The sequence below is a fragment of the Butyrivibrio sp. AE3009 genome (assembly GCF_000420845.1).
GTDB lineage: Bacteria > Bacillota > Clostridia > Lachnospirales > Lachnospiraceae > Butyrivibrio.
This window is the reverse complement of the sequence record NZ_ATVS01000016.1, coordinates 1-86,234: the sequence shown is the minus strand read 5'-3', so window position 1 is coordinate 86,234 and position 86,234 is coordinate 1. Positions and strand designations below refer to the sequence as shown.

The 86,234-nt window shown below is 46.8% G+C and carries 70 protein-coding genes; 69 read left to right on the top strand and 1 reads right to left on the bottom strand.

The window, feature by feature from the left end:
* The first annotated feature begins 589 nt into the window (after positions 1-589).
* From uvrB to G588_RS19855, 20 genes are all read left to right on the top strand, one after another.
* Complete coding sequence (gene uvrB, locus G588_RS0110235; protein ID WP_022778644.1) at positions 590-2,581, top strand: excinuclease ABC subunit UvrB; 1,992 nt, start codon at positions 590-592, stop codon at positions 2,579-2,581.
* A gap of 64 nt (positions 2,582-2,645) precedes the next feature.
* Positions 2,646-5,522, top strand: coding sequence for an excinuclease ABC subunit UvrA (gene uvrA, locus G588_RS0110230; protein ID WP_051139934.1), 2,877 nt, complete (start codon positions 2,646-2,648; stop codon positions 5,520-5,522).
* 189 nt (positions 5,523-5,711) lie between these two features.
* Positions 5,712-6,704 carry a rod shape-determining protein gene (locus G588_RS0110225; protein ID WP_022778642.1) on the top strand — a complete coding sequence of 331 codons (993 nt, stop codon included), beginning with the start codon at positions 5,712-5,714 and terminating at the stop codon, positions 6,702-6,704.
* Between the two features lie 57 nt (positions 6,705-6,761).
* The gene (locus G588_RS0110220; protein ID WP_022778641.1) at positions 6,762-7,589 is read left to right on the top strand and encodes a flagellar hook-basal body protein; all 828 of its coding nucleotides are present in this window, start codon (positions 6,762-6,764) and stop codon (positions 7,587-7,589) included.
* Positions 7,590-7,657: 68 nt separating this feature from the next.
* Positions 7,658-8,485, top strand: coding sequence for a flagellar hook-basal body protein (locus G588_RS0110215; protein ID WP_022778640.1), 828 nt, complete (start codon positions 7,658-7,660; stop codon positions 8,483-8,485).
* A 29-nt stretch (positions 8,486-8,514) separates the two neighbouring features.
* A complete protein-coding gene (locus tag G588_RS0110210) occupies positions 8,515-8,898 on the top strand; it encodes a hypothetical protein (RefSeq protein ID WP_022778639.1) in 384 nt (127 codons plus the stop codon).
* 69 nt (positions 8,899-8,967) lie between these two features.
* Positions 8,968-11,229 carry an SF1B family DNA helicase RecD2 gene (gene recD2 / locus G588_RS0110205; protein WP_035788307.1) on the top strand — a complete coding sequence of 754 codons (2,262 nt, stop codon included), beginning with the start codon at positions 8,968-8,970 and terminating at the stop codon, positions 11,227-11,229.
* Positions 11,201-11,959: a ComF family protein gene (locus tag G588_RS0110200; protein ID WP_022778637.1), complete on the top strand. Its 759-nt coding sequence runs from the start codon at positions 11,201-11,203 to the stop codon at positions 11,957-11,959. The genes recD2 and G588_RS0110200 overlap by 29 nt, the downstream gene beginning before the upstream one ends.
* Positions 11,960-11,980: 21 nt before the next feature.
* The gene (locus G588_RS0110195) at positions 11,981-12,388 is read left to right on the top strand and encodes a hypothetical protein (protein ID WP_022778636.1); all 408 of its coding nucleotides are present in this window, start codon (positions 11,981-11,983) and stop codon (positions 12,386-12,388) included.
* A 9-nt stretch (positions 12,389-12,397) separates the two neighbouring features.
* Entirely contained in the window at positions 12,398-12,817 is a 420-nt protein-coding gene (locus tag G588_RS0110190; RefSeq protein ID WP_022778635.1) for a hypothetical protein, read from the top strand.
* A complete protein-coding gene (locus tag G588_RS0110185; RefSeq protein ID WP_022778634.1) occupies positions 12,795-13,736 on the top strand; it encodes a hypothetical protein in 942 nt (313 codons plus the stop codon). The genes G588_RS0110190 and G588_RS0110185 overlap by 23 nt, the downstream gene beginning before the upstream one ends.
* Before the next feature lie 9 nt (positions 13,737-13,745).
* Positions 13,746-14,612 carry a diadenylate cyclase CdaA gene (cdaA, locus tag G588_RS0110180; RefSeq protein ID WP_022778633.1) on the top strand — a complete coding sequence of 289 codons (867 nt, stop codon included), beginning with the start codon at positions 13,746-13,748 and terminating at the stop codon, positions 14,610-14,612.
* Positions 14,609-15,886, top strand: a complete 1,278-nt coding sequence (locus G588_RS0110175; protein WP_022778632.1) for a CdaR family protein — start codon at positions 14,609-14,611, stop codon at positions 15,884-15,886. Before cdaA ends, G588_RS0110175 begins: the two co-directional genes overlap by 4 nt.
* Before the next feature lie 26 nt (positions 15,887-15,912).
* Positions 15,913-17,262, top strand: coding sequence for a phosphoglucosamine mutase (glmM, locus tag G588_RS0110170; protein ID WP_022778631.1), 1,350 nt, complete (start codon positions 15,913-15,915; stop codon positions 17,260-17,262).
* Between the two features lies 1 nt (position 17,263).
* Entirely contained in the window at positions 17,264-17,527 is a 264-nt protein-coding gene (locus G588_RS0110165; protein WP_022778630.1) for an HPr family phosphocarrier protein, read from the top strand.
* A gap of 53 nt (positions 17,528-17,580) precedes the next feature.
* Complete coding sequence (locus tag G588_RS0110160) at positions 17,581-18,759, top strand: DUF3048 domain-containing protein (protein WP_022778629.1); 1,179 nt, start codon at positions 17,581-17,583, stop codon at positions 18,757-18,759.
* An 86-nt stretch (positions 18,760-18,845) separates the two neighbouring features.
* Positions 18,846-19,721, top strand: coding sequence for a dTDP-4-dehydrorhamnose reductase (rfbD, locus tag G588_RS0110155; RefSeq protein WP_022778628.1), 876 nt, complete (start codon positions 18,846-18,848; stop codon positions 19,719-19,721).
* Positions 19,722-19,753: 32 nt separating this feature from the next.
* Positions 19,754-20,215, top strand: coding sequence for a divergent PAP2 family protein (locus tag G588_RS0110150; protein ID WP_022778627.1), 462 nt, complete (start codon positions 19,754-19,756; stop codon positions 20,213-20,215).
* A 34-nt stretch (positions 20,216-20,249) separates the two neighbouring features.
* The gene (locus G588_RS0110145; RefSeq protein WP_022778626.1) at positions 20,250-22,070 is read left to right on the top strand and encodes an LIC_10190 family membrane protein; all 1,821 of its coding nucleotides are present in this window, start codon (positions 20,250-20,252) and stop codon (positions 22,068-22,070) included.
* Between the two features lie 146 nt (positions 22,071-22,216).
* A complete protein-coding gene (locus G588_RS19855; protein WP_022778625.1) occupies positions 22,217-22,654 on the top strand; it encodes a CAP domain-containing protein in 438 nt (145 codons plus the stop codon).
* A 4-nt stretch (positions 22,655-22,658) separates the two neighbouring features.
* Here G588_RS19855 and G588_RS0110135 read toward each other — a convergent pair whose 3' ends face one another.
* The gene (locus G588_RS0110135) at positions 22,659-23,522 is read right to left on the bottom strand and encodes an AraC family transcriptional regulator (protein ID WP_022778624.1); all 864 of its coding nucleotides are present in this window, start codon (positions 23,520-23,522) and stop codon (positions 22,659-22,661) included.
* A 171-nt stretch (positions 23,523-23,693) separates the two neighbouring features.
* On the opposite strand from G588_RS0110135, the gene gmd reads away from it, so the two are divergent.
* The 49 genes from gmd to G588_RS0109880 all read left to right on the top strand — a co-directional run bounded on the left by gmd (position 23,694) and on the right by G588_RS0109880 (position 86,026).
* Positions 23,694-24,785 carry a GDP-mannose 4,6-dehydratase gene (gene gmd / locus G588_RS19850; protein WP_022778623.1) on the top strand — a complete coding sequence of 364 codons (1,092 nt, stop codon included), beginning with the start codon at positions 23,694-23,696 and terminating at the stop codon, positions 24,783-24,785.
* Positions 24,786-24,809: 24 nt separating this feature from the next.
* The gene (locus G588_RS0110125; RefSeq protein ID WP_334290806.1) at positions 24,810-25,751 is read left to right on the top strand and encodes a GDP-L-fucose synthase family protein; all 942 of its coding nucleotides are present in this window, start codon (positions 24,810-24,812) and stop codon (positions 25,749-25,751) included.
* A gap of 304 nt (positions 25,752-26,055) precedes the next feature.
* Complete coding sequence (locus G588_RS0110120) at positions 26,056-26,994, top strand: glycosyltransferase family 2 protein (protein ID WP_022778621.1); 939 nt, start codon at positions 26,056-26,058, stop codon at positions 26,992-26,994.
* A complete protein-coding gene (locus G588_RS0110115) occupies positions 26,994-27,740 on the top strand; it encodes a glycosyltransferase family 2 protein (RefSeq protein ID WP_022778620.1) in 747 nt (248 codons plus the stop codon). Before G588_RS0110120 ends, G588_RS0110115 begins: the two co-directional genes overlap by 1 nt.
* A 19-nt stretch (positions 27,741-27,759) precedes the next feature.
* Positions 27,760-29,160 carry a sugar transferase gene (locus G588_RS0110110; protein ID WP_022778619.1) on the top strand — a complete coding sequence of 467 codons (1,401 nt, stop codon included), beginning with the start codon at positions 27,760-27,762 and terminating at the stop codon, positions 29,158-29,160.
* A 41-nt stretch (positions 29,161-29,201) separates the two neighbouring features.
* On the top strand, positions 29,202-30,308 hold the full coding sequence (locus tag G588_RS0110105) for a YveK family protein (protein WP_022778618.1): 1,107 nt from the start codon (positions 29,202-29,204) through the stop codon (positions 30,306-30,308).
* Between the two features lie 10 nt (positions 30,309-30,318).
* Positions 30,319-31,128: a glycosyltransferase family A protein gene (locus tag G588_RS0110100; RefSeq protein ID WP_022778617.1), complete on the top strand. Its 810-nt coding sequence runs from the start codon at positions 30,319-30,321 to the stop codon at positions 31,126-31,128.
* A gap of 1 nt (position 31,129) precedes the next feature.
* Complete coding sequence (locus tag G588_RS0110095; protein WP_026668701.1) at positions 31,130-32,257, top strand: EpsG family protein; 1,128 nt, start codon at positions 31,130-31,132, stop codon at positions 32,255-32,257.
* Positions 32,258-32,272: 15 nt separating this feature from the next.
* Positions 32,273-33,166: a glycosyltransferase gene (locus G588_RS0110090; protein WP_022778615.1), complete on the top strand. Its 894-nt coding sequence runs from the start codon at positions 32,273-32,275 to the stop codon at positions 33,164-33,166.
* A gap of 3 nt (positions 33,167-33,169) precedes the next feature.
* Positions 33,170-34,462, top strand: a complete 1,293-nt coding sequence (locus G588_RS0110085; RefSeq protein ID WP_022778614.1) for a glycosyltransferase family 4 protein — start codon at positions 33,170-33,172, stop codon at positions 34,460-34,462.
* A 1-nt stretch (position 34,463) separates the two neighbouring features.
* Entirely contained in the window at positions 34,464-35,654 is a 1,191-nt protein-coding gene (locus G588_RS0110080; protein WP_022778613.1) for a glycosyltransferase family 4 protein, read from the top strand.
* Positions 35,655-35,663: 9 nt separating this feature from the next.
* The gene (locus G588_RS0110075; RefSeq protein ID WP_022778612.1) at positions 35,664-36,920 is read left to right on the top strand and encodes a hypothetical protein; all 1,257 of its coding nucleotides are present in this window, start codon (positions 35,664-35,666) and stop codon (positions 36,918-36,920) included.
* 15 nt (positions 36,921-36,935) lie between these two features.
* Positions 36,936-37,940, top strand: coding sequence for a glycosyltransferase family 2 protein (locus G588_RS0110070; protein WP_022778611.1), 1,005 nt, complete (start codon positions 36,936-36,938; stop codon positions 37,938-37,940).
* Position 37,941: 1 nt separating this feature from the next.
* Entirely contained in the window at positions 37,942-39,564 is a 1,623-nt protein-coding gene (locus G588_RS0110065) for a hypothetical protein (protein ID WP_022778610.1), read from the top strand.
* 43 nt (positions 39,565-39,607) lie between these two features.
* The gene (locus G588_RS19845) at positions 39,608-40,807 is read left to right on the top strand and encodes an ATP-grasp domain-containing protein (protein ID WP_022778609.1); all 1,200 of its coding nucleotides are present in this window, start codon (positions 39,608-39,610) and stop codon (positions 40,805-40,807) included.
* Complete coding sequence (pseF, locus tag G588_RS23365; protein WP_081644311.1) at positions 40,807-42,726, top strand: pseudaminic acid cytidylyltransferase; 1,920 nt, start codon at positions 40,807-40,809, stop codon at positions 42,724-42,726. Before G588_RS19845 ends, pseF begins: the two co-directional genes overlap by 1 nt.
* An 18-nt stretch (positions 42,727-42,744) precedes the next feature.
* Positions 42,745-43,818, top strand: coding sequence for a pseudaminic acid synthase (gene pseI / locus G588_RS0110045; RefSeq protein WP_022778608.1), 1,074 nt, complete (start codon positions 42,745-42,747; stop codon positions 43,816-43,818).
* 24 nt (positions 43,819-43,842) lie between these two features.
* Positions 43,843-44,928, top strand: a complete 1,086-nt coding sequence (pseG, locus tag G588_RS0110040) for a UDP-2,4-diacetamido-2,4,6-trideoxy-beta-L-altropyranose hydrolase (protein WP_022778607.1) — start codon at positions 43,843-43,845, stop codon at positions 44,926-44,928.
* Entirely contained in the window at positions 44,925-45,980 is a 1,056-nt protein-coding gene (locus G588_RS0110035; RefSeq protein ID WP_022778606.1) for a glycosyltransferase, read from the top strand. The genes pseG and G588_RS0110035 overlap by 4 nt, the downstream gene beginning before the upstream one ends.
* A gap of 134 nt (positions 45,981-46,114) precedes the next feature.
* Positions 46,115-47,188, top strand: a complete 1,074-nt coding sequence (locus tag G588_RS0110030) for a glycosyltransferase family 52 (RefSeq protein WP_022778605.1) — start codon at positions 46,115-46,117, stop codon at positions 47,186-47,188.
* Positions 47,189-47,223: 35 nt separating this feature from the next.
* Entirely contained in the window at positions 47,224-48,975 is a 1,752-nt protein-coding gene (locus G588_RS0110025; protein ID WP_022778604.1) for an ABC transporter ATP-binding protein, read from the top strand.
* Between the two features lie 65 nt (positions 48,976-49,040).
* Positions 49,041-50,153, top strand: a complete 1,113-nt coding sequence (locus tag G588_RS0110020; RefSeq protein ID WP_196804971.1) for an acyltransferase — start codon at positions 49,041-49,043, stop codon at positions 50,151-50,153.
* The gene (locus G588_RS0110015) at positions 50,147-51,889 is read left to right on the top strand and encodes a hypothetical protein (protein ID WP_022778602.1); all 1,743 of its coding nucleotides are present in this window, start codon (positions 50,147-50,149) and stop codon (positions 51,887-51,889) included. The genes G588_RS0110020 and G588_RS0110015 overlap by 7 nt, the downstream gene beginning before the upstream one ends.
* A 21-nt stretch (positions 51,890-51,910) precedes the next feature.
* Positions 51,911-52,384 carry a GtrA family protein gene (locus G588_RS0110010; protein ID WP_022778601.1) on the top strand — a complete coding sequence of 158 codons (474 nt, stop codon included), beginning with the start codon at positions 51,911-51,913 and terminating at the stop codon, positions 52,382-52,384.
* Between the two features lie 10 nt (positions 52,385-52,394).
* Positions 52,395-53,531, top strand: a complete 1,137-nt coding sequence (gene rffA / locus G588_RS0110005) for a dTDP-4-amino-4,6-dideoxygalactose transaminase (RefSeq protein ID WP_022778600.1) — start codon at positions 52,395-52,397, stop codon at positions 53,529-53,531.
* Positions 53,532-53,601: 70 nt separating this feature from the next.
* Entirely contained in the window at positions 53,602-55,470 is a 1,869-nt protein-coding gene (locus G588_RS0110000) for a hypothetical protein (protein ID WP_022778599.1), read from the top strand.
* Between the two features lie 45 nt (positions 55,471-55,515).
* The gene (locus G588_RS0109995; RefSeq protein ID WP_035788285.1) at positions 55,516-56,049 is read left to right on the top strand and encodes a GNAT family N-acetyltransferase; all 534 of its coding nucleotides are present in this window, start codon (positions 55,516-55,518) and stop codon (positions 56,047-56,049) included.
* Between the two features lie 35 nt (positions 56,050-56,084).
* Positions 56,085-57,044: a glycosyltransferase family 2 protein gene (locus tag G588_RS0109990; protein ID WP_022778597.1), complete on the top strand. Its 960-nt coding sequence runs from the start codon at positions 56,085-56,087 to the stop codon at positions 57,042-57,044.
* Positions 57,045-57,099: 55 nt separating this feature from the next.
* Positions 57,100-58,749 (top strand): DUF6020 family protein, encoded by a 1,650-nt coding sequence (locus G588_RS0109985; RefSeq protein ID WP_196804970.1) that lies wholly within the window; start codon positions 57,100-57,102, stop codon positions 58,747-58,749.
* A 68-nt stretch (positions 58,750-58,817) separates the two neighbouring features.
* Complete coding sequence (locus tag G588_RS0109980) at positions 58,818-61,481, top strand: hypothetical protein (protein WP_022778595.1); 2,664 nt, start codon at positions 58,818-58,820, stop codon at positions 61,479-61,481.
* Positions 61,478-63,406, top strand: a complete 1,929-nt coding sequence (locus G588_RS0109975) for a polysaccharide biosynthesis protein (RefSeq protein WP_022778594.1) — start codon at positions 61,478-61,480, stop codon at positions 63,404-63,406. Before G588_RS0109980 ends, G588_RS0109975 begins: the two co-directional genes overlap by 4 nt.
* A gap of 80 nt (positions 63,407-63,486) precedes the next feature.
* The gene (locus tag G588_RS0109970; protein WP_022778593.1) at positions 63,487-64,758 is read left to right on the top strand and encodes a DegT/DnrJ/EryC1/StrS family aminotransferase; all 1,272 of its coding nucleotides are present in this window, start codon (positions 63,487-63,489) and stop codon (positions 64,756-64,758) included.
* A gap of 282 nt (positions 64,759-65,040) precedes the next feature.
* Positions 65,041-65,268 (top strand): hypothetical protein, encoded by a 228-nt coding sequence (locus G588_RS0109965; protein ID WP_155830778.1) that lies wholly within the window; start codon positions 65,041-65,043, stop codon positions 65,266-65,268.
* An 11-nt stretch (positions 65,269-65,279) separates the two neighbouring features.
* Positions 65,280-66,323, top strand: coding sequence for a hypothetical protein (locus tag G588_RS0109960; protein ID WP_022778591.1), 1,044 nt, complete (start codon positions 65,280-65,282; stop codon positions 66,321-66,323).
* A gap of 33 nt (positions 66,324-66,356) precedes the next feature.
* A complete protein-coding gene (locus tag G588_RS0109955) occupies positions 66,357-67,004 on the top strand; it encodes a sugar transferase (RefSeq protein ID WP_022778590.1) in 648 nt (215 codons plus the stop codon).
* A 4-nt stretch (positions 67,005-67,008) separates the two neighbouring features.
* Complete coding sequence (locus G588_RS0109950; protein WP_022778589.1) at positions 67,009-67,998, top strand: ATP-grasp domain-containing protein; 990 nt, start codon at positions 67,009-67,011, stop codon at positions 67,996-67,998.
* Positions 67,999-68,018: 20 nt separating this feature from the next.
* Positions 68,019-69,107 (top strand): glycosyltransferase family 4 protein, encoded by a 1,089-nt coding sequence (locus G588_RS0109945; protein WP_022778588.1) that lies wholly within the window; start codon positions 68,019-68,021, stop codon positions 69,105-69,107.
* Between the two features lie 178 nt (positions 69,108-69,285).
* Positions 69,286-70,602 (top strand): nucleotide sugar dehydrogenase, encoded by a 1,317-nt coding sequence (locus tag G588_RS0109940; protein ID WP_022778587.1) that lies wholly within the window; start codon positions 69,286-69,288, stop codon positions 70,600-70,602.
* Positions 70,603-70,627: 25 nt separating this feature from the next.
* Complete coding sequence (locus G588_RS0109935) at positions 70,628-71,602, top strand: SDR family oxidoreductase (protein ID WP_022778586.1); 975 nt, start codon at positions 70,628-70,630, stop codon at positions 71,600-71,602.
* 448 nt (positions 71,603-72,050) lie between these two features.
* On the top strand, positions 72,051-72,794 hold the full coding sequence (locus G588_RS0109930; protein WP_022778585.1) for a DUF2334 domain-containing protein: 744 nt from the start codon (positions 72,051-72,053) through the stop codon (positions 72,792-72,794).
* A 660-nt stretch (positions 72,795-73,454) separates the two neighbouring features.
* Positions 73,455-74,945, top strand: a complete 1,491-nt coding sequence (locus G588_RS19830; protein WP_022778584.1) for a glycosyltransferase — start codon at positions 73,455-73,457, stop codon at positions 74,943-74,945.
* 33 nt (positions 74,946-74,978) lie between these two features.
* The gene (locus G588_RS19825) at positions 74,979-76,190 is read left to right on the top strand and encodes a glycosyltransferase (RefSeq protein ID WP_022778583.1); all 1,212 of its coding nucleotides are present in this window, start codon (positions 74,979-74,981) and stop codon (positions 76,188-76,190) included.
* A gap of 12 nt (positions 76,191-76,202) precedes the next feature.
* On the top strand, positions 76,203-77,315 hold the full coding sequence (locus G588_RS0109910; RefSeq protein WP_022778582.1) for a glycosyltransferase: 1,113 nt from the start codon (positions 76,203-76,205) through the stop codon (positions 77,313-77,315).
* 96 nt (positions 77,316-77,411) lie between these two features.
* Positions 77,412-79,292 carry an asparagine synthase (glutamine-hydrolyzing) gene (asnB, locus tag G588_RS0109905; protein WP_022778581.1) on the top strand — a complete coding sequence of 627 codons (1,881 nt, stop codon included), beginning with the start codon at positions 77,412-77,414 and terminating at the stop codon, positions 79,290-79,292.
* A 37-nt stretch (positions 79,293-79,329) separates the two neighbouring features.
* Positions 79,330-80,547: a glycosyltransferase gene (locus G588_RS0109900; RefSeq protein WP_022778580.1), complete on the top strand. Its 1,218-nt coding sequence runs from the start codon at positions 79,330-79,332 to the stop codon at positions 80,545-80,547.
* A gap of 6 nt (positions 80,548-80,553) precedes the next feature.
* Positions 80,554-82,074 carry an MBOAT family O-acyltransferase gene (locus tag G588_RS0109895; protein WP_022778579.1) on the top strand — a complete coding sequence of 507 codons (1,521 nt, stop codon included), beginning with the start codon at positions 80,554-80,556 and terminating at the stop codon, positions 82,072-82,074.
* Positions 82,075-82,091: 17 nt separating this feature from the next.
* Entirely contained in the window at positions 82,092-83,180 is a 1,089-nt protein-coding gene (locus G588_RS19820) for a hypothetical protein (protein WP_022778578.1), read from the top strand.
* Positions 83,181-83,197: 17 nt separating this feature from the next.
* Positions 83,198-85,087 carry an asparagine synthase (glutamine-hydrolyzing) gene (gene asnB / locus G588_RS0109885; protein ID WP_022778577.1) on the top strand — a complete coding sequence of 630 codons (1,890 nt, stop codon included), beginning with the start codon at positions 83,198-83,200 and terminating at the stop codon, positions 85,085-85,087.
* A 66-nt stretch (positions 85,088-85,153) separates the two neighbouring features.
* A complete protein-coding gene (locus tag G588_RS0109880) occupies positions 85,154-86,026 on the top strand; it encodes an alpha-1,2-fucosyltransferase (protein ID WP_022778576.1) in 873 nt (290 codons plus the stop codon).
* The last annotated feature ends 208 nt before the right edge of the window (positions 86,027-86,234 follow it).

Here is an 86,234-nt window from a genome sequence, read left to right as displayed (position 1 = left end):
CCGCTAGGTGGCAGCTGATGATCTACTTCGGTCAGAAGAAGATACTTGAACTTCAGGCTGCCAGCTGATTGTTCTTAGATTCTGAGCCCGAGGTATTAACCTAGCCACCGCTTTAGCGGCTTGTCCTTTATGGGACAAAAAATAACTGCTACACTGCTGCAAACGACGGAGAAAATCTGATTGTTCTTGAGTTCTTCGCCGTCGGTGATTAACCGTCAGCAGTTATTTTTTGTGCTGTCAAGGGTGGCGTCCGGCTACCTCAACCTATATATCTGCAATTTCCAAGGTTCATCTGAGCCTATTTTTTCTACTCAGTTTTTTCATAGATCATTTGACACTATCAAATTGATTAAGAAATTTAGAACACAGAATTAATTTTAGTCCTGTTATGCACGCAAAACAAAGATAAAATTGACGAATATTTACCAATTCTCCGAAATAGCAGTAATGGAGCGAGGTTCATGGGATAGAAAGTAACATCTGAACAAATGTTCTTAAAATGATAGACATAATGGTTTAAGAATGATACACTACAAACAGCATCTGTAGTGTATCATTTTTTTGATTAATTGATTTTTGAGGGCGGAACATGGATTTCAAGCTTAACTCAGAATTTAAGCCTACCGGCGATCAGCCCCAGGCTATAAAGGAACTGGTGGAGGGCTTCAAGGCCGGCAATCAGTTCGAGACCCTGCTGGGTGTCACAGGCTCCGGTAAGACCTTTACCATGGCCAATGTCATTGCGGCGCTGAACAAGCCCACTCTGATCATATCCCATAACAAGACCCTGGCGGCTCAGCTCTATGGCGAGATGAAGGAGTTTTTTCCGGAGAATGCCGTTGAATATTTTGTATCATACTACGATTATTACCAGCCTGAGGCCTATGTTCCCCAGACTGATACTTATATTGCCAAGGATTCCTCCATCAATGACGAGATCGATAAGCTCAGGCTCTCTGCCACAGCCTCCCTTTCCGAGAGAAACGACGTCATCGTTGTGGCCAGCGTATCCTGCATTTACGGTCTGGGAAGTCCTGAGGAGTTCAAGGGGATGTCAATTTCCTTAAGGCCGGGAATGCAGAAGGACAGAGATGATCTGTTAAAAGATCTGGTGGCTATCCAGTATATGAGGAATGACCTTGAGCTGGATCGCTGCAATTTCAGAGTTCGCGGTGATACTGTGGAGATATTCCCTGCCAATGCAGACGACTATCTCATAAGAGTTGAGTTCTTCGGAGATGAGATAGACAGGATAACAGAGATTGAGCCCGTCACCGCCAAGGTCAGGCACGAGCTTACACACGTCATGATATATCCCGCCTCTCATTATGTTGTTCCTCAGGAGAAGATCAATGCCGCCTGCGATAACATAGAGAAGGAGCTGGAGGAACAGATTAAGTTCTTCAAGGGAGAGGACAGGCTCATCGAGGCCCAGAGAATCTCGGAGAGGACCAACTTCGATGTGGAGATGATGAGGGAGACCGGCTTTTGCTCCGGAATCGAGAACTATTCAAGGCATCTTAATTTCATGCCTCCGGGGGAGCCGCCGCTGACGCTCCTTGACTTCTTTGACAGAGACTTTCTTATAATCGTTGATGAGTCCCATATGACCATCCCGCAGATAGGCGCCATGTACCACGGCGACAGGAGCAGGAAGCTGACACTGGTGGACTATGGTTTCAGACTCCCTTCTGCGCTGGACAACAGACCTCTTAATTTCGAAGAGTTCGAGCAGCATATCGATCAGATGCTGTTTTGCTCCGCCACACCGGGCAAATATGAGGAGGAGCATGAGCTTCTTCGCACTGAGCAGGTTATAAGACCCACGGGACTTCTTGACCCCGAGGTGGATGTCAGGCCCGTTGAGGGTCAGATAGACGATCTGCTGGGCGAGATCAGAACAGAAGTTGACAAGAAGAGCAAGGTCCTTATTACCACCCTTACCAAGCGCATGGCAGAGGATCTTACCGAATACCTGGCAGAGTCCGGTATCAGGGTTAAATACCTGCATTCCGACATTGATACCCTGGAGAGGTCAGAGATCATCAGAGATATGCGTCTTGACGTATTCGATGTCCTTGTGGGAATCAACCTCCTTAGAGAAGGATTGGATATTCCGGAGATTTCGCTGGTTGCCATTCTGGATGCGGACAAGGAGGGATTCCTTCGTTCAGAGACCTCTCTTATTCAGACCATCGGTCGTGCTGCCCGTAACTCAGAGGGCCGTGTTATCATGTATGCCGATAATATGACCGATTCCATGAAGAGGGCCATTGACGAGACCGCAAGACGTCGTAAGATCCAGCAGAAATACAACGAGGAACACGGCATTACACCTCAGACCATCAAGAAGGCGGTTAGAGACCTCATCGCCGTAACCAAGGCTGTTGCCAAGGAAGAGGTGAAGTTCGAGAAGGATCCGGAATCCATGAATGCAGAGGAACTGGAGAAACTCATCGGACAGGTTCAGAAGAAGATGAAGAAGGCCGCAACGGAGCTGGATTTCGAGACCGCGGCAGAGCTTCGTGACAAGATGATAGAACTTAAGAAGGTTTACAACGAGATGACAAACGGGCAGTAAGGGCGCCAAGCCTGAATGTTTTTTTGCCCGACAGGAGAATTATTATATGGCTGAAAACAGCAGTATGACCAAGAAGAACACCACCACCAAGAGGATTCTTCCCTCTGATATCCATGACTATATCAGGGTGCGTGGTGCCAATGAACATAATCTTAAGAATGTGAACGTCAAGATCCCAAGGGAGACTCTGACGGTATTTACGGGACTTTCCGGTTCCGGTAAGTCCTCCCTTGCCTTCGATACCATTTTTGCCGAGGGACAGAGAAGATATATGGAATCACTGTCTTCCTATGCAAGGATGTTCCTGGGCCAGATGGACAAGCCCAACGTAGAGCGAATAGAGGGACTATCCCCGACTATTTCCATTGACCAGAAATCCACCAACAAGAACCCCAGATCCACAGTGGGCACAGTTACTGAGATATACGATCATTTCAGACTTCTGTATGCCAGAATTGGCATCCCCCACTGTCCTAACTGCGGCAGAGAGATCAGAAGGCAGACCGTGGATGAGATGTGCGACCAGATCATAGCTCTTGGAGAGGGCACCAAGCTCCAGATCCTTGCGCCTGTAGTAAGGGGTAAAAAGGGTGAGCATGTCAAGACCCTGGACAGAGCCAAAAGGGCAGGCTATGTGAGAGCCCGCATTGACGGAAGCCAGTATGAACTCACCGAGGAAGAGATCAAGCTTGATAAGAACATCAAACACAGCATTGAGATAATCGTGGACAGAATCGTGGTTCATGAGGACAACGAGAACCTTAGAAGAAGACTTACGGATTCCGTTGAGAATGCACTGGCTCTTGCTGACGGACTCCTTCTTGTGGATGTTGTGGATGGAGAGGAGCTTAGCTTCAGCCAGAACTTCGCCTGTCCCGATTGCGGCATCAGTGTTCCGGAGATTGAACCCAGAAGCTTTTCCTTCAACAATCCCTTCGGTGCCTGTCCTGACTGTTTCGGACTTGGTTATAAGATGGAGTTTGATGCGGATCTGATGATTCCGGATCAGTCTCTTTCCTTGAACGACGGATGTATCGTAGTAATGGGCTGGCAGTCCTCCAACAAGGACGGCAGCTTTTCCAACGCTGTGCTTAAGACGCTGGCCAAGGAATACAAGTTTAGCCTTGATACTCCTTTCCAGGATCTTCCCGAGGATATCAGGCACATGCTTATTCACGGCTCCGACAGGACCGTAATGGTGCACTACAAGGGCCAGAGAGGAGAGGGAGATTATCCCATTCAGTTCGACGGCCTTATCAAAAATGTTGAGCAGAGATACAAGGAGACCTTCTCTGAGACAGCCAAGGCAGAGTATGAGCAGTACATGAGGATCACACCCTGTCAGCTCTGCGGCGGACAGAGACTTAAGAAGGAAGCCCTGGCCGTAACTATAGATGACAAAAACATATATGAGATAACATCAATGTCCATAGATGAGCTCTCGACATATCTTGAGGGCTTGCAGCTCACCAAACAGCAGGAGATGATAGGTTCTCAGGTCCTTAAGGAGATAAGAGCAAGGGTAGGATTCCTTGTGGACGTAGGCCTGGATTATCTATCGCTTTCAAGAGCAACCGGTACATTGTCAGGCGGCGAGGCTCAGAGAATCAGGCTTGCAACCCAGATAGGTTCCGGTCTCTGCGGAGTCTGCTATATCCTGGATGAGCCCAGTATCGGTCTGCATCAGAGGGATAACGACAAGCTCCTTAATACACTTAAGAACCTTCGAGACCTTGGCAATACGCTGATCGTTGTTGAGCACGACGAGGATACCATGAGGGCTGCGGATTATATCGTAGACGTAGGCCCGGGCGCCGGCTCTCATGGCGGCAAGATAGTCGCCACAGGAACCGCTGAGGAGATCATGAAGGTCAAGGAGTCAATCACCGGCCAGTATCTTGCAGGCAAGCTTAAGATTGAGGTTCCTTCAGAGAGAAGACAGCCTAAGGGGTGGCTTAAGGTAGTAGGGGCTCAGGAGAATAATCTTAAGAATATCAATGTGGAGATTCCCATTGGCGTTATGACTATAGTTACCGGTGTCTCAGGCTCCGGCAAGAGTTCCCTCGTCAATGAAATCGTATACAAGAGGCTTGCAAGGGATCTTAACAGAGCAAGATGTATTCCCGGCAAACACAAGACCATTGAGGGTATAGAGCAGCTTGATAAGGTCATTGCCATTGATCAGTCACCTATCGGAAGAACACCAAGGTCCAATCCCGCTACATATACCGGCGTTTTTGATATGATAAGAGATCTGTTTGCGGGAACTCCCGATGCCAAGACCAGAGGCTACAAGAAGGGGAGGTTTTCCTTCAACGTCAAGGGCGGACGCTGTGAAGCCTGCGGCGGCGACGGAATCATCAAGATAGAGATGCACTTCTTACCTGATGTCTACGTACCCTGCGAAGTCTGTGGAGGTAAGCGTTACAATCACGAGACTCTTGAGGTCAAGTACAAGGGCAAGAGCATCTACGACGTCCTTGATATGACGGTTGAGGAGGCTCTTACCTTCTTTGAGAACGTCAAGACCATCAAGCGCAAGATCCAGACTCTCTACGATGTAGGACTTGGCTATGTCAAGCTTGGTCAGCCCAGCACCGAACTTTCCGGAGGTGAGGCTCAGAGAATCAAGCTTGCCACCGAGCTTAGTAAAGTCGGCACCGGCAAGACAGTGTATATCCTGGACGAGCCCACTACCGGTCTTCACTTTGCTGATGTTCAGAAGCTTGTCAAGATCATGCACAAGCTGGTGGAGCAGGGCAATACAGTAATTGTCATTGAGCACAACCTTGACGTTATCAAGACAGGTGACTACATCATAGACATGGGTCCCGAGGGTGGCTCCAAGGGCGGAACGGTAGTTGTGCAGGGGACACCGGAGGAAGTGGCGAAGTGTAAGAAGTCCTTTACAGGGGCATATATCAAGAAGATGTTGAAATAGTCGGTAGGGAATTTCATTAATGTTTTTGATTTTTGGTCCGATATATATATAGGATTAGCATACCCCTTTATTTAATTTGAAATTTGGTTTATAATTGCAATGATATTGTAAACTTTATTATCCACGTCTATGCGCTTATGCCGTAAAAAGGACGTTTTTGCTTGATTTTGAAAGGGGTACTTAGGAAATATGCAGTACGCAGATATAGGAATCGATTTAGGAACAGCTTCCGTACTTGTTTATATCAGAGGCAAGGGAGTTGTATTGAAGGAGCCTTCAGTTGTAGCTTACGACAGAGACACTGAGGAGATCAAGGCGATCGGAGAGGACGCAAGACTGATGCTTGGTCGTACTCCCGGCAACATTGTAGCTGTAAGACCCTTGAGACAGGGCGTTATTTCCAACTATAAGATCACAGAGCAGATGATGCGCTACTTTATCAAGAAGGCCATCGGACGCAGGATCCATCGTAAGCCCTTCATAGCTGTATGTGTACCCAGTGGTGCAACAGAGGTTGAGAAGAAGGCTGTAGAAGACGCAACAAGACTTTGCGGAGCAAGAGAAGTTAAGACCATCGAGGAGCCTATTGCTGCTGCTATCGGCGCAGGTATCGATATCACCAAGCCCTGCGGAAACATGATCGTAGATATAGGCGGTGGTACATCCGATATCGCCGTTATCTCTCTCGGAAGTACCGTAGAGAGCACATCAGTTAAGGTTGCGGGCGATGACTTCGACGAGGCCATTGTCAGATATATGAGAAAGAAGCACAACCTTCTCATCGGACCTCGTACTGCAGAAGATATCAAGATCAAGATCGGAACAGCTTATCCAAGAGCTGAGAACGATTATCTTGATGTAAGAGGAAGAAACCTTCTTTCAGGACTTCCCAAAACAGTAAGAGTATCCTCAGAGGAGACAGAGGAAGCACTTAAGGAGCCCACATCACAGATCATCGAGGCTATTCACAGCGTACTTGAGAGCACACCTCCGGAACTTTCCTCAGATATTGCAGAGAGAGGAATTGTCCTTACAGGCGGCGGAGCACTTCTTCGCGGACTTGAGGATCTTATCTATTCCAAGACCGGTATCAACACCATGACAGCAGAGGATCCCATGACAGCGGTTGCTATCGGAACCGGACGCTATGTGGAGTTCATTGCGGGCTACCACGAGGATTAATACCCCCGTTCACGGAATGAATGGCTGTAAGATCATGGATGGCATGAGGGCACATATATGGTAAAAGGTCTTTACACTGCTTACACAGGTATGATCAACGAGCAGCACAGAATGGACGTGCTCACCAACAATCTGGCCAATGCCAATACCAACGGATACAAAAAGGAAGGCGCAACAGCTCAGTCTTTCAATGATCAGCTTGCGCTCAAAATAAAAGATTACACTGACGCCCCGTTTACAGCTCGTAGACTGGGCGTTATTAATCCCGGCGTTAAGATCGGAGAAGGCTATGTTGACTGGAGTGAAGGCCCCATGAGGGAAACCGGCAACACCTTCGATCTGGCTATAGGAGGCTATGGCTTCTTTGGCATTGAGTACACCAACAAGGCCAAAAACATCGAGATAGATACACCAAATGTCACACAGATCATGTACACCAGAGACGGTGATTTCACCCTCACCTCGGAAGGTGTTCTCGTAACTCAGGACGGCGACTTTGTCCTTGATCAGGACGGTCAGCACATTCAGATCAATCCCGATTTAGATGTTGATATAAATACAAGAGGAGAACTTATCCAGGATGGAGAGGTTGTGGCCACCATCGGAAGATTTGATTTTGAAAAGACCACTTATCCCGATGGAAGAATCACCTATGACACTCTTGAGCACTACGGAGAGAATATGTATATAGCCACCGATCAGGCCGTGGCCATCGATGCAACAGGCTCCATCTATGCAGGCTTCCTGGAGCAGTCCAACGTTTCCGTTGTGGATGAAATGGTCAATATGATCGCTGTTCAGAGAAACTACGATACCAACCAGAGAATGATCACAACCATAGACGAAACGCTTGAGATTGCGGTTAATCAGCTTGGTAAACTTTGATTTAATATTTTTTTAATAAAATAATTGCAAATATCTGCCGATAAAAAAGTAAGAGGGAGGTACTTGCTATGGTACGAAGCTTATGGTCAGCAGCAACAGGAATGAACGCCCAGCAGACAAACGTTGACACTATCGCCAACAATCTGGCTAACGTTAACACCACGGGCTACAAGGCACAGGGGGCGCAGTTTAAGTCTCTTTTGTACCAGGAGCTTCAGACGGTAACGTCCACAGCAAACGGAACTCCCAAGCCAACCAATTCTCAGGTAGGACTTGGCGTCCGAACATCCTCAATCAATCAGTATTTTTCTCAAGGATCCTTCCAGACAAGTGATAATCCGGCAGCTGTGGCTCTTAGCGGCGACGGCTTCTTTAGCTATCTTGACGCAGACGGCGAGACTCAGCTCTATACCAGAAACGGTAATTTCACCTGGGCTCTTCAGGAGACAGGAGGAGATACACTGGTTCTTACCACTGCAGAAGGTAACCTTGTTCTCAGTACTGACGGCGAACAGATTGAAATGGCAGGAGCAATAGCCAGTAGAATAACCATTGGTGCCGACGGCTCTATATATTATCCCAACGAGCAGGGAGTACCCGAGGAAGTTGGCATGAAGATCGGCATCTGGCAGTTCAGGAACAGGGAAGGTTTGGAACGTGTCGGCAGCGCCGCATGGAAAGAGACAGCAGCCAGCGGAGAAGCTATCCTGGAAGAAGAGGCAGATGGTGATATTAAAAAGAGTGAGATAGTCCAGGGCTATCTTGAAGGCTCCAACGTAAATGTAGCAACAGAGATGGTCAATCTGATCGTTGCCCAGAGAGCCTATGAAATGAATTCAACAGCGATCCAGACTACGGATGAGATGATGCAGACAGCCAACTCGCTGAAGAGATAATTTTTTAAACAATAAAAGGGGAGATAACTATGGCGGGACTTGATATTAGCGGTCTTGGCGCCCAGGCTCTTACCGAATATGCAATGCAGGAGAGTAAGAACGCCAGCACCCAGGCTATTCAGAATAAAATAGCAAGCACTTCCTCCAAGTCCACGGACTCGGAACTGTGGGAAGCCTGCAAGAGCTTCGAGGCATATTTCCTTGAGCAGATGTTCAAGGAAATGCAGAAATCGGTAGATGCCATGAAGCCCGATACCGGAGCAGACAAATCAACCTCCACACTGGTTGACTACTTCAAAGATCAGACCCTTCAGGACATATGTGCAACCTCCGCAGACATGCAGAGCAACGGGTTTGCAGCAATGCTATACGAGAATCTGAAGAGAACATACGATATTCCGGATGAAGAGTGACCGTAAAGCCGCTTATTTCTTAAGAAATCTTAAGAAACAGGCGGCTCTTTTTATGCTATAATGGTCACCATGGAAAATGAAAAAGAGATTGTAAAAGGTTTTGTTGAACATTTTATATACAAGTCAGCGGATACCGGCTATGGAGTTCTAAATCTTATAACCGATGAGGATGACCTTACCTGTGTGGGAAATTTCCGTGACGTGGATGTGGGAGATTCACTGGAAGTCGAAGGAGTCATGGTGAACCACAAGGTCTACGGCGTGCAGCTCAAGGTCACAAGCTATAAGATCGTGGTTCCGGATGATGCGGTCTCCATGCAGAGATACCTTGGCTCCGGCGCCATCAAGGGCATCGGAGAAGCTCTGGCAGCCAAGATCGTCAAGAAATTCGGAGAGGATACCTTCAGGATCATCGAGGAGGAGCCTGAGCGCCTTGCAGAGATCAAGGGAATCAGCGACAGGAAGGCACTGGACATCGGAATTCAGATGGCAGAGAAGAAAGAGATGCGAGACGCCATGATATTTCTTCAGAAATATGGCATCACCAACACCATGGCTGTCAAGATCTACAACAACTACGGAGCCAGGATCTATTCTGTCCTTATGGAGAATCCCTATCAGCTTGCCGACGATATCGACGGCATCGGCTTCAAGACCGCAGATGAGATAGCTTCCAAAGTAGGCATCCGGGTGGACTCTGAGTACCGTATCAAATCGGGTATTATGTACGCCCTTCTTCAGGGAGCTTTGGACGGCAATACCTATCTTCCCATTGATGAGCTTGTCAGCAGAACAACGGATCTTCTATCCTCCGGGGATGACACTGCCATAGATGATATGGCTGTAAGAACCCAGCTGGATAATCTTATGATGGACAAAAAAGTCATTGTGAGAGGTGAAGGCGAAGTATATGCCTCAAGCTATTTCTACGAGGAACAGGGCTGCGCCGTTATGCTTCATGACCTTAATCTGGCGGAGAACGTATCCGAGAGTGAAGGAGAATCCTATAAGAAGAGGATTCTTGATATAGAGAAAAGAAGAGGCATCGAACTGGACGACCTCCAGCGCGAGGCGGTGGTCAAGAGTATATCCAACGGAATCGTCATTATAACAGGCGGTCCCGGAACGGGTAAGACCACTACCATCAACACGATAATCAGCTATTATGCCAGCGAAGGCCTGGATATCATGCTGGCAGCCCCCACCGGCCGTGCGGCCAAGAGAATGACTGAAGCCACGGGCTACGAAGCAAGAACTATCCACAGACTCCTTGAAGTCTCCGGTCAGGCAGTTGATGACAAGGAAGGCAGAGGAGTTCATTTTGAGAGAAACAGGGACAACCCCCTGGAAGCAGATGCCATAATCATTGATGAGATGTCAATGGTGGACATACATCTTTTTTACGCACTTCTCAAGGCACTGGTTCCGGGAACTCATCTGATACTGGTGGGAGACAGCTCGCAGCTTCCCAGCGTAGGGCCGGGGCAGGTACTGTCTGATCTTATCAGCAGCGGCAAATTCCCTACCATCATACTTCAGAAGATCTTCCGCCAGGCCGAGGAGAGCGACATCGTCATGAATGCCCACAGAATCCACAACGGGCAGCAACCGGTGCTGGATAATAAGAGCAAGGATTTCTTTTTCCTTGAGAGAAACGATCCGCAGGTTATCTACAAGCATATGATCCAGCTTGTAAGGGACAAGCTTCCGGGCTATGTCAATGCATCGCCCTATGACATCCAGGTACTGACCCCAATGAGAAAAGGACCCCTTGGTGCGATGCAGCTCAATTCAATATTGCAGGAATATCTCAATCCGCCGGACAAGAGCAAAAAAGAACATGTAAGCGGCGATGTCACCTTCCGCGAAGGGGACAAGGTCATGCAGATCAAGAATAATTATCAGGCCCAGTGGAAAGTAATGGGCAAGCTAAACACGGAAGTTGATTCGGGAATGGGCATCTTTAACGGAGATATGGGAATAATCCGTGAGATCAACGATTACTCCGAGGATCTTACCGTGGAATACGATGAGCACAGGCTTGTGAGGTATCAGTTCTTTGAGCTGGATGAGATCGAACTGTCCTATGCCATCACCATTCACAAATCCCAGGGAAGTGAATATCCCGCGGTGGTTATGCCGATTCTCGGAGGCCCCAGAATGCTTCTTAACAGAAACCTTCTGTACACGGGCATAACGAGAGCCAGAAATACGGTATGTATCCTGGGCAGCAGCCAGACACTTACAGAGATGACCCAGAACGAGCAGCAGCTCAAAAGATACACGGGATTAAGGAGAAGGATTGAAGAAGTTTTTGTTGACGCTGTATGAGGAGGGGCTGAACCTGATTTTTCCCAGAAGATGCCCTGTCTGCGATGGGGTGGTAGCCCCCTACATGGTAGCAAAAGGGAGGCTTCGGGCCGGGCAGCTCATACATCCCAAATGTCGCAAACAGGTTAAGCACGTGACAGGGCCGCTGTGCCTTAAGTGCGGCAAACCCCTGGGAAAACAGGGAGAGTACGCTGAATACTGTGAGGACTGCAAGAAAACGCGGCACTATTTTACAGGTGGCTTTTCGGTCTTTGAGTACAGAAGCATGGCCTCTTCCATCTACAGATTCAAGTACAGGGGGAGGCAGGAATACGCCACCTTTTATGCTGCGGAGACGGCGAGGAAGCTTGGGAGGAAGCTGCGGTCCCTTGGCATAGAAGCAATTATTCCGGTACCAATGTATGAGAAGAAAAAAATAAGCCGCGGCTACAATCAGGCGGAGATTCTCGCAAGGGAAATTTCCAAAAAAATAGGCATAAGAGAATATGAAAATATTATTAAGAGAATCCAAAACACCAGACCAATGAAGGAATTGGACGCTCGGGGCCGCCGCAATAATTTGAAAAAAGCTTTTAATATAACTCGAAATGATGTAAAATTTAAGTGCATACTAATTATTGATGACATCTATACAACTGGAAGTACCATTGATGAGATCGCCCATGAGTTTCTGATGGCGGGTGTCGAGAAAGTCTATTTTCTGACCCTTTCCATCGGGCAAACTACTTAAAAATAAATGGAGGTCAGCTTTATGAACTTACGGAATTGTGCAAGATGCGGTAAAATGTTTAATTATGTTGCAGGACAGCCTATTTGCGAATCGTGCAAAAAGGCTATTGAAGACGATTTCCAGAAGGTTAAGCAATATATTGAGGAAAACCCCAGAGCTGGCCTTAAACAGATTTCAGAAGACAATGGAGTCACAACCAAGCAGATCCAGCAGTGGATCCGTGAAGAGAGACTTATGTTCTCCAAGGATTCTCCGCTTCAGCTTCAGTGCGAGAATTGTGGTGAACTAATACAAACAGGAAGATTTTGTGCTAAGTGTAAGGCAAGTATGGCCAATAACCTTACAGATACCTTTGCCAAGCCCAAGCCTTTGCTTCAGCAGCCGGCTAAGCCTGAGAAGAAGGCCGGAATGCGCTTCCTGGATACCTAAGGAGCAGGAATGTTAAATGAAGAAAGAGTCATTTTGATGACCAAAATGGCTGCATTTGTAGACCGGGAGGGCAAGAAGAATAACGCCATCAACTCCTATTTCAGAAGTGATTACGTGGGATTCAACGTGCTTAAGTCAGTCTTAAGTGCCACGGCAGTGTTCTTTATTATTCTTGGAACCTACGTGCTCTACAACTTCGCCGATGTTCTGGCGAATATTTACAATACTGAAGACTTAATCGCTATAGGCAGGAGGTTACTTATGTATTACCTCCTGCTTGTTGGCGTGTATTCTCTTGCATCATATGTCATTTATTCCTATCGATATTCAAAAATGCGTAAGAGTATGAAGGCATATTATGGAGACTTAAAAAAATTAGCAAGAATGTACGAAAAGGATAAAGAAGATGACATCGTTACTAGAGATTAAGCAGTATATCATAAGATTTTACCAAAAAAACGAGACCTACCTCACATACATATGGAAGTTTCTTCTGGCACTTGTTTCCATCGCAATAATCAATAACAAGCTGGGATATATGAGTTCTCTTAACAATATTGCCATTGTTCTTATGGCATCGCTTCTGTGTGCTATACTTCCGCCGAATTTCATTGTATTTATTTCCGCGGTATTCATCCTGGGACATTTATATTCAGTATCGGCACCGACTGCACTGGTGGCAGTTATAGTATTTTTGTTGATGTTTTTGCTATACTTCAGGTTTTCACCTAAGGATACACTGGCCGTTCTTCTGACGCCCATCATGTTTTTCCTGCATCTGCCCTATGTGATGCCTCTTGCAATGGGACTTCTCGGAGCACCCAACTCGGTTGTATCGGTGGCCTTCGGACTTATCATCGCTTACATGCTGGTATTTTTCTCCGGCAATGCAGCATCCCTTGGAGCAGAGGGAGTAGAGGAGGCAGCGAGTCAGTTCCAGTCAGTTGTTTCCGGCATTACAGGAAATAAGACCATGATCGTTATGATCGGAGCCTTTGCCGTTACACTTGTCGTTGTATATATCATCCGTAGAACCTCCATGGACAATGCCTGGAAAGTTGCTATTGCAGCTGGTTCAGTATGTATGATCATCAGCATACTGATTGGAGATCTGGTTACGGATGCTCAGATATCACTTTTCGGAGTTATTGTAGGAACCCTTGTTTCCGCCCTTCTTATGCTGGCGGTAGAGTTTTTTGCCTTCAATCTGGACTATTCAAGAACAGAGAAAGTGCAGTTTGAGGACGATGAGTATTACTACTACGTTAAGGCAGTTCCCAAGGTTACCCTTTCGGCTCCCGAGAGAAGAGTTAAGAAGATTAACAAAGCCAATCAGAGACGCAGATAAGGATTTGTCATGCAGCAGAAGGATTTTCTTTTAGAATTTAACAGAACAACCCTGCACATGCCGCAGCTACGATGGCCGGATATATTAGAGATTCTGATAATTGCTTTCCTGGTCTATCACATTCTAGTATGGGCAAAAAATACCAGACTATGGTCTCTCCTTAAGGGGATCATAGTTATTCTTGTGTTTATACTTATTGCGGCTTTATTCAACATGTCCACAATTCTGTGGATCGTGGGAAGAGCCTTCGGAATCGCGTTTACAGCCATGGTTGTAATCCTGCAGCCGGAGCTTCGTAAGGCCCTTGAAGAATTGGGTAGGAAAAAGTTTTTTGCCAATATTCTGGCCCTGGGAGATGCCAAGACAGAGGGGCGTTTCTCAGACAAGACTCTGAATGAGATCGTAAGAGCCTGTGTAGAGATGGCCAAGGTCAGAACCGGAGCACTTATAGTTATTGAGCAGAGTCATCCGCTGACAGAGTATGAGCGCACGGGAATTGATGTGGACGGAATAGTTACCAGTCAGCTTCTTATCAATATTTTTGAGCACAACACGCCTCTTCATGACGGCGCGGTTATTATACGTGGAGACAGGATTACCTCCGCTACCTGTTATCTTCCCCTTTCGGACAACATGGGAATAGGTAAGGAGCTTGGGACAAGACACCGTGCGGGTGTGGGTGTTTCCGAGGCTACAGATTCACTTACCATCATCGTTTCCGAGGAGACAGGTAAAATAAGTGTGGCCTACGAGGGGGAACTTGAGAGAGCTGTCGACAGTGACAGACTCAGAGAGCGCCTGCGCTACATTCAGAACAAGCGGACAATCGATACCCCGGTGAAGCATTTTGCCAGAAAGGCCAAGGTGAAGAAATGAAGAAATTGACGGCCAATTGGGGACTTAAGCTGGCTTCGCTGATCTTTGCCGCCATAGTATGGTTTTTGATTACCAACATCAATGATCCGGTAACGTCGGTTCGATACACCAACATTCCGGTTACGCTTAAGAATACCAATCTTATAACAGATCAGGGGCAGGTATATACGGTTCTTGACAACAGCGATGTCATTAGCTCGGTTACCATATTTGCACCCAGATCAATAATTGATTCCCTGACCCAGAACAATATCATTGCTTCTGCGGATATTCAGGATCTGTCCAGTCTCAATACGGTCAGTATCAACGTAAGTACCAATAAGTACAGCGACAAGATTGAGAACATTACTCCCAGCTCCACAGTGGTGAAGCTGAGCGTTGAGAGGAAGGCTTCCAAGTCCCTTGCTCTTTCAGCCACTACGTCAGGAACTCTGGCTGACGGATATGTTATCGGTGATGTTTCTACTGAACAGAACATGATCAGGATCAGTGGTCCCGAATCCATAATCAACAGTGTTAAATACGCAGCTGTTGACGTAGATGTGACAGGCTTTACTTCCAACATCGGAACGGATGCGGATATTGTTTTGTATGATGCCAACGGTGATCCCATCGATGGCTCATTGGTATCAATGAATATCAAGACAGTAAGGGTCAATGTAGTTATTTACGAGACCAAATACGTACCGCTGAGCTTCGTGGTCAAGGGCGAGCCCGTAATAGGATACATACCTACGGGTGAGGTGGAGAGCAATCCTTCACAGATCATGATAGCAGGAAGAGGCAGTACACTCGTGGGTATCAATGAGATCAAGATCGATGATAATGCGGTGGATGTGACCGGCTATACCGGCAATCTTACGGCTTCCATAGATGTTTCCAAGTACCTGCCTTCCGGAGTTACTTTCGGAGACAGCGATTATAACGGAATGGCAGCAGTTGTTGTTCATATAGAGAGAGCTGCTACCAGGACACTTGATGTGAGCATAGACAGAGTTCAGCTGGAAAATACGGTTGATGACTTTAAGATCTATGTGGATGATACCGAGTATGATTCTGTTTCTCTTACACTTGAGGGATTATCAGATACCCTTGATGGCATAAACCCCGCATCTTTGACGGGAACAGTTGATGTGGAACAGATCATGGAGGACAACAATCTCACAGCACTTTCGGAAGGAACCTACAGCGCAGCTGTTAACTGGGATCTTCCCGCCGCAGTTACAGTCAAGAATCCGGTTGAAGTATATGTGAAGGTTGAGAAAAAGAACTAATTTAGGAATTAACGAGGTTTTTAAAAATGAGCAGATTATTTGGTACAGATGGCGTAAGAGGTGTTGCTAACTATGAGCTTACACCGCTTCTTGCATTGCAGCTTGGTCAGGCAGGGGCATATGTCCTTTCCAAAGAGGTTAATCACAAACCCACCATTATGGTTGGCTGTGATACCAGACTTTCCGGTGACATGCTTGCCAGTGCACTTATGGCAGGAGCCTGCTCTGTGGGAGCAAATGTAGTAGACGTGGGAATCATCCCCACCCCCGGCGTAGCTTACCTTACCAAGAAGTACAGGGTTGATGCAGGAGTTGTTATCTCCGCATCCCACAATCCAATGGAATTTAACGGAATCAAGTTTTTTGACGGAAACGGCTACAAGCTTCCCGATGCACTTGAGGATGAAATAGAGGCTCTTATCAAGAGCAATATGGATGATGTGCCAATGCCTACAGGCGCAGCCATCGGTAGGATCAAGGTTCGTAAGGATGCAAGAGAAGAGTATGTCAACCATAATTTAACAACGGTTGATATCAATCTCAAAGGCATGAAGATCGTTATGGACTGTGCAGAGGGCGCTTCCTATTACACCTCTGTTGAAGCTATCAAGCAGCTGGGAGCTGAGGTTGTGGTTATCCACAACAATCCCGACGGAACCAACATCAATTCCAACTGCGGTTCAACCCATATGGAAGAGCTGATGGGCCGTGTTGTAACAGAGAAGGCCAATGTAGGCCTTGCTTTTGACGGTGACGCCGACAGATTCCTTGCAGTTGATGAGAACGGCAAGATGGTAGACGGTGATCAGATCATGGCTATAGTTGGTAAGCACCTTATGAGCAAGGGCAAGCTTGCAGACAATACAATAGTAACAACTGTTATGAGTAACCTCGGATTCTTCAAGATGGCCGAGAGAGAAGGCATTAAGGTTGAGAAGACCAAGGTTGGTGACAGATACGTTCTTGAGCGAATGAAGGAGATCGGCGCTAACCTGGGCGGTGAGCAGTCAGGACATATCATCTTCCTGGATGAGAATACTACAGGAGACGGTCTTTTGTCCGCTCTGCACCTTCTTGAGGCTATGGTTGAGACAGGTAAGCCCCTGTCAGAGCTGGCATCCATCATGGAGGTAATGCCTCAGGCTCTTGTAAATGCTCATGTACCTTCCCACAAGAAGGATGCATATATGGATTATCCTGAAATTGCCGGTGCTATTGAAGGACTTGAGAAGAAGTTCGCCGGAGACGGCAGAGTTCTTATCAGACCTTCAGGCACAGAGCCACTTGTAAGAGTTATGATAGAAGGCAAGGATCAGGCGATGATTGAGGAGGAAGCAAACAAACTGGCACAGCTGATTGAGGAGGTTATGCTCTAATATGGTAAGTCAAAAAGTGGTTATAACCAACCCCACCGGGCTTCATCTTCGTCCTGCTGGGAATTTGTGTAAGGTAGCAATGAATTACAAATCTCATATCACCTTCAGCTATGGGGAAAATACTGCCAATGCCAAGAGTGTACTTAGTGTTCTGGGGGCATGCATCAAGTGCGGTGATGAGCTGGAGTTCAGATGTGAAGGAGTCGATGAAGAAGAGGCTCTGAAGGCCCTTGTTGAGGCTATTGAGAATGGGCTTGGCGAATAATTCGCCGTATGTTAAAATCTGATTTGGCAATTTTTTAGAGAGGAAATTTGGTTATGAAAAGAGTTAAGGCACTGTTGATGGCAGGCCTGTTAACTGCGTCCATCGTTGGCTGTGGAAGCGATGATGATGCTGCGGTTACAGGGCTTAGCATTGAGAAGCTTGAGGATATTCAGGAGGTTATTCCTGAGGCACCTGCAGAGGAAGCCAGCGTCGAGGAAGTTATCGATGAGGATGCTCCTCCGGCTGAAGGAATGGTAAGAAGCTATTTTACCAACGAGTGGGTTGATGAATCTGTTAATGAGAACAGACCCCTTGCTGTTATGTATCCTATAAACAAAGAGGCTCAGCCTCAGTACGGACTCAGCAACGTAGCTGTTTTCTATGAGATAATGGAAGAGGGCAGCATGAGCCGTCAGATGGGAATTCTTGAGAACTGGGAGAACCTGTCACAGATCGGTAATATCAGAAGTATCCGTGATTATTTCGTATATGCGGCGCTTGAGTACGATCCGGTTATCGTTCACTACGGCGGACCTGAGCTGTATGTTAAGACCATACTTACAAGAGATGATGTAGATAACTTAAACGGTGTCGGCGGAGTTATGGGTTCTGACTACGGAGCGTTCTTCAGAATTCCTGAGGGAAGTACATCGGAGCACACAGCATTTACCGATGCTTCACATGTAACTTCTGCTATTGAGAAGGCCGGTTTTTCCAAGACACACAGAGATAAGTTTGAGGGTCAGCCTCATTTCACATTTACCGGTTATACCAATCCCAATACACTTGCGGATTATCCGGATGCTGTAGATGCCACAGAGATCAACATGGCAAGCTCATTCCCTGTTACCAAGTCTGCGCTTACCTATGACCCTGAGAAAGAGGTATATCTCAAGACTCTGTACGGCAACAAGCAGGTAGATGCACTTACCGGTGAGCAGCTGGCATTTGCTAATGTTATTATTCAGAGAACCTATCACGAAGTTCGTGATGACAACGGATATCTTGCATATCAGATGCATGATTCCACAAGAGACGGTTACTACATTACCAAGGGTAAGATGATCCATATTACCTGGTCCAAGACCGATGATTATTCACCTACAACATACTTTGATGACAACGGCCAGGAGATAACCCTTAATACAGGTAAGACAATGATTTTTGTCATCCAGGAAAAGGGCGGTTCATTCTCTAAGTTTGAAGTTAACGGAACTACAATTGCTGAGTGATCAATAAGGCATATATAGCGGACGGTAGAAATGCCGTCCGCTTTTAACTCATTTTGAAATAAATGTAATCTTTTTGGAGAAGAATTATGGAGAAGATAATTGTTACAGGATGCAACGGACAGCTGGGAAGAGCTATCAACAAGGAGCTTCTTGCCACCGGCAAATATGAGCTTGTAAATACCGATGTTTTTCAGGGAGAGGGCATAACTCCCCTTGATATAACAAGTGTTGATGCGGTGCTTGATCTGGCCAGAGAGGTTAAGCCTGCGGCCATCATCAACTGCGCTGCTTACACTGCAGTAGACAAGCAGGAGAGCGATATTGACCTTTCCTACAAGATCAATGCCATAGGCCCCAGAAACCTTGCTATCGCAGCAACAGAGATTGGTGCCAAGCTTGTTCATGTATCAACCGACTACGTATTTGACGGAAACGGAAGCAGACCCTACATTGAATTTGATAAGACAGGCCCTGTCAGTGTATACGGTAAGACCAAGCTGGCGGGAGAAGAGATGGTTAAACAGTTCGCCAAGGATTTCTTTATCCTCAGAACCGCATGGCTCTACGGCGATGGCAAGAACTTTGTAAAGACCATGCTCGGACTTTCAGAGAAATATGATGAGGTAAGTGTTGTTAAGGATCAGCTTGGAACGCCTACAAGCACTAAGGAACTGGCCAAGGCAATCCATTACCTTCTTCCCACACAGAACTACGGCGTATTCCATGCAACCTGTGAGGGAGATACCAACTGGGCTGATTTTACCGAGGAGATTTTCAGACTTGCCGGTAAGAAGACTAAGGTTAATCACGTGACAACAGCAGAGTATCTTGCCAAGAATACTCAGGCTGCTCCCCGTCCTGCCTACAGCATTCTCGAGAACTATATGTTCAAGCTTACTTCTGATTTTAGCTTTGCTGACTGGCATGATGCGATTGAGGAGTATCTTAAGGAACTTTTGTGATCCTTTGGCTGTAACGTTGAAATGAGGTTTTTATGAAGTTTTTCTATGAACTTCTGAGCAATGAGATTCTGATAGCTGCGTTTTTTGGCTGGCTCACTGCTCAGATTTTGAAGACGATAATATATGTGGCTGTAAATAAGAATTTTAATCCCGAAAGGCTTCTTGGGGACGGAGGTATGCCCAGTTCCCACTCGGCTACCGTTATGGCGCTGGTAACCGCAACGGGGCTTAATTTCGGTGCTGATACCTTTGAGTTTGCCGTTGCCGGAGTGATGGCACTTATTGTTATGCACGATGCCATGGGTGTCAGACGTGAGACCGGCAAACAGGCCAAGGTCATCAACAATATGATGGACTGGTTCATGCAGATGGACAGTGATATTTCTCCTGAGGAGAAGCTCAAGGAATTCGTTGGTCATTCACCTTCCCAGGTGTTCTTTGGTGCACTTTTGGGTATACTCGTTGGATTTATTACCTGCAATATTATAGGTTAAAGTATTGTAGTTACGCTTTACGGGGGTTATAAGCATGGCAGCAGTGATACTGATTTGGATATATGTTATTATCACCACATATATCATGGGCTTTGGAGTTCTTCATTTCATATCGTCATGGGATTGCATGAAAAAATCCAAGCCCGTCGGCAAAACTGCCGGAAAGCAGGGCAAACCTTACGTCAATCATTTCAAAGAGAGCAATATTGTCAGCGGCCTTGTGGTCGTCACTGTTTATGCCCAGTTTGCCAGCCTCTTCGGAGGGGTGGGCCTTGTGGCCAACCTGATCCTTATCGCACTTTGCGTGTCAATTGCGATTATTTACAGAGATGAACTTATTGAGGATCTGTTCCATTCGGGACACATATTCACTGTGGACAGGAACGGATTGTATTACTTTTTGATCTTTCTTCTGATGGCCTATGGAACATCCCATGGCATCATGCACTACGATTCCGATCTTTATCATGCACAGGCAATACATTGGATTGAGGACTATGGGATTATCAAGGGACTTGGTAATCTCCATGTGAGACTTGCCTACAACAGCTCTGCATTCCCGCTGTCAGCTCTGTACAGCATGAGCTTTTTTGGCGGCAAGAGCTATCATGTGATGGCAGGCTTTTTTGCACTGGTGCTTGCCTGGCAGTGTCTGGACCTTAAGAATATTGTAAGGCGTGGACACCCGGTGCTGTCTGACTTTGCAAGAATCGCAGCTATCTACTATCTGTTTACGGTGTTTGATGAAATAGTGGCTCCGGCTTCGGACTATTTTCTCTCTGCACTGGTATTCTATGTGATAATTCACTGGCTCGATATGAACATAAGGCACGAGAAATCGCTGCTTCCCTATATTCTGTTGTCCCTGACCGCTCTATTTGCGGTGACGGTGAAGCTATCGGCAGCGCCAATGGTTCTTTTGTCAATCATTCCGATATACAAGCTCCTTCACAACAGAACCGAGAAGACGGTGAAGGCCTTCTGGCTGTCGGTGCTTATGGCTTTTATCATCGTTATTCCCTTTATACTGAGGAATATTCTGATATCGGGTTGGCTGTTGTATCCCGTTACCTTCCTGGATTTCTTTAGCGTACCCTGGAAGATTCCCAAGGGACTTGCTGCCTATGACGCGTTGGAGATCAAGACCTTCGGAAGAGGTTATACGGATGTGGCGCAGTATGGCGATGCGCCCCTTTCACAGTGGCTCCCTGAATGGTTCTCCAAGATCACGGGAATCAACAAGCTGGTGCTGATACTGGACGTTGTAGCCATTGCATTCTATATTGCAATTTTGCTCTACTTCCTTATTGCTGTTGTGAGAAATGGCAGCAAGGTGGAAAAGAAGTTCGGGCAGTCCAAGGTATTTGATCTAAGCCACAGGAGCATGGTCAATATCGCAGATTTCCTGACAATAGGCGGAACAATGATAATATGTCTGCTGTTCTGGCTGTTTAGTGCTCCTCTTATCAGATACGGAGTGGTATATGTATGGATGACAGCTGCAATTGTATTGGGAAGAGTGTTCATCATAGTCTACAACAGGCTGAGCGATAAGATCACAGTGTGGATCTTTAGAGGCCTGGTGGCATTTTTGTGTCTGTGGATGCTATATAAGGGCGTTGGAATTGTTACTGAGGATGCAAAGAGGGCCAATCCTAAGTATCTCTATACACAGCAGGATTATGGTCACTACGAGGTTGACAGCTGCGAAGTTGAGGGATTGACCATTTATTATCCGACCTCCGGCGACAGAACGGGTTATGAGCCTTTTCCTTCTGCAACTCATGATGTTTCTGCGGAAATTCAATTTATTGGCAAAAATATACATGATGGAATAAAGTCCATAGGTGAATGATAAAAAGTTTCTTAAAATAATGTTACGATTCTAAAACTTTAGTTAAAAATGCCCGCAAATGCCTGTAATTTAGAGCTTTTTTTACCGAAATAAAGTATCATAGTTATACGAGTTAACACCTTTTTCTACTGAAAGGGGGATACTTTATGAGGAGAGTTTTAACCGCACTGATGGCGGTGATAGTGATGTTCATGCTGATCGCGCCCATCAAGGCACAGGCCACATGCCCGGATGATGTACTTGCTTACATGAACGCAGAGAGATCTGCAGCGGGGCTTCCGGGATTTACAGTAGATGATACACTGTCGGATATTGCGGCAGTTCGAGCAGTTGAATGTTCCACCAGATTTTCTCACATCAGGCCCAACGGCATGGCCTGGTACACGGTTTCCAAATCCACCAACGGGGAAAACCTGGCTCACGCCGTAAATGCCAACCAGCAAAAGCCCGAGAACGTGGTGCTTGCCTGGATGCTAAGTCCTACCCACAAGGCCAATGTGCTCAGGGAGACTTTCTCGGCAGTTGGAATCGCCTACTACTATAGTGATAATGGCGAAACCTACATTGTATGTGAATTTAGATGATATATTATTTCCAGCGTTGCCTATATTCCAGGGGACTGATTCCTTCAATCTGTTTGAACATACGTGAGAAATAGTACAGGGGCGAGATTCCACATCTCGCCCCTATTTCTTCGACTGTTTCGTCGGAGAAACGAAGAAGCTGCTTGGCGTGGGTGATCCTTACTATCAACAGGTAGTTGATTATCGATGTGCCGAATTGCTCCTTGAAATCTCGTGATAAGGTGTATTTGTTTATGAGGAAAATCTCCGACAGCTCGTCCAATGACACCTTTTCCTGATAATGTGTATCAAGATAGTCCTTGAGGGCAAAGGCATGTTTTCCGGCCTTTCCCGAGGGCTTGGCTTTTTCCGGCTGCCAGCTGAAGGACATAAGAAAGGTCAAAAGTCCTGCCAGGCATTCGTTTATTCTGATGTCCCTGATATAGTCCGATGAATAGGCAACATTGTGCAGGCCGGTGAAAATACCCATGGCTTCCTGCAGATTTTCCGGGTGAAAAACGGGCTGTCCTCCTCTTTCCACGTATTTTAGATAAATGGGAAGGATGCTTTCTCCGTAAAAGTGTATCCAGTCCAGAGCCCAGAGGTCCTCTGAGGTTCTGTGGGAATAGGGATTTTTGCAGTTGATGAAGACGCAGTCTCCCTGACGCACGGGATGCTCTTTGCCGTTGTAATCAAGGACGCCGCTGCCGCTTTTTACATAAAAAAACAGAAATGATTCCAGGTTCTGTCTTTTGCTGGTGTGGGTACTTTTTGCCTGAAGAGAACCAATTTCCTGCAAATAAATGAGGCTTGATTTGGCAAATTCCGAAGGGGTATATAATAATCTGTCTGAAGATACGGCTTTTCCTTGAAAAAGATGTTCACTCATATTTGTTCTCCTTATAAAAACAAGTATAAATTCCATGTCAAGATAATGCAAATCAAAATCAAGAAAGTGAATTCCAATAGGTAAATTATTCGTTATAATATTTGTAAATGGTTAATAAGGTGACAGGCACTTAAATAAGTAAAGTGCCTGTCACTGATGGAGGATATAAAAATGTCAAAAAAAGCACTTATAACCGGAATCACAGGTCAGGACGGATCATACCTTGCAGAGTTCCTATTGGACAAGGGCTATGACGTTCACGGAATTATCCGCAGATCATCTGTTGATTACAGAGAAAGAATCGCTCACCTTGAGGGGCATCCTCATTTCCATCTTCACTATGGAGATCTGGGAGATTCCATGAGTATCCTTGGAGTTGTAGGAAAGGTTCGCCCCGATGAGATCTACAACCTGGCTGCTCAGTCTCATGTTCAGGTTTCTTTCGATTCACCTGAGTTCACAGCTGACGTGGATGCAACAGGCGTATTAAGAGTACTTGAGGCGGTTCGTCAGTGCGGACTTGCAGATACCTGCCGTATATATCAGGCATCAACTTCAGAGCTCTATGGTAAGGTTGAGGAGGTTCCTCAGAACGAGAAGACTCCTTTCCACCCTTATAGCCCTTATGCTGTTGCCAAGCTCTATGGTTACTGGATCATCAAGGAATACAGAGAAGCTTATAACATGTTCTGCTGCTCAGGTATTCTTTTCAATCACGAGTCAGAGCGCCGCGGAGAGACCTTCGTTACACGTAAGATCACTCTTGCAGCATCACGTATTGCCCAGGGCAAGCAGGATAAGCTCTACCTCGGTAACCTCTCATCACTTCGTGACTGGGGTTATGCCAAGGATTATGTTGAGTGTATGTGGCTCATTCTTCAGAATGACAAGCCTGAGGACTTCGTTATCGCAACAGGCGTACAGCACTCAGTAAGAGAATTCGCTCAGCTTGCTTTCCACTATGCAGGAATTGAGCTGGAGTTCAGAGGCGAGGGCATCGACGAGAAGGGCTACGACAAGGCTACAGGTAAGGTTCTCGTTGAAGTATCAGAGGACTTCTACAGACCTACAGACGTAGTTAACCTCTGGGGAGATCCCACTAAGGCCAAGGAGAAACTCCACTGGAATCCTCAGACCACATCCTTCGAGGATCTTGTAAGGATCATGGTAGAGCATGATATGAAAAAAGTTGCCGTAGAGAGAGCCAACGAGCATGTTAAGTTCAACCTCGCTGAGTTCCTTGAGAAGGGTATCGATAAGTAATCGGATGTTAGGAGAAATATTATGATGGAGAAAAATGCGAAGATTTACGTAGCAGGCCACAGAGGAATGGTTGGCTCCGCTATCGTAAGAGAACTGCAGAAGCAGGGCTATAAGAATATCATCACCAGAACCCACAAGGAGCTGGATCTTACAAGACAGGATCAGGTAGAAGCCTTTTTTACCGATGAGAAACCCGAGTATGTATTCCTTGCAGCTGCCAAGGTTGGCGGAATCATGGGTAACTCAGAGGCCCTTGCTGATTTCATGTACGAGAACATGATCCTTGAGATGAACGTTATCAACTCAGCCTGGAGAAACGGCTGCAAGAAGCTGGAGTTCCTTGGCTCATCCTGTATCTACCCCAGAATGGCTCCTCAGCCCATGAAGGAAGACTGCCTTCTTACATCAGAGCTTGAGAAGACCAACGAGGCCTATGCACTTGCCAAGATCTCAGGTCTTAAGTACTGCGAGTACCTTAACAAGCAGTACGGCACCGATTATATTTCGGTAATGCCCACCAACCTGTACGGACCAAATGACAACTATCATCCCACACATTCACACGTACTTCCCGCTCTTATCCGCCGTTTCCATGAGGCAAAAGAGCAGAAGCTCCCCTATGTAACCTGCTGGGGAGACGGTAGCCCCCTTCGTGAGTTCCTCTATGTTGATGATCTTGCCAACCTCTGTGTATTCCTTATGAATAACTACAGCGGCAACGAGACCGTCAATGCGGGAACAGGTAAAGAGCTCACTATCAAAGAGCTCACCGAGAAGGTTGCTAAGATCGTTGGCTACGAAGGCGAGATCCGCTGGGATCCCACCAAGCCCAACGGCACACCACGTAAGCTCCTTGATGTATCCAAGGCCAAGGCTCTTGGCTGGACCTACACCACTGAGCTGGAGGATGGTATTAAGCTTGCATATGAGGATTTCCTGAACAATCCTATGAGAGCAGAACGATGATGAGATAATAATCAAAAAACGGAGAAAACATACCTGGCTTCGGCATGTATGTTCTCTCCTTTTTTTGATTAATGAAATTACAGCTGCGCTGTAGTGAAATGCACTGCGTGCATGAAATTCCGCGCAGCGGATTTTCATTCATCTACGATGAATTTCATTATATGTCAGACTACTTTGGGGGCTAATATAGCTCATTTAATGCACATTGAAAGAACCGCCGGATAAGTGTAAAATAGGGGTAGTGTGTAAATTTAAAATAAGGCATAAAATGCCTTAAATATAGTATTTGGGAGAGAGATATACAATGAAGTTACTTAGCGTGATAGTTCCCTGCTACAACGAGCAGGAAAACATAGCCGATTTCTACGTTGAGCTGATGAAGAACGAGAAGTTTTTTCATGAGCACGATGTGGACATCGAGATGATTTTTGTTAACGACGGTTCCAAGGATAACACCGTAGAGGAAGTCAAGAAACTCCATGAGAAGGATGAGAGGGTGCACCTTATCAACTTCTCCAGGAACTTTGGCAAGGAAGCCGGCATGTATGCAGGTCTTCAGAAATCCAAGGGAGACTACGTGGTCATCATGGACTGCGACCTTCAGGATCCACCGGCACTTCTTCCCGATATGTACAAGGCAATCGCAGAGGAAGGCTATGACAGCGTGGCCACAAGACGTGTAACCCGTAAGGGCGAGCCTCCCATCAGATCCTTCTTTGCAAGAATGTTCTACAGACTCATCAACAGGATGTCCAACACAGAGATCGTTGACGGAGCAAGAGACTACAGACTTATGACAAGGCAGTTCGTTGATGCCATCCTTTCAATGGAGGAGTACAACCGCTTTTCCAAGGGCATCTTTGGCTGGGTAGGCTTCAAGAACAAGTGGCTTGAGTTTGAGAACGTAGAGAGACAGAAGGGTGAGAGCAAATGGTCCTTCTGGAAGCTCTTTATCTACGCCCTTGACGGAATTGTTGCCTTCTCGACCGTTCCGCTGGCAATGGCCTCCATCTTCGGAGTGCTGTTCTGCCTTATAGCATTTCTTTTCATCATATTCATCGTTGTGAGACAGCTCGCATTCGGTGATCCCAACAACACCGTTGGCTGGGCTTCGACAATATGCATAATCTCCCTGGTGAGCGGCGTTCAGCTGTTTTGTCTGGGAATCCTGGGACAGTACCTCTCCAAGACCTATCTTGAGGTCAAGAAACGTCCCATGTACATCGTTAAAGAGGAGTTGTAATGGTAAGCATTGTTGTACCGGTCTATAATGCTTCGAGCTACATCGCAGATACCATAAGGATGGTCAGCGCCCAGACCTACAAGGACTGGGAACTTATCCTGGTGGACGATGCTTCCACCGACGGCAGCGCTGATCTCATCGAGAAGCTTATAGGGGCGCAGGGGAAAAGAATCAAACTTATCAGGAAAAAAGTTAACGCAGGGCCTGCAGAAGCCCGCAACACCGGAATCGGAGCATCCTCCGGAAGATATATAGCCTTCCTGGATGCGGATGACATCTGGAAACCGGAGAAGCTTAAGAAGCAGGTGGCCTTCATGGAGAAGACGGGAGCCGCATTCTCTTTTCACTCCTACGAATTCGGAGATGAGGATGCGAAACCTACTGGCAAGATTGTCCATGCACCGGCCAAGCTGACCTACAGAAAGGCCCTCTCCAGAACCGTTATCTTTACCACCACCGTAATGTTTGATACGGAAAAAATCGATATTGAAATGATTCACATGTCACAGGTTCCCAGTGAGGATACAGCCACCTGGTGGAGGATCTTAAAGAGCGGCTTTGTAGCCTACGGACTTGACGAGAATCTGGCCATCTACAGAAGGCCTAAGAAGTCACTGTCTTCAAACAAGCTTGTGGCGATTCAGAGAATCTGGTTTTTATACAGGAATATTGCCGATCTATCGGTTCCTGAAGCTATGTTTTACTTTGGGGGATGGGCTGTGAGAGCAACCCTTCGAAGAATTTGACCATAAAGGGGATTTATATATGAAACACATGGAGTCTGTTAAGAGAATCCTGGTACTCATATTGGGTTTTGTTGGACTTGGCATGGAGACAGCTGTCTATGCCTGGTTTTGGTTCAATACATATTATCCTATAGTATCCGCAACACGTATCAGCGTTGACGGCTACAATCTGGGTTCGGGTCTTAAACTCTACTTCAGAGGCCACCTCCTTATACTTGCAATTTATTTCATTTTGCTTTTGTTCTTTTCAAATACCTACGGAGGGCTGAAAATAGGCTATCTCAAGCCGATGGATGTATTCTTCTCCACGATTTTTGCCCTTTTCATGGTTAACTTTATTTCTTATTTCCAGATCGCACTTCTTAGGAACTGGCTGGTGCCGGTTATTCCAATGATAGAGATATTTGTGATCCAGCTGGTGATATCCTTTATCTGGTCCTATGCTACGAACTTCCTCTACATGGCGATTTTCCCGCCCAGGGAGCTCCTTCTTGTGAGCGGAGTGTATTCCGTGGATGACATTATCCGCAAGTTCAATTCAAGAAAAGACAAATATCACATTGCCAAATACATGAATATCAGCGAGGGTATCGATGCAGTCTACAAGGAGTGCCTCGGTAACTACGACGGTGTCATCATCTGGGATGTGCCAAGCCAGTTCAGAAACGGCCTGGTAAAATACTGCTACGGCAGAAATATCCGTATCTACGTGATGCCTAAGATAACAGATGTTCTTCTTAAGGGATCAACGCAGCTTCACCTTTTTGATACACCGGTACTACTCCTTAGAGAATATTCCATCAAGATTGAGAAGAGAGCTATCAAGAGACTTATAGACATCGTACTTTCTCTTGTTCTGATCATTCTCACATCGCCCATAATGCTGGTGACAGCTATTATCATCAAGCTCTACGACGGAGGCCCTGTGCTGTACAAGCAGGTTCGCTGTACCAAGGATCAGAAGGAATTTAAGATCATGAAGTTCAGGAGCATGAGGGTTGATGCGGAGAAGGACGGCGTCGCAAGACTTGCCAAGAAGAACGATGACAGAATAACTCCTATTGGCAAGGTTATCCGTTCCTGCAGAATTGACGAGCTTCCTCAGCTCTTTAACATTCTTGTCGGTGATATGGCCTTCATCGGACCAAGACCCGAGAGACCTGAGATCATCAAGCAGTACCTCGAGGAGATGCCTGAGTTTGCCTTCAGAATGAAGGTGAAGGCAGGACTTGCGGGATATGCGCAGGTTTATGGCAAGTACAATACAACACCCTATGACAAGCTTAAACTCGATCTTACTTATATTGAGAATTACTCAGTATGGCTTGATATCAAGCTGATGCTGCTGACGCTGAAGATTCTGTTTACTCCCGACAGTACAGAGGGCGTAGATGAGAATCAGACGACGGCACAGAAGTAACGGAAAATAATAAAAGTGAGGGGCACTTAAGAGGGAAGAGTATGGAAAGAGCAGATAAGGGATATATGAACGAAAAACTAAACCTTCGAAGCTTTTATTTAAGGCTTCTTAAAAAGCTGTGGCTTGTTCCGCTCACCGGAATAATATGTGCTCTTTTGTTCCTTGGGGTATATACACTTGTGACGGTGACCTTCGGACCTGCCAGGAGCTATCAGACAACCAGCCAGTTCTATATTAAGTTCGCCTATGACGAGAATGCCAAGAGCCAGGTGGATTCTTATAACGCCTACACCTGGAATTCCCTTATGTCCACCGATGAAGTCCTTGATGTGATCATGAAGGGGCTTGAGGCTGCGGGCTATGGTGATATGACAGGAAGCCAGGTGGTTAGCGATATCACCGCAGAGATTCCTTCCGATGTCAGAGTCCTTCTTCTTACCGTCAAGGACAATGACAGAGACAGAGCCCAGGCAGTGACAGATGCCGCCATCAAGGCACTTAAGTCCTATGGCGAGACCAATGATGCCTTTGACTCCATCAAACTTCTTAACAGCGAAGAGGCCACGCTTGTTACCTACACCGACAGAAGCGCTGTGGCAGCAGTGTTCGGACTGATTGTGGGACTTGTGGGCTCAGTTATGGCTCTTATGCTGATTGATGCAATTGACGATGCGGTCTATGTTCCCGAGGAATGTGAGTCCAGATACGATCTGCCTGTTCTGGGAGTACTGTTTAAGGGCGAAGACAGGAACACCACCGCAGATGAGATATTCAAAAACGATCTTATAGCCACCTGCAAAAAATATACAGAGGGCGCCTCAGGCCTGCTCTTCGTCTCAGTGGACAGCGTCAGGAATGAGAAACATTCGGAGGAAGACCTGGAGAGCCTTAAGAAGGCCCTTGGAAATAAGTGCCCTGAGGCCATCAGCGATATGACAGCCATCAGCACCCCCGGAAAAGTACTGGATAATTATCGCAAGATTGCAACTTCCGGCGGCGTTATCATGGCTGTTCCCTATGGGAAAAAGTGTAAGAGCATGGCGGATCGCACCACCAGTCAGCTTCGTAAGCACGGCTGCAGAATAGTGGGAGTACTGCTTACAAGGGCAGACCGCAGCTTTATGAAAAAATACTACAGGATCAAATAGGCGTGCGTTTATGAGCAGATTAGAGATACTGATTTCGTCAGTTAACAAGGATCCCGGCGACCTTGCTGACAAACTTCATATACATTCCGACGCGGTAATAGTCAATCAGAAGCCGGGAACGAGAGGTAAGACTGAGAAGGATACTTTTATACTGGATTCGTTTGTTATTAAGACAATCACCATGCATGACAAGGGTGTTGGTCTATCCCGCAATACAGCCCTTGAGAATGCTACAGCAGAGATAATACAGTTTGGCGATGATGACATCGTCTATGATGCAGGCTATGTGAACAGGGTCCTGGAGGAGTTCGATGCTCATCCCGAGGCTGACGTACTTCTTTTTAACGTACAGCAGCAGCCCGGGAGGGAGACCTATCACAACGAGGACTTCAAGAAGGTGTCCTGGTACAACTACGGAAGATATCCCGCCTACGCCATCTGCGCCAGAAGGCAGAAGATAGTGGACAGCGGTGTGAAGTACTCCCTGCTGTTCGGAGGGGGAGCGCCTTATATGAACGGCGAAGACAGCCTCTTTTTACACGATCTGTTAAAAGCGGGGCTTAATATCTACAGGACGCCTGTGGATATAGGACATGAGCTGGCAACCGGGACTTCTACCTGGTTTGAAGGATATACGGACAAGTTTTTCTACGACAGAGGAGTGCTGTATCACTTCCTATACGGAAAGAGCGCTTACCTCTGGGGATTCAGATTTTTGTTCAAGAACAGAGATGAGATGTGCAGGGAAAAAGGGTTTCTTAAATGCTTCAGGCTCCTTAGAAAGGGAGTTCGTCACGGCAGGACCCTGAAGAAGGTGTAAATTGGCTGTTTATCTTATTCTTACGCTCCTGGTGCTGACGCTGGCACTGCCGGTGCGGAAAAAACAAGTTAATAACGGTAGACTACTTGCAGTATATCAGGGGATGACGAGACAGGACGCAGTGAATATGATCGCTATCCTCATGATCTTTACTGCTCTTTTTGCTGTTTCAGCCCTTAGGCTCAATGTTGGCAATGACTACGCCAAGTACGTGGAGTTCATGCATCTGGTGTTCAGCCATGCCTATGTACCGACAGAGGCGGGATTCAATGCTGTAACATATGTTATTTATTACCTTTGCGGCTTTGAGAACTATATTCTGGTGTTTGCGGTGTTTGCCTTCTTTACCATTTTCTTCTTTATGAAGGCACTGTGGCAGCAGAGTGAGCATTTTACTTACAGTTTCATGATGTTTATGCTGCTGGGGTACTATTTCCAGTCAATCAGCACGGTCAGATATTATCTGGCTCTTGGTATAGCACTCTATTCGGTTAAGTTTGTGCTTAAGGGTGACTGGCCCGGATTCATATTGCTGATACTGCTGGGAGCCCTGTTCCACAAGTCCATTCTGGTGGTGCTTCCTCTGTACTTTCTGGCTTCTCTTCCCTGGAAGAAATGGATGATGCTTCTGGGAGGAGCCTTTTGTTTATCCTGCCTGTTTTTGCAGGATCTGTATCTTAAGATTGTTGTATTTTTGTACCCGTCCTACAAGGATACGGAGTATCTTACAGGCGGAACCAGCATTGTGAATATCGTCAGGTGCACAGCAATTTTGCTGTTTTCTCTGTATATGTACAGGGACTGTATCAAAGGCAACAGGACCTACAGTTTCTATTTCTGGTGCAACAACATGGCCCTTGCCCTGTATCTGTTCGGGTCCTTCCTTCCGATCATCTCAAGGATAGGCTATTACCTGACAGTGACACATATTCTGTTTGTTCCGGCTCTTATCTTCAAGGTTAAGGATGATAAGAAGAGGCAGTTCATAATATTGGCCGGGATTGTCGCCTGCCTGCTGTACTTTGCGATGTATATGCGCGGGGCGGCCAATGACGGAGTGAGAATTTTACCATATCAGACGTTTTTGTTTCATGAGATGCCCATGACTCTTTCGGAAAGGGGTTATTGATAACAGGTTCAAGCTATGAAGAGACCATTTTTTACAATAATAACAGTTACATACAATTCGGGAGACAAGCTGACGGAGACAATTGACAGCATTGTCACACAGAGCTTTGATGACTATCGCATTCTGGTTAAGGACGGACTTAGTACCGACGGTTCCATTGAGAAGCTCAAGGGTAAGTACAGCGTGGCGGGAAAAGACAGTAAGGGTAGCAGCAAGATAACCCTTATAGAGAGCTGTGATAACGGTATCTATCACGCCATGAACATAGCTGTGTCCTACTTATCAGAAATAACAGATGATATCAAAGCCGGCGATACACCCTCCTACGTATTCTTCCTAAACTGCGGAGATACCTTCAGGGACAGGGACGTGCTTAAAAATGTCCATGACGCCATAGTAAGCAGACAGGAGTCCTCGGGAACCACACTTTCTTCAATCTTTTACGGAGATATTTTTGAGGTCACAACGCTCCAGAGAGTACCCTCCAATCCCAAGATCGATGACTATGCCTGCTACAGGAACCTTCCTTCGCACCAGGCCTGCTTCTACGATGAGAGACTTATGAGAAGGAACCTTTTTGACCTTAAATACAAGGTTAGGGCTGACTACGAGCAGTTCCTTCGTTGCATATACAAAGAGAAGGCTGAGACAGTATACATCCCCATGATAATTGCCAATTATGAGGGAGGCGGCTTCTCTGATGTTAACAGGAAGATATCTGAGGAGGAGAGGAAGGTTATCATCGGTATGTACCTTCCCAAGTCCAAGATAAGGAAATATGACTTCTTGAGAATTGTTACTCTTTCGAAAGTGAGAACCTTTTTAGCTTCCAACAAAACCACTGCAGGTGCCTATAACGCAGTTAAGAACGCAGCTTACAAGGTAAGAAATGCCAAAAAGGAGAAGTAAGAATTGAGAATACTATGGCTTTGCAACATAATGCTTCCGGCTTATGCCAAGGCCCACGGACTTGACTTTTCGGTCCGGGAGGGGTGGCTGACGGGATGCCTTGAGAGAATAAAGAACAGTCATATATTGGGTGACAACGAGATAGAACTTGCCATAGCCTTTCCGGCGGAGGGTGATATCGCTTCTTCCAGTGAGGTCATTGATGGCATTACCTACTACGGCTTCGTGGAGGATCTAAGCCACCCGGAAAGTTATGACGGCAAGGTGGAGAACCGTTTTCATAACATTCTTGATGATTTTAAGCCTGATGTGGTGCACATCTTCGGAACGGAGTTTCCCCACAGCCTGGCGATGCTAAGGTGCTTTGGCAATCCTTCCAGGGTTCTGCTTGGAATCCAGGGTGTCTGCGGTGTTATCGCAGAGGAATATATGGCCGGTATTCCTGAGAAGGTGCAGCAGTCCGCAACCTTCAGAGACAGGATCAAACAGGACAGTCTTATCAAACAGCAGGAGAAATACAGAGCAAGAGCCGAACATGAGGCCGAGTGCATAAGGCTCACCGGCAATATCACAGGAAGAACTGATTTTGACAGGGCAAGGACCTATGAGATCAATCCTGAGGCCAGGTATTATCACCTTAACGAGACGATGCGTCCTTCCTTCTATACAGCCACAAGAAGGGAAAAGGATATAGAAGAACACTCGATATTTTTATCCCAGGGAGATTACCCGCTCAAGGGATTTCATTTTGTCCTTCAGGCTATGCCCGGAATATTGGAGAAGTACCCGGATGCTCATTTATATGTTGCCGGCAACAATATAATCGGCAAGGGCCAGAGCAAATACCCTTATTTTCTCAGGGCCGCTGCATATGGCAAGTATATTAAGGGGCTTATCAGGACTCTTCACCTTAAGAAGAATATAACAATGCTGGGAATGCTCAGCGAAGAGGAGATGAAGGACAGACTCCTTACAGCAGGCGTATTTGTGTGTGCCTCTGTCGTAGAGAACTCGCCCAATTCCCTGGGAGAAGCGATGCTTCTTGGAACTCCTGTTGTGGCATCAAGGGTCGGAGGCATTCCGTCAATGGTTGAGGATGGCAAGGACGGCCTTTTGTTTGAGAAGGCTGATCCTGAGGACCTTAAGAGATGCATTTTGCAGATATGGGACGATCCCATGCTGGCTGCGGTCTACGGAGACAATGCGAGGAAGCATGCCCGCGAAACCCACAGTCCCGACAGGAACTACGACAGACTTCTTGAGATCTACAGAGATATAAACGAGGCAAGAGCGTGATATGGTCATAACCTTTGTGTCCAACTACATAAACCACCATCAGCTTCCTTTTTGCAAGGCCATGGCTTCTCTTGATGAGGTAGAATTTAATTTTATACAGGTCATGCCTATGGAGGAAAAAAGGCTGCAGATGGGATGGGGTGTCAGAACTTCCGATTTTCCCTTCGTCCTTGAAATGTACAAGGATGAGGAGAAGTGCAAGGACCTTATCCTGGGCAGTGATGTGACGATATTTGGCTGGACCGAGGGTCTTACAGCCGAGATTGAGAAGGAGCGCTTATCTTCGGGCAAGCTATCTTTCAGAGTCAGTGAGAGGATCTACAGAGAAGGTCAGTGGAAGGCAATAAGCCCCAAGGGCCTTAAGAAAAAGAGAGAGGAACACTACGTCTACAGAAAAAAGCCGGTATTTCTTCTCTGCGCCGGGGCCTATGTGGCATCGGATTTCAGGCTCATTCACAGTTATCCCGGCAAGATGCTGAAGTGGGGATATTTTCCTGAGAGTGATGACGAAGGCAGGGAATATGGTAACTGCAACAGGAGACCCATTAAGATCTGCTGGGCAGGGCGCCTCATAGATCTAAAGCACCCTGAATATGCTGTGAAAGTTGCTGAGACCCTGAATAATAAGGGCTATGATTTCACCATGGAAATCATTGGAGACGGAAGGCTGTCCGGGACTCTCGCTGAGAGAGTAAGACGTGCCGGGCTCACTTCCGGGGTTACATTAACAGGAGGCCTTAAGCCTGCAAGGGTTCTGGAACATATGAAGGAAGCAGACGTTTTTCTTTTTACCAGCAATTATCTCGAGGGCTGGGGAGCTGTCGTGAACGAGGCCATGGGTTGCGGCGCCGCGGTGGTGGCATCGGGGGAAGCGGGAGCTGTTCCCTTCCTTATTGAGCACGGTTACAACGGACGAATATACAGAAAAGGCAGCTACGAGGACTTTGAGAAGAACGTCCTTTACCTTTTTGAGAATAATGATAAAATAGCTGAATATGGCAAAAATGCGGCTGATACTATAAGAAATTTATGGAATGCCGAAAAAGCTGCATCGGAGCTTGTAAGATTCTGCAAAGGCTACTTGGAAAAGGGTGAGGTAGAACCTGCTGCGGAAGGACCCATGAGCCTTGCTGAGGTATATAAGCCTGCGGGATTTGCAAGAACTATGCAAGAAAGAAATGTTTTGGAGTAAGAGGAGATTATGAGAGCTATCGATAAGTTTTTTAACAACGAAATTGAGGTGGGAAAAGTTACCATCAAGATGTTTGACTTCCTGTTTGTTATAGCCCTGAGCTGTTTGGGACTGATCTACAGGTTTGCCTTTTATAACATCTTATCGGGAGATTACAGTACTGCCTTCGCTGATTGGATGAGAGAGTGCCATGAGGCAGGAGGTTTTGCTTACCTTGGTATTACACCCGGTGTGAGCGATGCCAGCACCTTTGATTACAACTGCATGTTCCAGTATATTATCGTGATCCTGCACTATATTGGCGGAGGAATCAGCGATATTTATCTGATCAAGACGGTTTCGGTTATCTTTGATTTTGTCTGCGCAGTGGCTGTTATGCGTATTACTTTCCATGTGACCGGCGGAAATGTCAACAAGGCTATTATGTCCTATGCGGCAATCATGTTCCTTCCCACTGTAGCTCTTAACAGCGCAGCCTGGGGACAGAACGATTCCATCTACACAGCTTTTATATTGCTGTCTTTGTATCATGCTATGAACGAGCATGACAACAGAACTTTTATTTACATGGCAATTGCTTACAGCTTCAAGCAGCAGGCCATTTTCTTCATGCCCTTCATTATCATCATGTGGCTGAAGAACAAGATCAAGATAAGATACATTTTCTGGATCCCTGTTATCTATATTCTGGCCATGGTTCCTTCTGCCATCGCAGGAAGACCCTGGGGAGACCTTCTGGGAATCTACGGCAAGCAGGTGACAATGTTCTCAAGACTCTCCATGAACTATCCCAGTATCTACACCATTATCACCACTGATATTGAGAAATACACCAGAAGAGGACTTATCCTTGGCGGAACAGTCTGCACCCTTATGATCTTCGGCTCTATTGCCTATTATGTTTACAAAAAAGATTTCAAGATCACTTCAAGATATATGCTGACTCTTGCGATCTTTACCATGGAGGTGTGCACTTTCTGCCTGCCGGTAATGCATGAGAGATACGGCTATATCCCTGAGGTTATGGCAGTTATCTACGGAATGCTCAATTACAAAAAGATGCCCATCTGCGCGGCACTTCAGGTTATCACCATGATCACCTATACAAGATATCTTTTCGGTTCAACGGTTACTCTTTTGTGGCCGCTTACGATGGCAATGCTGACAATCATCCTGCTTCTTGGCTATGACCTGTACAAGCAGATGATCCCTGAGACTGTCATCAAGGTGACAGCAAATACCGGAAAGAGCGCGGGAAAAAAGTAAAACGGGAGAATAGATATGCCGGATTTTAGCAGTAAGATCTCAGTTATCATACCTGCATATAATATTAAAGACCTTTTGCCAAAATGCGTGGAATCCGTGGCTATGTCCGATTATCCAAGGGAGCTTCTTGAGATAATTGTTGTGGACGACGGCTCCACCGACGGAACAGCGCAGGTGGCCGATGAGCTGGCAGCAAAATATGCCAATGTGACGGCTCTCCACAAGGAAAACGGCGGCTCCAGCAGCGCCAGGAACCTTGGAATCAGCAGGGCTACAGGCGAATACCTGGGCTTTGTTGACAGCGACGATTACATCGACAGCCGGATGTATTCAAGGCTCATGGAGGCAGCCCTTAGGAACAATGCCGATATGGTGCAGATCTCCAGAGATGAGATCGCAGAGGACGGCTCCAAGCTTCCGGATGTGGTCATTCCTCCGAAGCAAGAGACTGTGATCACAGCCTCTGAGCACCTTAGGACCCTTCTTATGCACACCGGGGATGCTTCTTTTTGCACCAAGCTGACCAAAAAGAGTGCCCTTGGAGATATGAGATTTCCCGAGGGAGAGCTCAACGAAGACTTTTACCTGATGATACATGTGCTTGGAAGGATAGACAAACTGGTTATTCTTCCGGAGCAGTACTACCACGTATTCTATCGCACGGGCTCCAACTCCAGGAAAAAGGCACAGGACAAGGACTATTTTCCCTCCGTGTTTACAGATATTGTCAGAAATGCGGATGTGGCACTGGATCTTGTCAAGAAGCACCATCCCGAGCTGATCCCCGTGGCGGAGAGATTTGGCTATTATCAGAGGCTTGATTATCTGCTCCACATTCCGGTCAGCAAGATGACGGGGGACAACACCTTCTACAGAGAGGTTGTTACCTATATCAGACAGAACATGAGAAATATTAAGAAGAATCCCTATCTTACCTCCAAGCAGAAAACGTATCTTAGGATACTTGCCCCTGCGCCCAAGGCGGTGAGATGGCTTCATGCCAAGGTAAGAGGTCTGTGATATGAAAAAAGTGTATGTATGGCTGATCTTTCTTGCCTCAATAATAACTACTTTGTACTTCGGATTTCAGAAGTCGGGCTTTCATGAGGACGAATATTATACCTATTATTCCAGTAACAGGTCACTGGGGCTCTATCAGCCTGACAGGGAGTGGCAGGACAGGCAGACGATCCTTGATGAGTTCTCGGTGAAAAAAGGGGAGGGCTTTAGCTACGGACTGGTTAAGCTCGTTCAGTCCTGGGATGTGCATCCGCCGCTCTATTACTGGATTTTCCATACTATATGTTCGCTGACGCCTGGGCTTTTCAGCAAGTGGTCCGGACTTATAGCCAATCTGATAGCCTTCTGCATTTCCTTCTGGCTCCTATACCTTATAACCAAGGAGCTGGAGGTTCCAATGCTGGTTCAGCTGCTGGTTCTGGCTTTCTTCGGGATGAATCCCCAGACCATATCCTGCAATATGCTGATCCGCATGTATGCATGGCTTACCACTGCAGTATTTGCCTGTGCGCTGATACATATTAGATTTATCAAAAAAGAGGCATTCTCTGAAGGTTCATCTAAGGATGATGCGAAGGATATCAAAAAGCTGATTGCTGTTTGGGCACCGATTGTATTGGTATCCTATCTGGGATTTCTGACTCAGTATTTCTATCTGTATTTCTGGGTGGGAATCGGAGCTTTTACTTTTTTGTGGCTGGCCTTTTCAAGGTTTGATTTTAAGAAGGCCTTCATCTATGCGGGAGCCAATGTGCTGGCTCTGGGACTTGCGATCATTACCTATCCTTCCTGCATTAGCCATATCTTTGGTGGCTACAGGGGAGCAGATGCGGCGGGAGGTCTTCTGGATCTGGCGGGGACCTGGATGAGAATGTCCTTTTTTATCGGACTTCTTAATGACTTCGTATTCGGTAAGTGCCTGCTTATCATCATAACGCTTATTCTGATGGGAACAATGTACCTGAATCTTCGAAGGAGCAGGGACGTAGCTACAGGCAAGAGGCAGAAGTATCAGTCTCCAAGACCTGAGATCATTGGCCTTTTGGTGGCAACCGCTGTGTATTTTATTCTTACGGCTAAGACTGCGCTGCTGGTGGGAGCTGCTTCCAATAGGTATGAGATGCCGATTTACGGACTTATCATCTTCTTTATCATCTGGGATGTGTACATAGTTTTTTACCGGATTGAGAGCTTTGGCAAGGATAATAAGAAGAGAAGTCTTGTGATGGTAATGGCGGTGTTTTTTGCAATTCTCATCGTAAAGGGGCTTGCAACAGACGGAAACGTATTGTTCCTCTACAAGGAGGATCCGGAGAAGATAGCCTATGCCGCAGATCATAAGGATCAGGTGGCGGTTGTTATGTTTAATCCCGCAACGCCGCAGAATGTGTGGAGACTTACGGATGAGCTTCTTATGTATGACAGGGTCTTCTATATGAATGAGGAGAATCTTGAGGCTCTGACGGAGGGTGACGTGGTAAATGCAGACAGCATTACTCTGTATGCGGCAGATGATGATCTTCAGAAGCAGGCCTTTGACAATCTCCTGGAGAGCTGCACTAAGCTGTCTTCCATGGAGGAGCTCTTTACCGAGGACATGTGGGCTTGCTATGGGCTGAAGTGAGTGCCTATAATAGACAGGTAAACTTAATTTAAGGAGATATTATATGAGAGCAGCTGTAATCGGAGCAAGCTCTGAATCAATATATGGAATAAACAAGGCAAAAGAGCTGGGGATGGAAGTAATAGCTCTTGACGGTGATCCCAAGGCTCCCGGCCTTACCGCGGCGGATAAGTCCTACGTGGTGGATATCCGCGATCCCGAGAAGGTGCTGGAGATCCTGGATTCACAGAAACCGGATGTTATTATTCCTGTGCCCATAGGACGATACCTTACAACCACAGGTTACGTTAATGATGCCTACGGTCTTACGGGAGTATCCGCAGAAGCTGCAAGGCTCTGCACCGACAAATATGATTTTCACGGAAGGTTATCCGCTAAGGGTCTTAGAAACTGCGAGCTGTATCTGGTTCCCGCAGGAGAGACCTGTTTATATGCCAATGAGCTGAATACTGTATATCCTGTGGTGGTTAAGCCAAGATTCGGTTCAGGAAGCAGGGGGGTTGAGATCTTCGACAGCCCCGAGGCGCTTCAGGAGGGATTCTTGTCACAGCTTCCCTTTGATGAGGATTATGTGATAGAGACCTGCGTTCCGGGACCGGAGTTCGGCCTGGACGGAGCCTTCGTTGATGGCAAGTTCAAGCTTATTCTTCTTAGAGGCAAGGAGAATACTCCTCCGCCCTACAGGGAGTGTGTGGGATACTATTCCATTAATCAGACTTCCGATAACAAGGAATTTTTTGATAAGCTAAGGGCCTTCATGCAGAAGGTTGGAGAGACACTTGGATTTAGAAACAACCTGATCCATGCGGATATTATCAAGGACAGTAACGGCAATCCTTTCCTTATCGAGACCTCAGCAAGGCCTTCGGGACATAACCTTCACAATCTTTTTACTCCCATGGCAAGCGGAGTTGATGAGGTCGGAGAGTTCCTGAAAATGGCTGTACCTGCCCTTGGGAAGAGCTATTCCTTCGAGACAACAATCTCCGGGGATATGATGATAAGATACTTCGATCTTGAGAAAGTAAGAGTTAACTATGTTCCCACTGCAGATGAGCTTAAGGACAACTACCCGATAGTTGCCTGGAACTGCAATATCAGACCCGGTGATATCCTTGGCAAGGTGACAAACGGCGCTTCCATCATGGGAAGAGGGTACTTCTGCATTCAGGGTTCATCAAGGGATGAGCTGATTAAAATAGCAAATGATATACTTGGAGAGTTTGAAACGGAGGAAGTTTAATGGGCTCTGTTGCCATTATAACCGCAAGAGGCGGAAGCAAGAGGATTCCCGGCAAGAACATCAAGGAGTTCTGCGGTAAGCCAATCATAGAGTATTCCATCAGGGCAGCCCTTGATAGCGGCGTCTTTGAGGAGGTTATGGTATCCACCGATGACGACAGGATAGCTGAGGTTGCAAGAGCTGCGGGAGCAGCTGTACCCTTCAGAAGATCCGATGATACCGCAGGGGACTATGCTACCACCGATGAAGTAATAGCAGAGGTTCTTAACAAATACAGGGAGCAGGGCAGAGACTTCGACACCTTCTGTTGCCTGTATCCTACAGCTCCATTCATAACGGCTGATAGATTAAGAGAAGCCATGGAGCTACTTAAAGAGCACGAATCCGTAACACCTGTAGTTTCATTTTCCTATCCGCCCCAGAGAGGGTTTGTCATAGTGGATGGGAGACTGGTTAGAAAACATCCCGAGTTTGCCACTACAAGATCACAGGATCTTGAGAAGCTCTATCATGACAGCGGACAGTTCTACGCATGCAGAACAGATGCTTTTTTCCGTGAAGGAACCACTGACACAGAGGATATGGTTCCCGTTATCCTCACAGAGGATGAGGTCCAGGACATAGACACCATGGAAGATTTCAGAATGGCTGAGATTAAGTACAGGCGTCTGATGGAGCTTAAGGAAGCTGATAGATCTGCTGACAGAAAGGCTTTTGACGACAAGGAGCTTGCTACACCCTATTACAGAGTGGACGAGGCACTTCTTGACGGTGATATAGATATGCTGAAGGGCGCTCTGGATAAGAGCTGGAATAATTACATCTGTTCTTTTTCCGTGAAGACCAATTCACTGCCCTGGCTTCTTGCACACCTTCGGGACAAGGGCTTCTATGCGGAGGTTGTATCTGATAAGGAATGTGAGCTGGCGCTTTCACTTGGCTACAGCACCGACAGAATAATCTACAACGGCCCCATCAAGGATAGAGCAACTTTTGAAAAGGTGCTCCTTGGAGGCGGTATAGTAAATATGGATTCAAGCTATGAGCCGGTATGGCTCGGCGAGCTTGCCAAGGCTGATCCGTCAAAGAGTCTTAAGGTGGGACTTCGCGTCAATTATGACATGGTGTCCAGACTTCCTGAGGAGGTTCTTGCGGACGAGGAGGGAAGCCGCTTTGGCTACTGCTATGAGAACGGAGAGTTGGGAAGAGTCATTGATACTCTTAAGGCAATTCCTAACGTTAAGATAGCGGGACTTCACCTTCATTCCTCCACCAAGTCCAGATCTCTTAATGCTTACAAAGCGCTGGCGGAGATAGCGGTATCTGCAGCCGGTGAGTTTGGCCTTGAGCTTGAGTATGTGGACATGGGAGGCGGCTACTACGGCGGAGTTAAGGGTAAGCCTGACTTCAGGGACTATGTACCTGCGATAGCAGAGGTTCTCTCTAAGGGCTTTGATATGAATAAAACCAAGCTTGTTATGGAACCCGGTGTTTCCCTGGTTTCATCTTCCTTTGATTTCGTGACAAGTGTTATTGATGTGAAGAAGGTAAGGGAGCACACCTATATTGTGACCGATGGCAGCAGAGTGAATCTCAATCCTCAGGTTACAAGGCGCTGGTATCCTCACAGATTCGAGTACAGGGGCGGTGCATCCGACAGGGAGACGGTTCCTTCACAGATGATATGCGGAGCTACCTGCATGGAGTATGACAGGCTCTTTGAGGTAACCGATGAGGCGGCTCTTAATATAGGAGACAGGGTGGTATATACCAACGCTGGAGGCTATACTCTGTGCCTTACACCACTGTTCATCCATTACTTCCCTGCAGTTTATGTAAAAAAGGCTGACGGTAGCCTTTTCACAGCAAGGAAACCCTGGACCAACAACGAGTACATGATGAATAACTATACAGAATAAAACTAAGGAGAATGCGGGATGCCCGATTACAACCTTAATCACCAGATACATATAGGCAGTCGCAGCGTGGGAGCGGACAGCCCGGTTTACATAGTTGCCGAGATGTCAGGCAATCACAACAACGACTTTGGCCGCGCCATTGAGATAATCCATGCGGCCAAGGAAGCCGGCGCCGATGCGGTTAAGCTTCAGACCTACACCGCCGACACCATGACGATCGACAGCGACAAGAGCTATTTTCAGATAGACGGCGGAACACTTTGGGATGGCAAGACCCTCTACAAGCTCTACCAGGAGGCTTATACTCCCTGGGACTGGCAGCCACGGCTCATGGAAGAAGCAAATAAGCTGGGACTTGATTGCTTTTCCACACCCTTTGAGAGTACCTCTCTCGATTTCGTTGAGCAGATGAATATGCCTGCCATCAAGATAGCTTCCTATGAGATCACCGACATTCCTTTTATCAGGCTCTGCGCAGCCAGGAAGAAGCCGATGATCTTTGCCACAGGCGTAGCCCGCATGGAGGATATCAGACTTGCCATAGAGGCCTGCATAGAGGAAGGAAACAGAGACATCGTCCTTCTTAAGTGCGTATCCGCTTATCCCACACCCTACGAGGATGTGAATCTAAACATGATACCTACGCTGGCCAGGGAATACGGCTGCATCATGGGCCTTTCAGACCACACAATGGGCTGGACCGTTCCAATTGCAAGCGTGGCCCTTGGAGCCAAGATGATAGAGAAGCACCTGACTCTTCGAAGAGCCGACGGCGGCGCAGACAGCGCTTTTTCCATGGAGCCGGAAGAATTCGCGGAGATGGTAAGAAATGTCAGGATAGCCGAGAAGGCCCTTGGAAGCAGTGAGTACAAGCTTACGCCCTTCCAGGAGAAGGAAAGGGAAGGCGCCAGATCTCTTTTTGTGGTACAGGATATCAAAAAAGGAGAACTGCTGACCAAAGAAAACATCAGATCCATAAGACCACAGCAGGGAGCAGGACTTCCTCCTGTAGAAATAGATAATTGTCTTGGTAAAAAAGCTACTTGTGACCTTTTCAGAGGAGAACCGCTGAAAGCAGAAGATTTTGAGTGACATCACAGTTAAGAGGGGTAGAGTATGGCTAAGAAGATCTGGATTAAAGCAAACGGAAACGGTGCGATCGCAACAGGACATATCAGAAGGTGTATGACAATCGCAGCAGAACTGCGTGGCAAGGGCTGCGAAGTTACGTATATCCTTTCGGACGAGGACAGCGATCATGTGCTCCATGAGCTTTCGGAAGAGGGCGGAGATGAGTATGACAGCATTATTCTACACACCATTTATTCCCAGCCGCTTCAGGATATGGAGGCTATGAAGGTTCTGATGGCGGAGGAGAAGCCTGACTTTTTCCTGATTGATTCCTACTTTGTCACAGAGGAATATTTCAAGGCCTTAAGAGACCTGATCAAGGAACTCGGTCTTGAGGTTAAGCTTGGCTATATCGATGATCTCTACAAATTTGACTACGATGTGGATTTTATAGTAAATTATGACCTTAAGGTTCCCGAGGATTTTTACAGCGCGGGAGTTAAACTGCTGGGAGGAGAGTATGCACCTCTGCGTAGGCAGTTTGGAGACTCTAAATACAAGATAAGTAAGAGAGCCCAGAATGTGTTCATCTCAGCAGGAGGTACAGATCCCTACCGAATTGTGAGGAATATCCTGAATGAGATATACTTTGCGGAGAACAGTCCCTGCAGAGAGGTTCTGGACTTCACGGGAGTTATGTGTGAAGTTGTGGTGGGACCTTTGTTTGAGGAAGATTACGTTAAAGAACTGCAGGACATGGCAGATAAGTGTGAGTTCATAACACTCCACTACAATCCCGGCAATATGGCCGAGATCATGAATAAATGTGATTTTGCCGTATCCGCAGGAGGAACAACCCTCTATGAGCTGTGTGCGATCGGCGTTCCAACCTGTGTCTACAGTATGTCGGACAATCAGGTTCAGTTCGTTCAGGCTTTTGATGAGCTGGGAGCTGCCAAGTACGCCGGGGATATCAGAACCGACCACAGACTGATACAGAAGATAGTTACCTGGGGAACCGCAGCGGTGGATAACCCGGGATTTAGAAAGAGAATGAGTGATAAAGCCCGCAGCATCATAGATGGCAAGGGCGCAGAAAAGATAGCGGCTGCTATCGTGGAGATGATATGATAAGGCTTAGCATAATAGTTCCTGTTTACAACATGGCAGGGGAGGGGAAACTTGCCTACTGTCTGGACAGCCTTGTAAACCAGAAACTTGACAGGGGAGAGTACGAGATCATAGCGGTGGACGACTGTTCCACGGACAATTCCCTTGAGATACTAAAAGAATATGAGAAGAAATACCCTGACAGATTCATTGCTCTTCACTGCGAGGTGAATCACCATCAGGGAGGAGCCAAGAACATAGGACTTGCCATAGCAAAGGGCGAGTGGCTTGGCTTCATTGATTCCGACGACTGGATCGTTCCCGATTACTATAATCGTCTTCTTACAAGAGCAGAGGAAACCGGTGCAGATATGGTCGGCTGCGATTACTGTTTTACGGATGAGCACAGCTTCAAGGTGGGACAGATAGTCCATAACAACAACTTTGAGCAAACTGGTGTTATGGATAAAGAGCGATATCAGAAGCTCCTTCTTGAGACCGGAAGCCTTGTGGTTAAGGTATACAAAAGAGAACTGATCCTTGGGGACTATCAGCCCGCAGCCAAGGACAAGCTTGATATCTTCCCTGAGGATATCTTCTATGAGGATAATGCGGTAAGTAACACCTGGATGCTAAGGAGTAAGCACTTTGAATACATTCAGGAGCCGCTTTACTTCTACTATCAGCATAACACCTCCACTGTGCATTCCATATCAAGGAAGAACATGGAAGACCGCATGACAGCGGGAAGGCTTATAGTCAAGGAAGCTAAGGATAACAACTACTATGATGAATACAAACCGGAGATAGAGTATCAGTTCACGGTGTTATTTTATATCAACACGCTTTTTTCGGTTATGCCAAGGAGCTCCAATTTCAAGGGAAGCTACAGCTTTGCCAAGGCCCTTGCCAGGGAGATGAAGGAGACCTTCCCGGATTTTCAGAATAACAGCTACTATCAGGAGAAGGTTCATCCTGAGGAGAAGAAGCTCATAGGATATCAGATGAAATCACATCTGTTTTTTTATTTATACTACAGGCTCCTGTGGTTCTACAGGGGAATAGTGAGTTAGCAGAAGACGCTTGCGAGTCAATGGGGACGGTTGTGAGTCAATGGGGACGGTTCTCTCTGACTCACGAAGCGAGTCAGAAAGAACCGTCCCCATTGACTCGTCCCCATTGACTCATAAGGATACCGGGAGTGATTATGTACGACAGAATTTATGTATGCCACACCTTTTACCATGTTTATATAGCCTGCCTCAAGGAATTTGCCCTGGGGAAGAAGGGCGGTGCCACGCTGGTGCTGTCCAAGATGTCCAACAGGTTTGGAACCATGGTGGACAGGGCAAAGAAATCGCCGATATTTGATGAAGTCTATGAATATGACGAGAAAGAGGACACTTTTTTTGAGGAGCTGAAACCTCTCAAGACGGATTCCGGCAACATTGCGATCAATATGTTAAGGCGCATCCGTTTTTGCAAGAAGTTCGGTAAGCTCCAGGAAAAGTTCGTTCCTGTGGACTTCTCCAAATACAAGGACATCTATGTGTTCTGCGATTCAGACCCGATAGGCTATTATCTTAGCTACAAGAAGATCAGATACCATGCTCTCGAGGACGGCCTTGACTGCATCAGGTACTATGATACCGCCAGATACGATAACAGAGGTCATTTTAATATCAAGGCCAAGATGGCGGAGCTGGGACTTATTCATATTCAGAATGGTTATGGGAAGTACTGTATAGATATGGAGGTCAATGACATCTCTGTTCTTCAGTATCCATGTCCCAAATACGTGGAACTTCCAAGGAAGAACCTGACAGAGCGCCTTACAGCCTCTGAGAAGGAGCTGCTGCTGGAACTCTTCGTGGAGGATATTGATAAGCTGAGGAGCAAGCTGGACGAGACCAAGAAGGGCCTACCCACACTGCTTGTTCTCTCGGAGCCTCTCTGCGATCTGGATACGAGACGCAGGATCTTCGAGGATATCATAAGAGACTATGGCACGATCGATGGTCAGAAAGCCATCGTTCTGATCAAGCAGCACCCAAGAGATCTTTTGGAGTATAATAAAATCTTCGGGGACGCTGTGATACTGGACGGTTCCTTCCCCATGGAGATGCTCAATCTCATAGAGGGTCTGTCCTTTGACAGAGTGGTGTCCGTTTATACTGTTACGGATTCCATTAAGTTCGCCAAAGAGAAGCTCTATTTGGGCGACGACTTCATGGATATCTATGAAGCTCCCGAGATTCATAGACAGAACGAAGCTATATAACTGGTGCCTGTCACCATGAAATAAAGAGGAAATATATGCGTAAGATTTACAAGAAACTGATGAAACTGCTGGATGGCAGACAAAAGAGACAGATGGTGGGGATTGTGATCCTGATGCTCATAGGCGGAATCCTGGAGTCCCTGGGAATTGCCATGATCGCTCCTATTATGGCTGTGGTTGTAAGCCCGGAGAAGGTTCAGGAGAGCAGGGCTCTTTCATTTATCTATAATTCTCTTCATTTAGAGAGTACCAATCAGCTGGCAGCGGTTATCATGGTGTCACTTATAGTTGTCTTTGTGGTAAAAAATGTTTTCCTGTACTTCGTAAATGTTGTACAGCTTCGTTTTGTATATACCAATCAGTTTGCAACTTCCAGACGAATGATGATCAATTTCATGGAAAGACCCTATGAGTACTATCTTGGGGCTGACACCAGTGTCATTCAGAGAAACATAACATCTGATGTCAATAATATGTACGGACTGATCCTTAGCAGCCTTCAGCTCATAAGTGAGATCATTGTTTTCATCTGCCTTGTTGCAATACTTCTTAGCCAGGATCCTGTGATGACTATAACCATTGCATCCCTCCTGGTGGTTGTACTTCTTATAATCAAGTTCAAGATCAAGCCTATCATGGTCAAGGCCGGACAGGAGAATCAGGATTACTACAGCGGTCTCTACAAGTGGATCGATGAATCCGTCACCGGCATCAAAGAGATCAAGATCGCTAACAAAGAGAACTATTTTATCAATGGTTATGCGGACTGCGGAGCAGGATATGTCAATGCTGTTCAGAAGTACGGTCTGTACAATTCAACACCAAGGCTTCTTATCGAGACCATTGCCATTGCCGGAATGATCGGATATATGCTGGCTGTAATGGCAGGCGGAAGAGAGCTTACAGATCTCATCGAATCCCTGACGGTTCTTGCGGCTGCGGCCACAAGGCTTCTTCCAAGCGCCAACAGGATCAATAATTACCTGACTTCCATCGCTTATTTTGAGCCTTTCCTTATGAATGTGACCGACAATCTCCAGTCAGAGATTAACGATGCTTCCGTAAGCTACAACGAGACAGATTACAGAGTTAAGACTAATGTCGAGAAGCTGCCCGTTACCAAGAATATCGACATGGTGGACATCAGCTACAAATATCCCGGAACAGACAGATATGTTCTGGACAAGGCCAACATGAGTATTCCTGTTGGTAAGAGTGTTGGTATCGTTGGAACCTCCGGCGCCGGCAAGACTACCATCGTAGATGTGCTGTTGGGACTTCTTAAGCCCGAGGGCGGCAAGATCCTTGCTGACGGGGAAGATGTTTCCAAGAACTATCAGGGCTGGCTTAAGAATATCGGCTATATCCCCCAGACCATTTTCATGGTGGATTCAACCATCAGAAAGAATGTGGCCTTCGGTATCGCCGATGAAGATATTGATGATAAAAAAGTATGGCAGGCCCTTAAGGAGGCAGCTCTTGATGAATTCGTAAAGAGCCTTCCCGAAGGACTTGATACCAAGATCGGCGAGAGAGGAATCAGACTCTCCGGCGGTCAGAGACAGAGAATCGGTATTGCAAGGGCTCTTTTTGAAGACCCTGAGGTACTGGTTCTGGATGAGGCAACCTCTGCTCTTGATAATGAGACAGAGAGTGCCATTATGGATTCCATTAATAGACTCCACGGAAGAAAGACCCTTATTATTATTGCCCACAGACTGCAGACCATCGAGAAGTGCGACATGGTCTACAGAGTAGCCGACGGCAAGGCTGTGGTAGAGAAGTAAAGTGACAGGCACTGCGTTATACTAAAGTGCCAGGCACTTCAGTGGAGTAAAGCGGGAGGATGGTTGTGAAAAAGAGAAATGCGAGCATAGAGCTGTTGAGAATAGTGGCAATACTGATGATACTGTGCCTTCACTATAATTCCCATGCACAGGTGCTTCTGGAGCTGGGAATGCCGGCGTCGGGAGTTCAGATCTATGCCACGATCATAGAAGCTATCTGTATTCCGGGACTTAATACTTATGTGCTCATCAGCGGCTTTTTCCTTTCCAAGGGGAAGGTGAGACCCAGTCGTGTTATCACACTTCTTTGCCAGGTGTATTTCTATACCATTCTGATATCACTGGCAATGATGGCGGTCGGAACCTATGCTGTGGGCTCCGATGATTCCATGTACAAGCTTGTGCAGTATCTTTTCCCGATATCCTCAGAGCATTACTGGTTTGTGACAGCCTATATCATCATGTATGTGATGTCACCTGTTATGAACGCTGCCTGCGAGAGCCTTACGAGGAAGCAGATGAAGGCGGTTATCATGGGACTTCTCATTTGGTTCAGTGTGGTTAAGAGCTTCGTGCCTGTAATGTTCGTTACCGACCATCACGGCTATGACTTTGGCTGGTTCCTGGTACTCTATCTGATAGCTGCTTATATCAGAAAATATGATGTGCAGCTCTTCTACGATGCCAAGAGAAGCGCAGCAGTATTTCTGGTGTCTGTGGTGATTATAGCTGCCATGAGCATTGGGCTGTATTACATTAATCTATACAGAGGAGGCCTTGTGTATTATGCAGGGGTGCCTCTTGATCTTAACTTTATATTCACGCTCACAGGGTCCCTTGGACTGTTCTCTTTCTTCAGGTACTTCCGTATGAAGGAAAATTGGTTCGCCGACGCAGTGAGATTTGCAGCACCTTTTACTTTCGGTGTATATCTGCTTCATATGCATATTGAGATTCAGGACAGGTGGCTGTGGTGGCTTGAGCACATCTTCGGGGAGGTGCCTAAGACCAACGTGATCCTCTTTGCATGCCATCAGCTCATATGCATCCTTATCGTGTTTGCAGCGGGAGTGTTTGTGGACTGGATCAGAAAGATGATCTTCGACTTCCTGGGAAGAGTGCTTCATGAGACCTGGATTTTCAAGAGAATCAGACAGTGGGATGAGGGCTTATGTTAAAAAATATCAGAAGCTACTTTTACAATCTAAAAAAATATCAGGCGCCACTTGAAAAGTATGTATTCCCGGTGATTCTCCTTCTGTTTCCCCTTATCGGAGCAAATGCGGGACTTGATATAACGGATACTACCTATAGCCTTGGAAACTATCAGTATCTTGATACCGTTAATCAGATGTGGCTGTTTTCCACCTTCCTAAGTAACAAGGCAGGGCAGCTCATAATGATGCTGCCGGGAGCAGGCACAATGCTTGGCTTTAACATTTGGTGCAGCTTCATTACTTCGGCAATGGCTCTTGTTTCCTACTATTTCCTTAAGAGGTTCATGCCGGGGTGGATGATCTTCATAGGGGAGTTTATTGCGCAGGCCCTCTGCTTTTCTCCCAGAGGAATCCTGTACAACTATCTGACATATCTGTTCCTGACAATGGGAACAATATTCCTGATAGCGGGGCTCTTTGCCATAGAGCGTCAGAACCTGTATCTTATAATAGCAGGTGTATTTCTTGGAATGAACGTAATGGTGAGATTCCCCAATCTGGCGGAAGCATCACTGATCCTGATCGTCTGGTTCTACGGCCGGATAACGAGGGATAAGCTTACCGAAGTCCTTAAGAAGACCGGCCTGTGTATCCTTGGATATGTCTGCGGATTCGGAGTAGTATTCCTGGGGACCTGCGTGGGCTACGGCGGACCTGATGCTTATATAGGCGGAATTGCCGAGCTTCTCGGAATGACCAAGGGAGCTTCGGATTACACCTCAGGCGGAATGCTGGGAGCAATCCTTGAGGCCTACGGCACCAGCCTTTCTCATATGCTTATAGTTCTGCCTTGTATCGTAGCGGGTGTTATCATGTTCCTGCTTCTTCCCGGCAGATACGTATGGGTCAAGAAGTTCCTGTATATGGCGGGGCTTCTGGTGCTGGTCAGATTCTTTTTCGCAAGAGGCGTGTTTACCAGAAACTATTACTATTATGACTGCATGTTCCAGGCAGCTATGATGTTTGTTATTGTGGGCATTATCTTCTGCACTGTAGGATCGCTTGGTATCCTTAACGGCAGCAGGCAGGAGCAGACACTGGCCTTTACGGCTCTGATGCTGATCCTTGTGACTCCCCTTGGTAGCAACAACTATACCTTTCCTATTCTCAACAACCTGTTTTTGATAGCACCTATTATTCTCTGGCTATTTAGAAGACTTATGCAGAGAATGGGAGATGAGGACTGGAACTTCCCCTGGCAGAGCTTTGTAACAACTGTTATCATTGTCCTTTTCATCCAGGGCGCATTGTTCCATATTAACTTCTCCTTTTATGACGGAGCGGACGGAACACCAAGGGATGCAAGACTTGATATTCCCAAGGTTTCATCCATGGTGACTACAAGCTACAACGCAGAGACTCTGACTGACCTCTACAGCGCTCTTGGGGACAACGAACTGCTGGAGGATAAGGTTCTTTTATTTGGAACCGTTCCGGGACTGGCCTATATATTTGACCTGGAACCTGCCATTGACACAACCTGGCCTGATCTTGACAGCTACTACTATATGAATTTTGATTCAGAGCTGCTTGGACTTGATACTGCAGGCGAAACACCCACAGTAATCCTGGGAAAAGACAGCCCCGATATCTCCAGTGATAAGTCCAAATATGATACCTTAATGGACTTTATCGACAATCACGATTATAATATAGTCTTTGAAAGCGATAGGTTTATTGTTTTCGCAAGTAAGTAATGAGGAGTAAACAAAACTTTTATGGAGAATTCAACCAAAAAGAAGGATATTTTTGACAGGATCATGTCTCTTCCTGTACTGAATATTTTCGAACCATTTTATACCAAGCACAAGGAAGGCCTTATGTACCTGTTTTTCGGTGGACTGGCTTTCTTTCTGAGCATTTTCCTGTTCTGGTTCATGGACAGTGTGCTGCATATGAATGCGGTGCTTAACAACACCATTGACTGGATCATTTGCGTGGCTTTCCAGTTTTTTACCAACAGAACCTGGGTTTTTGACGGTCATGTTGAGACCAAAGGGGAATTTCTGAAACAGGCAGGCTCATTTACTGCAGGAAGACTTTTTACACTGGTGGTTGAAGATATTATTATCCTGGTGTTCATTAATATGCTGGGCTTCCCATCAATGCCTGTGAAGCTGGCAGCAACCTTTATCGTAATAGCACTTAACTATGTTATCAGCAAACTGATTGTTTTCAAAAAGAAGGATTGAGGACTGAAATATGCGTATAAACTTCAATGTACCACCCTACACAGGCAAAGAATTCGAATATATCAGGGAGTGCGTAGAGAATCAGAAGATCTGCGGCGACGGCCCCTATACAGAGAAGGCCAACAAGTGGATCGAGGCTAAGACCGGCTGCAGCAAGGCACTTCTTACAACCTCCTGCACTCATGCTACAGAGATGTCTGCACTTCTTGCAGGAATAAAAGAGGGTGATGAGGTCATCATGTCCTCCTACACCTTCGTATCAACAGCTAACGCCTTTGTTCTTCGCGGAGCCAAGGTTGTATTTGTTGATATCAGACCCGATACCATGAACCTCGATGAGAACCTTATCGAGCAGGCCATCACACCAAGGACAAGAGCAATCGTGCCCATGCACTATGCGGGAGTTGCCTGTGAGATGGATACCATCATGGATATTGCAAAGAGACACGGCCTTCTTGTTATCGAGGATGCTGCTCAGGGCGTAATGTCCACCTACAAGGGCAAGGCGCTGGGAGCCATCGGAGATTTCGGCAACTACAGCTTCCATGAGACCAAGAACTACAGCATGGGCGAGGGAGGAGCGCTGCTTCTTCGCGACGAGACCTATGTGGACGATGCCATAATCATCAGAGAAAAGGGAACCAACAGAACCCTGTACAAGCTTGGCAAGGTTGATAAGTACAGCTGGATCGAGCCCGGCTCTTCATATCTTCCAAGTGATATGAACGCCGCATACCTCTATGCACAGCTTGAGCTCGCAGATGAGATCAACAATGCCAGAATGGATCACTGGAACAGATACAATGAGGCTCTTATGCCTCTTAAGGAAGCCGGCTTTATCGAGCTTCCTGTAGTTCCTGAGGAATGCGTTCACAACGCGCACATGTACTACATCAAGTGCAAGGACTTCGAGGAGAGAAAGGGACTTATTGATTACCTCACAGGTCATGACATTCTTCCCGCTTCTCACTATGTTCCTCTTCATTCCTCCAAGGCAGGCGTTAAGTACAGCGTATTTAGCGGAGAGGACAGATACACAACCAAGGAAAGCGAGAGACTCCTTCGTCTTCCTATGTATTACAAGCTCACAGATGAGGATCTGGACGAAGTTGTCATGAGAGTCAAGGAATTCTACAAGTTTACCTGAAGCAGTGGGGATGACAAAAGAACCGTCCCTGTGTCATCAGAACCGTTCCTGTGACAGCTAAGGAGTATACATGGCCAAGACACGAAGAACTGACAATTACATAGTTACGGCCGTGCTGATCGCCTGCGTTTTCGTCATTGCAGGTTTCTTCGGCGACTATTATTATGACCTGAACGACGATGTTTTAATCAAAGATATACTCTCCGGCAGCTACACCGGCGTGCCGGAGGGCCACAATATTCAGATGCTATACCCGATCAGTGCTCTCATTTCCCTGTTCTACAAGGTGGCGAGAGCGCTTCCCTGGTACGGCATCTTTTTATGTGTGATCCAATACGGATGTTTTGCACTCATCATCAAGAGGACTGTGGATGCACTGGCCTTTTCCGAGAAGGGCTTTTGGAAAAAGATAATATTCCTTCTCTTTGAAGCGGGTATTGTCCTGGGACTGTTCCTTCCGCATCTGGTGTATGTTCAGTACACGGTGACCTGCGGGCTTATGTCGGCCACCGCAGCATTTTTGATACTTACCAAAAAAGATGATGAGAACAACATGTATGTGGTTCCGCTTATTCTGCTCCTGGCAGCTTTTTGCATCAGGTCTGAGATGCTTCTTTTGACGCTTCCGATGGTTCTGGTGGCGATTCTTATGAAGTATGTATTGGTATGCTTCGAGATAGATCTGAGCGGCATGAAGTCGGCGGAGGGCAGCTCCTATCAGGAAAAGAGGAACTATTTTATTAAGTATCTCAACCTCTGCCTTGGAATCCTCTCAGGGATTCTGGTATGCCTTGCGATCAACAAGCTGGCATATTTGTCACCTGAATGGAAGGAGTTCACGACTCTTTTTGAGAACAGAACGGAACTCTACGATTTCCAGAGTATACCTGATTACAATGAGAACAAGGCCTTCTACGACAGCATAGGAATGAGTGAGAGCTCCCAGAAACTCCTTCTTAACTACAATTTCGGACTGGATGAGAGCATTGATGCCGGGATGCTGGGGCAGATCGCAGACTACGCAGCTACCATACGAACTGACGAAAAGCCTATGGGAACCCGTATTGCAGAGGCTGCAAGACTCTATTTCTACAGACTGTGCCATGTATCTGCACCTAAGGGATATGAGTATCCGATGACGGATTTTCCTTGGAACATACCGGTACTTATTTTGTACGTGGCAGCTTTTATCGGCTGTTTTGGCGCCTTTAACTGGGATATGAAGAAAACGGTCGCATCGCTCCTATTGCTGGTTCTGGTGTTTGCCTGCAGGACGAGTCTGTGGATGTATATAATCGTAAGGGGAAGAGATCCCATAAGGATCACACATCCTTTGTATCTTTTGGAGATTCTCATCCTGGCAGGTATGATACTTGCTCTGTACTGCCTTCGCGGAAGTTACAGCAAGGACAAGGAACCGTTTTTTGACAGGGTACTGTTGGGATTTATGTGCGCTTCGACTGTGGCGGTCTTCGTGGGAATGCCTTATGAAGTCGCTGTGGTTGACAGAGAGCTCATCAGGAGAACCTCATCCCTTACCAGATATGAGACCCTTAACGAATACATGAAGGAGAGGAGCGATAATTACTACCTTATCGACGTGTACACCAGCGTCTCCTTCGCTACAGTAACCGGTAACGACGAAGCAACCTATTCAGAGAAGATGTTTGGCGGCGTCGGCAACAGCGGCTATAACCACGACCTTCTTGGGGGCTGGGCAAGTAAGAGTCCTCTCAGCGTAAAAAAGCTACATGACAGAGGCTATTCCTCCATGGAAGAAGCGCTGGTTTCGCCGGGAGTTTATTTTGTTCAGAACCTTGATACGGATACTGACTGGCTTGTGGACTACTATGCTTCCAAGGGTAAGACCGTTACGGTATCGCGGGTTGATACCGTGGAGGAAGTATTCGGAATATACAGCGTTTATGTATCTGAATAATATGACTTGGCTAATTCTGATGCTATGAAGAATAAAAGGTGAAAAATGGAAGATAGATTTTTGGCAGTGGGAAAAAACATATCCCTCAGGAAGATAACAAGAGACGATACACATCTCGTTATCAAATGGAGAAACAACGAAAGAGTGAGAAGTCACTTTATATACAGAGAAACCTTTACGGCACCGCACCATGAGAACTGGTTAAAAGAGAAGGTGGACACCGGCAAGGTGCTGCAGCTCATCATCTGCGAGAACGACAGAGATCACAGACCCGTGGGCAGCGTGTACTTTATTTTCCGAAATGAAGACAGGACCGAGGCGGAGTACGGGATCTTCATCGGAGAGGACGACGCAGTAGGCAAGGGCTATGGCAATGAGACCGCCGTTCTTGCGACGGAATATGTGAAGGAGAACACTCCCATCAAGAAGCTGATCCTTCGGGTTTTCACTTCCAATGAGGTGGCCAGAAAGAGCTATGAGTACGGCGGCTTTGTTAAAATACAGGATCTGCCCGCAGTGGAGTGCAGTGATGGTGAAAAAAGTGATATGATATTGATGGAGAAAATTTTAAAAGAGTAATCCAAAGAAACTGATTGAAAGGCAGATTTTTATTGATGGTCAAGAACCTGATAAGCTACGTTATTCCCTGCTACAGATCCGAGAACACCATTGAGAGTGTTATAGACGAGATAGCAGCTACAATGAAAAAAGATAAATTAAAGGGCTACTCCTACGAGATAATCCTTGTTAACGACGGCTCCCCCGACAACACCTGGGGGAAGATCAAGGAGCTGTGTAACGGCCCGAGGAAAGATGTTATTACAGGAATCAACTTCGCCAAGAACTTCGGCCAGCACGCCGCTCTCATGGCAGGACTTAGAGCCAGCAAGGGCGAATATGTCATCTGTCTTGACGACGACGGACAGACCCCTGCGGATGAAGCTGACAAGCTGATAGATGCCGTGGTTAAAGGCGCCGATGTTGCCTATGCAAGATATGCCAACAAGCAGCACAGCCTCTTCAGGAACTTCGGAACAGCCATGAATGAGTGGATGGCAAGTGCAATGCTGGGTAAACCCAAGGAACTGTACGTATCCAGTTATTTTATAGCCAGGAGATTTGTAGTTGATCAGATGCTCACCTATGAGAGCTCCTATCCCTACGTAATAGGCCTGGTACTTAGAACCACCAGAAACATCGTCAATGTTGACGTTACCCACAGAAAGAGAGAGGTGGGAGAGAGCGGCTATACCCTTGGCAAGCTCATAGCCCTTTGGATCAACGGCTTTACCGCCTTTTCCATCAAGCCCTTAAGAATAGCCACCATGTCCGGCGGAATCTTTGCGGTAGTGGGTATACTCTACGGTATTTACACAGTTATCAAGAAATTTGTTAATCCCAACGTCCCTGTTGGTTTCTCAGCCATGATGAGTGCAATCATGTTCATTGGGGGAATGATGATGCTCATGCAAGGTATGATCGGGGAGTATGTTGGAAGAATATACATCGCGCAGAACAAGAACCCTCAGTATGTAATTCGCGAGACAACAAGAGATGAAGAGGATGAGGCCTGACTTAAATACGGGGAACACAATTAAACAGGAAAAAAATGTCATATCAGCCTGGCTTTTGTCAGGCTTATTTGGCGTTTTATCGGGACTTTTTTTCGTGCTTGGTTATCAGCTTGAAAACAATGACTGCATCAATCTGAGTGACCGGAATGCAATGCTGACTATGCTGTGCATGATGATAATCATCACCGTCGATACCAGGTACGTCTGGAGAAATTATGACGCCCAGAGGCAGGGAGCCAAGCTGTTTGGATTATTTCAGACAAATGTGGCCAAAGAGCCCGGTGGCGTGATCGAGACTTCTCCCTTTACGTCGGCAGATTATCTCACCACCTGGGGAGCGCTGGCTCTTATGAACCTGCCGGTTCTTCTGGCGGAGTTCCCGGGATTCTTCGTGTACGATGCACAGGATGAGCTGAATGAGGTGCTGACAAGGAGTTTTTCTACACATCACCCGCTTCTTCATGTGCTGCTTCTCGGAGGCATCATAGCCTTTGTTCATAAAGCCACAGGCTCCTGGAATCTTGGTATTTTCACCTACATAGTTTTCCAGATGCTGATAATTACTGCAATCTTCGCCTATACACTTATGTACTTGCATAAAAGAGGTATCGGCAAGAGGTCAAGGATTCTGTGGACCTTGTATTACGGTCTTTTCCCAACGATAGTCATGTATACGCTCTGCTCAAGTAAGGACGGGCTGTTTTCGGCGTTTCTCCTTCTTCTTACGGTGCTGCTGGCTCAGCTTACGGATGATCCCGCTCTTTTTATACAGAAAAAGAGCAGAGCTGCAGCCCTGTGTATAACTGCCTTCCTGATGCCGTGCTTCAGGCACAACGGCTTTTATGCGTATCTTGTGTTTATTCCCTTTGGACTTATCTATCTGTGGAAACATGTTGATACCAAAAAGCTGTTTGGAAAGCTGTCGGCGCTGTTGGTGATCCCGGTCGTAGCATATCTTGTGTTCAACAGTGTGCTGGCGGCGGTCTTTGCATCAGAGGGAACGCACCATCAGGAGATGCTGACTGTTCCTATTATGCAGATGGCAAGAGTCTACAAATACGATAGGCAGTCCATGTCGCAGGAGGATATTGACACGCTGGTTTCCTATATTCCGGAGGCTAATCTTGAGAAGTACACCGAGAGAGTGTCGGACCTTGTGAAGGTGGATTTTAACAACGAATACTATGAGCAGAACAAGGCAGGTTTCTGGGGACTGTGGTGGAAGCTGTTTAAGAAGCATCCCATGGTGTATCTGAACGCCTGGCTTCTTACCTCCTACGGATATGTATATCCGCCGGCCAATATCAACGTATACAAGGGCGGAACCATGTTCACGTTCACCTATGAGCATTCCTCCTATTTCGGATATGAGGTGGAGCAGCCCGGAGAGAGGCACAGCTTTATCCCTGTGATTGACAGTCTCTACAGATACCTTTCCATCGGAACCTTCCATGATGATGCCAAGGCTTTGTACCTTCTGTTTTCACCGGGAATGATGCTCCTTATCTATCTGTTTGTGCTGCTGTACAGGCTTCGCATCAGGGATTTCAAGGGGATCATACCTTTTTTACCCATGGTGCTGACCTTCCTTACGGTGCTGCTGGGTCCTACATACCTTGTGAGATACGTGGTATATCTGTGGCTGTGTCTTCCGCTTCTTTTGTGCAACAGAAGGCTTGGAGCGGCCCCGGCCAAGGTTGTATAAGAACCGCATTCTGTGATAATATTTAATGATGGCTTTTTAGGCTTAAAATTACTATCGGGAATAGATAAATGAGAAGAATAATAACCAGGAAGACGGCAATAGAAGTGACAATTCTATTGCTTACACTTATTTGCATAATGACCATATGGCCCCTCAGGATTTTTGCTGATACCTTCGAATATTCAGCCGGTGGCAATCTCCTGGAGGAGACCGTTACCGTCAACCTTGAGAACAATGCGGTTCAGAAGTTTGTCACCCGTTTCGACAGACTAAGGTCCGTGGACGTATATGTCTCCGAGATGCTCAACGGCAGATATATCAGCGTGGCGGTCAGGAACGAGAATAACGAAGAGCTTGTTAAGGTTCCTGTGGATACGGCGGATTATCAGCTGCCTGCCTATGTCAATGTCCCCATGGAGATTGATGTGGAACCGGGCAAGGAGTATTATCTTTTGTTCGAGTCCTGCAGATCCAAATATATGCTAAGTCTTGAGGATATTCCGGAGAATCCCGAATATGTTGGAAGCCTGTACTCTCGTTGGGCTGAGATTCCGGGAAGACACGCTGCATGCTATTACAATTACAAGGTGCCCATGTCCAGGTCAAGGTCAATTAAGTGTATCGGAATTATTGCAGCTATCGCATTTGCTTTGATACTTGCAGAGACTATATATTTCAGGAAAAAGCCTGAGAAGAACACGCTTCTTACTATTGGAAAGCTGATAAAGTATGTGGCTAACCCGCTTAATGCGATTGTTTTTCTGACGCTGATGATCATGGTATTTCCGCTTAAGCTTTTTGATGCTCGTGCGACGGATATCATCTTTTACGAGATCGGACTTATCATCTGCGCAGGCATAGGGTTCTACGCCATCAACCACAATGTGGTCAAACAGAATGTGGGCGTATCCTTCTGGCAGAGTATTGACAATGCGGATAGGCCAAGGGACTGCCTTATGATGTTCTCAATAGCAATGTCCCTGTGGTATGCAAGCTGCTACATGAACGACCTCTACGACATATATCACACCCTTTCCGAGAGAAGGATGGTCATCTGGCTCATAATCACGATGCTGCTCACCTTCACCTTCAGAGAGGCCTTCAATATCCCCAATCTTGTGTGGCTTGCAGCTTCCCTGGTAGCGGGGATCAGATATTACGACGTTCATCGCCTTGCTGAGACGGAAAAAGAGTACGACCTTCACAACATGGCCCTCAAGTATGGCATCATCATCGTTATCCTGGGCGGCTTCGTTGTTATAAGTCTTGTGAGAAGGGCCATCGCGCTTATCAGGAAAAAGGCTCTTCGCATTATAGGCCATGAGGAAGACAGGACCACTATTTCTGCTTTTGCGATACTTCTTCTGGTATTCATGGCAGCGCTTATAATATTCAGGAACACCAGATGGTGGGGAGTTGCCCTGTCAGTCGTATTCGTGTGCCTGTATCTTAGGATCGCGGGATGGAAGGGAAGAAAGAACTGGTACAAGGTTCTTGCGGGCGGCCTTATGGTCAACTTTCTCTTATCACTGGTATTTAGTCTTCTGCACAGATATTTTGCGGGCTTTGTCAGCGGAAGATTTGCTTTTATCTTCCACACAGTAACCGTCACAGCCGAGTATCTGTCGCTTATGGCAGCAGTGGCTACGGTTATGCTGGTTGCCAAGATTGTTGCTATACCTAGGAAAATGGGCATTGTTGTCCTCTTTAAATCCGCCTGGAAGGAAATCGTCCTCTTTGGCTGGATCATATCCTATGCGATATTTACGGTATCAAGGACTGCTATACTGGCCATTGCCGTTACCGTGATCGCAGTGCTGCTGGTGACTGTCTCCGTTCACAAGAAGCAGTTCATCAGGATCGTTGCTCTTATGGCGGCAGCAGCTATTATCTGCTTCCCCGGGGCCTTTACATTGCAGAGACTCATTCCTGCCATTGTTGCCAAGCCTACATTCTATGTCATTGACGATACGGATGTGCTTGTAAGAGGCGGAGCAGACTGGGACAACACCAACTTTATGTGTGTTGAGAGATTCGCAGGACTTTTTGCTGAGAAGATTCTTGGCGTAAGTCTTGGAGACTATAACTATCCTATCGATGTCAACAACTATGACAGCGAAGGCAAGCCTATTTATGACAACTATGGATTTAACGGTGACAAGAGCTTCGAGTTCGAGGAGCAAAACAGCGGCTCTTCCCAGGATACACCCGATGATCAGGGTAGAAACGATGAAGGAGTGACTGCTCCGGCAGACAGGCTCCTGGTAGCTATTCCCGGAACAGAGGCTGAGCGCCATATCATCTCCGAAGAAATGGGCGGCTATGTTGACACCACCGACAGACTTGATATGCTTTCCAACGGAAGGATAACCATATTTAAGTCCTATGCAAAGGAACTGAACCTTACGGGACATGATGAGATGGGAGCCCTCCTTCCCAACGGAGAGATCGCAGTTCACGCCCACAACACCTATATGCAGGTGGCTTACGACAACGGAGTGCCGGTGGGAATACTGTTTATTGTGGTACTGATTACAGCAGCGGTTCTGGGAGTTTCGATCTACAAGAAAAATCACAGTACCAACCCTATACTGCTGTTAATATTTGCTGTTATAATGGCTTTTGCTTTTGCGGGAATATCTGAGTGGGTGTTCCAGCTGTGCAATCCCATGACAGTGGCACTTATGCTTGCGTTTGCAGGACTTACCTATAAGGAAACGTTGAATAAATGAAAAAAGAACCCTTTAATTATGCCAAATTATACAGAAGGACAGGACTGATAATCTACGATATTATCAGCGTCATCGCTGCCAGCTATATCGCGATTCTTTTGAGGTACAATTTTCACATAGATGAGATCCCGGATCACTTCATGAATCCGGTAACAAAGTTTTTGCCGATAAATATTATCATCACGCTGGTTGTGTTCTATGCCTTCAAGCTCTATGACAGCCTCTGGGCCTATGCCGGAGAGCGTGAGATGCAGAACCTGGTTATGGGCTGTGCTCTCTCAGGTGTTATTAACGCCATCGGACTTCAGTTTTTCAAGTCACATACACAGCCGGTGCCTCAGAGTTACTATTTCCTGTATGCTTTTTTCCTGCTGACATTTATCTTCGCCAGCAGGTTCTCCTACAGGTTCCTTCGCAGTCAGAAGCACAGAGCGGAGAACAGGCACAACTCCAAGGCGGTTATGATAATAGGCGCCGGTGAAGCGGCTAACATCATCATCAAGGAGATTATTACCAGCAACTATTCCACCATGTCCATCAAGTGCATCATCGACGATGATTCCAACAAATGGGGCAAGTACATCCAGGGAATCAGAGTTGTGGGAGGCAGAGACAGGATCGTTGAGTGTGCAGATCTCTATGATATTGACGAGATAATCGTGGCAATTCCTTCGGTATCAAGGGCTGAGATGAAGAAGCTCCTTGATATATGTAAAGATACAGATTGTAAGCTTCGTTCACTTCCCGGAATGTACCAGCTGGTTAACGGCGAGGTAAATGTATCAAGACTTCGTGACGTTGAGGTTGAGGACCTTCTCGGAAGAGACCCCATTGCGGTTGACATCGATTCCATCGCAGGTTATGTGAAGGACAAGGTGGTTATGGTAACGGGAGGCGGCGGATCCATCGGCTCAGAGCTCTGCAGACAGATCGCATCCCACGGACCCAAGAGACTTATCATTGTTGATATTTACGAGAACAATGCCTACGACATCCAGCAGGAACTTAAGAACAAGTACAAGGAGCTGGATCTGGTGGTTCTTATCGCATCAGTAAGAAATACCTTAAGGATCAACAATATTTTTGACGAATACAAGCCGGATATCGTATATCACGCAGCTGCCCACAAGCACGTGCCTCTTATGGAGGACAGCCCGGGAGAAGCTATCAAGAACAACGTCTTCGGAACCTGGAAAACTGCCATGGCAGCAGCCAATAACGGCTGTAAGAAGTTTGTTCTCATCTCCACAGACAAGGCTGTTAACCCCACCAATATCATGGGCGCCAGCAAGCGTATCTGCGAGATGATAGTTCAGACCTTTAACAAGCATTATGAAACTGAGTTCGTTGCGGTAAGATTCGGTAACGTCCTTGGCTCCAACGGCTCGGTTATTCCTCTTTTCAAGAAGCAGATAGCGGCCGGAGGTCCCGTTACAGTTACGGACCCTAACATCATCCGTTATTTCATGACCATTTCTGAGGCAGTATCTCTGGTACTTCAGGCGGGAGCCTTTGCCAAGGGCGGAGAGATCTTCGTTTTGGACATGGGTGAGCCCGTAAGGATCCTGGATCTTGCCGAGAACCTGATCAAGCTCTCAGGCTACAAGGTGGGCGAGGACATCAGAATCGAGTTCACCGGACTTCGCCCCGGCGAGAAGCTCTATGAGGAGATGCTCATGGACGAGGAGGGCCTTCAGGACACAGCCAACAGAATGATCCACATCGGTAAGCCTATCGATATGGATGAGATGAGATTTTTTGCTCAGCTTGAGAAGCTCAACAGAGCCGCCAGAGAAGAGGCTCCTGAGATCCGCGAGCTTGTGAAGGAGATTGTAGAGACCTATCACCCCGATGTCCACAGATATGTAATGACAAGGGAGAGAAAGGAAGCCCTGAACAAGGCCGCCGAGGAAATTAACGGCTAAATGGTGACAGGCACTTTAACGTGATGAAGTGACAGGCACTTTAGTATAGCAAAGTGACAGGCACCTAAGAGGAGAATTTTATGGAAATTAAACCTTTTGAGAAAAAAGTATGGCTGTCATCTCCGACTATGCATGGAGATGAGATTAAGTATATGCAGGAAGCCTATGAAACCAACTGGATGAGTACGGTAGGCGCCAACATAAATGAATCGGAGAAGCAGATCGCAGAGTTTATCGGCTGCAAGGATGCGGTGGCTCTTTCTTCGGGAACCGCTGCGCTTCACCTTGCGATCAAGCTGGCAGGTGAGAGGCTCTATGGACTTCCGAGAGTTGGACATGGATCTCTGGAGGGTAAAAAAGTATTCTGCTCCGATATGACCTTCGATGCCACCGTCAATCCCGTGGCCTATGAAGGCGGAGAAGCAGTGTTTATCGATACCGAGTATGACACCTGGAACATGGATCCCAAGGCTCTTGAGAAGGCCTTTGAGATATACCCTGAGGTAAAGCTGGTGGTGATCGCTCACCTCTACGGAACTCCCGGCAAGGTTGATGAGCTGAGAGCTGTCTGTGATAAGCACGGAGCTCTTATTGTGGAGGATGCCGCCGAGTCACTGGGAGCAACCTACAAGGGTGTTCAGACAGGAAGATTTGGAGATTACAGCATTATCTCTTTTAACGGAAACAAGATAATCACAGGATCTTCAGGCGGAATGTTCCTTACAGACAATGTGGAGGACGCCCACAAGGTCCGCAAGTGGTCCACCCAGTCCAGGGAGGACGCTGCCTGGTATCAGCATGAGGAGCTGGGCTTCAACTACCGTATGAGCAATGTTATCGCCGGAGTTGTAAGGGGACAGATCCCATATCTTGGTGAGCATATCGCCCAGAAAAAAGCTATTTATGAGAGATACAAAGAGGGACTTAAGGGCCTTCCGGTATCCATGAATCCTATAGATTTCGCAAACAGCGAGCCCAACTACTGGCTCTCCTGCCTTATCATCGACAAGGATGCTATGTGCAAGCAGGTCAGAGGCGAGAAGGATGCACTCTATGTGACAGAAGCACGTAAGAGCTGCCCTACAGAGATACTTGAGAAGATCGCTGCAATCAATGCGGAGGGACGTCCTATCTGGAAGCCGATGCATATGCAGCCGGTTTACAGGATGAATCCTTTTATTACGGCGAGCGGACAGGGAAGAGCGAGAAGTAATGCCTACATTGATGAGGGGGTTACGCCTGATGTGGGTATGGATATCTTCGAGCGCGGCCTGTGCCTTCCTTCCGACAACAAAATGACGCCTGAGCAGCAGGATGTGATCATTGAAGTTATAAAGAAATGCTTTGAGTAGTGTTGAGTGAGGTCGTGCCTCCGCCGCAGAGAAAAGCCTGAGTATACAAAAATATGTCTCACGGTGCTAAACGCTTCAACAAGCCCAGGACATGAAGTGTTTCGTGCATAAGGCACTCACACTTCATTGGTCTTGTTTACGCAGCCCCGAAATCGACATTTTTTTGTATACTCAGGCTTTTTCTGCTACGGAGGCGCTCGGTACAGGCAAACACAAGGTTTCAATAGATGCATATCTGACAATGCAACAGTACACTAGAAATCTTCCCTGCTGCGGAGGCGCTTGGGACAATCAGAGATGTGGAACTCAAATAGTGTAGATTTGTTAATGCAACAGTACACTAGAGATCTTCCCTGCTGCGGGGGCGCTTGGGACAATCAGAGATGTGGAACTCAATTGGTGGAGATTTGTGGTTGCAGGGAAGATATAAAAAGATATAAAATTGAATCAGAAGATATAAAAAGATATAAAAGGGAAATGCAACATATAAAGAGATATAAAGAGATATAAAGAGGTATAAAATGCCAAATCCTTTTACCATATCATTTGGAACAACACCTGCGCAGTACATCTCCAGAATCACGCAGACGAATCAGATACTTGAGAGCTTTACTGCTGAGAGAGCCGCCAATCAGGTATTTATGCTGACGGGAATACGAGGCTGTGGCAAGACGGTACTGATGACTGATATCTCAGAGAGGCTTCGCAGTGAAAAGAATTGGATAGTATTGGAGCTGAGTCCTGAGAGGGATATGCTGGCAGCTTTGGCGGCGAATCTCTATGCAATTCCGGAGTTACATGCTCTTTTTATCAAGGCTAAATTGAACTTCTCGGCACTGGGACTTGGCGCATCAATAGAGAATGCGGCGCCGGTTACGGATTACGAGGTGGCTGTGGACAGAATGCTTGAGCATCTGACTAAGGCAGGCAAAAGGCTCCTTATAACCGTTGACGAAGTTACTAACACCCCTAATGTGAAAGTTTTTGCAGCTGCATTTCAGATATACTTAAGGAAAAGCTACCAGGTGTATCTGATCATGACAGGACTCTATGACAATATTTATGACCTTCAGAATGAAAAGACACTTACATTCCTGTACAGGGCTCCTAAGATAGTGCTTGAGCCACTGAATTATACTGCAATTGTTGCTCATTACAAAAAGGTGTTTGAGCTGGAAAACGAGAGAGCTGAAGAAATGGCAAAGCTCACCAAGGGTTATTCCTATGCATTTCAGGTGCTGGGGTATCTTATGTGGGACAGCAAGGACAGAAATCTTGAGGATATCCTTCCTGAATATGATCAGTACCTTGAAGAGTATATTTACGATAAAATATGGTCAGAACTATCCGAAACTGACAAAAGAGTGCTCTGTAAGATGGTGGAGACCGGGGAAACTAATGTCAGCATTCTCCGTGAGAAGCTTGATATGTCCACATCACAGTTTTCTGTTTACAGAGACAGATTAAAGAGAAAAGGACTTCTTAATACATCACAGTATGGTCATATTTCCCTTTATCTGCCGAGATTTGATAATTATGTGAGAAATCATGCGGATTTTGTGTGATGATCTAAATATTACTGATACCGGAGGATAATCTTGTATAAGAGGTATATAAAGCGATTATTTGATATAATTATTTCATTGGTAATACTACTTCTGTTTTGCTGGCTGTATATTATTCTTGCCATTTTGGTGAGGGTGAAGCTGGGGAGCCCTGTTTTGTTCAAGCAGCCACGCCCGGGCAAGGACGAGAAGATCTTTAACATGTACAAGTTCAGGACCATGACCGATGCCAGGGACTCAGAGGGTAAGCTCCTTCCCGACAAGGACAGGCTAACTTCCTTTGGTAAGTTCCTGAGGAAAACAAGTCTTGACGAGCTTCCGGAGCTCTTTTGCATATTAAAAGGCGATATGAGCTTTATAGGGCCAAGACCTCTTCTGGTTGAGTACCTGCCCTATTACACCGAGAGGGAGAAGCTGCGTCACACCGTTCGCCCCGGACTTACGGGCCTGGCACAGGCCAGCGGACGCAACACCGTTGACTGGGATACGAGGTTTGAGATTGATGCAACCTACGTTGAGAACCTGAGTTTTCTCATGGATCTCAAGGTCATCGGAATGACTTTTAAAACGGTATTTGGCCACACCGACCAGGTGGCAGAGGATACAAACAAGGTCGAAGGCAATTTTGCGCAGATAAGAAAAGAAAGGCTCGAAAGAACCGGAAAGTTGACGAAGGATTAAGTCTATGGAAATTAACATTTTGATCTTAAGTGCAGGAACAAGAAACAAGGTGGTACAGGCCTTCAGAAAAGAGATTGCCAACAACGGCAACGTGATCGCAACGGACTGCTCCAACATTGGCCCTGCTATCTATGACGCAGACAAGGCAGCCATCGTTCCAAGGATCGACGACCCTAAGTACATCGACAAGATCCTTGATATCTGCAAAAAGGAGAAGATCAACGGAGTATTCAGTCTCATCGACCCTGAGCTCTCTCTTCTTGCCAAGAATGCAGACAGGTTCACAGCTATAGGCACAACACCCATCGTGCCTTCCTATGAGCTGTGCGAGACCAGCCTTGATAAATACAAGATGTATGAGATGCTGATCAAGCTTGGCATTCCTACAGCCAAGTGCTATCTGTCCATTGAGGACTTTTTAAATGCAAGAGAAGAGGGTGACATCGATTTTCCTGTATTTGTCAAGCCAAGGAGAGGCAGCGCTTCCATAAATATCAATAAGGTAGAGTCCATGGAGATGCTGACAGCTCTTTTCCACGACTATGACGATCTGATGATCCAGGAATACATGAGAGGTCAGGAGTACGGCGCAGATGTGTACATCGACCTTATCTCCGAGAAGTGCACCTCGATCTTCCTTAAGAAAAAGATCAAGATGAGAGCCGGAGAGACCGACAAGTCCGTATCCGTGATCAATGAGAACATCTTCAAGCAGATCATTTACTTCGTTGAGACCATCGGATATACAGGAATTGTTGACATAGATCTTTTCCATGACGAGGAGAATGACATCTGGTATCTGTCCGAGGTTAACCCGAGATTTGGCGGCGGATATCCTCATGCCTACGAGTGCGGCGTCAATGTGCCCCGCCAGATCATCAGAAACCTCAAGGGCGACGAGAACCCCATAAGGATCGGTGATTACAGAGAAGGCGTATACATGATGAAATACAATGAGATCTGCGTAATGCCCGAGGAAAGGCTTCTTAGATAATTAGGAAAAAGGTGATATTTATGCCAAAGGCACTTATACTTGGAAACTCCTCCAGTGGTCTCTATGACTTCAGGAACGAGTTGCTACTGAAACTGTTGGAGGAAGGCTACGATGTTGTGATCAGCCTTCCCGATGAAATGAAGACCGCGCAGCTTACGGAAGAGGGCTGCAGGGTCATCCATACAGATATTAACAGAAGAGGCGTCAATCCTATTCAGGATATGGCGCTTGTTCGCGCTTATAAAAAGCTTATCAAAGAGGAGCGTCCGGACATCGTTCTGACCTATACGATCAAGCCCACCATCTATGGCGGATACGTCTGCAAAAAGCTGAAGGTGCCCTATATCTGCACCATCACAGGACTTGGATCAACCTTCGAGAGGGGCGGAGTACTGCTTAAGCTCATTGTCACCATGTACAAGACAGCGCTTAAGAAGTGCAAATGCCTGGTGTTCCAGAACGATGCCAACAGAGCTATTTTTGAGCAGCACGGAATAAAGGCTCGGAAGCACATTACCGTGAGCGGCTCAGGAGTTAATCTTGAGAAGCACCGTTTTGAAGAGTATCCGGGACATAAGGACGACATCACGAGATTTCTGTATATCGGACGCCTTATGAAGGAAAAGGGCACCGATGAATATCTCTATGCTGCAAAAAAGCTCCATGCGAAGTACGGCGACAAGGTTTCAATCTGCGCCATAGGCTATTTTGACGACGACTATGAGGCTCAGGTCAAAGAGGCAGAAAAGCTCGGATATTTCAAGATGATCCCCTATCAGAAGGACATTCATCCTTATATAAGAGAAGCAGATGCCATCGTTCATCCTTCCTATCACGAGGGAATGAGCAACGTCCTGATGGAGGCAGCAGCCACCGGAAGACCCGTGATCGCATCGGACATAAGCGGATGTAAAGAGACAGTTAACCGTGACGTGTCGGGAATCTTGTTCAGGTCAAGGGATAAAGAAGCACTGTTTGCAGCCATGGACAGATTCATGGGATTGTCTGTGGAAGAGAGGCAGGCAATGGGAGCTGCCGGCAGGAAATGGGTGGAGGAACACTTTGACAGGAAGAAGGTTGTTGAGGCGTATATGAGAGAGATTTCATGAGAGGTGGACGGTTGTGAGTCAATGGGGACGGTTCTTGCTGACTCGCTCCGTGAGTCAGCGAGAACCGTCCCCATTGACTCACAACCGTCCAAATTTTGATAAGATTGACAAGAGTAGTATAATATCCTATGTATGTAAAAAAATAGATACAGAAACATTTAAGTGTGGAGGAAACACGATGAGTTTATATGAGAAGCTCCTTGCGGGCGAAGAAAAGCTGTCACTGGTAGGACTTGGATATGTCGGCATGCCTATCGCAGTTGCTTTTGCAAAGAAAATCAAGGTTGTAGGATATGATTTTAACGCAGCCAAGGTTGATCTGTATAAAAAGGGAATCGATCCCACAAGAGAAGTGGGCAATGATGCCATCAAGGAGACAACAGTTGAATTTACTGCTGATCCCGAGAAGCTTCGTGAGTGTAAGTTCCATGTTGTTGCGGTACCTACACCCGTTAATGATGATCATACACCGGATCTTTCACCGGTTGAGGGCGCAAGCCGTACTCTTGGTAAATATCTCACCAAGGGTTCAATTGTAGTATATGAATCAACAGTATATCCCGGAGTAACAGAGGATATCTGTGTTCCCATCCTTGAGGAGGAGTCCGGACTTAAGTGCGGCGTAGATTTCAAGGTTGGATATTCACCTGAGCGTATCAACCCCGGTGACAAGGTTCACAGACTTGATACCATCACCAAGATCGTATCCGGTATGGATGAGGAGACACTTGAAGAAGTAGCCAACATCTATCAGCTGGTTGCTCTTGCAGGCGTATACAAGGCACAGTCCATCAAGGTTGCAGAGGCAGCCAAGGTTATCGAGAATTCACAGCGTGATATCAACATCGCTTTCATGAATGAGCTGTCCATTATCTTCCATAAGATGGGCATCGATACCAAGAGCGTTCTTGACGCAGCAGGAACCAAGTGGAACTTCCTTAAGTTCTTCCCCGGACTTGTTGGCGGACACTGCATCGGTGTAGATCCTTACTATCTCACCTACAAGGCAGAGGAGCTGGGCTATCATTCACAGATCATCCTCTCCGGAAGACGTATCAACGACGATATGGGCAAATATGTGGCAGAGTCAGCAGTTAAAAGACTTATTGCCAATGATATTCCTGTTAAAAACGCTAAGGTGGCCATCCTTGGATTTACCTTCAAGGAGAACTGCCCTGATACCCGTAATACCAAGGTGATCGACATCTACAACGAGCTTGGCGAATACGGCATCACACCTGTTGTAGTAGATCCTCAGGCTGATTCAGATGAGGCTAAGAGACTCTACGGCATTGAGTTCAACTCTTTTGACGACCTTAAGAATCTGGATCTTGTGATCATGGCAGTATCTCACGAGGAGTTCAAGAAGCTTAAGCCCGCAGATATCGCAGGATATTACAATCCTTCACATAAGACCAAGATCTTCATGGATCTTAAGGCCGTATATAATCTTGAGGATTATAAGGCTCCTGAGTTTGATTACTGGAGACTTTAATTTAGTTTTGAAAGGATAAACATTTATGAGTTTCAAAGAGTTAAAATTTCCTGAAGATTCTGTTTTCCTGGTAACAGGCGGAGCAGGCTTCATCGGTTCCAATATTTGTGAGGCGCTTCTTGATATGGGCTATACCGTTAGATGTATGGATAACCTGTCCACAGGCCATATTGAGAACATCCAGCCTTTTATGAGCAATCCGAAGTTTACTTTCCTTGAGAAGGACATCAGAGACCTTGATGCCTGCATGGAAGCAACCAGGGGTGTTGACTATGTACTTAACGAAGCAGCCTGGGGCTCAGTTCCCAGAAGTATCGAGATGCCTCTTTTGTACGAGGAGATCAATATAAGAGGAACTCTTAACATGATGGAGGCTTCAAGACAGAACGGAGTAAAGAAGTTCGTTTATGCTTCCAGCTCCTCTGTATACGGCGATTCCACAGTGCTTCCCAAGAAGGAAGGTCAGGAAGGCAACGTACTGTCACCTTATGCTCTTACCAAGAAGACAGATGAAGAGTACGGCAAACTCTACAAGAAGCTCTACGGCCTTGATACCTACGGCCTTAGATATTTCAACGTATTCGGAAGAAGACAGGATCCCAACGGAGCTTATGCCGCTGTTATCCCTAAGTTCTTAAGACAGCTTATGAACGGCGAGACACCTACAATTAACGGCGACGGCAAGCAGTCCAGAGATTTCACTTATGTAGACAACGTTATCGAAGGAAACCTTCGCGCCTGCCTTGCATCCTCAGATGCAGCGGGTGAGGCTTATAATATCGGAGCCGGCGGAAGAGAGTTCCTTATCGATGTTTATCATCATCTTACAGATGCCCTTGGCATGGATGTAGAGCCAATCTTCGGACCACCTCGCGCAGGCGATATCCGTGATTCCAACGCCGACATCACCAAGGCACGCGAGAACCTCGGCTATGACCCTTCTTATGACTTCAAGGCAGGAATTGAACTTGCCATCGAGTGGTACAAAGCCAACCTGTAAATTTATATAGGACGGACAATACTGACAGAGCGTGGCTGACTGGTTTGCAGTAATAAAGATTTTGTCATAACCCATCGGGAATTTATGGCACCCCATCCAGCAAGTCCTTCTCGTTTCACACCTGTTCAGAACAGTCGAAGGACTTACTGTCTGCGGCGCTCATAAATTCACCTCAGCGTTATAAGACAAAATTTTTATTACTGCAAGCCACCCATCCACGCTCTGTTAGCATTGTCCTGTGTATAGATAACTTACAGGAATTGATAAAGTGTACTCTCGGCTGCGTTCTTAACATCAATCCTTGGGGGATGGGTTAAGGATGGGGATTTTTGGGGAGTGGTCAGGAAGGATTCATTAAGCTTGGGAGATTCGGGCATGAGGAATGTATCAGGCTGTGGGGATGAGGCGAAAATATAGATTCAGTATGATATAATCAAAGGGAATTTGGATGAGAATTAGTATTCGAATGGATGATATAACTCCGGATATGGACTGGGCTAAGTTTCTTCGGTTCAAGGCTATACTTGATAAGCATGGCGTTAAGCCCCTTATCGGAGTGGTACCTGATAATAAGGACAGAAAGCTGCAGATTCAGACACCAAGGAAAGGCTACTATGAATATCTGAAGCTCCTTGAAGAAGAGGGCTGGCTTATTGCCATGCACGGCTTCAACCACCTCTATACCACAAGAAAGGGCGGAATATTCCCTCTTAATCACAAATCAGAATTCGCAGGCCTCTCTCTTTCAGAGCAGGACAAGATGATCAGAGACGGCAAGCGTATTCTTAGAACCAACGGAATTAACACCGACTTTTTCATGGCACCGTCACATTCCTATGACAAGAACACTCTTGTCGCTTTGAAAAAGAACGGTTTTACCAAGATAACAGATGGCTTCGGCACACGTCCCTATGAGATGAACGGCATCACCTTCTATCCCATCTCAGTCAGCAAGGGCAAGAGCCTGAAAGACACCTCCGACGGTATGGTGACCTTCGTCTATCACGCAAACACCATGACAGACAAGGATTTTGACTCCTTCGAGAAACTTTTCGACAAGGCAGAAGTTGTTTCCTATTCAGACTTCTTGAACATAGACGCCGAAAAGCAGACCTTCGCTGCAGAGATTAAGGAATACCTGACAGCTACAGCTAAGTATTATGCTGTAAAGTTAAGGAAAATGATCAAGTGATAGATTGAATGAGTAACTGAGTGAATGAGTGCTGAAAGTGTGATGGCTGACATGGTTATTGCTACGAATGCCGGACGCAATCCTTGACATTCATAAACCAGCATGTAGCCATACATCTACCGATGGCGAAAGACTCATGAGCAGCTGCAATCATTCTCCATCGGGCAACTCAGTGTAACATGATGTTTTCTGAACATCAAGGACAAGCCATGCAAGCATGGTGGCTGCATACATTACCTCCGGCTCCAGATCTTTGAGCAGGCTGAAAAAGATTGCGACCAGATTGACGAAACGAGATTTGACTCTATCAAAAGATTGCGGCCAGATTGACGAAACGAGATTTGACTCTATCAAAAGATTGCGGCCAGGTTGACGAAACGAGATTTATATCTACCAAATAGATTACAGACATATAAGTAACAATCGGTATATACGCACAGGTATGCTTCGGAGCTGGGATTTGGAACGCACATTTTACGCGATTTCAAAGCTACGGAGTAAAGACCAATGCATCAAGTGCCTTATGCACGCAGATGCATATCTCTGGGCTGAGCGAAGTGTCCAGCTTTGTGAGCGGAAAATGTGCGTTCCAAATCCCGGATTCGAGGAATACCGTCCGGGTAACCAATACACTTCCGGGTAGGAAAATAGTGAGGAATTATGGAATACGGTTATGGGCAGATAAGAATACTGCATGTCCTTGGGGGACTTGGGGTTGGCGGCGCAGAGTGCCGCATTATGGATCTGTACAGGAATATGAACAGGGATAAGATTCAGTTCGATTTCCTGGTGCATTATAGCCCCGAAAAGACTGGAAAAAAGAGTCCGACTTCTGATGAACTGATGGCAGTCAGGGAGCCGGACTATTTTGATAATAGCGTTAAAAAACTCGGAGGGAGAATTTTCTGTCTCCCTAAATTTGTCGGCACAAATATCAATGAATACAAAGCCGCCATCAAGCAATTTTTTAAGGAACACGAAGGAGAGTGGAAGGTTGTCCAGGGCCATATGACCAGCACCGCAGCCATCTATCTTCCCATTGCCAAGAAGGCAGGTGTTCCCATCACAATAGCCCATGCCAGAAGCGCCGGTGTAGACGCAGGCGTCAAGGGCCTTGCCACCAAGTTCTTCCGCTCGCCTCTTCAGAAGGAAGGTTCCACAGATTGGAACTTTGCTTGTTCCAGGGAGGCCGGCTACTCGGTATTTGGCAAGAATCTCATGGATATCGGCAGTGTCCGCATCATTCCCAACGCAATCGATCTTGGTCATTTCGCCTACGACGAGGAAAAGAGAAATGTACTTCGTAAGGAACTTGGAGTCTCCAATGCCCTTGTAATAGGACATGTGGGGAGCTTTAGATATGCCAAGAACCACGAATTCTTATTAACAGTATTTGCCAACGTATGTCGTCTTCTTGATAACGACGACCTTAACCAATACACCATACTCCATGGCATGCGCATAAGACTCCTTATGCTGGGCAAGGGCCCACTCATGGAGGATATGAAGAAGCTTGCTGACAAGCTCCACATCGCCGACAGATGCATTTTTGCGGGAAATAAGAGTAATGCCAGCGATTATTATCAGGCTATGGACTATTTCTGCTTCCCTTCAAGATATGAGGGACTTCCCGGAAGCGTTGTTGAGGCACAGGCAGCAGGACTTCAGTGCCTGGTGTCAGACTCTGTAACACCGGAAGTTAACGCAACAGAGCTGGTGTCCATGATGAGCATTAACTCAGAGGCAAGGGACTGGGCAAGAAAGATCATTGATGACCTTATGCTCCACGAGGACTACGGCTCACAGCCCCTTATGGAGGAGATCAAGCTCAATCAGACCCTTACAGCTATAACAGGAGAGAGAAGAGAGAGCATTTTTGAAACCGACGATACTCCCGATATGGACCTTCTTGACAAGGATACGGGCTTTGATACCCTCAATACCATGACAGAGGAAGAGCGTCAGGAATTTGCCCAGATGGCAATAAGGGAGAAGGTTCCCGGAAACAGAATGCACAGAAGCATCGAGTATTCCATCGGTGACAGGAGCCAGTCCTCCAAGTACATCATTAACAAGCTCAGAAATGCCGGATTTGACGTCAAGCTCCAGGCAAGAGAACTGGAATATTTCTATGAACACGGACATTTTTGATAAGAGTCCATATTTACACAAGAGGAAGATCTAATGGATAAAGCCAAAAAGAACCTGCTCCTTATGGTGCCAATGCTGCACCAGGGCGGCTTTGAGAGGGTATGTGTCAAAACGGCCCGTCTCATGCAGGATTTTTACAATGTACATATCGTGATCTTCAGCTCCAAGGACATCAACTACGATGTGACGGGGCTGGATGTAATTGACATAGATGTGCCCGCCAGGAAGGGCATCGTCAACAAGGTACTTAACGTATTTAAGAGGGTAAAAAAGGTTAAGAAGCTTAAAAGAGACCTAGGCTGCGATATCGCCTACAGCTTTGGCTCCAGCGCCAACTACGTAAATGTACTGTCGGGCGGCCCGGGCAAGGTACTGACCGGACTTCGTTGTCAGACCGACATGGAGAACCCAAGGCAGCTTCGCCTTTTCTGCAGAAAATCAGATCAGGTTCTGTCCTGTTCCAAAGAAATCGTAAGACAGCTCCTTGCTGATTATAACTATGATAAGAGCACCTATATCTACAATCCGCTGGATATTGAGGACATAGAGAAACATGCGGCAGAGCCTGCAAACGACATACCCTTCGCTGCAGGGAGAGCAGAGGGCAATGTCAAAGTCATCTCCTGCACAGGAAGAAACGACTACATCAAAGGCATCTGGCATCTCGTCAAAGCCTTTTATCTGGTTCAGCAGCGTCACCCCGAGGTTCGCCTTGCCGTATACGGAGCCGGCGACTGGTCAGGCTACAAGGAAATGGCAGAGAAGCTTGGAATTGCGGACAAGACCGCTTTTCCCGGTGTTAAGAAAAATGTATTTCCCTATGTGGCAGCTTCGGACATATATGTCTGCAGTTCCAACCACGAGGGATTTCCCAATTCGGTCCTTGAGGGAATGGCACTCAGAAAGCCCCTTGTCAGCGCCGATTGTAAGACAGGCCCCAGGGAGATTCTATTGTCAGACAGCGAGTATGAAGAGCTGATAAAGAGGAAACCCGACGGCAGCAGTACCGACAAGGTTATTGAAGGTGCCTACGGAATCCTTGTTCCCGATATGAGCCCTGAAGTTAACATGGATCCTGAGGTCATCACCGATGAAGAGAAGGTCCTTGCAGGGGCGATAATAAGGCTCCTTGATGATGAGGCTCTGTTCAAGAGCTATTCAGACAAGGCCTATGAGAGAGCACTTTTTTACACGCCTGAAAAATACAGAGATGCCATACACTCAGTGCTGTCACACTACGAATAACAGGAAGAACATATGAAGAGCATAGCATTTCATTTAAACTGTCTGTGCCAGGGCGGCGCCGAGCGTGTTGTGTCCAATCTTGCCAACCGCTTCGCCAAGGAGGGCTACAAGGTCTATGTGGCCACCGAATGGACGGACGAGAACGAATTTGAACTTGTTCCCGAGGTCACCAGAGTTCACGTGGGACTTCGCCCCGAGGATGAGAAAAAGGGCAGGGTAACCAAGTTCCTATTAAGAGTTAAATATCTTAAAGAATTCACCAGGAAGTACAATCCCGACATCCTGGTAGCCTTCGCCCACAGAGCCAATTACAGAGCTCTCATGGCGGCCGGGAACAGTGATATTCCGGTAGTACTGTCCGTGAGGATCAACCCCATCGGCTACTACGATGCCTTTTCAGATAAGATCCAGATCAAATGGCTCTTTCCAAAGGCTGCGGGCTGCGTGTTCCAGACTGAGGAGCAGAGGGATTTCTTTAAACCCTACCTGCAGGACAATTCAAGAGTTATAATTAATCCGATAAATCCTAAGTATTTCGGTGTCACACATCCTGAAAACAAGGAAAAATGCGTGATGCACCATGCAAGACTTGTGGACTTCAAGAACCAGCCTATGCTGGTCAGAGCATTTCTCAAGGTTCATGAGAAGCACCCGGATTATCAGCTCAAGATCTTCGGACCTGATTCCCAGGACGGAACCAAGGAAATCCTGGAACAGCTGATTGTGGAGAATAGCGCTCAGGACTACATCCATCTCATGGGACCCTGCAGCGATCTTGAAAAAGAGATTCCAAAGGGTGAGGTATATGCCTATTCCTCAGACTACGAGGGAATGCCCAATTCGCTCCTTGAAGCCATGGCCATGGGAATGCCGGTGGTATCAACGGATTGTCCCTGCGGTGGCCCCAGAGCGGTTATAAGGGATGGTGAGAACGGATTCCTTATTCCTGTGGGAGATGAAGAGGCTCTTACAGACCGCATCTTAAGGCTCATTGAGGACAAGGAGCTGGCAAGTCGCTTTGGAGAAGAGGCAAGAAAAATTGAACAGGTAGCCGGCGAGGATGCCATCTTTTATCAGTGGAAAGAGTATCTTGAGTCGGTCTATGATAATGCCACAAAGAAGTAAGATCGCACTGATACCAAAAGCAACGATAGATAACAATAGTAGAAATCAGCAATAGATAACAGCAACTGAAACCAACGATAGGAAACGAGCAGCTACATGTGCGGAATTTGCGGATATATTTCCAGAAACAGAATAACTGAAGAAGAGCTACGGATCATGAACGATACCATGTATCATCGTGGTCCCAATGACAGCGGCGTTGAGATCTATGAGGGAAAGGACGGCTACAGTATCGGCTTTGCCCAGAGGCGTCTCTCAATCCTTGATCTGTCACCTTTGGGTCATCAGCCAATGCATTCGGCGGACGGAAGGCTCACAATCACCTATAACGGAGAGATCTACAACTTTTTGGAGCTGAAAAAAGAGCTCTCCGATTATCCTTTTAAATCAACCTGCGACACAGAGGTCATCCTTGCAGCCTATCTTAAGTGGGGCATCGACATGGTGGACCACATCAGCGGAATGTTCGCCATGGCGATCTATGACAGGGATACTCAGGACGTATATCTTGTCCGTGACCGCATAGGCAAGAAGCCTCTTTTTTACTGGGTAGACGGTGAGAACATTGTTTTTGCCTCAGAGCTTAAGCCCATTATGAAGTGCCCCGGATTCAAGGGGGAGATCAGGCGCGAGCTGATTCCAAGGTTTTTGTTCCAGCAGTATATCATCGCTCCGGACACGGTCTTCAAGGATGTGTACAAGCTTGAAGCCGGCGGAGTTCTGAAGTTCCATAACGGAGAGATCAAGAAGTGGAAATACTGGGATATCAAAAAGGTGTACGCAGAGAAGTCCCGGGAGCCTGTAAGAAGCTATGAGGAGGCTAAAGAGGGCCTCAAGGAGAGACTTAAGAAGTCTGTTGCGGACAGAATGATAGCGGACGTTCCTCTGGGAACTTTTTTGTCAGGAGGTTATGATTCCTCACTGGTTACAGCTATCGCTCAGGAGCATTCGAATCAGCCTGTTAAGACTTTCTGCATAGGCTTTGACGTTCCGAGATACAACGAGGCGGAATATGCCAAGGAAGTGGCACAGCACCTTGGCTGTGATCATACGGAGCTGTACATTTCCGAGAAGGAGATGTTTGAGCTTGTCAGCAGCATTCCCCAGTACTACGACGAGCCCTTTGCGGACAATTCCCAGATCCCGTCCATGCTGGTAAGTAAGCTGGCCAAAAACGATGTGACGGTAGCCCTGTCAGGAGACGGCGGAGATGAGTTCTTCTGCGGCTACAACATATATGACAACGTGGCTCAGGCCCAGATGCTGGAGATTCCCGGAGCCATTGCCTACGGCGTGGGTCAGATTCCTGTGGGCGGCGGCAAGCTCCTTGATAAGATGCCCTTCAGAGTAAGGGTTGTGGCAAATAACAGAGATAAACAGACCAAGACCCAGCTGGTGTCCGGCAGCTATATAGAAGCGGCAGCAGCCTTCGTGGATACAAGGGATATAATTCCTATTCTGTACCCCTTTGAGAGTAGCTACGGAGTTAACAATTTCCAGGTAAGGCGTATGCTCCTTGATATGGATACTTACCTTCCCGAGGACATTCTGGTGAAGATGGACAGAGCTTCCATGAAGTACTCACTGGAGTCCAGATGCCCTATCATGGATACTGAGGTTATGGAGTATTCCTTCAGGATCCCTCACAAGTTCAAGTACTGCAAGGGCGACAAGAAGCACATCCTCAAGGATATCGCCTACGACTATATTCCAAGAGAGCTCCTGGAGAGACCCAAGACCGGCTTTGGAGTTCCCATGGACGAGTGGCTCAGGGGCCCTCTTAAGGAGCAGCTCCTTGACTTCAGCAGCACTTCTTTTCTTAAGAAGCAGGGAATATTCGACAGCGATTATGTTTCGAAATTTATAAATGACTACGTGGTAAAAGGAGACGGCGGCCCCGCAACGGGAGCTAACTTTAGCAAGATTGCCTGGTCCTTCTTCATTTTCCAGCAGTGGTACAGTTTTTATAATATCTGATCATATTAAATGCTAATTACAGGCTAAGGAGAATACATTGACTAACCCCGTTAAAAAGGACAAACCCCATATCGCCATGTACATCGGATCCCTTCAGAAGGGCGGCGCAGAGCGCGTCATGGTTAACCTTGCGGATTACTTTTTTGAACAAGGCTATAAGGTGTCACTGGTTACGACCTATCTGGCACCGGAGGAATATGAGGTTAAGCACGCAGCCTGGAAGGTAGTTCCTGCAGGGCACGACGGCGCAGTCCTTGTAGCCGATACGGAGGAAGGTCCTGCCTGGGTGGATCCTGAGGGGAATGAGCCCGGCGGAATCAGGAGATATTTTTCCGCACTGCTAAGAAGCGAGCAGGAGGGGAGAGTCAAGAACCTCAAGAAAAGGAGCGACAAGCTCACTGCGATCTGGAAAGAGCTTAAGCCGGATCTGATCCTTAGCTTTATCGGCAAAAACAATATAATGGCACTGTCCACCGCCACCAGAGAGGATATCAAGGTGGTGGTATCGGTGAGAGCTGACCCCCACATGGAGTACGACACCATGGCTCTTAAGAGCGGAATGCTGGCTACCTTCGGCAAGGCAGCAGGTGTGGTGGTTCAGACCGAGGATGCCAAGAAGTTTTTTCCTCCGCATATCAGAAAAAAATGTACTATCCTTCCCAATGCCATCAATCCGGCATTTCTTCGTAAGCGCTATGTGGGCGACAGAGAAGGCAGCATCGTAATGGTGGGAAGACTTGATGAGAACAAGAATCACTCCATGGTTATGGAGGTCTTTGCAGAGGTAGTTAAGGAAGGCTACAAGAACCTGGTGTTCAAGATCTACGGCGATGGCCCCGACAGGCTGAAGCTCCAGCGCAAGGCCATAGCTCTCGGAATAGACAAAAATGTAGTATTCGTAGGAATGGTCAGCAACGTGGCAGAACATATCGAGAAGGCTGACCTCTTTGTCCTTGCTTCCAGACAGGAAGGAAGTCCCAACGCCCTTATTGAAGCCATGGCACTGGGGCTTCCCTGCATTTCCACGGACTGCCCCTGCGGCGGACCCAGGGACCTTATTAAGGATGGCGAGAACGGCATTCTTATCCCTGTGGATGACAAGGCTGCTCTCAAGTCAGCAATGCTCAGGATCCTGGGTGACAAGGACTTTGCGGAAAAGATCGGTATGAATGCCACCAAGGTACAGGAGAAATACTCTCCCGAGGCATCCTACAGGAAATGGGAAGAATATTTTCAAGGTATCCTGAAAGGGTAAGTTTTTATGCAGTTTAATTCATATATTTTCATATTGTTTTTTCTGCCCCTTACGCTTATTGGGTACTTCGGACTTCACAGGCTGGGCATGGAAAAGCCGGCTAAGATATATCTGCTTGTGATGTCGCTGTGGTTCTACGACTATTTTAACGTGTTGTACCTTATCGCCATCAGCCTTAGCATAGTAGCCAACTACTGCTTCGCAAAAGGGATTAAGGACAGCAGCGGCAAGACAAGAAAAACCGTGCTTACGATGGGGATTCTCTTTAACGTAGGCATGATCTTTTATTTTAAATACAAGAATTTCTTTATAACCAATATCAATGCAGCCTTCGGAACGGATTTCAATATGCGAAATGTGTTCCTGCCCATTGGTATCAGTTTCTTTACCTTCCAGCAGATCGCCTTTCTCGTGGATGTATACAAAGGAAATACAAGTGGGGATGATTTTGTGGACTATGCGCTGTTTGTGTCCTTTTTCCCACAGCTGGTGCAGGGCCCTATAGTGCTGCATTCCCAGATTATTCCGCAGTTTAATGACAGCAAGAATTACAGAGTAAATTACGATAACCTCTCCAGGGGACTTATGATGTTCACAAGGGGCCTTGCCAAGAAGGTGCTTATAGCAGATATGTTCGCAGGGGCTGTGGACTACGGCTTTACCCAGGCAGGGATCATCGCTGTGGGTGAGGGTGCGCTGACACCGCCGGAGATCCTTATTGTGATGCTGGCTTATACTTTCCAGATATACTTTGACTTCTCGGGCTACAGCGATATGGCGATCGGTGTTTCATCTATGTTCAACATTGAGCTGCCGATGAACTTTAATTCGCCCTACAAGGCACTGTCCATCACGGATTTCTGGAAGCGGTGGCACATGTCACTTACAAACTTCCTGACCAGATATATCTACATTCCCCTTGGCGGCAACAGAAAGGGAACCGCAAGGACCTATCTCAACATCATGACAGTGTTCCTGATAAGCGGTATCTGGCACGGCGCCAACTGGACTTTCATCCTCTGGGGCGTAATTCACGGATTCTTCCAGTGCATCAACAGAGCAGGGAAGGGACTGTATGAGAGTATAGTGTCGGGGGCAAAAAAGCTGCCGGCGGCTCCTGTATTTACCGGCATTATCAAGGCTGTATCCTGGCTTGTGACCTTCATTATCGTAAATGTGGCATGGCTTCTGTTCAGGTCAGATAGCATTACCCAGTTCATTCAGCTGATGAAGAGACTTACGGTATATAACTACGATATCAGGACAGAGCTTCTTGAGAGCTTCAGAATACCAAAGATAAGGTATCTGTTCGCAGCTGTCGGAGCGGATCCTTCGGATATGTTCACCCTTGGATTCTGTACTGTAGCTGTGATGGCAGCATCCCTGGTGATGGTACTGTTTTTCCCAAATACGGGAGAGTGCAGGTACAGGAAAAATATATCGAATGTCATCGTAACAAGCGTGATATTCGTTATCTGCGTGGTGTCACTTAGCAGAGTCTCCACGTTTTTGTATTCTAATTTCTGATTGTTTTGAGGATTGTGATGACAGGCAAAAAATTCTTTTTATCAAGCCTCATATTGATTATTGCAGTGTTGGCGGTGCTGGCGGGTACCGTCTTCGTTGTGGACCCCTTTTTCCATTACAGGGCTCCCAATCCGGATTTATATTACAGGCTCTATGACCAGAGATCCCAGAACGACGGCATTACAAGGCATTTCTATTATGACAGCATTGTTACGGGAACCTCTATGGCTGAGAATTTCAAGACTTCACGGTTTGATGATGCCATGAATACCAGGTCTGTCAAGGTGTGCTACTCAGGTGCAACCTACAAGGAGATTAACGATAATCTGAAGGTAGCTTATGAATCCGGCCACAGCGTCAGATACGTATTAAGGCCCCTTGATTATTCTCTTTTATTCAGAGATAAGGATGTACTTCGAGAGGATATGGGTGATTATCCGGATTATCTCACGGACCGCAACCCCTTCAACGATGTGAAGTATCTGCTGAACAGGGACGTTGTCATCAATTATACGCTGCCTGTTCTGGGACATATGGTAAAAGGCGACGCGGCGGGATATACCGATTTTGATGAATACAGCTATACAGACAATGACAACGTGTATGGCAGAGAATATGTGCTGATGGGTATTGCCGGTTTTGATGCGCCCCAGCAGGAGGAGGTCAATCCGAGAGCTATGGCCACTCTTCAGGGTAATATCGAACAGAACGTGGTAGCCCTTGCAAGGAACCATCCGGAGACCACTTTCATTTATTTCTTCCCGCCCTATTCCATGGCTTACTGGGGAAGTATCAGAAGCGAAGGGGCTCTCTCAGCTATGCTGGAGGGCAAAAAAGCTGCCATAGAGCAGATGCTGGAATGCGACAACATCCATATTTACAGCTTCTCTTTTTATACCGACATCACCGAAAACCTTGATAATTACAGGGATCCGGCCCATTACTGCGCTGAGGTCAATGACCTTTTGATGGACAAAATGACACAGGCAGAGGTTTCAGGAGAGGCCACATATGATAGAATAACCAAAGATAACTACAAGCAGTATCTGGAGGATGAAAAAGAGCTGTTTGAAAACTACGATTACAACAAGCTCCTTGCAAACTAGGGGGAGAAGAGGCTAATATGTGCGGAATAGCAGGACTTATTAAATACAAGGGCGATGCGGGAGAGAACATTCACAGAATGAACGAGCGCATGCTCCACAGAGGCCCCGACGATGGCGGAATATTCGTAAGCGACGACGGGAATGTGGCGCTGGGACACAGGAGACTGTCCATTGTGGATCTGTCCAAGAACGGAGCTCAGCCCTTCGTATCAGCTTCCGGAAAGACTGTAATGGTCTACAACGGCGAGATCTATAACAACAAAGAGATCAAGGACAGGCTCGTAAGAGAGGGCAAGGTTAGCACCTTCAGGTCCACTTCGGACACAGAGGTTCTGATAGAAGCTATAGAAGCCTACGGCATCAAGGAAGCCCTGACCATGAGTAAGGGCATGTTCGCACTTGCTGTCTACGACAAGGAGAAAAATACCATTACCCTTGCAAGGGACAGAGTTGGAGAAAAGCCCCTGTACTATGGCAAGGTGGCAGGTGCCTTCGGATTTGCTTCCGACATTGGATGCCTTCGAGTTGTTGAGGGTTTTGATAACAAGATAAACACAGGGGTTCTGGATATTTATTTTACAGAAGGCTATATTCCTGCACCCTATTCTGTTTACGAGGGTATTAACAAGTTGGAAGCCGGATGTATTCTGGAACTTGATGTAAATACACTTGAGTATAAGACTTATCCCTACTGGTCCATGTATGAGGTAGCCAGAAAAGGTCAGGAGAATCCCTTCACAGGCAGCAGGAAAGAAGCTGCGGATGAGCTGGAGAGACTCCTTAAGGCCTCCATCAAGGATCAGATGGTGGCTGATGTTCCTGTCGGAGCTTTCCTGTCAGCGGGCATAGATTCCAGCACTATCGTATCTCTTATGCAGGATCTTGCGCCGGGCAAGGTTCGCACCTTCACCATCGGTATGGAGCAGAAGGAGTACAATGAGGCGGTTTATGCCAAAGAGATCGCGGCGCACCTTGGAACAGATCACACAGAGCTGTATATCACAGAGAATGATGCCAAGGCCGTTGTCCCCAAGCTTGCTTCTATGTTTGGTGAGCCCTTTGCGGATTCATCACAGATACCGACTTTCCTTGTAAGTAAGATGACAAGGGATCATGTTACGGTGTCCCTCTCCGGTGATGCGGGAGATGAGCTTTTTTGCGGATATACCTCTTATAACTCCGTATCAAGAATATGGGGCAAGATGAAGAATATTCCGTATTTTATCAGAAAGCCCGCCAGTGCGCTGGTGCTTCACAGCCCTCTCGCCAAAAAGGACATCTACAGGATTAAGGGTACGCTCCTTGGAGCCAAGGGCCCCGGCGATATTCACAGGCTGGAGCATGAGACGGATCCTCTGACCAAGAAGATAGCACTGTCACAGACTGTTTTACCATATAAGTACACAGAGCTTGAGAAGATACCGATGGATGAAGTTAATCATCAGTGCATGCTGATGGATATGCTGGTGTACCATCCCGATGATATTCTGGTGAAGGTGGACAGGACAGCCATGGCGGTGTCTCTTGAGACAAGAGTTCCTATGCTGGACAGAGATCTGGTGGAATTTGCCTGGAGGCTTCCAATTGACTATCTGAACGACGGACAGACGGGCAAATTGGTTCTTAGGGACGTTCTGTACAAATATGTGCCCAGGGAAATGATGGAGAGACCAAAGAAGGGCTTCGCAATTCCCATAGACACCTGGCTTAAGGACAAGGGCCTTAGGGAGTGGGCAGAGAATCTTATCGAGGAGAACAAGTTAAAGGCTCAGGGAATCCTGGATCCTGCGGTGGTTAAGCGCATGTGGGAGGACTTCACACAGAAGGGTATCTACAGGATTGAGATCTGGTACATTCTCATGTTCCAGCAGTGGTATGAGAACGAGTATATCGGAAACGTTGAGTAATAGGCTATTGTAGGTTATAATGATTAGGAATATATTGAGTTTTTTCGGTTGAGGGGCCATGTATTTATGATTATCATTCAGCTTAAGGGTGGTCTGGGGAATCAGATGTTCCAGTACGCTCTTTATAAGGAACTGCGCAGCAGGGGTAAAGAAGTTAAGATCGATGACGTTACGGGATTTGTTGACGACGAGCTGAGAACCCCGGTACTTCAGAGATTCGGAATTGAATACGACAGAGCGACCAGGGAGGAAGTGGTTAAACTCACCGATTCCAAGATGGATATCTTCAGTCGTATCAGAAGGAAATTGACAGGCAGGAAGACCTGCAGAATAGATGAGGAATCAGGAACCTTTAATCCCGATATCCTTGAGCTTGACGAGGCCTATCTTGTGGGCTACTGGCAGAGCGATAAGTATTTCAGGAACGAGGATGTTATCGCGCAGCTTCGCCAGGAATTCCAGAAGAGACCCCAGGAGATCATGACGGATTCAGCCAGCTGGGCTACGCTTCAGCAGATTGAGTGCTGCCAGTCAGTGAGTCTCCATATCAGAAGAACCGATTACATCGATGAGGAGCACAACCATATCCACAATCTGTGCACGGAGAAGTATTACAAGGGTGCGATTGACAGGATAAGGAGTCAGTATCCAAGTGCGGTGTTCTTCATCTTTACTGATGACAAGGAGTGGTGCAGAAACCACTTCAGGGGACCGAATTTCTTCGTGGTTGAGCTGGCAGAGAAGGAGAATACGGATATTGCGGAGATGCTGCTGATGAGTTCATGCAAGCATCATATATGCGCGAATTCGTCCTTTAGCTGGTGGTCGGCGTGGCTGAATGATAGCCCGGAGAAGATGGTGATCGTACCCAATAAATGGATCAACAACCGCGATATGGATGACATCTATACCGACAGAATGACAAAAATGGCGATCTAACCCGGGGATGGGGTCCGGGCTGTGGAGTGGCGGTGTGCTGTGCACATTTATAAAGCTCATCAAACCGAACATTCCGATCAGCCCTAAGCGGTAATCTTCGCGTGCATAAGGCACTTGAAGATTACCAGGTCTGATCTCCATGGTTTGACAATCGCTTTAGAAATGTGCACAGCACACCGCCACTCCACAGCCCTCACTCCTACCGGGA

Bases quoted from the DNA above. Each gene is read 5' to 3' on its own strand.
- pseI (WP_022778608.1), top strand. From the start codon at position 42,745: ATGCCCGATTACAACCTTAATCACCAGATACATATAGGCAGTCGCAGC.
- G588_RS0109910 (WP_022778582.1), top strand. From the start codon at position 76,203: ATGAAGAGCATAGCATTTCATTTAAACTGTCTGTGCCAGGGCGGCGCC.
- cdaA (WP_022778633.1), top strand. From the start codon at position 13,746: ATGCAGCAGAAGGATTTTCTTTTAGAATTTAACAGAACAACCCTGCAC.
- G588_RS0109930 (WP_022778585.1), top strand. From the start codon at position 72,051: ATGAGAATTAGTATTCGAATGGATGATATAACTCCGGATATGGACTGG.
- G588_RS0110125 (WP_334290806.1), top strand. From the start codon at position 24,810: ATGGAGAAAAATGCGAAGATTTACGTAGCAGGCCACAGAGGAATGGTT.
- G588_RS0110100 (WP_022778617.1), top strand. From the start codon at position 30,319: ATGAGCAGATTAGAGATACTGATTTCGTCAGTTAACAAGGATCCCGGC.
- pseF (WP_081644311.1), top strand. From the start codon at position 40,807: ATGGGCTCTGTTGCCATTATAACCGCAAGAGGCGGAAGCAAGAGGATT.
- G588_RS0109940 (WP_022778587.1), top strand. From the start codon at position 69,286: ATGAGTTTATATGAGAAGCTCCTTGCGGGCGAAGAAAAGCTGTCACTG.
- G588_RS0110150 (WP_022778627.1), top strand. From the start codon at position 19,754: ATGAAGTTTTTCTATGAACTTCTGAGCAATGAGATTCTGATAGCTGCG.
- G588_RS0110165 (WP_022778630.1), top strand. From the start codon at position 17,264: ATGGTAAGTCAAAAAGTGGTTATAACCAACCCCACCGGGCTTCATCTT.
- G588_RS0110000 (WP_022778599.1), top strand. From the start codon at position 53,602: ATGGCCAAGACACGAAGAACTGACAATTACATAGTTACGGCCGTGCTG.
- G588_RS19825 (WP_022778583.1), top strand. From the start codon at position 74,979: ATGGATAAAGCCAAAAAGAACCTGCTCCTTATGGTGCCAATGCTGCAC.
- asnB (WP_022778577.1), top strand. From the start codon at position 83,198: ATGTGCGGAATAGCAGGACTTATTAAATACAAGGGCGATGCGGGAGAG.
- G588_RS0109975 (WP_022778594.1), top strand. From the start codon at position 61,478: ATGAAAAAAGAACCCTTTAATTATGCCAAATTATACAGAAGGACAGGA.
- rfbD (WP_022778628.1), top strand. From the start codon at position 18,846: ATGGAGAAGATAATTGTTACAGGATGCAACGGACAGCTGGGAAGAGCT.
- uvrB (WP_022778644.1), top strand. From the start codon at position 590: ATGGATTTCAAGCTTAACTCAGAATTTAAGCCTACCGGCGATCAGCCC.
- G588_RS0109945 (WP_022778588.1), top strand. From the start codon at position 68,019: ATGCCAAAGGCACTTATACTTGGAAACTCCTCCAGTGGTCTCTATGAC.
- G588_RS0110190 (WP_022778635.1), top strand. From the start codon at position 12,398: ATGTTAAATGAAGAAAGAGTCATTTTGATGACCAAAATGGCTGCATTT.
- G588_RS0110135 (WP_022778624.1), bottom strand. From the start codon at position 23,522: ATGAGTGAACATCTTTTTCAAGGAAAAGCCGTATCTTCAGACAGATTA.
- glmM (WP_022778631.1), top strand. From the start codon at position 15,913: ATGAGCAGATTATTTGGTACAGATGGCGTAAGAGGTGTTGCTAACTAT.
- G588_RS0110070 (WP_022778611.1), top strand. From the start codon at position 36,936: ATGCCGGATTTTAGCAGTAAGATCTCAGTTATCATACCTGCATATAAT.
- gmd (WP_022778623.1), top strand. From the start codon at position 23,694: ATGTCAAAAAAAGCACTTATAACCGGAATCACAGGTCAGGACGGATCA.
- recD2 (WP_035788307.1), top strand. From the start codon at position 8,968: ATGGAAAATGAAAAAGAGATTGTAAAAGGTTTTGTTGAACATTTTATA.
- asnB (WP_022778581.1), top strand. From the start codon at position 77,412: ATGTGCGGAATTTGCGGATATATTTCCAGAAACAGAATAACTGAAGAA.
- G588_RS0110010 (WP_022778601.1), top strand. From the start codon at position 51,911: ATGGAGAATTCAACCAAAAAGAAGGATATTTTTGACAGGATCATGTCT.
- G588_RS0110145 (WP_022778626.1), top strand. From the start codon at position 20,250: ATGGCAGCAGTGATACTGATTTGGATATATGTTATTATCACCACATAT.
- G588_RS19820 (WP_022778578.1), top strand. From the start codon at position 82,092: ATGACAGGCAAAAAATTCTTTTTATCAAGCCTCATATTGATTATTGCA.
- G588_RS0110210 (WP_022778639.1), top strand. From the start codon at position 8,515: ATGGCGGGACTTGATATTAGCGGTCTTGGCGCCCAGGCTCTTACCGAA.
- G588_RS0109995 (WP_035788285.1), top strand. From the start codon at position 55,516: ATGGAAGATAGATTTTTGGCAGTGGGAAAAAACATATCCCTCAGGAAG.
- G588_RS0110035 (WP_022778606.1), top strand. From the start codon at position 44,925: ATGATAAGGCTTAGCATAATAGTTCCTGTTTACAACATGGCAGGGGAG.
- G588_RS0110015 (WP_022778602.1), top strand. From the start codon at position 50,147: ATGTTAAAAAATATCAGAAGCTACTTTTACAATCTAAAAAAATATCAG.
- G588_RS0110030 (WP_022778605.1), top strand. From the start codon at position 46,115: ATGTACGACAGAATTTATGTATGCCACACCTTTTACCATGTTTATATA.
- G588_RS0109980 (WP_022778595.1), top strand. From the start codon at position 58,818: ATGAGAAGAATAATAACCAGGAAGACGGCAATAGAAGTGACAATTCTA.
- G588_RS0110225 (WP_022778642.1), top strand. From the start codon at position 5,712: ATGCAGTACGCAGATATAGGAATCGATTTAGGAACAGCTTCCGTACTT.
- G588_RS0110075 (WP_022778612.1), top strand. From the start codon at position 35,664: ATGAGAGCTATCGATAAGTTTTTTAACAACGAAATTGAGGTGGGAAAA.
- G588_RS0109950 (WP_022778589.1), top strand. From the start codon at position 67,009: ATGGAAATTAACATTTTGATCTTAAGTGCAGGAACAAGAAACAAGGTG.
- G588_RS0110175 (WP_022778632.1), top strand. From the start codon at position 14,609: ATGAAGAAATTGACGGCCAATTGGGGACTTAAGCTGGCTTCGCTGATC.
- G588_RS0110160 (WP_022778629.1), top strand. From the start codon at position 17,581: ATGAAAAGAGTTAAGGCACTGTTGATGGCAGGCCTGTTAACTGCGTCC.
- G588_RS0110080 (WP_022778613.1), top strand. From the start codon at position 34,464: ATGGTCATAACCTTTGTGTCCAACTACATAAACCACCATCAGCTTCCT.
- rffA (WP_022778600.1), top strand. From the start codon at position 52,395: ATGCGTATAAACTTCAATGTACCACCCTACACAGGCAAAGAATTCGAA.
- G588_RS0110110 (WP_022778619.1), top strand. From the start codon at position 27,760: ATGAAACACATGGAGTCTGTTAAGAGAATCCTGGTACTCATATTGGGT.
- G588_RS19845 (WP_022778609.1), top strand. From the start codon at position 39,608: ATGAGAGCAGCTGTAATCGGAGCAAGCTCTGAATCAATATATGGAATA.
- G588_RS0110195 (WP_022778636.1), top strand. From the start codon at position 11,981: ATGAACTTACGGAATTGTGCAAGATGCGGTAAAATGTTTAATTATGTT.
- G588_RS19830 (WP_022778584.1), top strand. From the start codon at position 73,455: ATGGAATACGGTTATGGGCAGATAAGAATACTGCATGTCCTTGGGGGA.
- G588_RS0110120 (WP_022778621.1), top strand. From the start codon at position 26,056: ATGAAGTTACTTAGCGTGATAGTTCCCTGCTACAACGAGCAGGAAAAC.
- G588_RS0109970 (WP_022778593.1), top strand. From the start codon at position 63,487: ATGGAAATTAAACCTTTTGAGAAAAAAGTATGGCTGTCATCTCCGACT.
- uvrA (WP_051139934.1), top strand. From the start codon at position 2,646: ATGACCAAGAAGAACACCACCACCAAGAGGATTCTTCCCTCTGATATC.
- G588_RS0109990 (WP_022778597.1), top strand. From the start codon at position 56,085: ATGGTCAAGAACCTGATAAGCTACGTTATTCCCTGCTACAGATCCGAG.
- G588_RS0109895 (WP_022778579.1), top strand. From the start codon at position 80,554: ATGCAGTTTAATTCATATATTTTCATATTGTTTTTTCTGCCCCTTACG.
- G588_RS0110115 (WP_022778620.1), top strand. From the start codon at position 26,994: ATGGTAAGCATTGTTGTACCGGTCTATAATGCTTCGAGCTACATCGCA.
- G588_RS0110105 (WP_022778618.1), top strand. From the start codon at position 29,202: ATGGAAAGAGCAGATAAGGGATATATGAACGAAAAACTAAACCTTCGA.
- G588_RS19855 (WP_022778625.1), top strand. From the start codon at position 22,217: ATGAGGAGAGTTTTAACCGCACTGATGGCGGTGATAGTGATGTTCATG.
- G588_RS0109880 (WP_022778576.1), top strand. From the start codon at position 85,154: ATGATTATCATTCAGCTTAAGGGTGGTCTGGGGAATCAGATGTTCCAG.
- G588_RS0110215 (WP_022778640.1), top strand. From the start codon at position 7,658: ATGGTACGAAGCTTATGGTCAGCAGCAACAGGAATGAACGCCCAGCAG.
- G588_RS0110065 (WP_022778610.1), top strand. From the start codon at position 37,942: ATGAAAAAAGTGTATGTATGGCTGATCTTTCTTGCCTCAATAATAACT.
- G588_RS0109935 (WP_022778586.1), top strand. From the start codon at position 70,628: ATGAGTTTCAAAGAGTTAAAATTTCCTGAAGATTCTGTTTTCCTGGTA.
- G588_RS0110090 (WP_022778615.1), top strand. From the start codon at position 32,273: ATGAAGAGACCATTTTTTACAATAATAACAGTTACATACAATTCGGGA.
- G588_RS0110185 (WP_022778634.1), top strand. From the start codon at position 12,795: ATGACATCGTTACTAGAGATTAAGCAGTATATCATAAGATTTTACCAA.
- G588_RS0110025 (WP_022778604.1), top strand. From the start codon at position 47,224: ATGCGTAAGATTTACAAGAAACTGATGAAACTGCTGGATGGCAGACAA.
- pseG (WP_022778607.1), top strand. From the start codon at position 43,843: ATGGCTAAGAAGATCTGGATTAAAGCAAACGGAAACGGTGCGATCGCA.
- G588_RS0109960 (WP_022778591.1), top strand. From the start codon at position 65,280: ATGCCAAATCCTTTTACCATATCATTTGGAACAACACCTGCGCAGTAC.
- G588_RS0110220 (WP_022778641.1), top strand. From the start codon at position 6,762: ATGGTAAAAGGTCTTTACACTGCTTACACAGGTATGATCAACGAGCAG.